Origin of the sequence: Klebsiella pneumoniae subsp. pneumoniae HS11286, assembly GCF_000240185.1 — a bacterium.
Taxonomy (GTDB): Bacteria; Pseudomonadota; Gammaproteobacteria; order Enterobacterales; family Enterobacteriaceae; genus Klebsiella; species Klebsiella pneumoniae.
In genome coordinates this window covers 629804-743707 of record NC_016845.1, presented here as the reverse complement: position 1 = coordinate 743707, position 113904 = coordinate 629804, and the positions used below count along the sequence as shown (strand labels likewise).

Here is a 113904-nt window from a genome sequence, read left to right as displayed (position 1 = left end):
CGGCAGCGCCGGATAACGCGTCAGCAGACGCCGACAGAGCTCGAAGCCGCTGATATCCGGCAAGCCGACGTCGAGGATGGCGACATCTGGCGCCTGATGCGCCGCCGCCTCCAGCGCGGGCAAACCGCGGCCAAAGACGCTGACCTGGAAGCCCTCCTGCTGCAGCATGTAAACCAGGGTATCAGCGATACTCTGTTCATCCTCAACTAACCAAATCCGTGGCTGCTGCATGCGCACTCCCGTTTATTTATTCCATGGCATGATCGGCACGGCGCTGATGGCGTTCTTCGGCGAGCCATCAACCACTTTATCCGAGTAGGTCAGATAGACCAGCGCATTGCGCTTCGCATCATAGAAACGCACGACCTGCAGTTTTTTAAACACCAGCGAGGTGCGCTTCTGGAACACCACGTCGCCCTGGCTTTTACCGTTTTTGATTTTGTCCGTTAGCTCAATCGGCCCGACCTGCTGGCAGGAAATCGCCGCGTCAGAGGTATCTTCCGCCAGCCCCAGCCCGCCTTTGATGCCACCGGTTTTCGCCCGGCTGATATAGCAGGTCACGTTCTGTACATCCGGATCGTCAAAGGCTTCGACGACGATTTTGTGATCCGGCCCTAACCATTTGAAGACCGTATCCACGGAACCAATCTGCTCCGCCTGAGCCAGCTGGCTACCGGCCAGCAGGAGCAGCCCCATCGCAAACTTCTTGTATTTCATATTGTTACCATTATTAAAAAATATAGCTGAGTGATTATCACGCACTTAGCAGAAAAGGTTTATAGATCACAGCTTTACAAAATTATCGTTCAAATCCCCTGACCTACCGCATTTAAAAGCAAAAAAAACACTGAATGCTAAAACATCAAAAAATGCTATTATCCGCTACTTTAATATCAGGCACCTGTGTTTAAGGATGGGGACATTTTATGGATCAAGCAGGGATTATTCGCGATCTCCTTAGCTGGCTGGAAGGTCACCTGGATCAGCCGCTTTCTCTGGATAATGTGGCGGCGAAGGCAGGTTATTCCAAGTGGCATTTGCAGCGAATGTTTAAGGATGTCACCGGCCATGCCATCGGTGCCTATATTCGCGCGCGCCGCTTGTCGAAATCTGCTGTCGCATTACGCCTGACCGCCCGTCCAATCCTTGATATTGCGCTGCAGTACCGTTTCGACTCCCAGCAGACCTTCACCCGAGCGTTTAAGAAACAATTCTCGCTGACGCCGGCGCTCTACCGCCGCTCGCCGGACTGGAGCTCGTTCGGTATGCGCCCGCCGCTGCGTCTTGGCGAATTTACCCTGCCGAAACATGAGTTTATCACTCTGCCCCCTACTCAGCTGCTTGGCGTGACCCAGAGCTATACCTGTAAGCTCGAGGAAATCTCCGATTTTCGTAACCAGATGCGGGTCCAGTTCTGGCGAGACTTCCTCGGCAACTCACCGTCAATCCCCCCGGTGCTCTACGGGCTGCATGAGCCGCGTCCGAGCCTGGAAAAAGACGATGAGCAGGAAGTATTCTATACCACCGCGCTGACGCCGGAGATGGCTAACGGCCACCTGCAGCATGCCCATCCAGTGACCCTGGAGGGCGGCGAGTATGTCATGTTTACGTATGAAGGGCTGGGTACCGGTCTGCAGGAATTCATCCTGACCGTCTACGGCACCTGCATGCCGATGCTGAACCTGACGCGTCGCAAGGGGCTGGATATTGAACGCTTCTACCCTGAAGATGAAAGCCGGGATCAGGCCACGCCGATTCAGTTGCGCTGCGAGTATCTGATCCCGATCCGCCGTTAACGCTGCAGCTCGTCCATTGCGGGGGCGTCAAGATGCGAGACGTCGCCCGCCGTTTCCACCACCCAGCCGGAAGCCAGCCACGGGCTTTGCTGATAGTCGACGCGCGAAATAGAGCAGTTGCGCAGCCGCAGACGACGCTCAGCGTACGCCGGCAGCCCTAATATCGTGCTCACCAGGCAGCCCAGCGCGATCCCATGACTCACCAGCAGCGGCCGGCTACCGGCGGGTAATTCCAGACAGGATGCCAGCGCCGCATGCATACGCTCGCTGAGCTCCTGCATCGATTCGCCCTGCGGAATACGACCGTCCGGTGTGCCGTTGACCAGCTGGCGACGCCAGCCTTCTTCTTCTTCGCTGAGCGAGTCGATATGGCGCTTCTCCAGCACCCCCATATCCAGTTCGCGCAGGCGCGCATCGGCGATCACGCTGCAGCCGCAGGCTTCGGCGATAATTTCTGCTGTGCGGCGGGTTCGCCCCAGATCGCTGGTAATGATATGGGTGATCCCCAGCGTTCTGGCGCGCTCGCCCACCTGCCAGGCCTGGCGCTCACCATGGGCGGTCAGCGGGCTGTCGGACTGACCCTGAATACGTCGCTCGGCGTTCCACTGCGTTTCACCGTGGCGAACAAGGTATACTTGTAACATGCTTTTTTTCCGTTCTGGACTCGTTATCAACCGCTTTCGGGCATTACCGCCTGCCCTCGGGGTGATTTAGAGTATACTGCGATGACGTTAGTTTATTCTGAGTTGTTTTGATTATGCACCATGTTGTCTCAGCGACCACTAATCCCGCCAAAATTCAGGCAATTCTGCAGGCTTTTGACGAGATTTTCGGCGAAGGATCCTGCCACATTGAGTCCGTCGCCGTCGAGAGCGGCGTGCCGGAACAGCCCTTCGGCAGCGAGGAAACGCGCGCTGGCGCACGAAATCGCGTCGCCAATGCGCGCCTTGCCCAGCCAAATGCCGATTTCTGGGTAGCCATCGAAGCCGGTATCGACGATGACAGCACCTTTAGCTGGGTGGTCATCGAAAGCGCCAGCCAGCGCGGAGAAGCGCGCTCAGCCACGCTGCCGTTGCCTGACGTTATTCTTGAGCAGGTTCGCGCTGGCGAAGCCCTCGGCCCGGTCATGTCGCAGTATACCGGCATCGATCAGATCGGTCGTAAAGAGGGGGCGATTGGGGTTTTCACCGGCGGCAGATTAACCCGCAGCAGCGTTTACCACCAGGCGGTCGTGCTGGCGCTAAGCCCGTTCCATAACGCTATTTATCGCTAGCCAGCAGCGTCTGCTCCAGCCACTGGCGCAGCTCTACCGGCGCCGATTTCAGGCTGTTCGACCCGCGGGTAATGGTCGCAATTCCGGCGCCGAGCTCATTTTTCAGCTCACGCTGGCTCATCTCGCCGCGCAGCAACTCTTCGATAATGCGCACCCGGGTACCCAGGGCTTCGCGCTCGTCGGGCGTCAGCATCAGCTGCAGCAACGGCAGATGCAGATCCTCAGCATAGGCCTGCTGAAGCAGGGCAACAAAGCGCAGCCACTCCTGATGACGTTGTTCGGCAACGGCCGCGGAATAGGGAGATTGTTGGGTCATATCGCGCCACCATATTGAGACGGGCAGCTTACGCTGCCCGTCGAATGTACTCTTCAACGAGTACAAAGCATAACATACTTCCCGGCGATCAGTAACGCTGGCGCCACTCCGCATCGCTGAGGATCTTATCCTGCTGCCCCATAAAGTAGCGGTAGTAGGCGTCATAGGAGAGGACATTCTTCACGTAGCCGCGGGTTTCCGAAAACGGAATACTCTCGACAAACGCCACGGCGTCGATCCGTCCGGCGCTGTTCCCCTGCCAGCTGCGTACCCGGCCCGGCCCGGCGTTATAGGCCGCTGAGGCGTAGATACGGTTATTGCCGAACTGCTGATAAACGTACTGCAGATAGCTGGTGCCGATGTTGATGTTGGTTTCCGGATCCAACAGCTGCGACGGGCCGCTGTAGCCGGGAATGCTGAACATACTGACGGTATGCGTCGCGGTGCCCGGCATAATCTGCATCAGTCCGCTGGCGCCGACCGGCGAGCGCACTTTCGGGTTCCAGGCGCTCTCCTGACGGGCAATCGCCATCGCGTAGCTCTGCGGAATATCTTTGCCGCTAACATAGCGGGCAAACAGGTCGTTATAGGCCAGCGGGAAACGTTCTTCCAGCTGATCCCACAGCTTACCGGCGATCGTCGCCTGCACGCTCAGATCCCACCAGTGCTGATCGAAGGCATAGCGCGCCAGCTGCGCCTGCTGGGATTTGGTGCGACTAGTGACCAGGTTGGCCCATTCGGTGCGCGCGGTGTTATCCATATTCCAGTACATCAGCTCACGTACCCGCGCCATCTCCGGCCCGGAGGCCAGCGCCGGATCGATGGTGCCCGAGGCTTTATCGATGCGGAAGGTATACTCCTCGCCAAGACGCTGCGCGGCGACCATCGGGTAGAAGCCTCGCTGTTGCATCAACGAGCGAAGGATCGCCTGCGCCTCCTCATCCCTGCCGCGCTCCAGCAGCAGATCCGCCTGCCAGTAGCGCCATTCGTCTTTCTCTTTCGCCTCCATCGGCAGGCGCGCCAGCCAGGTGTTGAGGCCATGGCGATCGCCCGTCCCCAACGCCATCCGTACCCGCCGCTCCACCAGCGGCGTGGACTGCGAACGCATGATTGCGTCATCGCGCCAGATGGCCTGCTCTTCGGTTACATCGCTACCCATCAGGCGCCAGGCGACAATATCGCGCAGTTCCTGGGTCTGATCCTCATTGAGCTGCTGAGCCTGTACCAGCGAAGGGATCATCAGGCGGGCATTTTCCACGTCCTGGCGGGCGACGCTGGCGAAGGCGACGGCGGCCATCTGACGGGTAAAGTCCGTCGCCCCGGTGGTGCGGGCGAAGGTGAGGACGCTGTTTGGATCGTTAGCCAGGGCGACCACGGCGCTGGCGATGCTCTGGTAGTTGGCGGGCATTTGCTGGGCCAGCGATTTCACCAGCCCGATATTGCCGGCCTTCATCGCCAGGCGGATCCGTTCGAGATATGCCAGCGGATCCTGCTGACCGGAGTCGCGCCAGGCGCTGAACAGCGGTTCACAGGCGCCGGGCTGATTCTTGCCCGTCAGCCACAGCTCTTTCGCCCCGCTCCAGGCCTCCTGCGACTGTCCCACGCTCAGCTTGGCGTAGTAATAGTTGCACTGCGCCTCGGTGCTGGTCGGCTTATCCGGGCTAAACGCCAGCAAGCCGCGCCAGTCGCTGCGCCGGGCCAGTTCATTCACGAAGCGCGAACGTAATGAACGCGCAGGGGGCAGCGTCGGATTGGCGTCAATAAAGTTTTTCACCACCAGCGCCGGCTGGTTCATCAGATCGTCGGTGATCTGTCGGTACTGCAAATAGGGATACAGGGGATAGGTGCTTAACGTGGGCATCAGCTGGTCGACTACATCCATCTGCCGGTTATCCCACGCCTGCTTAATTTGTGCGTAGCGGCTGCGCTGTTCATCCAGTGAATCCGCATGCGCCAGCTGACTCAACGTCAACAAACCAACGCTGGCAGCCAAAAGATGCCACGTCATTTTTTTGGCTTTTTCCACAAGCTCTTCCTCTTTCCGGTGCATTTTCGCAGCATCGTGCCGCTTAAAAACCCCTGCCGGTTCGGCAGGCGGCTTTACTTATGCTAATCAGACAACGCTAAACGCGCCATGTCCTGGACATTTTTTTACGCTTCTGTGAATCCTGTCGCCTCGCTGGGATTAGCGCGCGAAAAAGGCTACACTTCGGCTTTGAACTATCTATCAAAATAGAAAGAGGCGAAGTCCAACGTGGCTCAATTCGTTTATACCATGCATCGTGTCGGCAAAGTGGTTCCGCCGAAACGTCATATTTTGAAAAATATCTCCCTCAGCTTTTTCCCTGGCGCGAAAATCGGTGTGCTCGGTCTGAACGGCGCCGGTAAATCTACCCTGCTGCGCATCATGGCCGGTATCGACACCGAGATCGAAGGTGAAGCGCGTCCGCAGCCCGGCATCAAAATCGGCTACCTGCCGCAGGAGCCGCAGCTCAACCCGGAGCACACCGTGCGCGAGTCCGTGGAAGAAGCGGTCGCCGAAGTGGTTAACGCGCTGAAGGGGCTGGACGAAGTCTATGCCAAATACGCCGAGCCGGATGCGGACTTCGATAAGCTTGCCGCACAGCAAGGCAAGTTCGAAGAGATTATCCAGGCGCACGACGGCCACAACCTGAACGTCCAGCTGGAGCGCGCGGCCGACGCCCTGCGCCTGCCGGACTGGGATGCGAAAATCGCTAATCTTTCCGGTGGTGAACGCCGCCGCGTCGCGCTGTGCCGTCTGCTGCTGGAAAAACCGGATATGCTGCTGCTCGACGAACCGACCAACCACCTCGACGCCGAGTCCGTCGCCTGGCTGGAACGCTTCCTGCACGACTTCGAAGGCACCGTGGTGGCGATTACCCACGACCGTTACTTCCTTGATAACGTCGCCGGCTGGATCCTCGAGCTTGACCGCGGCGAAGGTATTCCGTGGGAAGGCAACTACTCCTCCTGGCTGGAGCAGAAAGACCAGCGTCTGGCGCAGGAAGCTTCTCAGGAAGCCGCACGCCGCAAATCTATCGAGAAAGAACTCGAGTGGGTTCGCCAGGGCGCGAAAGGCCGTCAGTCTAAGGGCAAAGCCCGCCTGGCGCGCTTTGAAGAGCTTAACAACGTTGAATATCAGAAACGTAACGAGACTAACGAACTGTTCATTCCGCCAGGCCCGCGTCTGGGCGATAAAGTTCTGGAAGTCAGCCATCTGCGCAAATCTTACGGCGACCGCGTTCTGATTGACGATCTGAGCTTCTCGGTACCGAAAGGCGCTATCGTCGGCATCATCGGTCCGAACGGCGCGGGTAAATCCACCCTCTTCCGCATGATGTCCGGCCAGGAACAGCCTGATTCCGGCACCATCACCCTGGGTGAAACCGTTAAGCTGGCTTCCGTCGATCAGTTCCGCGACGCGATGGACAACAGTAAGACCGTGTGGGAAGAAGTGTCTGGCGGCCTGGATATCATGAAGATCGGCAACACCGAGATGCCGAGCCGCGCCTACGTGGGCCGCTTTAACTTCAAAGGCGTCGACCAGGGTAAACGCGTTGGCGAGCTGTCCGGCGGTGAACGTGGTCGTCTGCACCTGGCGAAACTGCTGCAGGTCGGCGGTAACGTCCTGCTGCTCGATGAACCAACCAACGACCTGGATATCGAAACCCTGCGCGCGCTGGAAAACGCCCTGCTGGAGTTCCCGGGCTGCGCGATGGTTATCTCGCACGACCGCTGGTTCCTTGACCGTATTGCCACCCACATTCTGGATTACCAGGATGAAGGTAAGGTTGAGTTCTTCGAAGGTAACTTTACCGAGTACGAAGAGTACAAGAAACGCACTCTCGGCGCCGACGCGCTGGAGCCGAAGCGAATCAAGTACAAACGTATCGCGAAATAAACGCAAAAAGGCAACGCAAGTTGCCTTTTTTAATGTTTGCTCCCTCTCCCATTGGGAGAGGGTTGGGGTGAGGGCTACAGCCCGCAGAGCACCTACCCCTGCTCGCCCATCAGCTGTTTCACCAGCTCGACGCAGCGCAGGAACCGGGCATCGTAGTCCGACTCCTTCACATGGACGAATTCGATCTCGTTCTCTTTCAGCAGCGATACCAGCAACGACTGAAACTCTTTACGATCCACCGAGCTTCCAAGACTGCGCAGTCCATCGGCCACCCACGGGGTATTGTTCTCCAGCAGGATCACCAGGTCGAAGCGGTATTCATCAATCAGCGCCTGCACAAACGGGTGCTCACGTCCCTCGTACTTCAGACAGAAGGCCTGAGTGCTGACGAAGTCGGTATCGATGAACGCCACCTTGTTGGCATATTTCACCGCAAAATCAATATACTGCGCATGCCCAAGGGCAATTTTATCGTAATCCGAATACTGGAGCGCCATCTCATCGCCGCCGAGATGCGAAAAAACATAATCCCGGCCATATTCCCAGGCGCTGGTGGTATTGAAGATATTGGCGAGTTTATTGACCAGCGTCGATTTACCGCTCGACTCGCCGCCGAGGATCGCCACCGTCCGCACAAAGAACGGTTTCACTTCCGTCGGAATATATTCCCAGTAGCGGAACGGGTTCTCGCGGATCTGCCCGCCGCTAATATTCATAAAGGTCCGCTTAGGATCGATAAGCACCGTCTCGATCCCCAGATGCTCAAGGTACTGCGGCGCATCGGCCTCTTCCGAGGTATAGATCCGGTTCGGCTCGATCCCTTTTTCGCTCATAAAAGCGCGGATCCCATGGCTCCAGACGTCCCAGCCGTGCGGATAGGGCTCCATCCCCTCTTCATTGAAGGCGTGGATGCGAATATTCTTCTGATATTTAAAGGTTTGCAGCAGCCAGCGCAGGCGGTCAGGCACCGTCGGCTGTTGCGACATGGCGCTCTCTTCAAACAGCTCGCGGTCGCGGGTATCGTCATAGCCCATAATGATATGCAGCTCATCGACCTGGCTACAGGCGCGCTGTATCAGGTAGATATGCCCGGTATGCAGCGGGTAAAACTTACCAAACACCACGCCGACGCTTTTCTGTCGGCGGGGAAACTCCAGCCCGAGGAAACGATGCAGCGCTTCAAGCTTCTGCGCGCTCGGGCTTTTGATTTTGGCATTCAGCAGCTGGCTAAGATACCCCTTGGTCATTCCGCTGGCTTCCGCCACCTGCTGCAGGGTACAGCCTTTCTGCTTAATGGCGCTTTTTAAATAGTCAAATGACGACATCGCTAATCTCCTTTTAACTTATTATAAGTCGTCAAAAACGCTTAGCGCGTCTGAAAGCTTTTTCACGCCAAAGATTTGCATGCCTTCCGGCACTTTTTTCGGCACATTGGCCGCCGGGACGATGGCGCGGCGAAAGCCGTGCTTCGCCGCTTCGGAGATACGCTCCTGACCGCTCGGTACCGGGCGAATTTCCCCGGCCAGCCCCACTTCGCCAAAGACCACCAGATCCTGCGGCAGAGGACGGTCGCGCAGGCTGGAGACCATCGCCAGCAGCAGCGCCAGGTCGGCGCTGGTTTCCGTGACCTTCACCCCGCCGACCACATTGACGAAGACGTCCTGATCGGCCATCTGTAGGCCGCCGTGACGGTGCAGCACCGCCAGCAGGATCGCCAGACGGTTCTGTTCCAGCCCCACCGCAACGCGGCGCGGGTTGGACATCATCGAGTGATCGACCAGCGCCTGGATCTCCACCAGCAGCGGGCGGGTCCCTTCCCAGACCACCATCACCGAGCTACCGGAGGTGATTTCATCTCCCCGGCTGAGGAAGATAGCGGACGGGTTGCTCACTTCGCGCAGGCCCTGCTCGGTCATGGCGAAGACGCCCAGCTCGTTCACCGCGCCAAAGCGGTTTTTATGGCTGCGCAACGTGCGGAAGCGGGAGTCGGCATCCCCGTCCAGCAGCACCGAGCAGTCGATACAGTGCTCCAGCACCTTCGGACCGGCCAGCGAGCCGTCTTTGGTGACGTGGCCGACCATCACAATCGCCACGCCGCGAGTTTTAGCAAAGCGCGTCAAATAGGCCGCGGTTTCCCGTACCTGGGCGACGCTGCCCGGCGACGACTGCACGTCGGCCATATGCATCACCTGGATGGAGTCGATCACCATCAGCTGCGGCTTTTCTTCATCGGCGATCTGACAGATCTGCTCAATGCTGGTTTCCGAGAGCATGTTCAGGTTGGCCGTTGGCAACCCGAGACGATGGGCGCGCATCGCCACCTGCTGCAGGGACTCCTCCCCGGTGACGTACAGGGTTTTCATCCCTTCCGCCAGTTTGCAGAGGGTTTGCAGCAGCAGCGTCGATTTGCCCGCGCCGGGGTTGCCGCCAATCAGGATCGCGCTGCCCGGCACTACGCCGCCGCCCAGCACGCGGTCGAATTCTTTAAAGCCGGTGGAGAAACGCGGCAGCGCCTCCAGGCTGATATCTGACAGCTTCTGCACCTTCGACACGCCGGCGTTACCGGCATAGCCTGAAAGACGCTCGTTTCTCGCCACCTGCGGCGACGCGGCGATGCGCATCTCGGTGATGGTGTTCCAGGCATGGCAGGCGCTGCACTGCCCCTGCCAGCGCGGATAATCCGCACCACATTCATTACAGACAAATGCGCGTTTTGGAGCTTTCGCCACGTTTACCTCTTACTTTTGGTTCATGCTGCCCGAGAGAATACAGAATACCCCCATCAGGTCAGCGTGGCGGATAGTCACTTCCGCCTGTTCATTCACTTTGGGCTTCGCGTGATAGGCGATGCCAAGCCCTGCTGCCTTAATCATCGGCAGGTCGTTGGCGCCATCGCCGATAGCCACGGTTTGCGCCGTTGGGATCTCATACTTTTCCGCCAGCTTGCGCAACGTATTGGCTTTATATTTCGCATCGACGATATCGCCGAGCACGTTGCCGGTGAGCTTGCCGTCGCGGATCTCCAGCTCATTGGCGAATACCGCGTCGAGATGCAGTTTGTCGCGCAGATACTCGGCAAAGAAGGTGAAACCGCCGGAGGCGATCGCCACTTTCCAACCCAGCGTTTCCAGCTTGAGCACCAGCTGCGCCAGGCCCGGCATCAGCGGCAGCGCGTCGCGAACCTGCAGCAAAATACTGGCATCGGCGTCTTTCAGCGTCGCCACGCGCTGGCGCAGGCTGGCGGTGAAGTCCAGCTCGCCACGCATCGCCCGCTCGGTCACTTCCGAGACCAGCTCGCCGGTGCCGGCCAGTTTCGCAATCTCATCGATGCATTCGATCTGAATCGCCGTGGAGTCCATGTCCATCACCAGCAGGCCCGGGGTGCGCAAATGGGGAATTTTACCCAATGGCGCGACGTCCAGCCCCGCCTCATGCGCCAGTCGCGTCGTACGGGGAGTCAGCGAACCGGCCAGACGGATCACCTGGTAATCCTCGACCACCCAGGAGGCAACGATCACTAACGCGGCGCCCAGCTCACGCTGCCACGCCGTCAGCCGACGTTTATCCAGACCGCGACCATACAGCAGCCAGCCGCTGCGCCCGGCGTGATAATCCAGCGGCATGACCTCGTCGCCGCTCAGGGAAAGCGGCAACCCAGGCCACAGGGAAACGTCTTCAGGCAGGTCGCACCAGGTCAAACTGTTAGGCATTACGGCTCCACATCTCTTCATTCAGGCGAGGAAAATAACGCATGAGGCTACCTTGTAACCAGCGCTTCTGGCAACATTAAGCTGCAAATTTTCAAAGGTGGAATATGGTTCGCGCAAAACTGAAATTCCGGCTGCATCGTGCGGTCATTGTTCTTATCTGTCTCGCCCTACTCGTCGCGCTGATGCAGGGCGCTTCGTGGTTCAGTCAGAACAGTCAGAAACAACGCAATCCGCAGCTGGAAGAGCTGGCCCGCACGCTGGCGCAGCAGGTGGTGCTGAATCTCGCGCCGCTGATGCGCAGCGAGACGCCTGACGAGAAGCGCATCAATCAGCTGTTGACCCAGCTAACCCATAACAGCCGCGTCCTGGACGCCGGCGTATATGACGAACAGGGCGACCTGGTGGCGCGCTCTGGCGAAAGCGTCGAGGTTCGCGACCGGCTGGCGCTGGATGGTAAAAAAGCCGGCGGCTACTTCAACCAGCAGATTGTCGAACCGGTGCCAGGAAAAAACGGCCCGCTGGGCTACCTGCGTCTGACCCTCGATACTCATACCCTGGCGACCGAGGCGAAGCAGGTGGATAATACCACCAATATCTTACGCCTGATGCTGTTACTGTCCCTGGCTATCGGCGTGGTGCTGACCCGCACGCTGCTGCAGGGCAAACGCACCCGCTGGCAGCAATCGCCCTTCCTGCTCACCGCCAACAAGCCGGTTGAGGATGAAGACGATGAAAAGAAAGGAAATCTATAATGTCCACATTGCGCCTCCTGCTCTCTGACTCTTACGACCCGTGGTTCAACCTGGCGGTCGAGGAGTGCATTTTCCGCCAGATGCCCGCCACCCAGCGGGTGCTGTTCCTGTGGCGCAATGCCGATACCGTGGTCATCGGCCGCGCGCAGAACCCGTGGAAGGAGTGTAATACCCGCCGCATGGAGGAAGACCATGTGCGGCTGGCCCGTCGCAGCAGCGGCGGCGGCGCGGTGTTCCACGACCTCGGCAATACCTGCTTTACCTTTATGGCAGGCAAACCGGAGTACGACAAAACCGTCTCCACCGCTATTGTGCTGGCGGCGCTTAATTCACTCGGCGTAACCGCCGAAGCCTCCGGGCGCAACGATCTGGTGGTCAAAACCGACAGCGGCGACCGCAAAGTCTCCGGCTCCGCCTATCGTGAAACCATGGACCGCGGTTTTCATCACGGTACCCTGCTACTCAACGCCGATTTAAGCCGTCTCGCCAACTACCTCAACCCGGACCAGAAAAAGCTGCAGGCTAAAGGCATTACCTCGGTGCGCGGACGGGTGGCGAACCTGGTTGAGCTGCTGCCGGGCATTACCCATCAGCAAGTTTGCGAGGCGATCCAGGAAGCATTCTTCAGCCATTACGGCGAACGGGTGGACGCCGAGGTGATCTCCCCGGACAACACGCCGGATCTACCAAATTTTGCTGAGACCTTCGCCCGTCAGAGCAGCTGGGAGTGGAACTTCGGCCAGGCGCCGGCCTTCTCTCATCTTCTGGACGAGCGCTTTCGCTGGGGCGGCGTTGAGCTGCATTTTGACGTCGAAAAAGGGCATATCACCCGCGCGCAGGCCTTTACCGATAGCCTGAACCCGGCGCCGCTGGAGGCCCTGGCGGCACGCTTAGTCGGCTGTCAGTATCGGGCAGAAGTATTACAGCAGCAGTGCGAGGCGCTGGTCGGCGATTTCCCGGAGCAGGAAGCGGAACTGAAAGAACTGTCGGCGTGGATTGCCGGCGCAGTGCGCTGATAAAAAAAGCCCGCTGCGCTTAGCGGGCCTGGAAAACCGTAGGCCGGGTCAGACGAAGCCGCCACCCGGCACAACAGCTCTTACTCTTTATCGCCCAGCAGCACGGATTCCAGCGCGATTTTGATCATGTCGTTGAAGGTCGTCTGACGTTCAGCGGCAGTGGTCTGCTCGTGGGTACGGATGTGGTCGGAGACGGTGCAGATGGTCAGCGCTTTCGCGCCGAACTCCGCCGCCACGCCGTAGATACCCGCCGCTTCCATTTCCACGCCCAGAATGCCGTATTTTTCCATCACGTCGAACATGGACGGGTCCGGCGTATAGAACAGGTCTGCGGAGAAGATGTTGCCGACGCGCGCGTCAACGCCCAGCGCTTTCGCCGCGTCTACCGCATTACGCACCATGCCGAAATCGGCAATCGCCGCAAAATCATGGTCTTTGAAACGCAGACGGTTCACTTTAGAGTCGGTGCACGCGCCCATGCCGATCACCACGTCACGCAGTTTGACATCTTCACGCACCGCGCCGCAGGAGCCCACGCGGATGATTTTCTTCACGCCGAAATCGGTGATCAGCTCTTTGGTGTAGATAGAGCAGGACGGGATACCCATCCCGTGGCCCATCACGGAGATTTTGCGGCCTTTATAGGTACCGGTGAAGCCCAGCATGCCGCGCACGTTGTTCACTTCACGCACGTCTTCGAGGAAGGTTTCTGCAATGTGCTTCGCGCGCAGCGGGTCGCCCGGCATCAAAACGACGTCAGCGAAATCGCCCATTTCTGCGTTAATGTGAGGAGTTGCCATCTTCAGTTCCTTTTACATTGTTGTTTTTGCCGGGTGGCGGCTACGCCTTACCCGGCCTACAAATCGTAGGCCCGGATCGCTGTGCGCCACCGGGCAATGACCTCAGAACATGGCTTTGCCATATTCCATGTCAGACGTACCAAAGTATTTCGCAATAGTCTGGCCGATGTCCGCGAAGGTTTCACGGTGACCGAGCGAACCTGGTTTCACTTTCGGGCCGTACACCAGCACCGGGATATGCTCGCGGGTGTGGTCAGTACCAGTCCAGGTCGGGTCGCAGCCGTGGTCGGCGGTGAGGATCAGAATGTCGTCTTCACCAACCAGCTCCATCAGCTCCGGCAGACGGCGGTCGAACAGCTCCAGACCCGCCGCGTAGCCAGCGACGTCACGACGGTGGCCCCAGGAGGAGTCAAAATCGACGAAGTTAGTGAAGACGATAGTCTCGTCGCCCGCTTCCTTCATCTCTTTGATGGTCGCGTCGAACAGCGCGTCCAGCCCGGTGGCTTTCACTTTCTTAGTGATACCGCAGTTGGCGTAGATATCGGCGATTTTACCCACGGACACCACGTGGCCGTTTTTCTCGTCGACCAGCTTCTGCAGCACGGTCGGCGCCGGCGGCTCTACCGCCAGGTCGTGACGGTTACCGGTACGCTGGAAGTTACCGGCTTTGTCGCCCACGAAAGGACGAGCAATCACGCGACCAATGTTATAGCCGCCTTCGGTCAGTTCTTCACGCGCGATTTCGCACAGCTCATACAGCTTGTCGAGGCCAAAGGTCTCTTCGTGACAGGCGATCTGGAACACCGAGTCAGCGGAGGTATAGAAGATCGGTTTCCCGGTTTTCATATGCTCTTCGCCGAGCTGATCGAGGATCACCGTCCCGGAGGAGTGGCAGTTGCCGAGATAGCCCGGCAGGTTGGCGCGTTTCACCAGCTTATCCAGCAGCTCCTGCGGGAAACTGTTTTCCTGGTCGCTGAAGTAGCCCCAGTCAAACAGCACCGGCACGCCGGCGATTTCCCAGTGGCCGGACGGGGTATCTTTACCGGAAGAAAGTTCATGCGCCCAGGCATAGGCGCCAATCACTTCGGCATTGCCATCCATACCCGCGGCAATTTTACCGGTGGAGCCTTCATGCGCTTTCACCAGACCCAGACGGGTCAGGTTCGGTAAATTCAGCGGGCCTTTGCGGCCGTGGTCAGCCTCGCCTTTGGCGCAGGCTTCTGCAATGTGGCCCAGCGTATCGGCGCCGACGTCGCCAAAGCGGTCTGCGTCTTCCGTTGCGCCAATCCCAAAGGAGTCCAGCACCATGATAAATGCACGTTTCATCTTGTTCTCCATACATCTTGCGCTGCAAAAAAGCGATCAGATCAGTATATCGCTATTCAGTGATACGGCGATAGACTGTCGGTGTAATTTCCGGGGCTTTATCGTCCAGTTTAATGGCCGCTTTGACCGCTTTCGCGGCCTCCTGCCAGCTGTTCTCGTCTTTGGCATGGATCACCGCCAGCGGACGCTGTCCGTCGACGCGGTCACCCAGACGCGCCATCTCGGTAAAGCCAACGCTATAGTCAATGGTGTCCGATGCCTGACGGCGGCCGCCGCCCATAGAAACCACTGCCATGCCCAGCGCGCGAGTATCCATCGCGCTGATAAAACCTTCGGTATCAGCATAGACTGCTTTGCTCAGCATCGCCGTCGGCAGATAATTAGCATAATTCTCGACAAAGTCGCTCGGCCCTTTCTGCGCCGCGACCATGCGGCCAAACACTTCCGCCGCTTTACCGTTATCCAGCACCGCCTGCAGCTTCGCGCGCGCCTCGGCATCGTCCGCCGCCAGCTTGCCGGAGATCAGCATTTCCACACACAGCGCCATTGTCACGTCGAACAGGCGCGGGTTGCGGTATTCGCCGGTCAGGAACTGCACCGCTTCGCGAACTTCAACGGCGTTGCCGGCGCTGGAGGCCAGTACCTGATTCATATCGGTCAGCAGCGCGGTGGTGCGCACGCCGGCGCCGTTGGCGACACCCACGATCGCTTCGGCCAGCGCGGCAGAGAGTTCATAAGTCGGCATAAACGCGCCGCTGCCGACTTTGACGTCCATCACCAGCGCATCCAGCCCTTCCGCCAGCTTCTTCGCCAGAATCGAGGCGGTAATCAGCGGGATGGAGTCCACCGTCGCGGTAATATCGCGGGTGGCATAGAAACGTTTGTCGGCCGGGGCAAGGGAGCTGGTCTGCCCGATAATTGCCACGCCAACATCTTTAATAATCTCGCGGAAGCGGTTGTCGTCCGGGAAGATATCGAAGCCCGGGATCGCTTCCAGTTTGTCCAGCGTACCGCCGGTATGGCCGAGGCCGCGGCCGGAGATCATCGGTACGTAACCACCGCAGGCGGCCACCATCGGCCCCAGCATCAGCGAAGTGACATCCCCGACGCCGCCGGTAGAGTGTTTATCGACGATCGGACCGTTAAGGTTGAGGCTTTTCCAGTCCAGAACGGTACCGGAATCCCGCATCGCCATGGTCAGCGAAACGCGCTCCGGCATAGACATATCGTGGAAGAAGATGGTCATCGCCAGCGCGGCGATCTGCCCTTCAGAGATAGTATTGTCGCGGATGCCGTTGATGAAAAAGCGGATCTCTTCATCGCTTAATGCCTGACCATCACGTTTTTTACGAATAATTTCTTGTGCGAGAAACACGGTAACCTCCCAAAGAGAATAAATTGCCGGATGACGGCGCGAGCGCCTTATCCGGCCTACAGGCATCAATTCGTAGGCCGGATAAGCGCAGCGCCATCCGGCAAATCAAGGGATTAGTAGCTGCTGGCGCTCTTGCCGTCGCCGTGACCCAGGGCTTTCAACAGGCTAGCCAGCAGGCTGGATGCGCCAAAACGATAGTGACGAGAATCGGCCCAGTCGGCGCCGAACAGTTCATCAGCGATCGCCAGGAACTGCTGCGCGTCTTCCGCGCTGCGCACGCCGCCCGCCGGTTTGAAGCCAACGGTTTTCTCAACGCCCATATCGCGGATCACTTCCATCATGATGCGCGCGCTTTCCGGCGTGGCATTCACCGGCACTTTACCGGTCGAGGTTTTGATGAAATCGGCCCCGGCTTTGATAGAGATTTCAGACGCTTTACGGATCAGCGCTTCTTCTTTCAGCTCACCGGTTTCGATGATCACTTTCAGCAGCACGTTAGCCGCCGCACAGGCTTCCTTACAGGCTTTCACCAGCTCGAAACCGACCTGCTCGTTGCCGGCGATCAGCGCGCGGTACGGGAAGACCACGTCCACTTCATCTGCTCCGTAAGCGATCGCCGCGCGGGTTTCCGCCAGCGCAATGTCGATATCGTCATTCCCGTGCGGGAAGTTGGTGACCGTGGCGATGCGAATATCCGGCGTCCCCTGCTCATTCAGCGTTTTACGGGCGATCGGGATGAAGCGCGGGTAGATGCAGACCGCCGCGGTGTTACCCACCGGCGTTTTCGCCTGATGACACAGGGCAATGACTTTCTCATTGGTGTCGTCGTCATTCAGAGTGGTCAGGTCCATCAGTTTTAACGCGCGCAGGCTGCTTGCTTTTAAATCAGTCATTTCATACTCCGCCGGCGTCATGCCGGATCAATAGTTTGTTCACCTTGCGAGTCTGTTACTATTGTAACATTCGCTCGTCGTTACACTTCGACATTCATCACAGTTAATGAAAACTACTTACTAATTTGCATTACTGTAACGTGATTAAAATCACAAATTAGCACTCAATACCGCAGCAATTATCGTTAGTCCCCTCTTAAGCATAATCGATACTATACCGCCGATGAGAATGTGATAATTCTAACACACAATAACAGGTACACTCGATAGCGTGGCGCACATTTTGCCCAACTTACGGGCAATAAAAACGCTACAAATTGAAATATAAACCTTTTTTCAAAAAAGAGAGTGGTGATGGAATTATCACATTTACAGCAACACCAGCGGCACGGTGGCCGCTGGTTCAGGAGACAGGCTTACAGGGCGAGAAAAACCCCAGCGATGGTGGCGCTCATCAGGTTGGACAGCGTCCCCGCCGCTACCGCACGTAGCCCAAGCTGAGCGATATCCTGCCGCCGGTTGGGCGCCATTCCCCCGAGTCCGCCAATCAGAATGGCGATCGATGACAGGTTGGCAAAGCCGCACAGCGCGAAAGAGATAATGGCTTTGGTGTGATCTGAAATGACCTGCAGCCCGGCCGCCGCCACTTCGGCATCTGCCTTTAAATATTCGCCAAAGTTCATGTAGGCCACGAACTCGTTAATGATCAGCTTCTGGCCGATAAACGACCCCGCCACCGTCGCTTCGTGCCACGGCACGCCAATCACCCACGCCAGCGGTGAGAAGATCCAGCCGAGGATCATCTGCAGCGACAGCTCAGGATGGTTAAACCAGCCGCCGACGCCGGAGAGTATGCCGTTCAGCAGGGCGATCAGCGCAATAAACGCCAGCAGCATCGCGCCGACGTTGAGCGCCAGTTGCATACCAGACGCGGCGCCGGAGGCGGCGGCATCCAGCACGTTGGCCGGTTTATCCGCGTCAGCGCTTTGGCTGTCATGAGCCGGGTTATCGTCCGGTTTTTCCGTTTCCGGTACGATAATTTTGGCAAACAGCAGGCCTCCCGGCGCCGCCATAAACGACGCGGCAATAAGGTACTCCAGCGGAACGCCCATCTGCGCGTAGCCCGCCAGTACCGAGCCCGCCACCGAGGCCAGGCCGCCGCACATGACCGCAAACAGCTCCGAGCGGGTCATGGTGGCGATATAAGGACGCACCACCAGCGGCGCTTCGGTCTGACCAACGAAGATGTTCGCTGTAGCCGATAGCGATTCGGTACGTGAGGTCTTCAGCACTGCCCGCAGCGCGCCGCCGAGAATGCGAATGACCAGTTGCATAATGCCCAGGTAGTAAAGCACGGCAATCAGCGACGAGAAGAAGACGATCACCGGCAGCACGCGCAGGGCAAAGACGAAGCCGCCGCCGCCAAACACCTCGAACATTTTATCGGAGACCAGCCCACCGAAGATAAAGCTGATCCCTTCGTTACCATAGGCGATTACGCTGGCGACGCCATTCGACATCGCTAGCAGCGCCGAGCGCCCGGCCGGTACATATAATATCAATGCGCCGATACCCACCTGGATTATCCAGGCGCCGAGCACGGTGCGCAGGTTAATGGCTTTTCGGTTATTGGAGAGCAGCACAGCAATGGCCAATAGCGCCACCATGCCGATAAGTCCCATGAGGATTTGCATACAGATTCCCTGTGTTTTTGATAGTCCAGTACTAACCGCGTGATTATATCGGCCTGAAACTATCCTGCCCGTCTGGCTTCACACATTTTAAGCAAATCAATGATATGGATGGACAATTATGAGAAATCGATCACCATACAGAGGCCGGGGGAAGGGAAAACAAGGCGAGCGTATTGTGCATGATCCCTTCTTCTATGGCTGCCGGCGACTCCGGACGCAGTTCACACAGCGCCTCAAATACCCGTGCAGCTTGTTCCGGTCGATTGGGCTGTCCCTGAAAGCCATTTAGCGGCATATCCGGCGCATCGGTCTCCAGCAGCAGAGCGGAAAGCGGCAGACGCGCCATCACTTCACGGGTTTTACTGGCGCGGGGATAGGTAATGGTGCCGCCAACGCCGATCTTATAGCCAAGCTGAACGAAGCGCTCGGCCTGCTGCAGGCTGCCGGCAAAGCCATGGATGACTCCGGTACGCGGCAGGGCATGTTTTTTCAGCAGCATCGCCAGCTTATCGTGGGTGCGTCTGGAGTGGAGGATCACCGGCAGATCGTAACGCTTCGCCAGCCTCAGCTGCGCTTCCAGCAGCGCCTGCTGACGATCAAACTGCGGATCGTCGCGATAAAGATCGAGGCCAATCTCTCCCACCGCCACCAGTTTAGGCGGCCGCTGCGCCATCAAGGCTTCCAGCTGCGCCAGTCCCTCATCAGTATGCTCTTCGATGACGATCGGATGCATACCCAGCGCGGCGTACAGCGCTTCGTGCTGAGCTGCCAGCGCCAGCACGCGGCTAAAACGCTCAGCAGAGATGGCTGGAACGATAATTCGCCCGACGCCGGCCTGCGCCGCACGCGCCAGGCTGGCGACCTCATCTGCCGCGAAGGGGGGAAAATCAAAGTGACAGTGGGTATCGATAAAACGGTGCGTCACGCCAGATCCTCATGATCAAAACTGGGGTCATTCGCCTGGGGCGCAGGAATGATGGTCGCCTGGGGCGCTTCATTGGCCACCGGCACCGGCGGCACCACCACCGGCGCGGGCCGGGCAATACGCGGCGCGTGGCGCAGCAGCGGCGGCTGGTCGGCCAGTAGTTTACCCACCGTTGCCAGGAAATAACGGCCGCACTGGCGCCCGGTTTTGTAGTCCTCCAGCAGCGCCGGTAGTCGGCTGCCAAGCGCCATGCTGCGCAGCGGCCGCTGCGGATAGATTTCGAAGATCCGCAACTTACCCGGCGGTTTCTCGATGAACTGCTGGATGGCGCGGTAGGTGGTTTCGTGATGATGCACCAAATTGACCAGCGGTTGCAGACTACTCTCTCCCAGCCAGCGCTCCATCCGCTTGAACCACTGCGGGGTATAAAACATCTGCGAAGGGACGGTACGGATCACCACGATGGTCTGGGCGCCGCGGCGGGCCGCCTCCTGCACCGGGATCGCATCGCTGACGCCGCCGTCCAGGTAGCTAACGCCGTCGAGCAACACGCCGCTGCGATAAAAGCCGGGGATGGCGCTGGAGGCGCGGATCAGATCCAGCCACGTTTGCGGCGTCGGCGAAAAATAGCTGGCGGAGTAATCGTCACCGCGGCAAGCGCATAGCCACAGCTCTTTGCCCAACGCGAACTGCGCTTCGGCATAGTTCATGGCAAGCGGCATTTGCTGCGAAGTGGCCTCAACCAGCCAGTCGAGATCGATAAGGTTGCCGCCGCGCACAAAGCGCATCGGATCGAAAAACTGGCGTGAAGTGGTGTAGCGGGTGATAACTTTGCGGGCATAGCCTTGCTGATTACACATGTAGGCGGAGAGGTTTTGCGCGCCGGCGGAAGTACCCAGCATCAGGTCAAAGGGGTTAAATCCGGCGCGCATAAATTCGTCCAGCACCCCGGCAGTAAAAATCCCTCGCTGTCCTCCGCCTTCGCATACCAGCGCCAGCTTGCCTGGTCGGAAGGGTTTAACCGCCAGCGGGGCGATATTGCCCAGCGTGACGGGAATGCGTTGCCCCACCCTGCTTTCCTGTTCGATTGATCTTCTCCTGACAAGGTAACGCAATTTGCCCGCCGCTTAAACCGCGAAAGCCAGTCCTCAGGACTGGCTTTGTGTAAGATGACGTGTCAGTAAAAATGCTTAGGCTTCAGTATCGCCCGCATCGCGGGCCGCCTAAGGACGTCTGCGTCCTGTAAACAGGCTCACCAGGAACAAGATAATCCCGACGACAAAGACGATTTTCGCTGCGCCAGCGGCCGTACCCGCCAGACCACCAAAGCCCAGAGCCGCAGCAATTAATGCAATGACCAGAAAAATAATTCCCCATCGAAACATACTTTTCTCCTTACCATAATGGACGGTGAACAGCGGTTTGCGCACCCTTTCTGTATAGCTCATCGCTCAGTGGATGCTGCTATTCGTTCGGCAACCTTGGCCAGACAACACTTTTGTTAATAACTCGGTTTACTTAACGCTAAGATCGTTGCGCACGCTTTTCACACCGGAGACCGCTTTCGCAATCTCTGCGGCACGCTCCGCCTGCGCCGCGGAAGCCACCGTACCGGTCAGATGTACCGCGCCGGCGTTGGTTTCGACTTTCACATTGCGCGAAGGGACAATGTCATCCGCCAGCAGCTTGGCTTTCACTTCGCTGGTAATGGCGGTATCCCCGGCATAGCCTTTCAGCGTCGCCGTCTCGCTCGATGATTTATGATGGACCGTCAGCTTGTCGTTAACGTGTGAGACGCCTTTGACCTCTTTCGCTACGCTCAGTGCCTGACTTTTCTGTTCAGCACTGGTGACGTCGCCGCTGAGGGTGACCACTTTATTCTCCGTTTTCACCGAAATATCGCCGGAGTTAATATCTTTATGGTCGATCAGCGCCGCTTTTACCCGTGCGGTAATGGTACTGTCGTCCATAAAATCGCCGACTTTGTTAATCGAATTATCTACCGCCTCTCCCGCATTGCTGGCAGCCGACTTCGCACTGTCTACCGTTGTTTTTTCCGTCTCTGCCGAGGCGTTCAACGCGGCTAAGCCTAAGAAGAGCGCCAGCAACATATTGGCATTCTTTAGTCTGGTCATCGTTATGTCCTCGTTTTTTCACCAGCGCTGGCGTCTTATCGCAGTGAATTACGCCAGCATTTTTAAAAACACGAATTAAATATAGTAGACAGACGAAGGGGTTGCGGAGGATATGGATAAAAAACAGACGAATTAGCGGTGTTTTAAGAACTTTCCAGAAGGAAGGGAACGGGGGCGTAATCAGAAAAAAGCGCGGCCTGCGCCGCGCTTCGTCAGGGATTAGTGCTCGCGCGTTTTGCGGAACACCACGTCAGGGTAACGCTCCTGCGTCAGGTTCAGGTTGACCATTGTCGGGGCGATGTAGGTCAGGTTATCGCCGCCATCCAGCGCCAGCTGAACTTCATTTTTCCGCTTGAACTCTTCGAACTTCTTCACGTCAGTAGATTCAACCCAGCGCGCGGTGGCCACGTTGACCGATTCGTAAATCGCTTCCACGTTGTATTCGCTTTTCAGACGCGCTACCACCACGTCAAACTGCAGCACGCCGACGGCGCCAACGATCAGATCGTTATTAGCGATCGGGCGGAAGACCTGGACCGCGCCCTCTTCAGAGAGCTGAACCAGCCCTTTCAGCAGCTGTTTCTGCTTCAGCGGATCCTTCAAGCGAATACGACGGAACAGTTCCGGCGCGAAGTTCGGAATACCGGTGAACTTCATCATCTCGCCCTGGGTAAAGGTATCGCCAATCTGAATGGTGCCGTGGTTATGCAGGCCGATGATATCGCCTGGGTACGCTTCTTCAACGTGCGAGCGATCGCCCGCCATAAAGGTCAGCGCGTCGGAAATCACTACGTCCTTGCCGATACGCACCTGACGCAGCTTCATGCCCTTTTCATATTTGCCGGACACCACCCGCATGAAAGCCACGCGGTCGCGGTGTTTCGGATCCATGTTGGCCTGAATTTTAAACACGAAGCCGGTGAATTTCTCTTCCGTGGCGGTGACTTCACGCGTGTCGGTGTTGCGCGGCATCGGCGCCGGGGCCCACTCCACCAGGCCATCCAGCATATGGTCAACGCCGAAGTTACCTAACGCGGTTCCGAAGAAGACCGGGGTGATTTCCCCGGCCAGGAACAGATCTTTGTCGAACTCATTCGACGCCCCCTGCACCAGCTCCAGCTCGTCACGCAGCTGCTGCGCCAGGTCTTCCCCCACCGCCGCGTCGAGATCCGGGTTGTTGAGCCCCTTCACGATACGCACTTCCTGGATGGTGTGGCCTTTACCGGTCTGATACAGGTAGGTTTCGTCTTTGTAGAGATGATAAACGCCTTTGAACAGCTTGCCGCAGCCGATAGGCCAGGTAATCGGCGCGCAGCCGATTTTCAGCTCGTTCTCGACTTCATCCAGCAGCTCCATCGGATCGCGGATATCACGGTCAAGTTTGTTCATAAAGGTGAGGATCGGCGTATCGCGCAGACGGGTGACTTCCATCAGCTTACGGGTCCGATCTTCGACGCCTTTTGCCGCGTCAATCACCATCAGGCAGCAGTCCACCGCCGTCAGGGTACGGTAGGTATCTTCGGAGAAGTCTTCGTGCCCCGGGGTATCCAGCAGGTTCACCAGGCAGTCATGATACGGGAACTGCATTACCGAGGTGGTGATCGAGATACCACGCTGCTTTTCCATCTCCATCCAGTCGGATTTCGCGTGCTGGCTGGAACCACGACCTTTTACTGTACCGGCGGTCTGAATCGCCTGTCCGAACAGCAGCACCTTTTCGGTGATGGTGGTCTTACCGGCATCCGGGTGAGAAATAATGGCAAAAGTGCGGCGTTTGGCCACCTCTTGCAGATAAGGAGACAACGTCATAATTAATCTTCTAAGTAAACGCGGCCATGGGCCACGCATGTGGAATACGAAAAATTGCGGCTATTTTACCCATCAACGGGGGGGAGGCAATCAGTGTTTACACAGGAGCTGCTCCAGTTCGCTTAACGAGGTCACCGTCCAGTCCGGCTCGAGGTCCGCTGGCAGCTCGCGCTGATGCGCATTGAGCCAGCAGGTCGCCAGTCCGGCGTTCACGCCGCCGCGAATATCCGACTCGGCGGTATCGCCGACCATCAGCACCCGCGAGCGCGGTGGGTTACCCGCCTGCGCCAGCGCATAATCGAAAATACGCGCGTCCGGCTTGGCGACACCCACCTGTTCAGAAATAATCAGCAAATCAAAGTGATCGCGTAAACCTGTCCGCTCCAGACGAGTCTGCTGCAGCGAGGTAAAGCCGTTGGTGATGATGCCCATTCTGACCTTGCCCTGCAGCGCGTTGAGCAGCGAGACCGCGCCCGGCAACGGGGCACAGATTTCCGCCATCGCATTCATAAACGCGTCGTTGAGTTCCCCGGGCGGCACATTCAAACGTCCCGCCCAGCTATCAAAACGCTGATGCTGTAATTGTAGCGAGGTGATGGCGCCGTTTTGGTAATCCACCCATAGCGGCTTGTTCACGGCCTGATAGTCCTGAAAATCTTCGGCGGTAAAGGTCACGCTGTAGTCGAGAAACATCCGCTGCAAGCCGCTGAAAGAATCAAACGTAAACAGCGTTTCATCGGCATCAAAGAAAATCCAGTCCCATTTCATCGTATCACCTTGTGTTACATACTAATTGGCAGAGCCATAATAATGGCGTCTTCGCGTCCGTCGGCCGTAGGATAGTAGTTGCGGCGGATGGTTGCCTCATTGAAACCTACGCTCTCATACAGCGCGATGGCGGCAACGTTGGATGCTCGCACCTCCAGCCACAGCGTGACGACGCCGAGTTTTTCGACTTCATCAATGACATGCTCCAGCAGCGCTCGCCCCAGGCCGCGGCGCTGGTACGCGGGATCGACGGCGATATTGAACAGCGTCGCCTCATCCAGTACCACTTGCGTAATGGCGAAAGCCGCCATTTCGCCATCTACCGACAGCTGATAGTTGCGATAGCGCTCCCCCTGGTTACTGGCCAGAGTCTGTTCGCTCCACGGGAAAGCGTGGGCGCGTTTTTCGATGTGCCAGGCTTTGGTTAAATCAGCCGTGCTGAGGGTAGAAATCGTGTTCATGTGCGCAGATTTGTTGCCAGAGCGCCCTGCGAGCCGGCGCGCTGGTCTGGAGTTCATCAAAAGCGGGGGTGGACACCTGGGCGCCCGCCAGCGGCAGCGACGCCTCTGTGCCCAACCGCCAGCTGTTGCAGCGGCTGTCCTGCGGCAGCATCGCCACCCGATCCGGAGTCAGCTGCAGGACCTGATCTGGCGTCACGGCCAGCGCGCGTAATATGTCGCCAATCAGCGGCTCTGTCAGCGACGGCGGGGTTTCCGCCACCATCACCAGACGAATATGTTCAGGAAGCGAGATAGCGATTTCGCCCTGCAACGCCCCCGGTCGGCGCAGCGACCACTGGGTAATGCCCAGCTGCTGTAATTGCCAGTCTCGTCGGGATGTCATAGCGAAACACTCCTGTTAAACAAGCGCGCAATATAGCAAATCCGTCGTATCTGCGCCAACAAACTACTATAATCGGCGCCAGTCTTAATGAAGGAGTGTTTCATGTCCGCTTTTACCCCGGCAAGTGAAGTCTTGCTGCGCCACAGTGATGATTTCGAGTCCGCCCGCGTTCTGTTTGCCGGTGACCTGCAGGATGACCTGCCTGCGCGTCTGGATACCGCGGCCAGCCGCGCCCACACCCAACAGTTCCACCACTGGCAGGTCCTCAACCGCCAGATGGGTGACACCGTCCGTTTTAGCTTAGTGGCTGAGGCCGCTGACGTCGCCGAATGCGACACCCTGATCTACTACTGGCCAAAGAACAAACCAGAGGCGCAGTTCCAGCTGATGAACCTGCTCTCTCTGCTGCCGGTGGGAAGCGACATTTTCGTCGTCGGTGAAAACCGCAGCGGCGTCCGCAGCGCGGAGCAGATGCTGGCTGAATACGCGCCATTAAACAAAGTGGATAGCGCCCGCCGCTGTGGCCTCTATCATGGCCGTCTGGAAAAGCAGCCGACCTTCGACGCCGACGCATTCTGGGGCGAATACACACTGGATAATCTGACGATTAAAACCCTGCCGGGCGTCTTCAGCCGCGACGGTCTGGACGTCGGCAGCCAGCTGCTGCTCTCCACCCTCGAGCCGCATACCAAAGGGAAAGTGCTCGACGTCGGCTGCGGCGCGGGCGTGCTGGCCGCCGCGCTGGCCAGCCATTCACCGAAAGTGCGCCTCACCCTGTGCGACGTCAGCGCCCCGGCGGTCGAAGCCAGCCGCGCGACGCTTGCCGCCAACGGCCTGGCTGGCGATGTGTTTGCCAGCAACGTCTTCTCCGAGGTCAATGGTCGCTTCGACATGATCATCTCCAACCCGCCATTCCATGACGGCCTGCAGACCAGTCTCGAAGCCGCCCAGGCGCTGATCCGCGGCGCGGTTCGCCATCTGAACAGCGGCGGCGAGCTGCGCATTGTCGCCAACGCCTTCCTGCCGTATCCGCAGGTGCTGGATGAGACGTTCGGCTTCCATGAGGTGATCGCCCAGACCGGGCGCTTTAAGGTCTATCGCACCATCATGACCCGTCAGGCGAAAAAATAATCGTCTTTTCACGCCGGCGGCCCGCTCCTGGTACCGCTGGCGCTTCCCGCGGGCAAATCCGCCCATTTTTGCAGCAATCGATACAACCTGCATAATTAACTATTGACGTGTCGCCGAAAACCACTAGAATGCGCCTCCGTGGTAACGATACTTTCAGAGTATCGATGGTATGCGAAGGTGGCGGAATTGGTAGACGCGCTAGCTTCAGGTGTTAGTGTCCTTACGGACGTGGGGGTTCAAGTCCCCCCCCTCGCACCATAATCCACGAAGATATTGCTCGCACTGGGCGAAGGTGGCGGAATTGGTAGACGCGCTAGCTTCAGGTGTTAGTGTCCTTACGGACGTGGGGGTTCAAGTCCCCCCCCTCGCACCAACGAGGCAATATCTCAAAGAAAGAATACTGTGCGAAGGTGGCGGAATTGGTAGACGCGCTAGCTTCAGGTGTTAGTGTCCTTACGGACGTGGGGGTTCAAGTCCCCCCCCTCGCACCAATATTCTTCCCTCTCCCGGCATTATCCTCTCAGTTTAATATCCACAATCATCAGCATTATTCCGCCGATCAACGCGACACACGATGGCAGCAGGATAAAATGGCGCAATTGACGATGCCAGATCATCGCCGCGGACATCAGCATGCCCACCGCGACCAGTACCCGCCATACGTCAGCCGACACTCCGGCATACCCGAGAGCGACAATTAGCGCGCCGGGAATCATCACTCCCCAGCCGCTTCCTAATGCTCGCTGCAGCATGGTTTCACCTCTCACAACGATAATGATAACCAATATCATATGATAATCTTTATCATTTGTCATTTGCGACGTGCTCTGCCCCTTTTTCTTTACGTTCGCGGTAATGACATACATTCATGAAGGTGATAAATTAAGCGGATTATCGATATATATTAAATATTTTGCTTATTTTGCAAATAACCTTTTTTTGCACATTGTTATCAGACTCTTCATTTTTGGCTTTCATCATTTTGAAATTTAACGACTAATAATGATTCTTCCGATATGACTGCACAAACCTGGCGAGCACACTACGCACAAAAATATCAATATTCCTTACGGCTTTTTTTACTGCTTAATTTCATTTCTTCCTCGCTGTCGCTGGTCACCCCCCTATTTACGGTAGTTCGTTTTACGCTGCCCTGCGCCCTGATCGTCGTCTGCAGCGGGCTGCTGCTGCTCTGGCACTGGAAATGGCCGCAATCGAAAATAAATATTCCCACTATCTCGTTGTTATTTGGCATGCTATGGGCATGGCACGTAGTGACAAAAGCGATGCTATTGACACCGCCGCATTTTAACTATCTGGTGATCGCCCTATTAAGCATTCTGTTTATCGGCACCATCGCTTTTTCCAATAATATCACTGCCTTTACCCTCCACTCTTTACCAACTTTCCTTGCCTGCCTGATAATGGCGGAGGGGGAACAATGGTTGCGTATGACTTACTGCTTTATGCTGCCTATAGCCGGTATTACCCTGCAAAATATTATCCAGAAGCGCAGCGATGCCTTTACGCAGGGTTTAATGGATAAACTGATGCATGAACGCAATACGCTCAACGATCTCAGTATGCTCGATCCCCTGACCGGTTTGTATAATCGCCGCGGACTGCAGAACCGCCTCGATACCCTGCTGGCGCTGGACGGCGACAACCACTACGTGCTGCTCCTCGATATCGATCACTTCAAGGCCTATAACGATCACTATGGTCATATGATGGGTGACCAGGCGCTTATTCGCGTCTCTGCTGCCATTCGCAACGCTGTACGCTCACGCGATATTGTCGCCCGCTTTGGTGGAGAGGAGTTTATGGTGCTGCTGACCAATAGCAGCGAAGAAACGGCCTGGAAGACAGCCGAACGTATACGTCAGCGGGTCTATGACCTGAAGATCCCGCATATGTTTAATGAAAGCGTCGCCACCAACGTCACCATCAGTATTGGCCTGACGCCGCTCATTAATGACAACATTGAACAAGCGCTGGCGCGCGCCGACGGCGCACTCTATGAGGCCAAAAATAAAGGCCGCAACATTATTCTTGCCAGTTGACCTGCGCGCGCTGCGACATCGCGGCGCCGATAAAAGCCTTGCCATGCCGCCTGCAAGCAACTAATATCAGTAATCATTATCATTTAGATTTGTATCTGGAAATCGAATGGCCTGGCGTTCCCTTCCTCTCAGCGATGAACTTATCTGGCGGGCTCCTTTGCCGACGGCTGAGCATGCCCTGGCGGAGAGTATTCGGGAAAAAATCGCCACCCTGCGCCCACACCTGCTTGATTTCCTGCGACTTGACGAACCCGCCCCACGGCACGCGTTAACGCTTGCCGAATGGTCGCAACCCATCGCCTTGCGCTCCCTGCTGGCCACCTGGTCCGATCATATCTATCGTCATCAGCCGACGCTGCCTCGGGAACAGAAGCCTCTGCTCTCGCTCTGGGCGCAATGGTATATCGGTCTGCTGGTGCCGCCGCTGATGCTGGCGCTGCTCAATGAACCGCAAGGCCTCAGCCTGGCGCCAGAACATTTCCATGTCGAGTTTCATGAAAGCGGCCGGGCGGCCTGCTTCTGGATTGATGTGCATAGCGATGCCGACATCGAGAGGCTTTCACCGCAGGCGCGAATGGATGCCCTGGTAACGCGCACCCTGCAGCCGGTTGTTGAGGCGCTGGCAGCGACGGGCGAAATCAATAGCAAACTTATCTGGAGCAATACCGGCTATCTGATTAACTGGTATCTTGGGGAAATGCGCGCGCTGCTGGGTGATGAGCGGCTTGCCGCGCTACGTCAGCACTGTTTTTTTGAAAAACAACTCGCCGATGGCCAGGATAACCCGCTGTGGCGAACGGTGATGCTGCGTGAAGGGCAGTTAGTCCGACGCACCTGCTGTCAGCGCTATCGCCTGCCGGATGTCCAACAGTGCGGCGACTGTACGCTTAAATAATTACCACTTACCTGAAAAGTAACGGGCGGCCTTTACCGCCCGTTGCTATTTATGCGGTCTGTTGACTCTCCTGCTCCGCCCGCTCGGCCTCTTCCGCTTCCTGAGCAAGCAGCTGTTTCTCATATACCTTAAAGAATGGGAAGTAGATGATTGCCGACACGCAGGCCAGAACAATGACCAGAATCGCCGCCCGGAAATCCCAGCCCAGCGCCCAGGCGCCGCCAATTGGCGCCGGCGCCGTCCATGGTACGACGGAGATGACGCGGCCAATCAGATCCAGCTTCATTGCCGCCCAGGCCAGCACCGCGTTCACCATCGGCGCCAGCAGGAACGGAATAAAGAACACTGGGTTCATGACGATAGGCGTCCCAAAGATCACCGGCTCGTTGATATTGAACAGGCTTGGCACCACGCTCAAACGACCAATGGAGCGCAAATGCGCTGAACGGCTGCGCAGATAACAGAACACCAGTCCCATGGTCGCCCCGGAACCTCCGACCACGATAAAGAAGGTCCAGAACGCTTCCATAAAGATATGCGGCAGAGGCGCGCCTTGGGCCAGCGCCTGCTGGTTCATACCGAGGTTAGTCAGCCAGAACATCTGCAGCATCCCGGACACGATCGCCGCACCGTGGATCCCGGCAAACCACAGCAGGTGGCCGATCAGCACCGCCAACAGAATTGCCGGCAGAGAGTCGGCTGCCGAAACCAGCGGCTTGAAAATGGCCATAATGGCCTGCGGGATCAGCATGTCAAAATGGTGCTGGATAAACAGGCTCAGCGGATAGAGCGTCAGCACGACCACCAGCACCGGGATCAACAGATCAAACGAGTTTTTGATCATCGGCGGAACCTGGTCCGGCAAGCGGATCCCAATGTTGTGCGCTTTCAAGAAACGCATCATCTCCACGCAGTAGATCGCCACCAGAATGGCGGTAAAGATCCCGGTCCCCCCGAGGCTATCCACCGGCAGCGTGCCATTGGTTTTCGGCGCGGCAATCAGCAAAAAGGCCATGATCGACAGCATTGCGCACATAAAGGGATCGAGCTGATTGGATTTCTCGTAATGCTTACCGAGGTTATAGGAGATTGCCGCGCAGATGTAGATCGACATGATCCCCATCGTCATATCAAAGGGGGTCAGAATACGCCCCTCAAACTCTTTCGCCAGATCCAGCCAGGCGCGGGCAAAACCCCAGGTGGTATCCGGTGAGAACGGTGGATAAGCAAACACTAACAGGAACGATCCGACGATCATAAACGGCATCGCTGAGATAAATCCGTCACGGATAGCCATGACGTGGCGCTGCGACGAGATCCGCCCTGCTATGGGGCTTATGTAATTTTCTACAAAGCGAAATATCAAATTAAACGCAGCATGGTTAGCAGACATAGTAGCCCTCCTGACAGGCTATTGATACTGGCCCAACAACGATTACCCTGCCGTTACGATGACCGCTTTTTGACGCAGCAGGCCGCTGGCGGATTGTGCAACCGGCTATACTGCTCATGAGGCAACGATTCATACACGGCTCTTTTGTTATAAATAAAAGGAGAAGTGACTGTTCCAGTATTCATCTCAATGCAGATAACCGCAACCGGTTACAGTAACCGGTTACGGCGATTGTGAAGGAGATCGACAAAATAGAAAGAATCTGGATTGTCCGCGCTGATATTTACACTCCGCCAGGCTTGTGACAGATTTAACCAGGCTTAAATCAGGAGAATCCAATGAGTCTGCAGTCTGTACGGCAGTTTTTTGCCGAACACGCCCCCGATATCGAAATTATTGAGTTAAATCAGAGTACCGCCACCGTCGCACTTGCCGCTGCCGCACACAACGTTGAGCCGGGGCAAATTGCCAAAACGCTGTCGCTCAAGATCAAAGATAAGATTGTACTGATCGTCGCCAGGGGCGATGCGCGGCTGGATAATAAAAAGCTGAAAGAGACCTTTGGCGCGAAAGCACGCATGCTAAGCAGCGATGAAGTGGTTACCTGGACCGGTCATCCGGTCGGCGGCGTTTGCCCGTTTGGTCTGGAAAATCCGCTGGCAGTCTACTGCGACGTCTCTCTCAGACATTATCAGGAAGTACTACCCGCAGCGGGAGCCATCCATAGCGCGGTTCGCATTGAACCAGAACGCATGGCGCAGCTCACCGATGCAACATGGGTAGATGTGTGTTTATAGCCGCATTACGCTACCTGTTTAACGGCGCTTGTCGTACTATTGAGCGGTAAATGCAACAGGATATCCGCCGCGTTTAATAAACCAATGTCTGAGCGAACTCCGAGCTTGGTCATGGCGTTAAACTTATGCGCGCGGATCGTTTTAATATTCCGGTTGAGCTGTATCGCAATATCAGAAAGCGAATATCCCCACGACATATACCGAAGGATGGCGTGCTCCGTCGGGCTTAGCGGATCGTTGCACGCCTCTCTGTCGCAAAATTGTTCGCTGCCGCTGAGATGATGATTGTCCAGTAGCTGCAGCAAACGCTCCTGTAGCCCGCGTCGCGGCGCGGATTTATTCAGTATGCCGTGCAAACAGGCCGGCATAAGATGGCCGATCAGGTGCATTTCACTTTCATTATTAGCCAGAATAATCGTTTGGACTTCCGGCCGGCACCGCGCCATTTCATGAACAAAGAGCAGACTCTCGGCTCGTGAAGAACGACTTCCCGAAAGAGAAAAAATAATGGTTGACCAGGGAAACGGTATTTCCGCCGCCCTGAGCATACTGACATTTTTAAACAGATGAATATGATAACGGCGATTATCTTCACGACTAAAGATATAGCGCCATGCCATTTCCGTCATCACGCATTTTTCTACGATGGCGACATGGCGGGTTGTACTATTTTTTTCCATTCCATTTGCTCCCCGTAAGCTGAATTGATATTCAGCTCTTGCATTCCCTGCGCGCTGTTGATCCAGGCATACATTTCAGCGTTGCTGCGTAGCGATAAGCGACGCATTGCGCTGTTTTTCTGCGCGCTGATCGTCTTATTACTCTTTTTCAACAGCGCGGCGATCTGGTTTATTCCCCACCCCTTCGCCAGAAGGCGCAGAACTTTACGCTCTGAAAGAGTGAGCATCGCCGCAGAGTGGTAGCTTGCGAAATCGCTGTCCTCATCCCCGGCAAACAGCGTACGGCTAATCTGTTCAGCCGCACGGCTACCGGCGCAAATCACCTCAATCAGCCGGTTAACCGGCTCGCTCTCGGAGATCAACGAGCTTTCAGGACGAATTAATAGCTCAACGGCCAACGGATAGAGGCTGTCGCTGACCATAAAAACCCAGTGAATATCACGGTACTGAGTCATGAGGGAGTAATAACGCTCGCAGACGGCTCGGGGGTGCGCAATCTCGCCGGAGATATCCGCGACAACCAGCACCGCCCGCCGCAGTTGTAAAAGGGTGAGCTCATCATGAGAACGACAAAAACTCAGTTCGTAATCAGGGAGGTTCTCATTGAAGATCACCTTTAACCCTGATTGCATGACGGGAATTTTACTAATAACGACGCCAAACTTACCTTGTCCTGGTAACATAACACCTCCGCTTCCTGTCGAAGTTCCTTCGCTTGCCTGCAAACGATCGGCGAGCGACTTTATCGCCATATCATTTCCTGGATGAATATTAAAATCATATTCATGGCCTGCGCACACGATATACGTAACGACCGAACCGTGGTCATACCGTGTAAAATATTATTGCCGTGTATACTTGCGATTAATATTAACACAGACGTTCCTGCGCCAATAAATTAGAAAAGATAAAAACATTATTTAGCAAAAATAATTTCAGTACTGAACATTATGAAGCATTATCTTTAATTGTTTCTCTAAATGCTTTGGGTGACATACCGCTATAGCGACGGAAAAAACGCGAAAAATAGGCTGCATCGCTAAACCCCAAATAATCAGAGAGTTGTGTAATCGTCATGCGGGTGTACTGCAGATTGCGTCGCGCTTCAAGCATCAACCGCTGATGCAATACTCCAAGAGCGCTACAGCCATAAAACTCACGACATAAATAATTTAAGTGCGTAACCGACAGTCCAATCAGCTTCGCATACTCCGCCAACGGGAGATGCTGTCGGTAGTGGCTCTCGATAAGGCGGGCGAAGTGGCGCATCATGCTGCGCTTCCGCTCCGCTTTATCTTCCGCGGGGGACGCGGGATGGCACTGTCGGTTCAGCCAGACCAACAGCGTCCCCAGCAGCGAATAGAGCATCATTTCTCGCGCATCGTGCTCTTCGCAGTACTCCTCGCGAAGCGCTGAAAACAGCGTATGCATGCGCCCGCGAGAACGGCCCACCGGCACACACTGCGGCACGCTAAGCACATCCAGAGGGCGACCGAACTGATTTTCAAACCGGCTCAGCAGCGGCAGCGCCAGAGAGAGCACAAACCCTTGCGTCCCGGGTGAAAAATTAAACCCGTGAATACAGAGGGCGGGAACCACCTGGATGCAGGACTCCGTCATCACCGCGGTGGCGCCTTCAATTTCGATCTCCGCCCGCCCCTGATGCAGATAGAGAAGCTGGACCATTTCCGCATGCTGATGGACGCGAATATGCCACTGATACAGGCTGCTGCGCTGTAAAATCGACTCACAGTGCAGCAGGTCCGGCGTCGGCCAGCCGCACTCTTCGCCATACAGCTTAAATACGGGCACAGTTTGAACGAACGGCATGATGACTCCTCTTAATTCAGGCGACACGCTCCATGGGCAAGCCCACGTAGTTTTCCGCGATGGTGGTCAGCCCGGCGCGCGAGCCCAGATAGTAGCGGCGGTCGGCGGCCTGCATTTTAGCGTCGAACGCGTTCTGATCCGGAAAATCATGCAGCAGGCGGGTCATAAACCAGCTAAAGCGTTCCCCTTTCCAGACCCGATCCAGCGCCAGTTGCGAGTAGGCCGCCAGCAGATCGCTGCGGCCACGATGGTAGTATTCGCGCAGAATCCGCCACAGATAGTTCACGTCCGATGCCGCCAGATTTAATCCTTTCGCCCCGGTTGGCGGAACGATATGCGCCGCATCCCCCACCAGGAACAACCGCCCATATTGCATCGGCTCCACGACGAAGCTACGCAGGGGGGCAATGCTCTTCTCAAGTGCGTGACCAGTCACTAACCTGGATGCCAGCTCCTCCGGCAAGCGGCTTTTCAGCTCCTGCCAGAAGCGCTCGTCCGACCATGCTTCAACCTTATCGCTCAGCGGAACCTGCAGATAATAGCGGCTGCGAGTCAGTGAGCGTTGACTGCACAATACAAACCCCCGCTGATGGTGCGCATAAATAAGCTCCGGATTGACCGGCGGCGTATCCGCCAGCAGGCCTAGCCAGCCAAACGGCCACACGCTCTCGTAGGTCTGCAAAATGCCAGCTGGAATACTTTGCCGCGATACGCCGTGGAAACCGTCGCAACCGGCAATAAAATCGCACTCCAGACGGCAGGTTTCCCCTTCGCTGAGGTAGGTGATCGTCGGCCGGTCGCTTTTGGCGTCATGGATAGCCACCTCGCTCACGCCATAGACGATCGGCGCGCCGCTGGCGGCCCGGGCAGCCATCAGATCGCGGGTGACTTCGGTCTGGCCATAAACCATTACGCTCTTACCGTCGGTTAGCTCGCTCAGTGCGACGGGCACCCGCTGGCCGTCAAACAGAAACTCCACCCCATGATGCACCAGGCCTTCGGCATCCATCCGCTGCGCCACGCCCGCTTCGCGCAGCAGATCAACGGTACCGCTTTCCAGAATTCCCGCGCGGATGCGCCCCAGCACATACTGCGGCGTTTGACGCTCAAGGATCACGGTATGGATCCCGGCGTTGTGCAGCAACTGCCCCAGCAGCAGCCCGGAGGGGCCCGCGCCAATAATCGCGACCTGTGTCTTCATAGGGATGTCTCACTCTTGCAGGGTTAATTATTTGTATAATTTTTGTTTAATAAAAGTGCTTTTCTGCATTTTTGATAAGTCAGTGGGGAAAAAGAAGGGATGAATGGCGACAAAAATTGCACTTTTCACCAAACTGGCAAAAGTGTGGGATGCTTCAAATTCTGCCGCCCCGCAGACTGGGAATTTTTGCACATTATTTGATCCCACCCCCCTCAGCCGCCACTGCGCTTCAGGTTAAAGTATCGGCAGATACCAGGCGTCGTGAACAATAGAGGAAGTATGCAGGTTGATCGGACACAGCAGCGGGCAATCACACGTTTATGCATCCAGTGTGGTCTTTTTCTGTTACAGCACGGCGCCGAGAGTGCGCTGGTGGAGGAACTGTCAACACGTCTCGGGCTGGCGTTGGGGATGGACAGCGTTGAAAGCGCCATCTCTTCGAATGCCATCGTCCTGACCACCATTAAAAATGGCGAATGTCTTACCTCTACGCGCAAAAATGTCGATCGCGGCATTAATATGCATGTGGTGACGGAAGTGCAGCACATTGTGATCCTCGCCGAGCATAAGCTGCTGGACTATCGCGACGTCGAGAAGCGTTTTGCGCAGATCGTTCCCCTGCGCTATCCGCGCTGGCTGCTGGTGCTGATGGTGGGTCTTTCCTGCGCCTGTTTCTGCAAACTGAATAACGGCGGTTGGGATGGAGCGCTGGTCAGCTTCTGCGCCAGCACGGTAGCCATGTACATTCGCCAGATGCTGACCCATCGCTCCATGCATCCGCAGATCAACTTCTGCATCACCGCCTTTGTCGCCACCACCATCTCCGGGCTGCTGCTGCGCCTCCCGGCGTTTGCCAGCACGCCGACCATTGCCATGGCCGCCAGCGTTCTGCTGCTGGTCCCGGGTTTTCCATTAATCAATGCCGTCGCCGATATGTTTAAAGGGCATATCAATACCGGACTCGCCCGCTGGGCGATTGCCAGCCTGCTAACCCTCGCCACCTGCATTGGCGTGGTGATGGCCATGACCGTATGGGGGCTGCGCGGATGGGCATAATCTCATTTATTTTTGCGCTGGCGGAAGACATGCTGCTGGCGGCGATCCCCGCCGTCGGGTTTGCGATGGTCTTTAATGTCCCTCAGCGCGCTCTGCGCTGGTGCGCGCTGCTGGGGGCGATTGGCCATGGCTCGCGTATGATCATGATGAGCGCCGGTTTTAACATTGAATGGGCCACCTTTCTCGCCGCTCTGCTGGTGGGCAGCATTGGCATTCAATGGTCGCGCTGGTATCTGGCGCATCCGAAGATTTTTACCGTCGCCGCCGTGATCCCGATGTTTCCTGGCATCTCAGCCTACACGGCGATGATTTCCGCGGTAAAAATCAGTCATTTTGGTTATTCGGAAGAGATGATGATTTTGCTGCTGAGCAATTTTTTAAAGGCCTCTTCGATTGTGGGCGCCCTTTCGATTGGCCTGTCGATACCCGGCCTGTGGCTGTATCGTAAGCGTCCTCGCGTCTAACCCCGACGTCGCGGTTAATCCGCGACGCTCCTTCCGCGATGGCCTCTGTGCTACTATGTGCAGATCACCCCACTCTTTGCAGTTCAGAGTTGAGATAGAGTTATGTCTTCGCGAATTTTAACCTCCCATTTTAGCGGCCTGGAAGAGTTCCTCCAGCAGCACGCGGCGCTGCTGGCAAAATCGACTGACGGCACCGTTGCCGTTTTTGCCAATAACGCGCCGGCATTCTATGCGCTGACGCCAGCGCGGCTGGCGCAACTGCTGGAGCTGGAAGCCAGGCTGGCGCGCCCCGGCAGCGACATCGCGCTTGACCCGCAGTTTTTCGAGGAGCCCGCCGCGGCGCCGGTTGCGGTGCCGATGGGCAAATTTGCTATGTACGCCGGATGGCAGCCTGACGCCGATTTTCAGCGCCTGGCCGCGCTGTGGGGCATTGCCCTGAGCCAGCCGGTTACCCCCGAAGAGCTGGCCGCTTTCGTCGCTTACTGGCAGGCGGAAGGTAAAGTCTTTCACCACGTGCAGTGGCAGCAGAAGCTGGCGCGTAGCGTGCAAATCAGCCGCGCCAGCAACGGCGGACAGCCGAAGCGCGATGTGAACAGCGTTAGCGAACCCGACAGCCATATTCCGCGAGGTTTCCGAGGATGAGCATGAAAAACGTTGGCGACCTGATGAAACGCCTGCAGAAAATGATGCCGGCACATATTGAACCGGCGTTTAAAACCGGCGAAGAGCTGCTGGCCTGGCAAAAAGAGCAAGGCCGGCTGCGTTCCGAAGCGCTGGAGCGAGAGAATCGCGCGATGAAAATGCAGCGCACCTTCAACCGCTCGGGGATCCGCCCGCTGCATCAGAACTGCTCCTTTGATAACTATCGCGTCGAGTGCGAGGGGCAGATGAATGCGCTCGCCCGGGCGCGCCAGTACGTGGAAGAGTTCGATGGCAATATCGCCAGCTTTATCTTCTCCGGTAAACCGGGCACTGGCAAAAACCACCTGGCGGCAGCCATTTGCAACGAGCTGCTGCTGCGCGGGAAGTCGGTCTTAATCATCACCGTGGCCGATATTATGTCGGCGATGAAAGATACCTTCGGCAACCGGGAAACGAGCGAAGAACAGTTGCTTAACGACCTCAGCATGGTCGACCTGCTGGTGATCGATGAAATTGGGATGCAGACGGAGTCTCGCTATGAAAAGGTCATTATCAATCAGATAGTTGACCGGCGCTCATCCTCCAAACGACCTACCGGGATGCTCACCAACAGCAATATGGAAGAGATGAACAAACTGCTCGGCGAGCGGGTGATGGACCGTATGCGGCTCGGCAACAGCCTGTGGGTTATCTTCAATTGGGAAAGTTACCGGCACCGCGTTACAGGCAAGGAGTATTAAGAGATTTCCGGGCGACGACGGCGTTATACTAAAGCGATTATTCAGTCACGCTTATGAGTCCGTCTATGAAATCGTTTAAAAATAGCGTTATTGCCGCGCTTGCCGTTAGCGCGTTTACCCTCTCTGGCGCCCACGCCGCCTCCTGGCAGGATTCCCTTAACAGCGCTGCCAGCCAGCTCAGCGGCAGTAACGCCCAGGCCAGCGGCGGCATGTCCGTCTCCTCGCTAACCAGCCTGCTTAACGGCAGCAGCCAATCCCTGACCGCCAGCAGCATGAATAATGCGGCCGGGATCCTGTCATATTGCGCGAAACAGAAGCTGGCCTCCGTGACCAGCGCCGATAACGTCAAAAATCAGGTGCTGGATAAACTGGGGCTTAGCACGCCGGAAAAACAAAAACAGGACACCAGCTATCTGGATGGCCTGCAGGGGCTGCTCAACAGCAAAAACGGCCAGCAGTTGGACCTGAATACGCTCGGCAATAGCTCGCTGGCGAAACAGGTAAAAACCAAAGCCTGCGATCTGGTCTTAAAACAGGGTGTTAATTTCCTCTCCTGATCCTGACTGACAAGGCCGCATTTGTTGCCTTCGCGGCGGCGCCGCGGCCTGAAACGCTTTTTTTTGCAGTTTTCCTGTTCCGTTTTCCCATTTCACCCGATGCGATGCCGATCAAAAAAGGCAACTTCTAAACCAATTCTGAATAACTGCACACTTTCATGACGCTAGAATTGCAGCAAGATGGCGCTGCAATTACAGTGGGGCTTGAAAAGTAATCTGTTCTGCCAGCCGATAACTGGCATTAATGAGGATGAGCTGTGTCAGAGTTGTTATCCATCGCCTTATTTTTAGCTTCGGTGGTGCTGTATGCCTGGAAAGCGGGTCGTAACACCTGGTGGTTTGCCGCCACGCTCACGGTGTTAGGCCTGTTCGTGGTGCTGAATATCACCCTCTACGCCAGTGACTACTTCACCGGCGACGGCATCAACGACGCGGTACTCTACACTCTGACCAACAGCCTGACCGGCGCCGGGATCGGCAAATATATACTGCCGGGGGTCGGCGTGGCCGTCGCACTGGTCGCCGTCTTTGGCGCCCTCGGCTGGGTGCTGCGCCGCCGTCGGCATCATCCTCATCACGTCGGTTACAGCCTGGCGGCGCTACTGCTGGCGCTGGCCTCCGTTGATGCCAGCCCGGCCTTCCATCAGATCAGCGAGCTGGTGAAATCCCAGTCACGCGAGGGCGATCCAGACTTTGCCGCGTACTATAAAGAGCCGTCGAAGCAAATCGACAATCCGCAGCTGAACCTGGTCTATATCTATGGCGAAAGTCTCGAGCGCACCTATTTTGATAACGACGCCTTCCCCAACCTCACCCCTGAGCTTGGCAGAATTAAAGATGAGGCCATTGATTTCAGCAATACCATGCAGCTGCCGGGGACCGATTACACTATCGCCGGCATGGTCGCCTCACAGTGCGGCATTCCGCTGTTCGCGCCGTTCGAAGGTAATGCCTCAGCCTCAGTCTCCAGCTTCTTTCCACAGAATATTTGCCTTGGCGATATTCTGAAGAACTCCGGTTACGAGAATTACTTTGTGCAGGGGGCTAACCTGCGCTTTGCCGGCAAAGACGTGTTTCTTAAATCCCACGGCTTCGATCATCTGTACGGGGCGGAAGAGCTAAAAACTACGGTGGCGGATCCTACCTACCGCAACGACTGGGGCTTCTATGACGACACTGTGCTCGACGAGACCTGGAAAAAATTCGAAGAGCTGTCGCAGTCCGGGAAACGCTTCTCGCTCTTCGCCCTGACGGTGGATACCCACCATCCCGACGGTTTTATCTCACGCACCTGCGAGCGTAAACGCTATGATGTGGACGGCAAGAAAAACCTCTCTTTCAGCGCCGTTAGCTGCAGTCAGGAACATATCGCCGCGCTGATAGAAAAGATTAAAGCCTCACCCTATTTCAAAAACACGGTCATCGTGGTCTCTTCCGATCACCTGGCCATGAAGAACAGCGCCTGGGATTATCTCAACAAGCACGATCGCAGCAATCTGTTCTTCGTCCTGCGCGGCGATAAACCGCAGCAGGAGACCCTGGCGGTGAAACGCAACACCATGGATAACGGCGCGACGGTGCTGGATATTCTCGGCGGCGATAACTATATCGGCCTCGGGCGTAGCAGCCTCTCCGGCCAGTCGCTCTCCGGTATTTTCATGAATATGAAAGAGAAAGTCCTGGCATGGAAGCCTGACGTGATCCGCCTGTGGAATTTCCCCAAAGAAATGAAGAATTTCACCATCGACTCGCAAAAAAATATGATCGCTTTCTCCGGCAGCCATTTCCGCCTGCCGCTGCTGCTGCGGGTATCTGACCAGCGCGTAGAACCGCTGCCGGAGAGTGAATACTCTGCGCCGCTGCGCTTCCAGCTGGCCGATTTCGCGCCACGGGATAATTTCGTGTGGGTCGATCGCTGCTATAAAATGGGCCAGCTGTGGTCGCCTGAGCTGGCGCTCTCCACCGACTGGTGCGTCTCGCAGGGACAGCTGGGGGGTGAGCAGAAGGTCCAGCACGTTGATAAGCCGCAGTGGCACGGCAAGACCGCCTTCAGGGACACCCTTATCGATATGGAGCGCTATAAGGGCAACGTCGATACGCTGAAAATTGTCGACAACGATATTCGCTATAAGGCCGACAGCTTCGTGTTTAACGTCGCTGGCGCCCCGGAAGAGGTTAAACAGTTCAGCGGTATTTCGCGTCCCGAGTCGTGGGGGCGGTGGTCCAATGCTCAGTTGGGCAGCGACGTGAAGATTGAATATAAAGAGCCGCTGCCGGAGAAATTTGATCTGGTGATCACCGCCAAAGCTTATGGCCCAAACGCTAATAAGCCGATTCCGGTGCGAGTTGGAGAAAGTGAGCAAGTGCTCACTCTGGATAATGACGTGACTACCACGACGCTGCATTTTGACAACCCAACGCGCAGCAACACGCTGATCATCACCCCGCCGGACCCGCAAACCACTAACGAGGGCAATATCCTCGGCCACTCCCCGCGTCAGTTGGGGATCGGCATGGTGGAGATCAAAGTGGTGAAAAGCGAAGGCTAACGCAATCCTGCCCGGCGAATTTTCGCGCCGGGCAGCGGTTGTCGTGGCAGGACGTTAACCACACAGCGGCTGTAGTTCATCAGCCGACAGTCCGGTGATCTTCTGTACCATCTCTTTGTCGAGGCCATTCTGTAACATACTGCCGGCAATGCGCAGCGCCTCGCGTCGGCTGCCTTCCTGCAAGCCCTCCAGGTGCCCTTCTTCCCGGCCTTCCAGTCGGCCTTGTTGCCGACCTTCCTGCTTAAGCTTTTGCGCGATAGACATCAATGTCTCCTCATACTGTGGCAGACGGCGGGCCAGCCGGCGGAGAAACACGCCCGGCTCGGCCGTATTACCGTACTGCAGCATATAGTGAAACAGCATTCTCAACTGCCGACGGTTAGTGTATCCCAGCATCACAACGGCCGCCAACGACTCCGTTATGCCGCTGAGATCGCGCTGGCGAATATGTTTTTGCATCAGCTCCAGCAAGGCGACTCGCCGATGTTGCACGATGTCATCGTCCGGCATCACCGTCACGTCGATCAATGGAAACGGACAGCCATACAGCGTCTTCGCCAGCTGCGGGTCGGCAAATTCATCCAGCCAGTTGAGGGAAAAAGGATACGGACTGGTTGCACCGTGATAAAAAAGCATCGGCACCACCAGCGGCAGCGTTTTGTGCCCGGCATCCAGGTGGCGCTGCATTGCGGCAATCGCATAGCGCATCAGGCGAAAGGCCATATGGCTATCCGGTGAGCTCTGGTGCTCTATCACCACGTAAACATACCCCGTGCCGCAGGTGGTCTGCACCGACCAGAGGACATCTGAATACCAGGCGCGCAGATCCTCATCAATAAAGCTCGCCGATTGCAGCCTCAGGGTAGAGAAATCGCACCGCTGAAGGATCGCTTCGGGAAGGTAGAGGGTGAGGAAATCAGTCGCTGTCTCCGGGTGACGAAGAAATCGCTTAAAGACCGCATCGTGCGGCGTCGAGGTCATCCGTTTTTTCATGGCCATCCGCTTGCCTGAAAGAGAAGGTAAGCCGGACTCTATCATCGGTTTTTACCCGGTTGGGTTTGACGACAATTTTCTGGGAAGCGCCTCGGAGAATAGCATGGCGGCCAGCCCGGCTGGCCGCCATCAACACGGCTTAGTAATCAAACTGCCGGTAGTAACGGCGGATATTGAGGTCGTGGCCGGTATGGTGTTCAAAGTGGGCCGCCAGCCGGTCCACCAGCAGGGTGGACACCACGCACGGCGCCATAATCCAGCGGAACGCGTCATCAATGCCGTTCAGCGGATAGTCGCGCGGGTCGATAACCACCAGATGCTCAGTTATTTTTTCGGCAAAACGCTCGACGCGTTCGTCCAGCGCCCGGCATCTCCCCTCGCCTTTCACCAGAAACAGCGGAACCTCTTTTTCCAGCAGCTCCAGGGTGCCGTGGAAAAATTCAGCGGAGCTCACCGACTTCGTCCGCTTCCACTGCATCTCTTCGAGAATACACATTGAGAACAGATAGACCTCGCCCCACATTTCCGCGCCGCCAATCCACATCATATAGTCGCAGTCATGGTATTGCGCGGCAATGCTATCCGCTCGGGGATCGAACTGGCGTTTCGCCTGCAGGAGATTTTCCGGCAGTAACTCGAGCTGGCTGGCAAATCGCGCATAATCAGCAAACTCGCCGTGACGAAAAATGACGCGGAAGAATAACCAGTACAGCAGCATATATTCATATTCCACGCCATTTTTGTGGCACATCGGAATATGCCAGCTGGCGGCGGCAGCCAATGGCGAGTCGGCGTGACGAGTAATAGCTACCACGCGGATCCCCTGTGCCTTGCACCATTCGGCAATGGCGACCGACTCTTTGGTATCGCCGGATTTAGATAACGTAACGACAACCGCATCTTTATTTAATTTTTTATGTCCGCGATGGATTAACTCCGCGGCCTGTTCAAGATATACCGGCACGCTGGTTAATTCCTTGGCAAATTCATTAATTGCCATCATCGGCGCCAGGGAACCACCTACCGAAGCAAAAAATAATGCGCTACAGCCGCTGTCATAAATATCGTCGGCTACGGTTTCAGCCTGTTTACGCGCAGCGATGATCTCGCGAGCACTGGTCAGGTACTCGTCCTGATTAAAACCCAACATAGTTTTCTCCTGAATATTCAGATTTTACTTTTTAAGACGCGGTCAAAATCGTCGAAAATACGTTTAGCCAGATCGATGCCTTTCAGTCCTGCGGTATGCCAGGCGAGCATCTGCACTGGGACAATCAGCAGCAGAGGCGCCAGGTGATGCTCGCACGGACAGTTTAGCGCCAGCGTTTGAGCATCCTCTTCGTCACCCAGCGTCAGGGTAAAGGCCCGGCCAATGGACGGCGCCAGATAGTCGCGCAGCGCCCGGGTTCGCGCGTCCGGCGTATCTTCAATAAACAGCATCACATGGCGGGCATTGGCTTCCAGATAGGGGCCATGCATATAGGCTTCCAGCTCAAAGCCGCTGGAAGGCACGCGCACCGTCTCGGTAAATTTGGTTTCGAACTCCTTCGCCACGCCAACCAGCGCGCCGTAGCCGGTGGCGACAAAGCGCTCGCCGCTGCGCAGCGTTTCGCTATGGCGGTCAATAAAGCGCGAGGTGCGGACGATAACCTCCGGGATCGCCGCTACCAGCCGCTGCAATTCAGCGAGATAGTGCTGCTCCTCGACCTCGCTGGCTTTCTCCTGCTTACGAGCAATGATCAGCGCTATCAGCAACAGGTTGAGCACCGTCGCGCTAAAGCCGCGGGTCACAAACCCTACGCTCTCGATCCCGGTATTAATATCCAGAACGCCATCGCTAGCGCCTCCTATCGGGCTTTGCGGATCTGAGGTCATGGCGAAAACCGACTTGCCGGAAGCCTGTACCTTACGCATCGCCTCCAGCGTCGACGCGCTTTTTCCGCTCTGTGAAATCGCCACCACCAGATCGGCATGCGGGTCGATCGCGTCGTAATGGGTGAAGTTGTACGGCTCTTTAATGTCAAGCAGCACACCGAAGCGTTGCTCAAAGAAATAGCGCGCGCACAGCGCGGCATTCAGCGACGATCCGGTCGCGAGCAATAATATCCGCCGTACCGGGTGCTGGCGGGCGAAGGTTTCAATCGGCGCTAGCTTTTGTCGGTAGTCGCGCAGGATCTGCGCCAGGCAGGCTGGCTCTTCACTGATATATGTCATCATTGTTGGTCGCATAGCTCACTCCCGTTAAAACAATCCGATCCACGAACCCAGAATGCCCACCAGCGCCATGCCGCCTATAATTGAGAGCGGTTTAACTTTCCGTCCCAGTAGCCAGTAGACGATGCCAAAACTCACCAACGGCAGCATGCAGGGCAGAATGTCGTTGATAATGTCCTGTACCTGGGTTTTGGCCTCCCCGGCGCCGAAGGAGAGAGGAATGGTGATATCGATCATTGAAGCGGTCATCGCCCCGACTACCATCAGACCGATAATCGACGCCCCGTAGGTCAGGCTCGCCATCATTCCGCTCTTCTGGATCCGCTGCAGGACCCCGGTGCCCAGTACGTAGCCCCAGCGGGTAAAACACCAGCGCACCAGAATGTGCGGCACGTTAAACACCAGCAGAAACAGGATCGGCCCGAGGATGTTGCCCTTCAGCGCCAGGCTGGTGCCGATCCCGGTGGCGATGAGGCGCAGCGTCCCCCAGAAGAAAGAGTCACCCAGCCCGGCTAACGGTCCCATCAGTGAGGCTTTGACGTTATCAATCGCAGTGGCATCCATGTTTTTCTGCTGACTGTTTTTCTCTTCCATCGCCGTGGTGATCCCCAGCAGCAGGGTGACGATATGCGGCGTGGTATTGAAAAAAACCAGATGCCGCTTCAGCGCTGCGGCCAGCTCCTCTCTGCGCGGATAGAGCTTCTTCAGCACCGGGATCAACGCGTAAACAAAGGCGAGATTCATCTGCCGCTCATAGTTCCACGAGAACTCCATCTGGAAAGAGCGCCAGAACACCCGGCGTAAATCGCGCGGCGTAATCCGGGTTTCTTCCTGCGCCTGCGGCTGCAGGGTCTCTTCAGAAATCATCTTCGTCGTCATCGCTGACTCCTTGTTCTGTCGTGATACGAGGTGAATTCAACGCGGTGACGTTAACCATGACTACCGCCACGATGGCGCCGAGAATGGCGATACCGGTCACCGGGATTTTCAAATAGGCCATCAGCACAAAACCGAGGAAAAAATACGGCGCCACTTTCTTGTTAATCAGCAGCCTGGCGAGCATCGCGAAGCCGAGGGCCGGGATGATGCCGGTGGCGACGCTGAGCCCATGTTTGATAAATTCCGGGATCGTATCGAGCAGGGATTTCACCGCGTTGCTGCCCACCAGGAATGAGACGGTGACCACCGCGGCAAGCATCAGCGACAGGCCGAATCCGGCAATCAAATGCATCCGCTCAATGCCGCGGAGATCTGCCCGTTCCGCATACCCGTCCGCCTTCTGGCTAAGCATTGGAATGAACATCCCCAGATAGATGTTTTTCAGGATCAAAGTCAGCGTGGCGATAGGCAGGCCAAGCAACAACGCCGTTTCTGTGCCTGCGCCAGAGGTAATGGCGAACGCCACGCCGAGAATACCGCCGGTCACGACGTCGGGCGGGATCGAGGCGCCAACGGAGAAAGAGCCGATAAACGCCAGCTCCAGCGTCGCGCCCATAATGACGCCGGTCTGTACATCCCCCAGCACCAGCCCGGTCAGCAGCCCGGTGACGATAGGCCGTGAAATTAGCGACGTCCCTAAGGCATATTCCGATTGCGCGATAAACGCCACCAGACCCAGTAAGAGAGCCTCTACCATAATCTGTCCTCCGGAATTACACGCATTCCGCAAAAAGCTGTTTGCGATCGTTCGGGACCTGGCGAATCTCCACTTCGACGCCCTTGCCCACCAGTTGTTGTAGCTGTTCTATTTCTGTCGGCAGTAAATTAATCGCCTTAGAGATATTTTTACTGCCCTCTTTAGCCTTTATTCCGCCAAGATTTATGCTTTTTATTTCGTCGATGGCGCTGGCAATACGCCAGGCGTCATTAACCGACTCCACAACAATAAATAAATTATATTTATCGGTAACCCCGCTTTTTATTGCCTCAATAGAATCATTTATATTTTTAATCACCAGCTTCACCGAGGGCGGTTTGGCAAGCTTAATGGTGGTTTTCCGCAGCTCATCGCCAGGGACGCTATCGTTGGCGATTAAAATACAATCGGCGCCGACATATTGGGTCCAGGAAAAGGCCACCTGGCCGTGAAGTAATCGATGGTCTACCCTTAATAATGTAATCATCATGCTTCCTCATTTCAGAAGTCTTTATCCATAGTCATCGCGCTGGCAATCGTTTGATTGCAGTACTGAATGCTCTCTTTGGCGTTTGTTAATGCCTCGGTAATTAATTTTTCGGTATTGTCTTCCGCTGCGGAAATCAGCAAGTCAATAATTAACGGCAGATTTAAACCGGATAATAAATGGAAATGTGGGCGAGATAAAAAACGAACAAACTCGTTATTCACGCTACCGGCAAAAATATCCGTAATTACGATCAGCTCATCCTGCGCCGGGAAACGCGCCACTAGCGCTTCCACCTGCTGCGTCAGATCGACCTCTTCTTCCACGTAGGCACACAAGGTATGTATATCGGGTTGTTTACCGAGGATCAGTTCCACGGAGTTCAACAAACCGTTAGCAAAGCTGCCATGGCTGGCAAAAATATAGTGTCGTTTCATCCTTACCTCGAAAGCGCATTCCACTGCTTTCTTAATTGCAACCGACGTGCCAGAAACAGTGGCGCGTCGGCTAACGTAAGGATAAAAAAGAAGAGATGTGTTAAAAGTCTTGATCTTCCTGAATAAATTCCGTTTCCCGCGTCAGGATATCGTGAATGTAGCAGAGCTCTACAACGGGAATTTTGACACTATACCCGCTCTCTATGACACTAAAGGCCTCGCGTAGCGTAGCCAGCTCGCGATCCGGACACTGCCCTCCAGTGTATTGGGCTGGGGAAGCGTGACGAATTAATCGCTCTATCAAACAGCTTATATGCACATACAGCGCGACCTTACGATCGTTAGGTACATCGCGCCCGGCCAGATGCTCATAGCGCAGCAAAAACTGCTCAACCTGGTTGATCACCTTAGCCGTATCGAGGATCGTCACCGACTCGATCACCCGGCGCAGCGAAAAGTTTTTCAGGATCAGGTTGTTGATCTCGCTGACCTGCTCCGCCGTCGCCAGTTCGCCAAAAATGCGCATCAGCGGACGACTCCCTTCGCCAGAGATCAGCGAATCCAGCGAGATCCAGGGTAGATCGGCAAGATGCGGATCCAGGGTGCCGACGATCGCCAGCACCTCATAGCGGCTTAGCATCGGCTCCCGTCGCGCGGGATCGGCAAGGGTCTCCACATCGCAGGCCACAATATCAATGCCAAGCGCTTCAGGAATGCTGGCTTTTAACAGCGCCGACAGATTCGCCGCCGCGCCCAGACCGGTCGCGCAGGTGGTTAAAATCGCCCGCGGCTTATCGGTTTGCGGGTAATAGAGCTGGTGCTCAACCGCAAGGTCATCGCCGATCTCGCGGACGATATCTTCCAGCATAACGCCCTGCAAAATGCGCTCCCCGACGTACATCGCCATACCGGTGGAGACATTGTTGATGATCGCCATCGGCGTACTCAGGCGACGATTAAAATGGCGGTGAATGGCGTTCAGCGATCCCATGTCGACCAGGATTATCAATCCTGATGCCAGAGCATGGCTCTCTATGTAGGCCATCACCTGGTTAGCGATAGCCTCCGGCGTCACGTCCAGCGGCATATCGAATGACTCAAAGAGCTGGCTTTTCAGCAAGCGGTTCGCCACGTTGGCGATGCTGCTGGCGGTAGCGTAACCGTGAGCGAGAATTATCGCCCGGGTCACCTGCTGCTGGCTGATGGCGCCATTCTTGTGGAACCACAGCACTAACAGCAGCAGGTCGATACGCTGGGGTTCAATATCCAGCTTCAGCGTCAACGCACCGAGGATCGCTTCGCAAAAGCGATACAGCAGCGGAAACTTCTGTACCAGGAAGTCCTCCAGCTGGCGGGCTTTTTCATTGTTTATCGTGGACTGCGGCTGTCGGGATCGGTGGATCAGGTAGTGGCTCAGCGCGTAGAGGCAGTTGCCGTTAAACTGGATATTGAAGCGCTTTTCCAGGCGATAATACTCCTCCCGAACCTGATGAGCGATCAGCAGCAGCATCTGCGAGCTACTGGAGTCATGATTATCAAAGATCAGCCGATCGAAGAGGGTTTCAATCTCTTCCCCCATGCTCCTTTGCGCCTCTTCCCAGACCGTTTTTTTATTCAGCACCGCTTCATACTGCGCCAGAACCCGACACTGAACGTCATAGATCAGCCCCTGTACCGGGTCGCGCGCACGCAGCAGCCAGACCAGGCTGGTCTGCGGCTCGATCAGCAGCGGCTCCTGCTGGCCCATCGCTTCGCTGAGCGCTGGCGTCGCGGCCATGACATTCTCCGGCAGATCGTGCAGCGTCACGGTCAACATTTCGCGGCCCGGAGACCTGGCCCAGGCTGACGCCACGGCGTACTTCACCACATTCTTCAGCTCGCCGACGTTGCCCCGATAAACATACTGCGTCAGGACCTGCAACAGTCGCGGCGTTAGTTGCAGCCGGGCGGCAAGCGTGCGCGCCTCCTGCCAGAAAAACTGTAGCGTTAGCGCCTCCTTCTCCTCGCGGCTACGGTGTTGAAGATCGGGCAAGCTAACCAGGATCGGAATTCGGCGCAGGAAGGTGGTGAGAAAAGTGCTGTGAATATCTTCGGTGGTGGCAAACACCAACCGCAGCGAAATCGGCAAGCCTTGCGCGGTCTCCCCCACCCGGTAGATCTCCTTACGATCCAGCCAGGTGAACAGCTTCTCCTGTCCCTGAGCATCCAGGCGATGGACCTCATCGAGAAACAGCATCCCGCCGTTTGCCGCCTCAAACGCCCCCGCTTTATCGCTCTGCGCACCGGTAAACGCGCCTTTGACGTAGCCAAACAGGTTGGCGGCCAGCAGCTCCGGATTACTCGCATACTGCGCGCAGTTAAAGCTCACAAAGGGGGCATCGGGCGCCAGCAGCCCCTGGGCGATGGCGAACTCATGCATCAGCTCAGCCATATAGCTTTTGCCGGTCCCGCTGTCGCCGGTAATAAGCAGCGGTAGCCCGCCGTTAGGATAAAACAGCGCGGTTTTCATCTGCTCAATCGGTTTACGCAGGCTGCCGTCATGCCCGGTCAGCAACGAAAAATGGTCCGCCTGCTCCGGCTGGCGGTCGCTCTCCGCGAGTAACTCCGCCATGCTGGCATACTCACTGCGGGAAAGCGGGTAGAACTGCTGGCAAAAGGCTTTTTTATGCAGAAAATAGACCGGCCGGGTGTTGATTTTCACCAGCACGTCCTGAGCGACCAGCTGATTGAGATAATGGCTGGCGGTATTTCTTTGCATCGCGAAACACCGGGCCAGCCAGCTGGCGGTAAAGACTTCGCTCAGGTTATCCGGATCGAAAAAATCGGTCTGATTTTGCAAAAAAGCCAACAGTTCCGTTTTACGCATCGCATCCCCCTCTTCGCCATTACGAAGGGATATGATGCGGGAAATCCGCCAACCGTTGGCGCTTAATTCATTTTTTGCGGTTCAGAGCACAAAAAAAAACGACGCCCCAATCCGCGGGCGCCGCACAACAAACCGACTACAACCGCGACAGGGCCTCGCGCATCCCCGCGCGCAAAATCATTTCCAGATAGCGCGTGACCTGGTCGGCAAGGCAGGGAATGGCCGTCAGATCCTCACCCCAGTGCGCAGCATCCTGCAGGACTTCTGTGACCAGTTCATGCAGCGGGCTGCCGTTCGCCACCTGAGCCCATCCTTCAGCAAAGCGGGTTAACCAAACTTCGTCATCCTGTAGCGGATACGTCTGTCCGTCACGCTGACCGCGATAGAAGGCGATGAGCGCCGCCAGAGCAAACGTTAGCCGCGGCGGGATCGCGCCGTGTTGGCGGATAGTCGTCAGCAGCTGCGGCAGGATCCGGGTACGAAACTTAGTCATGCCGTTCAGGGCGATGGCGAGCAATTGATGGCGAATATAGGGATTAAGAAAGCGCCCGGTGACCGCATCGGCAAACTGACGAAGCTCCTCGGCCGGTAAATCGAGCGCCGGGATAATCTCTTCATCAATCGTCTGCTGGACATAATGGCGAACGGCTTTGTCCCGCATCGCTTCGCCAACCGTATCCACCCCACACAGCCATGCTACCGGCACCAGCGCGGTATGCGCGCCGTTAAGAATGGCAACCTTGCGCGCTTTATAGGGCCGGATATCCTCTACGATACGAATATTCAGCGGGCAGCGATCCAGCCGCAGCATTTCCGCCAGCCCCTGCGGCCCCTGGATTACAAATAACCAAAAGTATTCGGCAGTATCCAGGAAAGCATCATGGTAGCCGAGCTCCGCCTCCAGCTTTTCCGCTTCCTCGCGCGGATAGCCGGTGACGATGCGGTCAACCAGCGTTGAACAAAATGTATTGGCAGTTTCAACCCAGTCGCTGAATGCCGTTGGCAACTGCCATTCTTTAGCATAGCGCAGCACCAACGCCTTCAGTGCTTCGCCATTATAGTCAATCAGTTCACAAGGGATTATTGTCCAGCCCTTATCCGCTGCGCCGTTGAAATGACGGAACCGCTCAAGAAGCAATTGGGTCAGCTTCGCCGGGAAGCTGACCGGCGGCATATCGTCAGGCCGGTCCCCGGCGTGATAGCTAATCCCCGCTTCGGTGGTGTTTGAAAACACAAATGTAATCTCCGGGTCACGAGCCAGCGCCAGGTAGCCAGCAAAATCCTGCCAGGGATTGATCTCATTATTTACGGAGCGGATAATCCGCGCCTCGCTCACCGCCTCGCCGCGTTCATTCAACCCGCGGATCACCGTGGTATACAGCCCGTCCTGAGTATTTAACGACGGCGGAAAAACGGTGTTGATCGGGCGAACAATGGTGACGCCCGTCGCCAGATCGGTTTTCTCATTCAGCAGATCCAGCTGCCAGTCAATAAATGCCCGCAGGAAATTGCCCTCGCCGAACTGAATCGCACGGGTCGGATACTGAGGTCCTGGAAAGTTTTGTCGGTTTAAGGTTTTCATGAGCTTCCCTGCTAAAAATGAATAACGCCTTTGATCAGCTGACGATTGTTAATCACGTCGCTTTCGTAAATTTCCGCCAGCGATTTGAAGTCGTAACGGTGGGTCAGCATCATCCTGGCGGTCACTTTCCCTTCAGTCATCAGCCGCCCGACCTTGGCAAAATCCTCTTCTGTCGCATTACGACTCCCCATCATCGTCGTCTCTTTCTTATGAAATTCCGGGTCAGAGAACTGCAGCTCCCCCTTAAACAGACCAACAAAAATGATGCTGCCGCCGTGACGGATTAAATTAACGGTGTTGTTCATTGCTTGCTGATTTCCCGTCGCGTCAATCACTTTCTGCGCCAGAGAACCGTCAAACGTGGCCGACAGTTGCTCGGTAAACAGTGGATCGGAGGGATCGAGGGTGGTCAGGCCGAGATGTTGTGCCACATGATCGCGCCGCGCCGGGCTGGTATCCGCCACCACCACCTGTGCGCCGTCAGCCTTAGCGATCGCCGCTGCCCCGAGCCCAATCGGACCCGCGCCGACCACCAGTACCTGATCTCCCGGCTGGATCGCTGCGCGACGCACCGCGTGGGCGCTAATGGCGAATGGCTCAATCAACGCTACAGCTTCAGGGTCGACATCATCCACCACCAGCAGATTGTTTACCGGAACGCAGAGGTATTCGCTAAACCCGCCGTCGCGATGCACCCCGATCACCGAAATGTTCTCACAGCAGTTTGTCCGGCCGCTCAGACAGGCCGGGCAGTGGCGGCAGGCGACATAGGGAATCACAGCAACCTGTTGGCCACTCTTCAAATTAAGAATATTTTTACCCAGCCCAATTATCTCACCGCATATTTCATGACCAAGAACACGCGGATAGCTAAAAAAAGGCTGATTGCCGCCCCATGCATGAATATCTGTCCCGCAAATCCCCACCGCCTTTATTTTAATGAGCACTTCATCATCGCCGGGAATGGGAATCTGGCGTTTTTCCCAGTGTAATTTTTTAGGTTCCTGACATACTAAAGTATTCATCGACGTCATAATTATTGCCTCCGTATTTGTTGGCTTAGATATCGATGAAAAATAGAAGTAGAGTAAAAGTCATTGCAAAATCTGTGAAATATCGCGCACAAAACTGTTTTAAATCCGGTTTTAATGGATAAAAAAGGAAAACGTTATGAGTCGCTCACAAAACCTTCGTCACAATGTTATTAACCAGGTCATCAACGACATGGCGCGCGGCTTTATCCCCTCGCCGCTCCCCTCGCAAAGCGCACTGGCGGAAATGTATAACATCAGCCGCACCACGGTGCGCCATATCCTTTGCCACTTATGCGAGCGCGGCGTCCTGAGCCAGGTCAATCACGACTACCAGATCCTTCGTCAACCGGAAGTACAGGACGGCTTCGATAGTTCCAGCGCCTCGCTGGCCGAACAAAACCGTCTCTTTGAACAAGCGTTTTTCACCATGATTAACCAACGCCAGTTACGCGCCGGAGAGCGATTCTCCGAACTGCAACTGGCGCGTGCCGCGGGCGTCAGCCCGGTCGTGGTCAGAGAGTTTTTACTGAAATTCAGCCGCTACAACCTGATTGAAAGCGAAAAACGCGGCCAGTGGAACATGAAGAAATTTGAGCAATCCTGGGCCGAACAACTGTTCGAATTGCGGGAAATGCTGGAAACTCACGCACTTCAACACTTTCTTAATCTGCCGGACAGCGATGCCCGCTGGCTGCAGGCCAAAACCCTGCTTGAGCGCCACCGCACTCTGCGGGACAGCATTGGCGACAGCTTTAGTATGTTCTCCCAGCTCGATCGTGATTTTCATTCGCTGCTGCTTTCCGCCGCGGATAATATATTTTTTAATCAATCCCTTGAGATTATCTCCGTGATCTTTCACTTCCACTATCAGTGGGATGAAAGCGACCTTAAACAGCGCAATATCATCGCTATTGACGAACATATGACTATCCTGAGCGCACTCATCTGTCGCAGCGATCTGGATGCCAACCTGGCGCTACGTAACCACCTGAACACTGCGAAGCAATCCATGATTAACTCTATCAAGCAAAGTGAATCGCTGGCGCATTAAGTACCGATTAAAAACAGAAAATGATTAGCAACAGCACAAATCCAAAAACGTAATCCGGCGCCCTCAAAAAGGTTATTTATGCTGAAAACAAGTCGACTTACTTTACTGTGAAATATGTGGGTGGTCTTTAAACCATTCGTTGTTACTTGGCGTTCAAACATAATAATCAGGAGTCAGGCGTGGAATCACAAAATATAACCATAGACCCGCAGACCGACTTTAAAGAGGGGAAAGCGGAACCCCTTTCAGTTCCCTTAGAAAATACACTACAACGTAGCTCTCGTATTAAAAAGATTCAAACAACGGCAATGATTCTGTTATTTCTGGCGGCGGTGATTAACTACCTCGACCGAAGTTCATTGTCCGTGGCAAACTTAACGATTCGCCAGGAGTTAGGGCTCAACGCCACTGAAATCGGGGCGCTGTTATCGGTTTTTTCTCTAGCCTATGGCATTGCGCAACTGCCCTGCGGCCCTCTGCTGGACCGCAAAGGTCCACGCATCATGCTAGGGCTGGGTATGTTTTTCTGGTCACTATTTCAGGCGCTCTCCGGGATGGTGCACAGCTTTACCCAGTTCGTCCTGGTGCGCATCGGCATGGGGATCGGCGAAGCGCCAATGAACCCCTGCGGCGTCAAGGTGATCAACGACTGGTTTAATATTAAAGAGCGCGGTCGCCCAATGGGCTTCTTCAACGCCGCCTCGACGATCGGTGTCGCGGTCAGCCCACCAATCCTTGCCGCAATGATGCTGATGATGGGCTGGCGCTGGATGTTTATCACTATCGGCATACTAGGGATCTTTATCGCTATCGGCTGGTATATGCTTTATCGCAACCGGGAGGATCTCCCCCTCACCGCCGATGAACAGGCGTACCTTAACGCCGGAAGCGTCAACGTTCGCCGCGACCCGCTGAGCTTTGCCGAATGGCGCAGCCTGTTTAAAAACAAAACCATGTGGGGAATGATGCTCGGCTTCAGCGGCATCAATTATACCGCGTGGCTGTATCTGGCCTGGCTGCCGGGCTACCTGCAAACAGCGTATAACCTCGATCTGAAAAGTACCGGATTTATGGCCGCAATTCCTTTCCTGTTTGGTGCCGCCGGTATGCTGATCAATGGCTACGTCACCGACTGGCTGGTCAAAGGCGGCATGGCACCGATCAAAAGCCGCAAGATCTGCATCATTGCCGGGATGTTCTGCTCCGCGGCGTTTACACTGATCGTGCCGCATGCCACTACCTCTTTCGCGGCGGTGTTGTTAATCGGTATGGCGTTGTTCTGCATTCATTTTGCCGGAACGTCCTGCTGGGGATTGATCCACGTCGCCGTGGCATCAAGAATGACGGCTTCCGTCGGCAGTATTCAGAATTTCGCCAGCTTTATCTGCGCTTCATTTGCACCGGTGGTGACCGGATTTATTGTCGATACCACCCATTCCTTCCAGCTGGCGCTGGTTATATGCGGCTGTGTGACCGCTCTCGGCGCGCTGGCCTACATTTTCCTGGTTCGGCAGCCAATTAGCGATCCGCGTAACGACTAAATCTTAACGCCCTGCCGACCGCAGGGCATTCATCGTTGCGCTCATCTCATACTGTTGTAGTGTCAAAGCGGCATAGCCGGCCGCGGCAAACAGCGGCGTAAAAGTTTCCGGGACCGTCACCGAAGTACCAATGCCCGGGAACTGCTGCGCCAGCGCCTTCAGCAGCTCACGCGCCAGCCCCTGGCGGCGGGCGGCGGGCTCCACCCACAAAAACGACAGTACAGGGCGCGAGCCCGCCGTCGTTAGAACCGCGAAGGCGCGCTGTTCCAGCGTCACGACCTGACATGGCAGAGTGGCGAAGGTAAGCGGATCCAGCAGCCAGGGAAGCTGGCTGTTACTCTCCTCAATGGCGCGCCGAAGCAGGGACAGGGTGGGATAAAGCTGCAATACGCCCGGCACCGGGGGCAGAAGTTCTGTACTCAGGTAGCCGCAGAGCCCATAGCGTCGCGTAAAGCCCAGCGACTGATACAGCGCGACGGCCGCATGGTTATCGCGGATCACCTCCAGGAATACCGTCTCGATCCCCTGCTGTTGCAAAAGCATCAGCAGCTCCTGCATCAGTTTCCGGCCCAGGCCTTTGCCGCGCCAGGCCGGGCGCAGGGCAAAGGCCGCCAGGCGAGCGGCACTCCCCCGGCGCGCGACGATCGCGATCGCCGCCGGTTCATCTCCGGCCAGCCAGACGCGGGAATCGACCAGGCTCATCCCCTCGGCGCTAAAACGCTGAACAAATCCCTCTACCGACTGGGTAACAGGCACCAGGTAGGCTTCAAAACAGGCGTTGAGAATATCCGTTAACTGCACGCTGCTGAACTGCGTGGCGGGAACGGCGGTCAGCTCCATACTTTTCTCCCGAAGGCTGCTATGCTGAGATGATGAAAACTAACACTATAACTGCCGGTGCCGTATTACGCCTGACTCAGGAGAGCGATATCGCCCTTCTGCCCGCCATTGAACGTTCTGCCGCCCAGGCATTTCGCCAGATCCCTTCTCTCGCCTGGCTGGCGGACAGCGAGGTGATTAGCGTTGCGCGCCATCATGATTATCTGGAAACGGAGCATAGCCTGCTGGCGGTAGCCGCCGGGCAACCCGTTGGCTTTATTCTGACCGAACCGCTCGACGATGCGTTATTTATCGTCGAAGTCGCCGTCCACCAGGCCTGGCAGCAACAGGGCATCGGCCGGATGCTGCTGGAGCGGGTTATTGAGAGCGCACGGCAGATGGGCTACCCGGCGGTAACCCTCACCACCTTCCGCGAGGTGCCGTGGAATGCGCCGTTTTATACCCGTCTGGGATTCGCCATGCTCGATGAGCTGACCCTGCCCGCCGGGCTGGCAGCAAAAAGGGAACAGGAGACCCGGCACGGCCTGCCGCCCGAGTCGCGCTGCGCCATGCGCCTGGCGTTGTAGACTTCAGCACTGATTTCAGCGGCGCAATATGGTACAAAGTACCATTCAAAACTTACCCGTTGTTACCGTATGTCCTGGTCAATCGATATTATTTCCTGCATAACAGATCGCTTTGTGGAACTCACGGCGACCGAAAAACGCATTGCGCAGTTTATTCTCGATGATGTCGCGGCGGCGGCGGAGCTGCCCATCGCCGAGATAGCGCGTCTGACGCAAACCAGCCAGGCTTCGGTCACCCGTTTTGCCCGGGCGCTCGGCTGTAAAGACGTCCGCGAGCTGAAGATGAAGCTTGCGCAATCTCTTGCGGTCGGCCAGCGGTTTATCCTCGATGTTCCGGATCTCGAAGGCGTCCAGGGGATCTATGAGTCAATCATCAGCGTACTGGAGACCAACCGGCGGGCGCTGGATATCGAGGCGCTGAAGCGCGCGGTGAGCTGGCTGAGCGATGCGCGGCAGATCCTCGCCCTGGGGATGGGCGGCGGTTCGACCATCTGCGCTCAGGAAATTCAGTATCGCCTGTTTCGCCTCGGTCTGCCGGTAGTCAGCCAGAGCGATGGTCTGCTGGTACGCATGATGAGCTCGGCGGTGACGCCGCAGGATGTGGTGATCGTGCTTTCTCTGGGCGGCTATACCCGGGAAATCATCGAGAGCGCGGCGATTGCCAGCCAGTACGGCGCGAAGGTTATTGCGATTACCCCCGCCGGAACGCCGCTGGCTGAACAGGCGGATCTGGTGCTACCGCTGCTGGTACGGGAAAACGACTATATCTTTAAGCCCAGCACTTCCCGTTACGCGATGCTGGCGATGGTCGATGTGCTGGCCACCGAACTGGCGATGGCCAACAAACCCCAGGCAAAAGGCAAATTACGCCGTATTAAGCTGGCGCTCGACAGCCACCGCGGCGGCGTCGATCGGCAGCCGCTGGGGGACTAACTTTTACTGGCGGAGATAAACCTCTCCGCCTGCTCGCGGGTACGTTCCACGGCCTGTCCGGCGCGATAAAGATCGCTGCCCAGACCGGCACCGGCGCACCCCGCCTGTATCCAGGTCGCCAGACTTTCCGGCGTCACGCCGCCGACCGCCAGCACCGGAACCTCCGGCGGCAACACCGCTTTCAGCGCGCGAATATAGTCCGCGCCGAATGCTGATGACGGAAAGATTTTCAGCCATTGCGCCCCGGCATCCAGCGCACTAAACGCCTCGGAGGCCGTCGCGCAGCCGGCGCACACCAGCATCCCCTTATCTACCGCGCGGCGGATCACCGCCGGGGCCGTATTGGGCGTCACGATAAGTTTCGCCCCAGCTTCAGCGAGAAAATCAACCTGTTCAACCTTCAGCACCGTTCCCGCGCCAATCATCGCCCGCTCGCCAAACTGACGCACCATCGCCGGAATACTTTGCTGCCAGTCCGGCGAATTGAGCGGGATTTCGATATAGCGAAAGTCTGCATTTATTAGCGTCTCAATATGATCTGCCGCCTCAGCGGGTTGAATGCCGCGTAAAATCGCCACCAGCTTAATCTTGTCCATCAATCATCCTCGCTATACCCGAAAGAAACGCCGCCTCGCCGGAGCAACAGGAAACGGCTAACCCACGCGCCGCCATCGCCTGCTGATAACGGGCGTTGAGCGAGTGCTCACCAACCAGCACCACGCGGCTGGCGCGATAGCGTTCGCTGAATGTCGCCACCTCCGCGCCAATCAACAGCCCGGAGAGATAATCGCTCACCGAAGTCGCCGCCAGCGAGCCTAACACCCGCGCGGCGCGGGCGCTAAAAAGCCCGGACAATAACGCCGGCTGATTTAACCCTTTTTCTATACCGAGGGCGAAAGAGGCTTCATCCGGGAACTGCGCAGGCAGTTGCTGGCCGAGCAGCGAATGGTTAAGCAGCAGGTGATGCAGTTCGCCGGTCATCGCCGTGGCGAACTGGCGCACCACGCCGTTTTGCACCTGCACCCATTTGCAGTGGGTGCCGGGCATCACGTAACACTCCGCGGGCATCAGTTGCCAGGCGCCCAGCAGCTGCGTTTCTTCACCGCGCATTACGTCGTAATCTGCAGCCTGCGCCACTTTCAGCCCCGGCACGATCCACACTTTTTCCGCCACCTCATATAACTGACCGTTGAGTGCCTCCAGCGCCAGCGGGCAGGCCAGATAAGGCACCGGTTGCCAACCGGCATCGCTGCCGATCATGCCCGCCATCACCACCGGCAGCGCGGGGTCGCCGCGCCACGGCGCCAACTGCTGCTGAAATACCGCTTCGGCGCGCTGCCCGTTCAGACGCGTGACGCCGCAGGGCAGTTTCAGCTTGTCGATGCATTCGCCATCACGCATCCGCCATGCCCGCAGCTGGGTGGAGCCCCAATCGACGGCAATATACTCGTTCATGATTGCCCCTTACCCGCGTGAGGTATGACGTTTGCCAATCGGCAGCGGCGGCGGCGTTGGGCGGCTTTCACGCTCGCGGGTAATCATCTCCAGCGCCTGCTCGCGGCTCATGCTGCTGGCCGGGGTCAGTAACGTCACCACAACCGAGGCCACCAGGCTCGTCAGCACCGCCGGAATACACGGGTTGCCCCAGAACGCCAGCCAGTCGCTATCCACCAGCACCGCAACCGATGCCCCGGCGCCGCCGGCCAGCGCGGCGACCGCGCCCTGCCAGTTAAAGCGTGTCCAGAAACGGCCAAGCATGGTGCAGATAAACATCCCGGACATAATCATCGAGATCATTTTGGTGATGTAGCTGATGATGTCGTTGGAGGTCAGGGCAAACAGCAGCGCCAGCGCAATCACCAGAACCAGGAAGATCCGCGACAGGCGAATCGCTTTCTCCGGCGCGGGCATATGGCCGGTCACCAGGGTGTAGAGGTCGCGCAGCATAATGGACACCGCGGCGATGGCATCAGAGCTGCCGGAAGACATATTGGCCGACATGCCGGCAATCAGGATCGCCATCGCCAGCACCGGCGGCAGCACCTGGGTGGCAAACAAGAAAGCGAAGCCGCTGTTCTCCAGCTGCGGGTTCATGGTCCATACCGCCATACCGATGATCGCCGGCAGGAAGGAGAAGCCCAGATACAGCAGGCCGGTAATGGTAAAGGACTGGCGCACCGAGGAGACGGTCTTCGCCGAGTAAATACGCTGGCGATAAGAAGGCGTCGCCAGCACGCCGACGCCGATCACCATCGCCAATGATAGCGCCGGCAACACGCCTAATTTATCGACCGCGAACAGGCTTTGCGCCGCCGGATCGACGGCCTGCTGAATATGGTTCCAGCCGCCAACGTGATGAACCGCCAGTATCGCCATTAAAATAAAGCCCACGAACAGCACGATCGATTGAATGGTATCGATCCACACCACCGCGGAATAGCCGCCAATACCGACATAAACCACAAAAGCCAGCGCGATAATAATTTTCGCGACATTAATATCAATGCCGCTGGCCCACGCCAGGTATAATCCGCCGCCTAATATATGCGCCCCCAGCCAGCCTATAGAGGCAATAAAAATAAGTATTGCGACGAGGTTTTTTATAATTTTACTGCCGCCAGTGTAATACGACATTTCTTCACTCATGGTCATGAAGCGAAGTTTACGTACCGGCGCGAATAACCATGCCACCAGCAGAATCCCCACCGCGCCGCCGAGGCCGTAAAGCATCCCGGCCCAGCCGTTGCTGTAGCCAAAGCCGACGGCGCCGACGCTGGAGCCGGTCCCCACCATGGTGCCGACCGTCGAACCGAGAGTGAGGATCATCGGCAGCGAACGACCGCCAAGTAAAAAGTCTTCGCCGGTTTTCTGTTTGCGCGAAACGTACCAGCCTAAGGTAATCATCGCGCAGGCATAAACGGAAAACCAAATCATAAATGACATATTATTCATGGCTCACATCCAGACGTAATAAATAATATTCGTGCCGCTGAATATTATGAGTTAACAGGAACCATGCCTGAAAAAAGGCATAGCGAACCCAGTGGCACCGATTTATTTATTCACTCTGGTGCCGATATCACACTTTTTTGATGCTCCCTCCCGCAAAGGGAGGGATTTATTTTAGGTTTCGAGCGTTATTGTCGCGCAGCGTTAAAACAGGTCACATCCACTTCGACTTTACAATCCACCACCAGGTCCGCTACGCAGCAGATGCGGGCAGGCGGGTTGTCGCCAAAGAACTCGCGAAATACCTTATTGAACGACTGAAAATAGCGCGCATCGGTGAGGATCACTTTAACATGCACCACGTCGGCCAGGGTGTAGCCCGCTTCGGTCATGATATCTACGCAGTTCTGAATCGCCAGACGCGACTGGTCGACAATCCCGCCTTCCACGACTTCGCCATTTTTCATCGGCGTCTGGCCGGAAACGTACAGCCAGCCTCCCGCTTCCACCGCCCGCGCGAACGGCAGGTGCTGCCCGCCGGTACCGGTACCACCTTCTACGCCATAACGCTTGATACTCATACTCAACTCCTTAGTCCATCCGACGACGCAGGAAACGCCCTGCCCGTCCGGTAATTTTCTTATCACTGCCGTAGCTCATCACGCCGTTGACCATCACCGCCTCAATGCCGTCCGCCGGTCGTTTCGGGTCGGAGAAACTGGCGACATCGCGCACCGTCTGCGGGTCAAACAGCACCAGGTCGGCAAAGTAGCCAATTTTCACCAGCCCGCGATCCGCCAGCTGGAAGCGCGCCGCCGACAGCCCGGTCATCTTGTGTACCGCGGTAGTCAGCGGGAATAGCTGCTCGTCGCGGCTATAGTGGCCGAGCACCCGCGGGAAGGCGCCCCACAGGCGCGGATGCGGCATCGGATCGTTCGGCAGCCCGTCAGAGCCAATCATGGTGACCGGATAGCGCATCACCCGCCGTACGTCCTGCTCATCCATGTTGTGATAAATAGCGCCCGCCGGCATCAGCCGCGCCGCGGCGTCGTGCAGGCTCACCTGCCACTCATCGGCGATCTGCTGCAGCGTTTTCCCCGCCTGCTCCGGCTGCGCTTCAGACCAGGTAATCACGATATCAAACTCGTCGGTCACCTGTTTCATATCCAGCGTCGATGAGCTGGCTGAATAGGGATAACAGTCGCAGGCGATATCCTGCTGCTGGCGCATCTCATCGAAAAACGCCAGCGTCTCTTTGGTACGCCCCCAGTTTTTTGCCCCGGCGCACTTGTGGTGCGAAACCACCACCGGCACGTTGCCGTGACGGCCAATACGGAAGGCTTCGTCCAGCGCCTCGAGAATCGGCTCAAACTCTGAACGTAAATGGGTGGTATAGACGCCCTTCCCGGCCGCCAGCTCTTCCGCCAGCGCCATCACCTCCTCGGTGGTCGACTGGAAGGCGCTGGCGTAGGCCAGCCCGGTACTGAGCCCTAATGCTCCCTGGCGCAGCGCATCGCGTAGCTGTACGCGCATGCCGGCGATTTCCGTCTCGTTCGCCGGACGAAACAGATCGTCCATATGGTTATTGCGCAGCGCGGTGTGACCGATTAACGTACCGACATTCAGCGACGGTCGCGCCGCCTCCACCGCATGGGCATAAGCCTCCACGGTGGGATAGATAAAGTGTTGCTGCTCGCCGAGGAGATTCATCGGGTCCGGCACTTCCCCCCGCATGGTGGCGGTCGCCGCACTGATCCCGCAGTTGCCGACGATCACCGTCGTCACCCCCTGGCTGAGCTTCGGCAAGTACTCCGGCATGCGGATCACGTTGATATCATCATGGGTATGCACATCAATAAAGCCCGGCGCCAGTACCCGCCCCTGGCCATCAATCACCTGCTCCGCCGCAACGTCCAGCGCCGGGGCGATAGCCATAATTCGATCGCCCTTCACCGCCACATCAGCACGGTATTGCGGCCCGCCGCTCCCGTCGATCACCGTGACGTTTTTGAAAAGCCAGTCAACTTTCATAGCAATTACTCCCTTTCGACATGCCGATAAGTTAACCATTTACAAGCGCAAAAAACAGTGGAAAACTACGCAAAAATCAGATCGTTTTGTGATACTTTTATTCAAAACGAATAACATTTTTATATTAAAAATATATTTATCAAATAGTTATAAATGATACCCAGCGACTAACCGATTATAAACCCTGAAAGGATAGTGTTATGAAATACCATTCAGCACCGCTCATCCCGCACAAATCCGCCCTCATGTCCGCGCCGGCTAATCTGCTGGCGGAAGAGGTCTGTCTACCCGCCGCGCTGCTAAAAAAGTCGGCGCTGGAAAATAATATTTCATGGATGCAGCGCTACGCCGACGCCCGCGGCGTATCGCTGGCGCCGCATGGTAAAACGACAATGACGCCATGGATATTTCAGGCGCAGCAGCGAGCGGGGGCGTGGGGGATCGGCGTGGGCAGCGCCTGGCAGGCTAGCGCGGCAATGGCCAGCGGCATCCAACGCGTCCTGATGGTTAATCAGCTGGTCGGCAAAGCCAATATGCAGGTGGTCGCGCAGCTAAAAGCCCACTATCGGGCGGTGGATTTTATCTGCTGCGTCGATAGCGAGGTCAACGTGCGCGCCCTCTCCACATTCTTCGCAGACCAGGGACAAACGCTGGATGTGCTGATTGAACTTGGCGTGCCTGGCGGGCGCTGCGGCTGTCGTAGCGTCAATGACGCGCTGGCGCTGGCGCAGCGGGTAAGCGACCTGCCGGGGTTACGGCTACGCGGACTGGAACTGTATGAAGGGGTGCTGCACGGCGACGATCCGCAGCCGCAGGTGGAAGCGCTGTTACAGCAGGCCGCGGCGCTTGCCTGCCGCATGGAGCCGCTGGTTGACGGCGAATTTATTCTCACCGGCGCGGGCACCGTCTGGTATGACGTGGTATGCAACATCTGGCTGGCGGCGGCAAAACCGCGCCGCTGCCGTATCGTCATCCGCCCTGGCTGTTATATCACCCACGATCGCGGGATCTACGATCTCGCCCAACAAGAGCTGATCGCCCGCGATCCGATTGCCTGCGATCTCGCCGGCGATCTTACATCAGCGCTGGAGCTGATGGCGATGGTGCAATCGGTGCCGGAGGCGGATCGCGCGGTGGTAAACTTCGGCAAGCGCGACTGCGCTTTCGACGCCGGGCTGCCGCAGCCGATCGCCCATTATCGTAATGGCCAGGAGTTAGCGCTGCGCGCGGAGTCGATCGTCAGCACCGGCATCATGGATCAGCATTGTATGCTGCGCCTGGCGCCGGGCAGCGATGTGCAGGTCGGCGATATTCTGCTGTTCGGTACCTCGCACCCGTGTCTGACCTTTGATAAGTGGAAGACGTTGCTGCTGGTCGATGACGACTACAACGTGCTGGACGAGCTCGACACGCTGTTTTGACAGGCATCCGGATAGCGGCGCTTCGCGCCTTACCCGGGCTACACAACCCGCGAAGTTCGGTAGCCCGGCTAAGCGTAGCGCGAGCCGGGGGATGTATCGGGTAGCGGCGCTTCGCGCCTTACCCGCCCCGGCGCAAGGCGCAAATCTCATCATGCAATGAACGACTGATAATGACCCCCTGCCGTTCACTCTGCTGGCGGCAGGCAAAACGCCGCTCGCCCGGCAGCCGCGCCCCTTGTTCCTGCATACCCATGAACAGCGTTTCGGCGCGCGCCAGCTGCTCTGGTGCCTGTGCGCCGAGAAAACGCTGCGGATCCAGCGCCAGAATCAGCTCGCCGCCGTAGGGGAGACCGCCCGCGCCGTTATCCCACGCCAGCGATTCGGCGCTGGTCATATCGCCGATAAGCGGCCCGGCCAACAGCTCAACCATTGCCGCCAGCGCTGAGCCCTTATGGCCGCCGAAAGTCAACATCGCGCCGTTCAGCACCTCTGCGGCATCGGTCGTTGGCTGTCCCTGACTGTCGATTCCCCAGCCTTCCGGTAGCGCTTTGCCGGCGCGCTGATGCAGCTGGATCTCGCCGCGCGCCGCGGCGCTGGTCGCCATATCAACAATAAACGGCGGCTTATCCCGCCGCGGCCAGCCGAAGGCGATGGGGTTGGTGCCGAACAGCGGACGTGTGCCGCCCGCCGGGGCGACCCAGGCGTGGCTTGGCGTACAGGCCAGCCCTACCAGCCCTGCCTCGGTCAACGGCTCAATATCGGCAAACAGCGCGGAAAAATGAACGCAGCGATTAATTGCCAGCGCCGCAATGCCATTGTGGCGCGCCTTCTCCAGCAGCAGCGGCAGCGCGCGCTCGTAGGCCAGCAGTGAAAAAGCGCCCCCGGCGTCCGCCCGCGCAATCCCCGGCGCCTGGTCATGGATCTGCGGCTCGGCATCGGGCGATACCTTACCTTTGCGCAGGGTATCGACAATGCCCAACAGCCGCCACAGGCCGTGGGAAGCGCAGCCGTCGCGCTCCCCGGCGGTCACATTGCGGGCAATCGCCGCCGCGTGGTCGGCGCTAAATCCATTGGCGCTGAGTACCTCCAGCGCCAGGTCATAAGCTTCAGGTAACGATAGAGTTACCGACTCCATACTGTTCTCCTTTACTCTTCTTCGTCTCCGCTAAAGTTAGCCTGCGGCAGGCAGCTGCGCGCGCCCCAGTAGTAAATCCCCAACGACATCGCCGCCATCCGGGAGGTGAACGGCGCGCGGCTGATTGCCCGCCCCTCCGCGCACAGCGTGCTGTTTGAAACCGCCGACGGCGGCGGCGTGGTTTACTGGCAGAAACTGATCCTCTGCTGCAGCGCGGGCGGCCTGCAGGCGGTGGCGGATACGATGAACCAGGCCGGAGGCGACGTGACGAATATCATTGAGCAAGCGCCGCTCCCGGCGCTGGCAGCGCTTCGCCGACGCCATAAACCGCGCCTTCCGGCTGGCGGAATCTTTGAAAAACGCGGCGACGCCGGAGAGCCTGCTGTGCCGTTGCGAAGATGTGCGCTGCGGCGACGTGGCTGCCGCCGACGACTGGCTGCAGGCCAAACTGACCCAGCGCCCGCTGGCTGTATGGCTGGCCGCTGCCGCAGCCGAGAGAGCCGCTGTCCCCCGCCCGCGCGGAAACGCTTATTGCCCTCGCCAGGCTGAGCGCCGAGCCGTAACCGCTACTCTTCTTCATCGCCGCGCCCGGCAGGGACGCCAAGCGCAATAAACTCCTCCAGCAGGGAGGTCAGTTGCTGCAGCTTTTCCGTGGTGAACTGGGCCTCCAGCAGGCGATAGGTTTCTTCCACCTCCGCCTGGGCGCTTTCGTACAGCGCAGTTCCGGCAGGCGTCAGCGAGACGTACAGCTTGCGCTGATCGTTAACTGGCTTTAAGCGCAGCACCAGCCCATCCCGCTCCATGCGCGTCAAAATACCGGTCAGACTGGGGCGCAGGATACAGGCGCGAAAGGCCAGATCGTGAAAGTCCATCGACGGACGTTCGGCGAGAATTCGCACGATCCGCCACTGCTGTTCGGTGAGATTGTGCCGTTTGACGATCGGTCGAAAGTAGGCCATCGCCGCTTCACGCGCCTGCAACAAGGCAATGGTTAATGAATCATGCATAGTATCCCCTCAACAGCCTCACCAAAAACTTATTAATAACTTAATAATTAGCGTTAATCCTGCCATGTACAACCGGTTTCTGCACCTGAAAAGTACCAGTCTTTTCCTGAAAAATATTCAAGTTATTGATTTTCAACAAATAAGTAATTGCTATGTAAATATTGTGTTAATCCGATCACAAAACATTCACTTCCAGTTGCTAAACCTCAGCGCAAAGCATAAAAGATGATCATTAATATATTAACGAAATCCCTTTGAACCGAAATCTGTCCCAGAGGAGTGGTGAATGAAAGGTACCATCTTCGCCGTTGCGCTCAATCATCGCAGCCAGCTCGACGCCTGGCGCGAGGCGTTTCAACAGGCCCCCTACAAGACGCCGCCGAAAACCGCGGTCTGGTTTATCAAGCCGCGCAATACCGTGATTGGCGATGGCGAAGCCATTCCCCATCCGCAGGGCGAGACCGTACAAAGCGGCGCGACGGTGGCGCTGATTGTCGGCAAAACCGCGCGTAAAGTGGCGGCGGAAGAGGCGGCGAACTATATCGCTGGCTACGCGCTGGCTAACGATGTGAGTCTGCCGGAAGAGAGTTTTTATCGTCCGGCGATCAAAGCCAAGTGCCGCGATGGCTTCTGCCCCATCGGCACGCTATCGGCGGTACGCAACGTCGACGATCTGACCATCATCACCGAAATTAACGGCCGCGAGGCGGATAGCTGGCATACCGGCGATCTGCAGCGTAGCGCCGCGCAGCTGCTGAGCGCCTTAAGCGAGTTCGCTACCCTCAATCCCGGCGACGCGATCCTTATCGGCACGCCCCACTCCCGCGTCACGCTGCGCCCCGGCGACCGCGTACGTATTCTCGCCGACGGTTTCCCGGCGCTCGAAAACCCGGTTGTCGCAGAAGGAGAGCTGGCATGAAACAGGCACGCATTGAATGGCAGGGACAGGTACGCGACGTGCTGGTCAATGAACGCGACCAGGTGCGCCTGGACGATGGCACGGTATTAAAAGAAGGGGAATTCCGCTGGCTGCCGCCCGCCAACGGCACGCTGTTCGCGCTGGGGCTGAATTACGCCGACCACGCCAGCGAGCTGGAATTTAAACCGCCAACCGAGCCTTTGGTATTCATCAAAGCGCCGAACACCTTTACTGGCCACCAGCAGCAGTCGGTACGCCCGGATAACGTCGAATACATGCACTACGAAGCCGAACTGGTGGTGGTGATTGGGAAAACCGCGCGCCGCGTCAGCGAAGCCGAGGCTATGGATTATGTCGCCGGCTATACCGTGTGCAATGACTACGCGATCCGCGACTATCTGGAAAACTACTACCGCCCGAACCTGCGGGTGAAAAGCCGCGACACCCTGACGCCGATCGGCCCGTGGATCGTCAGCAAAGAGGCGATCCCGGATCCGCATAATCTGGCCCTGCGCACCTGGGTCAACGGCGAGCTGCGCCAGCAGGGCACCACCGCCGATCTGATCTTCAGCATCCCGTTCCTCATCGCTTATTTAAGCGAATTTATGACCCTGCAACCGGGCGACATGATCGCCACCGGCACGCCGAAAGGGCTATCCGACGTGGTACCGGGCGACGAGGTGATCGTTGAAGTCGAGGGCGTGGGCCGCCTGGTCAACCATATCATCAGCCAGCAAGCGTATGAGGAGACACTGTCATGAAAAAGATTAACCATTGGATCAACGGTAAAAACGTTGCCGGCGCAGACTATTTTCATACCACCAACCCGGCCACCGGCGAGGTACTGGCGGAAGTCGCCTCCGGCGGCGAAGCCGAAATCAACCAGGCGGTAGCGGCGGCGAAAGAGGCCTTCCCGAAGTGGGCTAACCTGCCGATGAAAGAGCGCGCGCGCCTGATGCGCCGCCTGGGGGATCTTATCGATCAGAACGTCCCGGAGATCGCGGCGATGGAAACCGCCGATACCGGCCTGCCGATCCACCAGACCAAAAACGTGTTGATCCCGCGCGCCTCACACAATTTCGAATTTTTCGCCGAAGTATGCCAGCAGATGAACGGCAAGACCTATCCGGTCGACGACAAGATGCTGAACTACACCCTCGTGCAGCCGGTTGGCGTCTGCGCGCTGGTGTCGCCGTGGAACGTGCCGTTTATGACCGCCACCTGGAAGGTGGCGCCGTGCCTGGCGCTGGGGAATACCGCGGTGCTGAAAATGTCCGAGCTGTCGCCGCTGACCGCCGATCGTCTGGGCGAGCTGGCGCTGGAAGCCGGGATCCCGGCTGGCGTACTCAATGTGGTGCAGGGCTACGGCGCCACCGCCGGCGACGCGCTGGTGCGCCATCATGATGTGCGCGCCGTCTCCTTCACCGGCGGCACCGCCACCGGCCGCAACATCATGAAAAACGCCGGTCTGAAAAAGTACTCCATGGAGCTGGGCGGAAAATCGCCGGTGCTGATTTTTGAAGATGCCGATATCGAGCGCGCGCTTGACGCCGCGCTGTTCACCATCTTCTCGATCAACGGCGAACGCTGCACCGCCGGCTCGCGCATCTTTATTCAGCAGAGTATCTACCCCGAGTTCGTTAAACGCTTCGCCGAGCGCGCCAATCGCCTGCGCGTAGGCGATCCGACCGATCCGAACACCCAGGTCGGCGCGCTGATTACCCAGCAGCACTGGGAGAAAGTGTCCGGCTACATTCGCCTCGGCATCGAAGAGGGGGCCACCCTGCTGGCCGGCGGCGCGGATAAACCGTCCGACCTGCCGGCGCATCTGAAAGCCGGCAACTTCCTGCGCCCGACGGTGCTGGCGGATGTCGACAACCGTATGCGCGTCGCCCAGGAAGAGATTTTTGGCCCGGTCGCCTGCCTGCTGCCGTTCAAAGACGAAGCGGAAGGGCTACGCCTGGCGAACGATGTGGAATACGGCCTGGCGTCGTATATCTGGACCCAGGACGTCAGCAAAGTGCTGCGTCTGGCGCGCGGTATTGAAGCCGGGATGGTGTTCGTCAACACCCAGAACGTGCGCGACCTGCGTCAGCCGTTCGGCGGCGTGAAGGCCTCCGGAACCGGCCGCGAAGGCGGCGAGTACAGCTTTGAAGTGTTCGCCGAAATGAAAAACGTCTGCATCTCGATGGGCGACCATCCGATCCCGAAATGGGGAGTCTGATATGGGTAAGTTAGCGTTAGCAGCAAAAATCACTCACGTGCCGTCGATGTATCTGTCTGAGCTGCCGGGGAAAAACCACGGCTGCCGTCAGGGCGCGATCGACGGGCATAAAGAAATTGGCAAGCGCTGCCGTGAAATGGGCGTCGATACCATTATCGTGTTTGATACCCACTGGCTGGTCAACAGCGCCTACCACATCAACTGCGCCGACCATTTTCAGGGCGTCTACACCAGTAACGAACTGCCGCATTTCATTCGCGACATGACCTACGACTACGACGGCAACCCGGAGCTGGGCCAGCTTATCGCCGACGAGGCGGTGAAGCTCGGGGTGCGTGCCAAAGCGCACAATATTCCCAGCCTGAAGCTGGAGTACGGCACCCTGGTGCCGATGCGCTACATGAACAGCGATAAGCACTTCAAGGTGGTATCTATCTCCGCTTTCTGTACCGTTCACGACTTTGCCGACAGCCGCAGGCTGGGCGAAGCGATCCTCAAAGCCATTGAAAAATACGACGGCACCGTGGCGGTGCTGGCCAGCGGTTCGCTGTCGCACCGCTTTATCGACGACCAGCGCGCCGAAGAGGGGATGAACAGCTACACCCGCGAATTTGACCATCAAATGGATGAGCGGGTGGTGAAGCTATGGCGCGAGGGCAAATTCAAAGAGTTCTGCACCATGCTGCCGGAGTATGCCGACTACTGCTACGGCGAAGGCAACATGCACGACACGGTGATGCTGCTCGGCCTGCTGGGTTGGGATAAATACGACGGCAAGGTGGAGTTTATCACCGAGCTATTCGCCAGCTCCGGTACCGGCCAGGTTAACGCCGTGTTCCCGTTGCCAGCGCAGGCGTAAGGGGGCCCCATGCCGCATTTTATCGCCGAATGTACCGACAACATCCGCGAGCAGGCCGATCTGCCTGGGCTGTTCGCCAAAGTCAACGAGGCGCTGGCCGCCACCGGCATCTTTCCGATCGGCGGGATCCGCAGCCGCGCCCACTGGCTGGATACCTGGCAGATGGCCGACGGCAGGCAGGATTACGCCTTCGTGCATATGACCCTGAAGATCGGCGCCGGGCGCAGCCTGGAGAGCCGTCAGGACGTGGGAGATATGCTGTTCGCGCTGATCAAATCCCACTTCGCGACGCTAATGGAGAGCCGCTATCTGGCGCTGTCGTTCGCCATGGAAGAGCTCGACCCGACGCTGAACTACAAACAAAACAACGTGCACGCGTTATTTAAATAATGTGCAAATTGCCCGGTGGCGCTGAGCTTACCGGGCCTACAACGGCCATGAATTTGTAGGCCGGATAAGCGAAGCGCCATCCGGCAATGCAATGCCACAGGAATCTCTATGCTCGATAAACAGACCCGTACCCTGATTGCCCAGCGGCTGAACCAGGCCGAAAAGCAGCGTGAACAGATCCGCGCGATCTCGCTGGATTATCCGTCGATCACCATTGAGGACGCCTACGCCGTCCAGCGCGAGTGGGTCGAGATGAAGATCGCCGAAGGCCGCGTGCTCAAAGGCCACAAGATCGGCCTGACCTCTAAAGCGATGCAGGCCAGTTCGCAGATCAGCGAGCCGGACTACGGCGCGCTGCTCGACGATATGTTCTTTCACGACGGCAGCGATATTCCCACCGACCGCTTTATCGTGCCGCGTATTGAAGTCGAGCTGGCCTTCGTGCTGGCCAAACCGCTGCGCGGCCCGAACTGTACGCTGTTTGATGTCTACAACGCCACCGACTACGTTATCCCGGCGCTGGAGCTTATCGACGCGCGCTGCCACAACATCGACCCGGAAACCCAGCGTCCGCGCAAAGTGTTCGACACCATCTCCGACAACGCCGCCAACGCCGGGGTGATCCTCGGCGGCCGGCCGATTAAACCGGACGAGCTCGACCTGCGCTGGATCTCCGCCCTGCTGTATCGCAACGGCGTAATTGAAGAGACCGGCGTCGCCGCGGGCGTACTCAATCATCCGGCCAACGGCGTGGCCTGGCTGGCCAACAAGCTGGCGCCGTACGATGTCCAGCTCGAAGCCGGGCAGATTATCCTCGGCGGCTCCTTCACCCGCCCGGTCCCGGCGCGCAAGGGCGATACCTTCCACGTCGACTACGGCAACATGGGCGCCATCAGCTGCCGGTTTGTCTAGGAGAAACACCATGAATAACGCCTTTAAAGACGCCTTAAAAGCGGGCCGTCCGCAAATCGGCCTGTGGCTTGGGCTGTGCAGCAGCTACAGCGCCGAACTGCTGGCCGGCGCGGGCTTCGACTGGCTGCTGATCGACGGCGAACACGCGCCCAACAATGTACCAACGGTGCTGACCCAGCTGCAGGCCATTGCGCCCTACCCCAGCCAGCCGGTGGTGCGTCCGTCGTGGAACGATCCGGTGCAGATCAAACAGCTGCTGGACGTCGGCGCGCAAACCCTGCTGGTGCCGATGGTGCAGAATGCCGAAGAAGCGCGGCTGGCGGTCAGAGCCACCCGCTATCCGCCAGCCGGCATCCGCGGCGTCGGCAGCGCGCTGGCCCGCGCCTCACGCTGGAATCGCGTCCCGGATTATATCCACCGGGCCAATGACGCCATGTGCGTGCTGGTACAGATTGAGACTCGCGAAGCGCTGAAAAATCTGCCGCAGATCCTCGATGTCGACGGGGTAGATGGTGTGTTTATCGGCCCGGCGGATCTCAGCGCTGATATGGGCCACGGCGGCAATCCGCAGCACCCGGAAGTGCAGGCCGCCATTGAAGATGCCATCCAGCAAATCCGTCAGGCCGGTAAAGCGCCGGGGATCCTGATGGCTAATGAACAGCTGGCGAAACGCTATCTCGAACTGGGCGCGCTGTTCGTCGCCGTCGGCGTCGATACCACCCTGCTGGCCCGCGGCGCAGAAGCGCTGGCGGCCCGGTTTACCCACAACGCAACCACCACAACCGATAACAATAAATCCGTCTATTGAACGGATAATGTGGAGCGCAACATGACTACCTCTACCCTGCAACACAATGATAATAAAGCCGTTGAAGTAGAAAACCGAGTGATCAAAAAGCTGTTCCGCCGCCTGATTACCTTCCTGTTTGTTCTCTTTGTTTTCTCATTTTTGGATCGAATTAATATCGGCTTCGCCGGTCTGACGATGGGTAAAGATCTCGGCCTGACCTCCACCATGTTCGGCCTGGCGGCGACGCTGTTCTACGTCACCTACGTGCTGTGCGGGATCCCCAGCAATATCATGCTGGCGAAAGTTGGCGCGCGCCGCTGGATCGCCGGGATCATGGTGGTCTGGGGGATCGCCTCGACCTGCACCATGTTCGCCACCAGCCCGCATACGCTGTACATCCTGCGCATGCTGGTCGGCATCGCCGAGGCCGGTTTTCTGCCGGGGATCCTCGTCTATCTGACCTGGTGGTTTCCGGCCTACCATCGCGCCCGCGCCAACGCCCTGTTTATGATCGCCATGCCGGTGACCATGATGCTCGGCTCGATACTTTCCGGCTATATTCTGGCGCTCGACGGCCTGTGGAACCTGAAAGGCTGGCAATGGCTATTTCTGCTGGAAGGCCTGCCGTCGGTGGTGCTCGGCGTCGTCACCTGGTTCTTCCTCAACGACACGCCGGATAAAGCCAACTGGCTGGATAACGAAGAGAAACAGGCGCTGAAGGCGATGATCGATCGCGAACGGGAACATGCGGCGATCGTCCCGGCTTCGCCGCGTTCCACGCTGCGCGAAGTACTGACGCCAGCGGTGCTGATGTATACCCTCGCCTACTTCTGCCTGACCAATACCCTCAGCGCCATTAATATCTGGACGCCGCAGATCCTGCAGAGCTTCAACACCGGCAGCAGCAACATCATGATTGGCCTGCTGGCGGCGATCCCGCAGTTCTGCACTATTTTCGGCATGATCTGGTGGAGCCGCCGATCCGACCGCCGCAAAGAGCGCAAGATGCATACCATCCTGCCCTACCTGTTCGCCGCGGCGGGTTGGCTGCTGGCTTCGGCAACGCACCATAGCCTGATCCAACTGATCGGCATTATTATGGCTTCGGTGGGATCCTTTACCGCGATGGCCATTTTCTGGACCACCCCGGATCGGGTGATCAGCCTGCAGTCACGCGCGGTGGCGCTGGCGGTGATCAACGCTATCGGCAACGTCGGCTCTGCCGTCAGCCCGCTGTTGATCGGCATTTTGCGTGATACCACCGGCAGCTTTAGCTCCGGGCTGTGGTTTGTCGCCGGATTACTGATCGTCGGCGCGCTGGTGCTTACCCGCATTCCAATGAGCCAGCGTGAGGACGCCGCCGCCGCGCCGGGATTAGCGGCGCAAAAAGGCCACTAAGGAGCGGGTATGTGCCAGCATTCAATCGCCAACATCGACATCAATAAAGATTACGACGAGAGTCTGGGTACCGAAGAGGTGCACTACCAGTCGTTCTCCCGCATGGCGGCCTTTTTTGGCCGCGACATGCAGGCGCATCGCCACGACCGCTATTTCCAGATGCACTACCTTGATACCGGACAGATTGAGCTGCAGCTTGATGACCACCGCTATTCGGTGCAGGCGCCGCTGTTTGTGATAACGCCGCCCTCGGTGCCGCACGCCTTTATTACCGAGTCCGATAGCGATGGTCACGTGTTGACGGTCCATGAGGAGCTGATCTGGCCGCTGCTGGAGGTGCTTTATCCCGGCACGCGGGAGACCTTCGGCCTGCCGGGGATCTGCCTGTCGCTGGCGGATAAACCCGACGAGCTGGCGGCGCTGGCGCACTACTGGCAGCTGATTCGCCGGGAGTCCACCGCCCAGCTACCGGGGCGGGAGCATACCCTGGCGCTGCTGGCGCAGGCGGTCTTTACCCTGCTGCTGCGCAACGCCAGGCTCGACGATCATGCCGCCAGCGGGATGCGCGGCGAGCTGAAATTATTCCAGCGCTTTAACCAGATGATCGACAGCCACTACCATCAGCACTGGACGGTACCGGATTACGCCAGGGAGCTGCATCTAACCGAATCGCGGTTGACCGATATCTGTCGCCGCTTTGCCAACCGTTCGCCGAAGCGGCTGATATTTGACCGTCAGCTGCGCGAGGCGAAGCGCCTGCTGCTGTTTTCCGATAGCGCGGTCAATGAGATTGCCTGGCAGCTGGGGTTTAAAGACCCCGCCTATTTTGCGCGCTTTTTTAGCCGCCAGGTCGGCTGCTCGCCCAGCAGCTACCGGGCGCAAAAAGTACCGGTGTCGTAATACCCCGGCGGCGCTGCGCTTGCCTGGGCTACAGACCGTAGGGCGGGTCAGCGCCGCGCCAGCCGGTAAAAGTTGCAGAGATCACAAAATTCACTCCCGCCTGAAAAGTACCCGCCGTTGTCGCAAACGTCCCTTCACGACAAGCGCCATAACCGCTTCAATTAAACAACAAAAACAAAACATATATTTAACATTATTATTCCGATAAATACTGAAGAGGCCCCTATGAAACCTGAAGATTTCCGCGCCGACGCGAAACGCCCGTTAACTGGCGAAGAGTATTTAAAAAGCCTGCAGGATGGCCGCGAAATTTATATCTACGGCGAGCGCGTGAAAGACGTCACCACGCATCCGGCCTTCCGTAATGCCGCGGCCTCCGTCGCTCAGCTGTACGATGCGCTGCACAAACCGGAGATGCAGGATTCCCTGTGCTGGGGCACCGATACCGGCAGCGGCGGCTACACCCATAAATTCTTCCGCGTGGCGAAAAGCGCCGACGATCTGCGCCAGCAGCGCGACGCCATCGCCGAATGGTCGCGCTTAAGCTACGGCTGGATGGGCCGCACCCCAGACTACAAAGCCGCCTTCGGCTGCGCGCTGGGCGCCAACCCGGCGTTTTACGGCCAGTTCGAGCAGAACGCCCGCAACTGGTACACCCGCATTCAGGAAACCGGCCTGTACTTTAACCACGCTATCGTCAACCCGCCGATTGACCGCCACAAGCCAGCTGATGAAGTGAAGGATGTCTACATCAAGCTGGAAAAAGAGACTGATGCCGGGATCATCGTCAGCGGCGCGAAAGTGGTCGCCACCAACTCGGCGCTGACCCACTACAACATGATCGGCTTCGGCTCCGCACAGGTGATGGGCGAGAACCCGGACTTCGCGCTGATGTTCGTCGCGCCGATGGATGCCGAAGGCGTCAAGCTTATCTCCCGCGCCTCCTATGAGATGGTCGCCGGCGCGACCGGATCGCCGTACGACTATCCGCTTTCCAGCCGTTTCGACGAGAACGACGCGATTCTGGTAATGGATAAGGTGCTGATCCCATGGGAGAACGTACTGATTTATCGCGACTTTGACCGCTGCCGCCGCTGGACCATGGAAGGTGGTTTCGCCCGCATGTACCCGCTGCAGGCCTGCGTGCGCCTGGCGGTAAAACTGGACTTTATCACCGCCCTGCTGAAACGCTCTCTGGAATGTACCGGCACCCTCGAATTCCGCGGCGTGCAGGCCGACCTTGGCGAAGTGGTGGCGTGGCGCAATATGTTCTGGGCGTTAAGCGATTCTATGTGCTCGGAAGCGACGCCGTGGGTCAACGGCGCATGGCTGCCGGATCACGCCGCGCTGCAGACCTATCGCGTGATGGCCCCGATGGCCTACGCCAAGATCAAGAACATCATCGAGCGCAACGTCACCAGCGGCCTGATTTATCTGCCGTCCAGCGCCCGCGATCTGAACAACCCGCAGATCGACCAGTATCTGGCGAAGTACGTGCGCGGCTCCAACGGTATGGACCACGTTGAACGTATCAAAATCCTCAAACTGATGTGGGACGCCATCGGCAGCGAATTCGGCGGCCGCCATGAACTGTATGAGATCAACTACTCCGGTAGCCAGGATGAAATTCGCCTGCAGTGTCTGCGCCAGGCGCAGAGCTCCGGCAATATGGACAAAATGATGGCGATGGTCGACCGCTGCCTGTCCGAGTACGACCAGAACGGCTGGACGGTGCCGCATCTGCACAATAATGCTGATATCAACATGTTGGATAAGCTGCTGAAGTAATTCACAGCGGGAGGTCATAATGCAATTAGATGAACAACGCCTGCGTTTTCGCGATGCCATGGCCAGCCTGTCGGCTGCGGTTAACGTTGTCACCACCGCAGGCGAAGCCGGCCGCTGCGGCATTACCGCCACGGCGGTATGCTCGGTGACGGATACGCCGCCATCGGTGATGGTTTGTATCAACGCCAACAGCGCGATGAACCCGGTGTTTCAGGGTAACGGCAAGTTGTGCATCAACGTGCTGAACCACGAACAGGAAATCATGGCCCGTCATTTCGCCGGGATGACCGGGGTGACGATGGAAGAGCGGTTTGCCCTCAGCGGCTGGCAGCAGGGCGCGCTCGGGCAGCCGGTGCTGAAAGGTTCGCTGGCCAGTCTCGAAGGCGAGATTAGCCAGGTGCAAACCATTGGTACCCACCTGGTGTATCTGGTGGAGATCCGCAATATTACCCTGAGCCCGCAAGGGCACGGCCTGATTTACTTTAAACGCCGTTTCCACCCGGTGATGATGGAAATGGAAGTCGCAGTCTAAAATCCGCGCCCAGGTTTACTTATCGCCCGATACGTAAACCTGGCGCTTAATATGCGTCATCTCACCCGCCAGCCTTATTCAACAGCGCGACATGAAGCCCAATCAAAACGTCCACCGCCGCGGAAATTTTGTTCCCGGTAGTCAGCAGGTAATGTTAAGTGCCAGCCTTTTCGCCTGGCGGTACAGGCAATAACCGGAAATTGCGAATAATCTATAGCGTCATGAATAAATTGTTGTTTACCTATATTTGTTAAAAAAGCGTCTCCCCGATTCCAGATGGCTTTTTTTAACTTGATATTCCAGGTCTGATAGCTTTCACCAGCAATTGTATAACCTTCACCTTCAGGCGCTTTTTTGGTCCAGTCAATCTCGCCGCCATCGTATAAATATTGCCATACAGCATAGCGTTCAAGGGTAAACTGGCTGGGTAAAGTACTGACATTTTTAGAATCGATTTTATCGAGTAATTGCGGATTCGCTAACAGTAGCGCCATGGCTTTATGCATGTAACCCAACATAATATCGGGATGTTCGGGCACTCCCTCTTCTGCTTCAAACAAAGAGATATAAGCGAGATAGAGCGCATCATCACGCACTTTTTGACCGTTCGCCGCGGCGTTGGCGACGATTTTCGCCGCCCGATATTGTAAACTTCCCCAGGATTCCTCACCGCTAACAGGCCTGTAGCGATTATTGTATTTTTCTCCCGTCAGGTAGCCCTGAGCTGCATTTAAATCGTTAGCGTTTAACGCCGATTTAGCGCGCTGATGGTCGGATAAGGTCATTATATTGCGCCCCGTATTTCTGGCAATATAATACGACTGACGACAATCAGAAAGGATCATAACCATAATGACCATGGCAATACTTCTAAAAAAAATCTTATATATTCTCACCGTTAAGTCCTTTAATTTATTTATAAATATAATGTTTGGAAACTTGTCTCGGTTCGATGTATAGCAAAACGGTTACCCGACCTTTTTTATAAGTACGTTGCCAGGTTGAACATTTTTTTATTTTATTCAGATCTAATCTTTTATTATACCACTCCTGCTGTTTTGCAATGCAGGCGGAAAGACTTTGATAGAATTTCCCTTTTTCTGCAATGAACTCTTCTTTGATTGTCGCTGGCCCATATTCTCGATCAAGAACCTTAACTTCCTCATTATATAAGGCGAGTGCTTCCCGGCCATCATCAACTTTATAGGCCTGCTGACTGGAATCAACATCAGCGCTAACAAAAACACTTTTCAGCCCTTTATTCTTATCAAAATAAAGCTTCATCTCCTGATATTTCAACGCCCCCACTTCCTGGGGAGTCAGCGTTGAGATAATCAGATCCGGGTCTTTTCCGGCATAATTGATATCTGATACCTCCAGAGAATATAAAGGCGTGTTTCTGGCCTCATCGTAACTCATCCCCCAGCGCAAATTATAAGGGGCTGCCGGCTCATCAACAGCCTGATGTATCTCTCTTGCATGAGCATATGTTAAGTAAAAAGCACTGGCGATGATCATTATCTTTACAAATTTCATAACTCGAATTCCCTTTGTTAAACGCTATCCATACGACATGGCAAAGTCAGCATAATATCAAAATACCTCTACTTGAAATAAAGATAGTGATCTGCGGGTGATAAAAATCGTTATCCTCAGTTTGAAAGCATATCTTTGAGATGCGCAGAATAATATTGTGAGCTTAATCACACATTTACGCGCTCTCGTACTCATATCTAACCGCTTACCCCCGCAAGTAACCGCTTAACCCCCTATACAACCACTCACCGATTTACCCAACTTTACGCGCGCGCTGTTCTGGCAAGATCGAAGGCAGCCTAGCTAATCAATACCTCCATCAACCCTAACTTAAAACCATACGGCTTCGGCCAATTATTCATCTAATTAACGCCAGGTTTTACTATGGATACCAAAAAACTATTCAAGCACATACCCTGGGTGATTCTCGGAATCATCGGGGCATTTTGCCTCTCAGTCGTCGCCCTACGCCGCGGTGAGCACGTCAGCGCCCTGTGGATCGTCGTCGCATCGGTTTCTGTGTACCTCGTCGCCTACCGTTATTACAGCCTGTACATCGCGCAGAAGGTGATGAAGCTTGACCCGACGCGCTCCACGCCGGCGGTCATTAATAACGATGGCCTGAACTATGTGCCAACCAACCGCTACGTGCTGTTTGGCCACCACTTTGCCGCGATCGCCGGCGCTGGCCCGCTGGTTGGCCCGGTACTGGCCGCGCAGATGGGCTATCTGCCGGGCACCCTGTGGCTGCTGGCCGGCGTGGTGCTGGCGGGCGCGGTACAGGACTTCATGGTGCTGTTTATCTCCTCGCGGCGTAACGGCGCCTCGCTGGGCGAGATGATTAAACAGGAGATGGGGCCGGTTCCGGGCTCTATCGCCCTGTTCGGCTGCTTCCTGATTATGATCATCATCCTCGCGGTGCTGGCGCTCATCGTGGTGAAAGCGCTGGCGGAAAGCCCGTGGGGCGTGTTTACCGTCTGCTCGACGGTGCCTATCGCCCTGTTTATGGGGATCTACATGCGCTTCCTGCGCCCAGGCCGCGTCGGTGAAGTGTCGGTTATCGGTATCGTGCTGCTGGTGGCCTCTATCTGGTTCGGCGGCGTGATTGCCCACGACCCGTACTGGGGCCCGGCGTTGACCTTTAAAGATACCACTATCACCTTTACCCTGATTGGCTACGCGTTCATTTCCGCGCTGCTGCCGGTATGGCTGATTCTGGCGCCGCGCGATTATCTGGCCACCTTCCTGAAAATCGGCGTAATCGTCGGCCTGGCGCTGGGGATCGTTATCCTCAACCCGGACCTGAAAATGCCGGCAGTGACCCAGTACATTGATGGTACCGGTCCGCTGTGGAAAGGCGCGCTGTTCCCGTTCCTGTTTATCACCATCGCCTGCGGCGCGGTCTCCGGCTTCCACGCGCTGATCGCCTCCGGCACCACGCCGAAGCTGCTGGCCAACGAAACCGATGCCCGCTTTATTGGCTACGGCGCGATGCTGATGGAATCCTTTGTTGCAGTCATGGCGCTGGTCGCCGCCTCGATTATCGAACCGGGCCTTTATTTCGCGATGAACACCCCGCCGGCAGGCCTGGGCATCGTCATGCCGAACCTGCATGAAATGGGCGGTGAAAACGCGGCGATGATCGCAGCGCAGTTGAAAGAAGTCACCGTCCACGCGGCGGCGACCGTCAGCTCCTGGGGCTTTGTGATTTCACCTGAGCAGATCCTGCAGACGGCGAAAGATATCGGCGAACCTTCGGTACTGAACCGCGCTGGCGGCGCGCCGACGCTGGCCGTCGGTATCGCCCACGTATTCCATAAAATCATCCCGATGGCGGATATGGGCTTCTGGTACCACTTCGGTATCCTGTTTGAAGCGCTGTTTATCCTCACCGCGCTGGATGCGGGTACCCGCGCAGGCCGCTTTATGCTGCAGGATCTGTTGGGTAACTTCGTGCCGTTCCTGAAAAAAACCGACTCGCTGGTCGCCGGGATTATCGGTACCGCCGGCTGCGTCGGGCTGTGGGGCTACCTGCTGTATCAGGGCGTGGTCGACCCGCTGGGCGGCGTGAAGAGCCTGTGGCCGCTGTTCGGGATCTCTAACCAGATGCTGGCCGCCGTGGCGCTGGTGCTTGGCACCGTGGTGCTGGTCAAGATGCAGCGCACCAAATATATCTGGGTCACCGTTATCCCGGCGGCATGGCTGCTGCTGTGCACCACCTGGGCGCTGGGCCTGAAGCTGTTCAGCAGCAACCCGCAGATGGAAGGCTTCTTCTTTATGGCTCAGCAGTATAAAGAGAAGATTGCCGCCGGCGGCGAGCTGACCGCGCAGCAGATCGCCAACATGAACCATATCGTGGTCAACAACTACACCAACGCCGGCCTGAGTATTCTGTTCCTGGTGGTGGTGTATAGCATCATCTTCTACGGCATCAAAACCTGGCTCAATGTCCGCAACAATAAGGTGCGTACCGACAAAGAGACTCCGTATGTGCCGGTACCGGAAGGCGGCGTGAAGACCTCGTCACATCATTAACCCTGATGCCGGATAGCGCTACGCGTATCCGGCCTACCAAAAGCGCATTAACGTAGGCCGGATATGGCGCTAGCCGCCATCCGGCTTTATTCGTTATCTGGAACTTATAATGTTTGGTAACTTAGGTCAGGCAAAAAAATATCTCGGTCAGGCGGCAAAAATGCTGATTGGCATTCCGGATTACGACAACTACGTCACGCATATGCAAACCAACCATCCGGATCAGCCGTACATGACTTATGAAGAATTCTTCCGCGAACGCCAGCAGGCCCGCTACGGCGGCGACGGCAAAGGCGGCGTACGCTGCTGTTAATGGAGGCAATAATGGCACCGATTGCAGTCACCCTACTCACCGGTTTTCTCGGCGCAGGAAAAACCACCCTCCTGCGCCATATCCTCAATGAGCAGCACGGTTTCAAAATCGCCGTGATTGAAAACGAATTCGGCGAAGTCTCCGTCGACGATCAGCTCATCGGCGACCGCGCCACGCAGATTAAAACCCTGACCAACGGCTGTATCTGCTGTACACGCTCCAACGAACTGGAAGACGCCCTGCTCGATCTCCTCGACAGTCGCGATCGCGGCGAAATCGAGTTTGACCGGCTGGTGATTGAATGCACCGGCATGGCCGACCCGGGGCCGATTATCCAGACCTTTTTCTCCCATCAGGTGCTCTGCGAGCGCTATCTGCTGGACGGCGTGATCGCCCTGGTTGACGCCGTCCATGCCGACCAGCAGATGGATCAGTTCACCATCGCCCAGTCGCAGGTCGGCTACGCGGACCGGATCCTGTTAACCAAAACCGACGTCGCCGGCGACACCGAAAAGCTGCGTGAACGGCTGGCGCGCATTAACGCGCGGGCGCCGATTTATACCGTCATTCACGGCGATATCGATTTAAGCCAGTTGTTTAACACCAGCGGTTTTATGCTGGAAGAGAAGGTTGTCAGCGCCACACCGCGCTTTCATTTTGTGGCAGAAAAACAGAATGACGTCTCGTCGATTGTGGTCGAGCTCGACTATCCGGTGGATATCAGTGAAGTTTCACGGGTAATGGAAAATCTGCTGCTCTCCTTCGCCGAGCAATTGATGCGTTATAAAGGCATGCTGTGGATCGACGGCGAGCCAAATCGCCTGCTGTTCCAGGGCGTGCAGCGCCTCTACAGCGCCGACTGGGATCGCCCGTGGGGCGATGAAACGCCGCACAGCACGCTGGTGTTTATCGGCATTCAGTTGCCGGAAGAGGAAATTCGCGCGGCGTTTGCCGGTTTACGACGCTAACCTGCCCGCCTGCGCCCTAAGGCGCAGGCCCCCTTCTCTCTGAGACCTCGTCAAAAACAGGGACCAAACGTCGGCAGCGCGTCGAAAAATGTAAAGCAACGTTTTAATAAGTAACAGTAGAAACATTTTTGGAAATTATAAGAAACTGAATGAATAGGCCCCTTAATAATTAATGACTGCTCTGTTCAGTTTCTGTTTAGCCCACCAATTAAACCACGGCTAAACAGGCTAAATTTGATGATTGACCTCGCCGTAACCCAACGTCATTACAACATTTTCAAAACACCTTCCTGACAAAACCAGCATAAAAAATCGACGCAAGTCACATTTGCAGAGGTAAACATCGCTTGTTAAGGTGCCCTCAGACAACTTTATTGACGAGGAGTAAACCATGAGAAAGCTTAACATCCTTATTCTTGCAGCCCTGACCGCGGTCTCTGGTTCCGCCATGGCGGTGGGGTTTACCGTTGAACAGGGTAAAAACTTCACTAATCTGAATATGGAAATGGGTAAATCCTCTTCTGGCCTGTACGCCGAAAGCCACTGGCTGAAGAATACCGATGATGGTAGCCAGACCGGCGGCGTGGGCGCGGGTTACAACCTGGAAGTGGGCCCGGTGATGCTCAACGCCGGCGCGAAAGCCATCTACCTCGGGCCGAAAAAAGGCGATAACGGCGTCGCGTTTCCGGTCGGCGGCGGGGTGAACGTGACCCTGACCGACAGCATCCACGTGTTTGGCGAAGGGTATGTCGCGCCGGATGGTCTGAACAACAGCGTGAAAAACTATGTTGAAGCGAACGGCGGCGTGAGCTGGTCTCCGATTGGTCCAGTGACGTTGAAAGTGGGTTACCGCCATGTGAGCGTTGACGGTAAAGAGGGTCGCCCGAACCACACCCTGATTGATGGCGCCTATGTGGGCGGCGGGGTCACCTTCTGATTATGATCAACGCCCCGCGATAAAGTTAAGGTGCGCTGAGCATTAGCCATAAAAAAACCTGCCGAATGGCAGGTTTTTTTATGGCCGGGTCATAGGCTTAGCGGCGCACCACCACCAGCTTCTGGTTCACAAACTCTTTGATGCCGAGATCGGAGAGCTCCCGTCCGTAACCGGAACGCTTCACGCCGCCAAACGGCAGCTCCGGCGCGGTATCGGTGAGCCAGTTGATATAAACCATTCCGGTTTCAATGGCGGAGGCCATCCGTTTGGCGCGTTCGATATCCTGACTGAACACCGCACCGCCCAGACCATAGTGGGAATCATTGGCCAGCTGGATTGCCTCCTCATCGTTTTTCACCACGTAGATCTGCGCCACCGGGCCAAAGAACTCTTCGAAGTACGCCGGATTATCACGGGTGATACCGGTCAAAATGGTGGGTTCAAAGAAATTGCCTTCTCGAGCCACCGCTTTGCCGCCCAGATGCAGCTTAGCGCCATTTTTCACCGCCTCGTCCACCTGTTTGCTTAGGGTATCCAGCGCATCTTTGGAAGAGAGCGGCCCCAGCGTGGTGCTTTCATCCAGCGGATCGCCGATTTTCACCTGGCGAAACGCCTCGCTAAATTTTGTCAGGAACGCATCCGCGATATTTTCGTGCAGGATAAAGCGCTTGGCAGCGGTACACACCTGGCCGGCGTTGTTCAGCCGCGCCTGGACGCCGATTTTCACCGCGCGCTCCAGGTCGGCATCGTCCAGCACGACAAACACATCATTGCCGCCCAGTTCCAGCGTTGATTTCTTAATATGCTTCGCCGCCTGCGCCGCCACCACGCTGCCGGCTTTCTCCGACCCGGTGAGCGCCGCGCCCTGCACGCGATCGTCGGCGATAATCTTCGCCACCTGATCCTGGGAGATAAACAGGTTGGTCCACGCCCCCTCCGGAGCGCCGGCCTCACGCACCAGATGGGCAAAGGTCTCCGCGCAGTGCGGCACAATGCTGGCGTGTTTGGCGATAACCGGGTTACCGGCCGCCAGGTTTGGCGCAAGGACGCGAATCAGCTGGTAATAGGGGAAGTTCCACGGCTCCACCGCCAGTAAGACGCCAATGGGATGGTGCTCAACCCAGGCTTCACCCAGTTCGGAGGGATACTTCACCGGCGCCAGGAACGATTTGGCGTTATCGGCGTAATAGCGGGCGATCTGAGCGCAAAGTTTCACTTCGCCGCGGCTCTGCTTAATGAGTTTCCCCATCTCCTGGCTAGCGATTTTTGCCAGCTCCTCCGCCCGGCTATCGATCAGATCCGCCAGCTTATGCAGTACCGCCAGCCGCGGTTCAATATCGCCTTTTGCCCAGGCAGAATGGTAGAGCGCATCCGCCTGCTGCAGCGCCGCCTCCACGTCCGCATCGCTGTGCGCCGGGTACGTTTTAATAAGCTGATTGTTCGCAGGATTCACCGTCTGATAGGCCATATCGCATGTCTCCTTGTTATCGCTACTAAGGCAGTCAAAAATGCCGTTAAGGATATTAAGGGTAGTCGAGATGGCTGGCGATGCGGGTAAAGTTAGGTATATCCGGAATATTCCATAACGAGGCTAACCGGGGCGACCGTCAGGCCGCCCCGGCGTTATCAATGCGCCAGCGCGGCGATCTCGTCGGCGGTCAGGCCGGTGATTTTCACCACCGTCTCGCGGGCAATGCCGTCGGCCAGCATCCTCTGGGCAATGCGCAGCGCCTCGGCATGCTGTCCTTCTTGTCTGCCTTCAAGCCGGCCTTCCCGTTTGCCTTTTCTGCGGCCCACTTCCTGTAATCTTTCAGCAATAGTCATCAATCTCTCCCTGTGCTGAGGAACCCGTTGCGCCACTTCGTGGATAAACCGGCCAAAGCGGCGCGCGTTGCCAGTCTGCAGCAGATAATTAAACAGCGTTTTTAGCTGTCTGTCATTAGCGTCCCCGCTAAGTAAAATCGTCGTCAGTTGCTCAACAATGCCCATTAAATCGCGCTGGCGAATATGCTTCTGTATCAGCTCGAGTAATGCCACGCGCCGGTGGCGAACGATCTCATCGTCGGGGATCACCGTGACATCCACCAGCGGAAAGGGCGAGATATAAAGCTCACTCGCCAGCTGTGGATCGGCAAAACAGTCCAGCCAGTTGAGTGACCACGGGTATGGCGTGGTCGCTCCGTGATAGAAGAGCATCGGCACCACCAGCGGCAGTTTTGTATGACCGCCATCAAGATGGCGCTGCATCGCGGCGATGGCGTAGCGCATCAGGCGGAAGGCCATCTGCGCATCCGGCGAGCTCTGATGTTCGATAACCACATAAATGTAGCCCTCGCCAGAGGCGGTTTTGAGTGACCACAGCACATCGGAGTACCAGGCCCGCAGGCTCTCCTCGATAAAGCTTGCCGATTCCAGCTGTAAGGTATCGAGGTCGCAGCGCTGACGCAGCGCAGGCGGTAGATGGATCGCCAGAAAATCGCGCGCGGTGTCGGCCTGAGTGAGGAACTGTTTAAACACCGCATCATGCGGCGTCGAGGTGGTGCCCTTTGCCATCGGCTCATCCCTGCCTGCTTATCCTGCAGGGACTCTACCTCCCATGAATATCTCTGGCACCCCCGGAAACCGGGATTTTACATTCCGCTACGAAAACATATTTCCCCGGACTGCAAGCGTGACATCCTTTTTCGACGCGGTACGCAAATCCAGGCGGGCGACAGCCTCGGCGCAGCATGCTATAAACGGCTTATCCCCGCAGCAAAGGCCAAAGCAGTGAACCATACCCGAGATATCCCCCAAACCTTCTGGCGAGACGATCGTCTGCCGTGGCTGGAGCTGCGCAGCACCTGGCGCAGCCGCCAGGCCTATAAGCACCACAGCCACCCCCAGCTCTCGGTGGGGGCGATTATCGAGGGGGAAACGCGCTGCCTGTGCGCTGGCCAGGAGTACCTGCTGCAACCCGGGGATCTGATCGTGATCCCGCCGCACGCGCCGCATAGCTGTAATCCGCTGCATGGCAGGCCGCGCAGCTATCACATGCTTTACCTGGACGCGACATGGTGCCACGCGCAGCGCCCGGATATTCCCCCTGGCGCCAGTATCACCTCGCCGCAGCCGCTGCTGCGCGACAGCCCTCTCTTTGCCAGTTTCCAGCAGGTTGTCGCCCTGATGAGCCGCGGGAGCCTTGAACAACTGCCCGCCCGGCTGGCGCAACTCCTGCACGCGCTGCCGCTGTGCGCCGCCGCGCCGCAGGCGCCACATCACGCCAGCGCCCTGCTGTTTCAGCGCCTGGCGATGGATCTGCCGGCGTCGCCGTCGCTGGATAAGCTGGCCCACGACAGCGCGCTTCGTAAAGAGACCGTTATCCGCGCCGTGAAACAAGATACCGGCCTGACGCCCGCTAGTTTGATCAACATGGCGCGCATCGAATATGCGAAAACGCGCTTACGCGCCGGGGATCCTATCGCCGACGTCGGCTATCAGGCTGGCTTTGCCGATCAGAGCCATTTCCATAAAACCTTTGTCAGCTATACCGCCGCCACGCCGCGGCAGTATGCGCAAAGCAGATCAATATCTGACAATAAGTAATACGCCACCTGGCGTAGGGTGGCCTCTGCACCATTATCGAGGCCACTATGCATACCTTATCGACGCTCTTTCCCGCCGTCTTCCCGGCGCTAGCCCTGTCCCACTTTGTCGCTCTGCTCAGTCCGGGCCCTGATTTTTTTCTGCTGGTCGGCTACGCCGTGCGCTACCGGATCCGCGGCAGCATCGGATTGTGTCTCGGCATCGCCGCAGGCAATGCGCTGTATATTGTGCTCGCCATCGTCGGCTGGGGGCTTCTGCGCCAGGCGCCGCTGCTTTTTTTGCTCATCGAGCTGCTGGGGGCGGGCTATTTATTGTGGATTGGCAGCCTGCTGATACGCAGCCGTCCCGCGACGCTGGCGATGGAGAGCGTTCGCGCAGCGCGTCCGGGGTTCGGCAGGCAGCTGCTGCTAGGGCTGGGGTCATCGCTGCTCAACCCCAAAAACGCCCTGTTTTATCTGGCGCTGATGACTTCCCTGCTCGGGGCGGCTGTGACCCTGCTTCAGCAAACGGTGAGCGGGCTGTGGATGGTCAGCGTGGTGTTCTTCTGGGATTTACTGCTGGTGAGCGCGATTGCGCTGCCACAGATACAGCGCCGCCTGGGCGCCATCGTCTGGCGAGTCGAGCGGGCGGCGGGGGCGATCCTGATGCTCTTCGGCCTGGGGATTATCTGGCGATTTTTGCACGACCTCGCCGTCAGGCTATATGCTTAAGCATATGGAAAAACTCGCTGAACTGAAACGCGCCAAACTGCTGGCGCTGTCGCTGCTGCTGATTGCAGCCGCCATTTTTATCACTACCCTCGCGCTACCACCGTCGCCCTGGGTCGGTGCGCTAAAAGCTATTTCCGAAGCGGCGATGGTCGGGGCGCTGGCCGACTGGTTTGCGGTCGTGGCTCTGTTTCGCCGTATTCCGCTGCCCTTTGTCGCCCGCCATACGGCGATTATTCCGCGCAATAAAGACCGCATCGCCGACAACCTCGGCCGCTTTGTCGAGGAAAAGTTCCTTGATACCCCGTCGCTGGTCGCGCTGATCCGCCGCTATCAGCCAGCCCTGATGCTCGGCAACTGGTTCAGCCAGCCGGAGAACGCCCGGCGGGTCGGCCAGCACCTGCTGCAGGTGATGAGCGGTTTTCTCGAACTGACCGATGACGCGCGCATTCAACGTCTGCTGCGACGCGCGGTGCATAAGGCTATCGATAAGGTCGACCTGACGCAGACCAGCGCCATGATGCTGGAGGGGCTGACCCGCGACAATCGCCATCAAAAGCTGCTCGATTCGCTGATAAACCAACTGATTGCCCTGCTGCAGCGCGACAGCTCCCGCGCCTTTATCGCCCGCGGCATCGTACACTGGCTGGAGACCGAACACCCGCTGAAGGCCAAACTCCTACCCACCGAGTGGCTCGGCGAGCACAGCGCTGAGATGGTCACCGACGCGGTGAATACCCTGCTGGACGAGGTGACTCACGACCGTACGCATCAGATCCGTCAGACTTTTGACCGCGCCGTGCAAAAGCTTATCGATAACCTGAAATCCGACCCGGATATGGCGCAGAAGGCCGATAACATCAAAGCCTGGCTAAAAAATGATGAGACCTTTAACCACTATCTTGGCGAAGTATGGGGCGACCTGCGCGGCTGGGTAAAAAACGATATCAGCAGCGACGACTCACGTATTAAGCAGCGTATCGCCGAGGCGGGGCAGTGGTTCGGTGAAACCTTACTCCGCGACGACGCGCTGCGCGAATCGCTTAACGAACACCTGGAGCAGGCGGCGCACCGGGTGGCGCCGGAGTTCGCCGCCTTCCTCACCCGCCATATCAGCGACACAGTGAAGAGCTGGGACGCCCGCGATATGTCGCGGCAGATCGAGCTCAATATCGGTAAAGATCTGCAGTTCATCCGCATCAACGGTACCCTGGTGGGGGGAACCATCGGCCTGTTGTTGTGGCTGCTCTCGCAGATCCCCTCGCTGCTGCATCTGCATATTGGTTAGCAATGATACTATCCGAACAATAGCGCTGATAAATATTCCACAGGGAGGGCGAGATGATGCACAGGATTTCCCACTGGCTGAGCCGACACGCCGCCGCGCTGTTCTTCCCGGCGGCGTTAATTCTATATGATTTTTCCGCTTATCTCACTACCGATCTGATCCAGCCGGGGATCCTGCACGTGGTGCGGGATTTCAATGCTGATGTGGCGCTGGCTCCGGCCTCGGTGAGCCTGTATATGGCCGGCGGCATGGCGCTACAGTGGCTGCTGGGGCCGCTCTCTGACCGGATAGGACGGCGTCCGGTGCTGCTCACCGGCGCGCTGATTTTCACCCTCGCATGCCTGGCGACCCTATTCACCACCTCCATGACGCAGTTCCTGATTGCCCGCTTCGTGCAGGGCACCAGCATCTGCTTTATAGCCACCGTCGGCTACGTCACCGTACAAGAGGCCTTTGAGGAAAAAAGATCGATCAGACTGATGGCTGTGATCACCTCCGTCGTGCTGGTGGCGCCGATCGTCGGTCCGCTCTCCGGCGCGGCGCTGATGCATTTCATTCACTGGAAAGCGCTGTTCGGCATTATCGCCGCCATGGGATTGGTGGCCTGGCTCGGCCTGCTGTTGACCATGCCGGAGACGGTGCGCCGCGGCGATGTGCCGTTCAGCCCCGTGGGCGTGCTGCGCGATTTTCGCAACGTCTTTCGCAACCGCATCTTTTTACTCGGCGCCGCCACGCTGTCGCTGAGCTATATTCCGCTGATGAACTGGGTGGCGGTATCGCCGGTGATTTTAATGGACGCCGGCGGACTGACCACCAGCGAGTTCGCCTGGAGCCAGGTGCCGGTCTTCAGCGCCGTTATCATCGCCAACCTGTCGGTGGCGCGCTGGGTAAAAGACCCCACCCGCCCGCGCTTTGTCCTCAGCGCGGTGCCGGTACAGATGCTCGGCCTGGCCATCCTGATCGTTGGCAATCTGGTATGGCCCCACGTCTGGCTGTGGTCGGTGCTCGGCACCTGCTTCTACGCCTTCGGCATCGGGCTGATTTTCCCGACGCTGTTTCGCTTTACCCTCTTTTCCAACGACCTGCCGAAAGGCACGGTCTCCGCCTCGCTGAATATCGTGATCCTCAGCGTCAGCGCGTTATCAATTGAAGGCGCGCGCTGGCTGTGGTTCCATGGCGGCAGACTCCCCTTCCACCTGTTGGCGGTGGCCGCCGGGATTGTCGCCGCCTGCTGCCTGGCCGGACTGTTACGCCACCAGCGCGGACAAGCGGTGATCGAAGCCCGGCAGTCGTGAGCCCTTTTACGGAGAAAGCCCCATCATGAATGACATTGAACTCAGCCAGGCGCAGCGCGACCTGCTGCGCGACAGGCTCAGCAAGTACTGCGCAGAGACCTTCGACCTCGAACTGGAGCAGTTTGACGCCGAATTTTTCGTCGACTTTATCGCCAAAGAGCTGGGGCCGCTGTTTTACAACGCCGGTATCGAAGAGGCCATCCGCACCCATCAGGCATGGAGCGAGCGTATCCAGGAAGAGATGGATTTGAAAAAGGTCTATTAACACCGCGTACAGACGCAGGAGATCAATAAAACCCTGCATACACCATGGCTATAATGGCGACTCTTTCAGCATCTCCCGTGTACGGGGAAGGAAAACCATGTCGCTTATCACCGATCTACCCGCCATTTTTGACCAGTTCTCAGAAGCTCGCCAGAAGGGCTTTCTCACCGTCATGGATCTTAAAGAGCAGAACGTACCGCTGGTGGGCACTTACTGCACCTTTATGCCCCAGGAGATCGCCATGGCGGCGGGCGCCGTTGTCGTCTCGCTGTGCTCAACCTCCGATGAAACCATCGAGGAAGCGGAAAAAGATCTCCCGCGCAACCTCTGCCCGCTTATCAAAAGCAGCTACGGCTTCGGCAAAACCGATAAATGTCCCTACTTCTATTTCTCTGACCTGGTGGTTGGGGAAACCACCTGCGACGGCAAAAAGAAAATGTATGAGTACATGGCCGAGTTCAAGGCGGTCCACGTCATGCAGTTGCCGAACAGCGCCAGCGATGCCGCCTCGCGCGCACTGTGGAAAACGGAGATCCTGCGCCTGCAGCAGGTGATTGAGGCCCGATTTGGCACGCCGATTAGCGAGGCGGCGCTGCGCGAAGCCATCGTGTTGAAAAATCGCGAGCGCCGGGCGCTGGCCCACTTTTATCGTCTCGGGCAGCTCAATCCGCCGGCGCTCAGCGGCGGCGACATCCTGAAAGTGGTGTACGGCGCCACTTTTCGTTTCGACAAAACCGCCCTGATTGATGAACTGCATGCCATGGCGGAGCGCATCCATCAGGAGTGGCAGCAGGGTAAACGGCTGGAACCTCGTCCGCGGATCCTGATCACCGGCTGCCCGATCGGCGGCGCGGCGGAAAAAGTGGTCCGCGCCATCGAGGAAAACGGAGGCTGGGTGGTCGGCTATGAGAACTGCACCGGCGCGAAAGCGACCGAGCGCTGCGTGGCGGAAGAGGGTGACGTCTACGACGCCTTAACCGATAAATATCTCGCCATCGGCTGCTCCTGTATCTCCCCCAACGACCAGCGTCTGCAGCTGCTGAGCCAGATGGTGGAGGAGTATCAGGCCGACGGGGTGATCGACGTCATTTTGCAGGCCTGCCATACCTATGCCGTGGAATCGCTGGCGATTAAACGCCATCTGCGCCAACAGCACGATCTTCCTTACATGGCGATTGAAACCGACTATTCGACAGCGGACCTCGGCCAGCTCAGCACCCGCGTCGCCGCCTTTATCGAAATGCTGTAAGGAGCTGGCGTGAACTATACGGTTGGCATTGATTCCGGCTCCACCGCCACAAAAGGCATCCTGCTGGCGGACGGCGTCATCGTGCGCCGCTTCCTCTGCCCCACCCCCTTTCGCCCCGCCGACGCCATCCACGAGGCCTGGGAGACACTGCGCGCTGGCCTCACGGAGACGCCTTTTTTAACCCTCACCGGCTATGGCCGCCAGCTGGTGGATTTTGCCGATAAGCAGGTGACGGAGATCTCTTGTCACGGCCTCGGCGCCCGCCTGCTGGCGCCGGACACCCGCACGGTGATTGATATCGGCGGCCAGGACAGCAAAGTTATCCAGCTGGACGCCGGGGGCAACCTCAGCGACTTCCTGATGAATGACAAATGCGCCGCCGGCACCGGCCGCTTTCTGGAAGTCATTTCACGCACCCTCGGCGCCAGCGTCGAACAACTGGACGCCATTACCGACGGCGTGGAACCGCACGCCATTACCAGTATGTGCACGGTGTTTGCCGAATCGGAGGTCATTAGCCTGCGGTCGGCCGGCGTCGCGCCGGAGGCGATTCTGGCCGGGGTGATTAACGCCATGGCCCGGCGCAGCGCGAACTTTATTGGCCGCTTATCGGCGCAGGGGCCGCTGCTGTTTACCGGCGGCGTCAGCCACTGCGCCGCCTTTGCCCGGATGCTGGAAAGCCATGTCGGCATGGCGGTGACAACCCATCCCGACGCCCAGTTTGCCGGGGCGATCGGCGCGGCGCTGATCGGCCAGCGCCAGCGGAGGCGCGGATGACAACGTTTCTGTTTTTATTTCACTCCACGGTGGGGGTGGTTCGGATGCGCAAAGCCATGCAGGCGGCGGGAGTAGCCTTCGAGGTCAAAGATATACCCCGCCAGCTGCGCAGCGGCTGCGGGCTGTGCATCCTGCTGGAGGGGACGGAAGCCGATGCGCGAGGCTGGATCGTCCCGGAACAGACGGCGGCGCTGTATCAGCAGAACGGGGAAGCATGGCGCTGTCTCGCCACCTTCCCACCTGCAGGTTAATCGCTCACCACAAAACGCGTCGCCGCGAAACAGTTCAGCAGGCGGTGCATGAGAAAAACCAGGGTCAGCGTCACCACCAGCGAGACCGTCACCGAGGTGATGCGGTACAGATCGCTGAACACCAGATCCTGATACGGATGTAAATTCTGGCCGAACATAATGCCGATGGTAGTGATGCTGGCGAAGCCCACCCCGGCGCCCACTTTCTCCATCACGTGTAGGCGGGCGCTGAAGGCCAGCCCGAGACCAATCAGCGGCATCATCAGGATCATGTGGTTGCTGAAATCATAGATAATCAGCTGCACCACCAGTATATAGAGACAGGCCAGCACCACCCCGACGACGCGCCAGATCGAGCTGATCACCGCCCCACGATAGTGCATCGGGAACAGGATCAGGATCCCGGCCATCAGCGCCGACAGCGAGTCGCTGAGATCGCAGATCTGAAACACCACAAAGATGATCGTCGCTACCGTACCGGAGAGCAGCGACTCATGACGGATGCGGGCGGCGTCTTTCTCAATCCGCGGCGGCGGCTTGCGCGGTTCGACGTCCGGGATCAGGTAATGCAGCAGCGCGCTCAGCGCCACGGCCATCACGCAGGCTTCCATATTGGAGAACATCAGGGTGTGCCAGTTGCTGGTGGGATAGCTCATAAAGTTGAGCATCGTGCTCTGGCACACCACCCCCATTGATCCCAACAGGAACAGCGGTCCCTGGCTCATAAAGCGGAAACGCATCACGTACAGGGCAAACACCACCAGGGTCATGATCACCGGCCACTGCGACAAATAGCCGACAATTAGCACCATTTCGACACAGTTTACCGCCGCGCTAAATATAAACTGGCGGGCGACGTGCAGGTTGAACATCGGTACCAGCGACATCAGCATCAGCGGATAAACGACGAAAAATACGCCGTACTGTACGTCGTAGAAGGTGGAGATGCTGAGCGCAATGGTCCCGGCCACGGCGATACGCACCGTCTGGCGAAAATCATTCGCCGTGTAGACGATATTGCCGTGCGGGGTAAAGACATGCGCCAGGGTATTAATAGACATAGTGCAACCAGCTCACCAGGTGGATCTGCAGGCCGGCGAAGGTGCGGGCAAAAGGTCCCTCGCTATTGTACAGCTGCACCGTAGCGCGGGCGCCGGTCGGCAGCGGTTTGTCCAGCGGCTGATCCAGCGCGACGTGAATGCGCATCCGCTGGGCGTCGCGCACCCAGCGGGTGGACTGCTCCGGCTGCGACAGCTGGCCGTTCACCGCCTCCTGTCCCGCCAGAATCCCGGCGTCGCTGCTGGTCACGTGCGCCGGGAAGACTTGACCCGGCAGGGCGTCAAAGACCACCGCCGCATCGGTATTCACCGCGGTGTGGCGCAGGCTTTTTTCGCGGAAGTCGGCGACGATGTCAGTGTTGTTGTTAACCAGCGCCAGCACAGCCGTCGCCGCGGTGGCGTAGATCCCCGGGTTCAGCTGCAGGTTGCTGACCATGCCGTCAGTTTCCGCACGCACTTTGGTCCAGGCCAGGTTCAGCTGCGCCTCCTCCAGCGCGTTGCGGTATTTCTGCAGGGTGACGTTGCGCTTATCGTCGCGCTCGCCGCGCTGGATCAGCAGGTTCTGGATCTGCGCGTTCAGCGCCGAGACCGACTGCTCGCTGGTCTGCCAGGTGGTTCGCACCTTATCGAGGTCGGACTGCGAGACGTTCTGCATCGTACTCAAGCGCTGGTAGCGATCGAGCGTGACCTTATCGTTACGCGCGGTGTACTGCGCAGTGCGCAGGTTGGCGCGGGCGGCGGCGATTTGCGCGTCCAGCTGCTGGTTGCTCAGTTTCGCCTGCTCGAGGGCGATCTGCGCCGCTTCAACTTTATTAATGAATGGCGTTGGGTCGAGCTCATACAGCAGGTCGCCCTTTTTCACCTGGCTGTTGTTGTGCACGTAGACGTGCGAGACATAGCCGGAGACCCGCGACGAAACCGGGGTCACCACGCGCATGACGGTGGAGTCCGGCGTCAGCGGGATCCAGATATCGGCAACGATAAACCAGGCGAATATTCCCAGAAAAGCGGCAATACTCACCCGTACCCAGCGGGCAAATTTTTGTTCAGGCGTCATCATAGTGTGTTAGATCTTGTTATCTTCTTCGCGGATATTCCGCAAACGGCAGGCGATTTGATTTAACGTGGCGCTGAAGGTAGCGAGATCGGCCTCCGGGATGGTCTGGGTTACGCGCTCCTGATAGGTCTCGATCACGCAGCTCAGTTTTTCCAGAATAGCCCGCCCCTCAGCGGTCAGCGTCAGCAGGCGAATGCGTTTGTCATATGGCGATGTGGAACGCACCAGATAGCCCTGCTTTTCCAGTAATGAGAGGGTGCGCATTAGCGGCGGCAGTTCAATGCCCTGCACCTCCGCCAGTTCGCTGACCGAGACGTTGTCTCCCAGCTGATGCAGTTGCATCAGCACCGTCCAGCTGGACTGGGTGAGTCCGGTATCGGTGATAGCGGAGTCAATAATGGCGCGCCACTGGCGCACCACCATAGCCATCCGCATCCCCAGCGGGCGGCGGGCAAACAGTTCGTCTTCAGTCACGGGGCTTCCTCTCATTATTGAGAAGAAAATAATACTTATCAGGGTAAGTATCAAGAAACGGAAGGTCGTGCCGCATCAATTGATAAATTTCGTGAATGTATCCCGGCGGCACTTTGCGCTCACCGGGATAATGAAGAAGGTTTGCCTGTAAAAAACCGCACGTTTTAATTGATCTGGTCCCGACGCAGGCCGATATCTTTCAGCTGTTCGTCGCTCATTTGCTGCAAAACTCTGCGCGTTTGCTCCTGAAGCCACCATTTTTTGATAAACCGCACCAGCAGTACGAAACCGATAAATGGCTGTCTTGCCCTGTTCTCGTGAAATTCCATCCTCTACCTCCTCACCTTGCCAGAGGCTTTATCTTCACGGATTTGGGGGTAAGGAATACAGATTCACAAAACGCTTTTCTTTAACATACAGATTAGCTAAAACGTACACCAGAGCCCAATTTTTACGCCCATCTGTACTGGTTATTCCATCTGTATGGCGGCAATTAAGGATACAGCATGACCCGCTACCAACATCTCGCTACGCTGCTGGCCGAACGCATCGAACAGGGCCTGTATCGCCATGGCGAAAAGCTGCCGTCGGTGCGCAGCCTGAGCCAGGAGCACGGCGTCAGCATCAGCACCGTCCAGCAGGCCTATCAGCTGCTTGAGCAGCAGCAGATGATTGTGCCGCAGCCGCGATCGGGCTATTTCGTCGCCCCGCGCAAAGCCCAGCCGCCGGTGCCGCCGATGTCGCGTCCGGTCCAGCGCCCGGTGGAGATAACCCAGTGGGATCAGGTGCTGACCATGCTTGACGCCCGCTACGATAAATCGATCATCCCCTTCGGCGGCGGCTCGCCGGACGTGACGCAGCCAAGCCTGAAGCCCATCTGGCGTGAACTGAGCCGGGCTATCCAGCACAACCTCACTGAGGTGTTGAACTATGACGAACTGGCCGGGCGTCGCGAGCTACGGGAGCAGATCGCCCGCCTGATGCTCGACGGCGGATCGGTGGTAACTGCCGACGATCTGGTGCTCACCAGCGGCTGCCACAGCGCGCTGTCGCTGGCCCTGCTGTCGGTGTGCCAGCCAGGGGACATCATCGCCGTGGAATCCCCCTGCTACTACGGCACCATGCAGATGCTGCGCGGGCTGGGATTAAAGACGATTGAGATCCCCACCGATCCGGAAACCGGGATCAGCATCGAGGCCCTGGAGCTGGCGCTGGATCAGTGGCCGATCAAAGGGGTGATCCTCGTGCCAAACTGCAATAACCCGCTGGGCTTTATCATGCCGGACGCCCGCAAGCGCGCGGTGCTGAACCTTGCCCAACGCTACGATATCGTTATTTTCGAGGATGATATTTACGGCGAGCTGGCCACCGAATACCCGCGCCCGCGCACGATCCACTCCTGGGATATCGACGGCCGGGTGATGCTCTGCAGCTCCTTTACCAAAACCATCGCCCCCGGGCTGCGTATCGGCTGGATCGCCCCCGGGCGCTACTACGACAAGCTGCTACAGATGAAGTACGCCGCCAGCGGGACCAACGTCCCCTCCACTCAGCTGGCGGCCTGCAATTTTATTCGCGAAGGCCACTACCACCGCCACGTGCGGCGGATGCGGCAGATCTATCAGCGCAATATCGAGATCTACACCTGCTGGCTGCGGGAATTTTTCCCCTGCGGGATCTGCGTCACCCGGCCGAAGGGCGGTTTTATGCTGTGGGTTGAGCTCCCGGAGCAGGTAGATATGGTCTGCGTCGCCAAGCAGCTGTGCCGGCTGAAGATCCAGGTCGCGCCGGGCTCGCTGTTTTCGGCAGCGGGCAAGTATCGCAACTGCGTCAGGATCAACTGCGCCCTGCCGCCGACCGAAAAACATAAAGCGGTGATGGTGAAGCTGGGAGAAGCGGTGAAGGTGGCGATGGAGTGAATTTAACCTGTTCTCCCCGGTGGCGCTGCGCTTACCGGGGCTACGGGTGATCTAACGTCTGCGTAGCAGCTTCACTGTTCAAAAAACACCATCCCCTTATACGGCTGCTCGCGGCAGGCGGCCAGCCGCTGGGCGAGACTGCCGACGTGCAGCTCCAGCTTATGGCCATCGGGATCGAGGAAATAGTGCGAGGCACCTTCGCTACGGTTCAGCTTCCAGACCGCCACGCCGGCAGCCTCAAGGCGGGCGGCGAAGCTAGCAAAATCGGCTTCGCTAATACTAAACGCATAATGGGTGTAGTCGCTCTCTTCCGGCGGAGTAACGCGCCGCTGCGGATCCAGCGACAGGCACAGCCACAAATCGCCGCAGGAGAGATAAGCCCCGCTGTCCCAGCGGGCATGCAGCGTCATGCCCAGCAGCTGCTGATAAAACGCCACGCTCGGCGCCAGCTGGCTGACTGCCAGGGTCAGGTGATTCAGTCCACTCAGCATGTCTGTTCCTCCAGTGAATTCACAATGAACTGACGCAGCCATTGATGCGCCGGGTCGCGGTGCCAGCGCTCGTGCCACAGCATCAGCATCTCAAAGCCGGCGACCGCCAGCGGCGGCTCGACGACCACCAGCCCGCTCTGCCCGCGCACCAGCCGCTCCGGCAGGACCGCCACCAGATCGCTATTGCGCAGGGTCTCCAGCATAAACAGGAAATGTGGCACGGAAAGGACAACCCGCCGCATCAGTCCGAGGTTCGCCAGCGCGATATCGGTCGCCGCGCTGAAGCCGCCCCCGTCCGGGGAGACGATCACGTGCTCCAGCTGACAGAACGTTTCCAGGCTAAGCCCAGGCCGCAGCGCCGAATGTTCCGCCCGGCCAGCCAGCACGTAGCGTTCGCGAAACAGCAGGCGCTGATGCAGCCCCGGCGGCGCGCCCTCGCGGGTATGAAAGAAAAGATCTACTGTATCGCTGGCCGCCTGCTGCTCCAGCCGCGCCGGCTGCAGTTCGAATACCGCCAGCCGACTGCCGGGAGAGGCCTGGCGTAACCCAGCCAGCATCGGCAGGAGGATCGCCGAGGCCATATAGTCCGTCGCCGCCACCCGCCAGGTCTCCGCCGCCGTGGCCGGATCAAAAGGGCTGACCGGCGCCACCGCCTGCTCCAGCGCGGCTAATGCGGCGCGCAGCGGCTGGCGAAGCTCATCGGCGCGGGCGGTGGGCTGCATGCCGCGCGGGCCCGGCATCAGCAGCGGATCGGCGAAAATCTCCCGCAGCCTGGCGAGCTGAATACTTACCGAGGGCTGCGACAGATTCAGCCGCTGCGCCGCCCGGGTAACGTTGTTTTCGCTAAGCAGCACATCCAGGGTGCGCAACAGATTGAGATCCAGACGCTGTAAATTAATCACGACTATACCGGGAATTTAAGTAATTAATTTCTACTATAGCGTCAGCTTTCCTACTCTGCAGCTCTCCATACGCCAGAGGTGATATTATGAAAGTACTGCTGATTTACGCCCATCCGGAACCGCGCTCGCTCAATGGCGCGCTGAAAAATTTCGCCGTCCGCCATCTGCAGCAGGCCGGGCATGAAGTGCAAGTCTCCGATCTCTACGCCATGCGCTGGAAGGCCGGGTATGACGCCGACGACAGCGGCGCCCCGCCGGTCGGCGAGTTCTGGCGGCCGACCCTCGATTCCAAACAGGCCTTTGCCCAGGGCACCCAAAGTGCGGATATCGCAGCCGAGCAGGAAAAGCTGCTGTGGGCCGATACGGTGATTTTCCAGTTCCCGCTATGGTGGTTCTCGATGCCCGCCATCATGAAGGGCTGGATCGACAGGGTGTACGCCTGGGGCTTTGCCTATGGCGTCGGCGAGCACAGCGACCGCCACTGGGGGGATCGCTACGGGGAAGGCACTTTCGTCGGCAAGCGGGCGATGCTGATCGTCACCGCCGGCGGCTGGGCGGAACACTATTCACCGCGCGGGATCAATGGCCCCATCGACGACATCCTGTTCCCCATTCAGCACGGTATGCTGTTCTACCCCGGCTTTGAGGTGCTTCCGCCGCTGGTGTTCTACCGCACGGATAAAACCGATGCCGGGCAGTTCGCCGATCAGTGCGCCGCCCTGGCCGAGCGGCTGGACACGCTGTGGCAAACCGAGCCCATTCCATTCCGCCGCCAGAATCATGGCGATTATCTGATCCCGTCGCTGACGCTGCGCCCGGAGCTGGCGCCAGGGCAAAGCGGCCTGGCGGTGCATTTGCGTAGCGAATAACTGGCTATCCCGTCTTCGCCCCCGAGGACGGGTCATTTACCCGGCTCTCTCCAGTCCCAGCATGCCTCGCGCCTGGATAAAGCACAGCAGCAATACGCCCCACAGCGCCATCGTCAGATAGGGGCTGATACCGAGGATATTGAACCCACTCTCAATAATCTGCAGCAGGAACAGCGCGAGCACCATCCCAACGATGCGCCCGCTACCGCCATCCGGATTCACGCCGCCAAGCACCGCCGCGAGGATCGACACCAGCAAATACGATTCCCCATAAGATGCTTTGGCTGAGTTCAGCTTCGACATCATCAGAAACGCAGCCACCGCGCAGAGCAGGGCCGAGATGACATATACCCACATCAACACCCGCCGGGTATTGATCCCGGAATAATGGGTCGCCCGTTCGTTGGATCCGATCAACATGATCGCCCGACCCAGCGGGCTTTTCTCCAGCAGCACCCACAGCCCGGCCGCCACCACCGCAAAAAGCCACATTGGCAGCGGAATACCGAACCACTGGGCGTGATTCAGCCACAGCACCCACTGCGGATAGTTAGCGATGGCGCTGCCGCCGGTGATCAGAATATTTATCCCTTTGAGCAGGGTCATCATGCCAAGGGTAGCCAGGATCGGCGAAACGCGGATCCCGGCGATCAATATCCCGTTGCACAGGCCAATGATCATCGCCGCCCCTCCGCCGGCCAGCAGCGTCGCCAGCGCGGTAGCGCCCCCAGGCGGATAGCTCGTCGCCACCCAGGCCATCACCAGCGAGCAGGCGTTAGCCGTCGCGATAATTGACAAATTAATGCCGCCGCAAAGCATAGTCATGGCCATCGCCAGCGCCAGGATCCCCAGCACCGGCATTTGCGAGGCAATCGACTGGAAATTGCTGACAGACCAGAAGATGTTTGGCATGGCGATGCTAAAGGCGATAACCATCAGCAGCAGCAGGCCGATCAGGTAAAACTCAACGTTGTTGCGCCACGATTTTTTCATAACAAGCTCCGGTTCTGATGCTGGCTCCATGCCGTTACGCTGATGCTGACGACGATGATCGCCCCAGTGATCAGGGTCTGCCAGTAGGAGGAGACCCCTAGCAGGTTCAGGCCGTTCTGCATCACCGCCAGTAAAATCACCCCCAGCAGCGTACCGGTGAGAGTTCCGCGCCCGCCAATCAGGCTGGTGCCGCCCAGCACCACCGCCGCCAGCACCGTCAGCTCATAGCCCAGCAGTGAATCCGGCGCAACGGTCATCACTGTCCACGCCTGCACGACACCTGCGGCCCCCGACATTAGCCCCATATAGCCATAAACGAACAGCTGCAGGCGGAGCACGCTGAAGCCGACGCGGCTGGCGGATTCCCGGTTGCCGCCCATGGCATAGATCTTGCGGCCAACGGTAGTGAAATTCATGATAAACGCGGTCAACAGCACCACGACGATCATCGTCAGCAGCGGCAGCCCCAGGCCGTAATCGTAACCATCGGCATCGGTATATTTGAACAGCATAACCCCCTTTTCAAACCACGGAGGGAAGTCGTAGAGCCAGACACCTTTGCTTAACCACAGCAGCAAACCGTAGAAAATGTTGAGCGTAGAAATGGTGATAATGATCGAGGGGACCCGCAGACGATTAACCAACAGCGCGTTCACCAGCCCCAGCAGCACGCCGATGCCGCCGGCAAGCACAAAAGCCACCGCGAAGTTGCCGCCTACTTTTTGCAGCATCACCACCATGCCGTACTGGGCGATAATGGTCATAGCCGGGAAGGAGATATCAATCCCGCCGGCGATCAGCACCACGAACAGACCACAGGCGAGAATGGTCAGCATCGCATAGTTATTAGCGAGGTCGTAAAGATTGCCGAAAGTGAAAAATTCCTCACTGCGCCAGCCCAGCAGCAGGCACAGCGCAATAATGAACATGCCTAACCAGAATTCATGTCGTTTCAACAGATTAGCCATTGACCACCTCCGCTATCTGCTGCTGGGTACTGCTGTCCGGCAGGAAGCTATGGGTCAACTCGCCCTGCTTCATCACCAGGATGCGATGACTCTGGTACCACGCCTCTTCAATCTCGTCGCAAATCATCAGCACGGCGATACCATGGGCAGCCAAATCGCTGATGATATGATAGATCCCGGCTTTGTTTGCGATATCCACCCCCACGGTTGGGCTATCGAGGATCAGCAGCTTAGGAGAGATCGCCAGCCATTTGGCGATAGAAACGCGCTGGGCATTACCACCGGAGAGGGTATTCACCGGCAGATGCGTATCCGGCGCCTTAATGGTCAACGCGTTGACCATTCTTGCGACCAGCTGCTGAGCTTTACTATCACTCAATAGTCCGCAAGCGCCTTTCACTTTATGAAACACGGTGCTGATAATGTTGTTTTCAATCGACTGACTCATCACCAGGCCGCGCGACATACGGTCCTCGGAGACATAGCCGATACCGTGGCGGATAGCGTCCTGATTGCTACGCAACCGCACCGGCTGGCCATTTATCAGGATCTCGCCGCTGTCAGGGCGGGTCATGCCGAAAAGGCTCAGGCACAGCTCTGTTCGCCCGGCGCCCAACAGGCCGACTATCGACACCACTTCTCCGGCTTCGACCTTCAGGGAGACGTTATGATATTCCCCTTTGCGGCTGAGATTGCGCACCTCCAGCACCGGCGTACTGCCCTGCCCCTGCCACAGATCGCGCACCTGATAGTCAAACTCCTGGCCCGTCATCAGAAAACCGAGCCGGCGGGTGGTTACCTCTGCCGCCGGCAAGGTGCCGACCAGATTGCCATCCTTCAGCACGCTGATGCGGTCCGATACGGCCATGACCTCTTCCAGACGGTGGCTTACGAAGACGATGCAGATCCCCCTCTCACGCAGCTGGCGCACCACATGCAATAGTCCCTCCACTTCCTGATGGGTCAATGAGGCCGTGGGTTCATCCATAATGATAAGCCGGGCATCCTGCGCCAGCGCGCGGCAGATAGCCACCAGCTGACAGCGAGCGATGGAGAGCGATTCCACGGCGGCATCCAGCGGCAGCGAGACGTTAATACTGCGCATCGCCTGCTCCGCACTGCGTCGCAGTTCGCTGCGCCTCACCAGTACGCCGCGATGATAGTGGTTTATAGCAATGTTCTCCCACACGCTGAGATTGGGAAACAGCGACAGATCCTGATAAATCACCTGGATCCCATGGGCGACAGAGGCCGCTGGCGTCAGTTTGGGCCACGTCTTGCCGCCCAGCGTCATCGCTGCGCCCACATCCGGGCGATAGACGCCAGAGATAATTTTGATCAACGTCGACTTCCCGCAACCGTTCTGCCCGGCCAGGCAGTGCACTTCTCCGGGCATAAAGTCGATGCTGATATCATTGAGCGCGCGGTTGGCGTGGAAGGTTTTGCTGACGTGTCGAAGGGAAAGGAAAGGTTCCATAGCATCCCCTGGCTGGTTAAGCCGGGGCGGCAGGCGCCCCGGAAGGTGGATTAGTAGAGCGAATCAATATTGTCTTTATTTACCAGCAGCACTTTATGGAAGCGGATAATATGCTTGTCGCTATCGACTTCCGCTTTACCGAGCTCTTTCAGTTCAAATCCCGGCTCAATGGTTTTGCCGTTCAGCAGGGTGCTGGCGACGGCCGCGAGGGCATAGCCGGCTGTCGCCGGATCGTAGGTGATCCCTTCGGTAATATCGCCGCTCTTAATAAGAGAAGCCGCCTGCGAGGGGATCATCATCCCGTAGACCGCGACTTTATTTTTCGCACGCTTCTCTTTCACCGCGCGCCCCGCGCCAATCGGGCCATTCGAACCAAAAGAGACCACCGCTTTCAGATCCGGGTAAGTTTTCATCAGATCGAGCGTGGTACGGCGGGAATCATCAACACTTTCCGCCACCGGCATTCGGCGGGTGACTTCATGCATGTCCGGGTAATGTTCTTTTTGGTATTTCACCAGCAGATCGGCCCACAGGTTGTGCTGCGGTACCGTAAGGCTACCGACATAGATAACGTAGCCGCCTTTGCCCCCCATCCGCTTGGCCATATGCTCCACGTATTCAGCAGCGAACTTCTCGTTATCGATGATCTCCACATCCCAGTTGGCGCTCGGCTGCCCGGGCGATTCGTTGGTCAGCACCACGATGCCGGCGTCACGGGCTTTTTTGAATACCGGCTCCAGCACGTTGGCATCGTTAGGCACGATAGTGATGGCATCCACTTTACGTGCAATCAGGTCCTCAATAATTTTCACCTGCTGCGGCGCATCGGTGCTGGACGGCCCTACCTGGGAGGCGTTGAGGTTAAACTCTTTCCCGGCCTGGACTACCCCTTCACCCATCCGGTTAAACCATGGCATGCCGTCCACTTTTGAAATATTGACTACGGTTTTTTCCGCCGCATATACCGGCGCGGAAATAAGCGCAGCCCCCAACAGCAATGATGAAAAAATATTAACGACCAGACGTTTATGCATAATAATTAGCCTCAATACGTTGTAGTCAGACAGGGGTATGACGCAAAGCGGAAAAATAGATAGAAATTGTAATAATGTTAATAATTTAGAAGAGAATAAACACAAGCTGTAACAGCAGACAGGTAATATTCAGCTATAAATATGGATAATAATACTATAATCCTGTGGCGTGAGCTTTTTCACAAAAAAAATGCAACATAGTTTGTTGTTCCAGAATAATGATCGGGTCGCAGAGAAAATATATTTTTCCCGCTTCGTTATTTACCGAAAAACAATCACATAAATAACATCAGGAAAAGTATGTGATTTTTGATTGCGCCTCCAGCCCCTTCCGTGGCAGGATACTCCCTATGAACAGAAACGTTATCGTTACCTATCCCCGCCGTTGGTGGCTGCCTGCATAACAGGCGGCACGATACACGTTTCCATTTTCAAAGCCGCCGGAAGGCGGCTTTGGTGTTTTCAGGACGTCTTTCGGCTGAACAGTCTGATAAGGAGTCCCTGATGAACCATCCACAAACCATCCTCACCGGCGACCGCCCGACCGGCCAACTTCATCTTGGCCACTACGTCGGCTCGCTGCGCCAGCGCGTCGCGCTGCAGCATAACCACCAGCAATTTATCCTGATCGCCGACCTGCAAGGGCTCACGGACAACGGCAGCAATCCGCAAAAAATCAGCCACCATATCCTCGAAGTCATGGCCGATTATCTGGCCGTCGGCATCGACCCCAGGCTCACCACTATTTGCCTGCAGTCCGCCCTGCCGGCGCTGGCGGAGCTCAGCGCGCTGTATATGAATATCGTCACCGTCGCCCGCGTAGAACGTAATCCGACGGTCAAAAATGAGATTGCCCAGAAGGGATTCGCCCGCTCGCTACCGGTGGGTTTTCTTGCCTATCCGATTAGCCAGGCGGCCGATATCACCGCGTTCAAGGCCGAACTGGTGCCGGTGGGCGACGATCAGCTACCGATGATTGAGCAGACCAACGAGATCGTCCACAAGATGAATAGCCTCACCGGCGAGCCGGTGCTGCGCCACTGCAAGGCGCTACTCAGCGAAGTGAGTCGCCTGCCGGGCGTCGATGGCAACGCCAAAATGTCGAAATCGCTGGGCAATACGCTGACGTTATCGGCCACAGAGGAGGAGATCCACCACGCGGTCAGCGCGATGTATACCGACCCGACGCACCTGAGAGTCAGCGATCCGGGGCATGTCGAGGGCAACGTGGTGTTTACCTATCTCGATGCATTCCACAGCGATAAGGTGCGGGTGGCAGAGATGAAAGCCCACTATCAGCGCGGCGGGCTGGGCGATCGCCAGTGTAAGAATGAGCTGGAAACCTGCCTGCAGACGCTACTGGCGCCGATCCGCGAACGCAGGGCCACTTTTATTCAGGATAAAGGGATGCTGCTGGAGCTGCTGCGCCAGGGCAGCGAACGCGCCCACCACCTCACACAGCAGACGCTGCATGAGGTGAAGCGTGGGCTGGGTCTGCCTGTGCTGTTCTGAGATGGTGAAATACTCCCTGTGCGGATAATTTTGTTAACACGCCGACAAGACCCTGTCTTTCGTATGGACAATATCGCCCCGGCTGTTACTATCGCGTTAACGGTAGCTCTCACTATGCGTGTTTCATTAAGGCCAGGATCGCTGATGATGACCACATAAGTAGCCCAGCGAGCGGCTGCGCATCGGCGCGGCAGAGCGCGGCGTCAGCGGCCCTCCCTCCACTTTTTCGTCCTTCGCAAGAAGGACGCTCCGCCCGCCGGAGGAAACACGCGCACCACTCAGCACAGGGAATCAAGCGAGTCGCGTATGGACAAAATAAAGAAACGTTGGGCAGGGTATTTTGTCGGCTTACTGGTGGTGCTCGCCGCCGCCGCATGGTGGCTGCTGCGCCCGCCGGGACTCCCGGCGGGGTTTGCCAGCAGCAACGGCCGAATCGAAGCCACCGAAGTTGATATTGCCAGTAAAATCGCCGGGCGTATCGACACCATTCTGGTCAAAGAGGGTCAGTTCGTGCACCAGGGAGAGGTGCTGGCGAGAATGGATACCCGGGTACTGAACGAGCAGCGTCTTGAAGCCGCCGCGCAAATCAAGGAAGCGGAAAGCGCGGTCCTGGCCGCCAGAGCCTTGCTCGATCAGCGACAAAGTGAAATGCGTGCCAGCGAAGCGGTAGTGAAGCAGCGCCAGGCGGAGCTGGATTCCACGGCGAAACGCCATGTTCGCTCCAACACCCTCTCCCAGCGTGGCGCCGTCTCCGCCCAGCAGCTGGATGACGATCGCGCGGCCGCAGAGAGCGCCCGCGCGGCGCTGGAATCGGCGAAAGCCCAGGTCTCCGCCGCCCGCGCCGCCATCGAAGCTGCCCGCACCAGCATTATTCAGGCGCAAACCCGCGTCGAAGCCGCCCAGGCGACCGAGCGGCGGATCCTCGCCGATATTGACGATAGCGAGCTGAAAGCCCCCCGCGATGGCCGCATTCAGTATCGCGTCGCTGAGCCAGGCGAAGTCCTGGCCGCCGGTGGCCGGGTACTGAACATGGTCGATCTCGCCGATGTCTATATGACCTTTTTTCTGCCCACCGAACAGGCAGGTCTGCTGGCGCTCGGCAGCGAAGCGCGCTTGGTCCTTGATGCCGCGCCGGATCTGGTGATCCCGGCCAATATCAGCTTTGTCGCCAGCGTCGCCCAGTTCACGCCGAAAACGGTCGAGACCAGCGACGAGCGCCTGAAGCTAATGTTCCGCGTCAAAGCGCGTATCCCGCCGGAGCTGCTGGCGCAACACCTGGAGTATGTCAAAACCGGCCTGCCCGGTATGGCTTACGTACGGCTGGATAAACAACAACCCTGGCCTGAAGCCCTGGCGGTGAGGTTGCCGCAATGAAACTAACGCCGCAGGATACCTCGCCCCCCGTCGCCCTGCTGGAACATGTTGGTCAGCAGTTTGGCGCCACCATCGCGCTGCGCGATATCAGTCTGGCGATCCCGGCACGGCGTATGGTTGGCCTGATTGGCCCGGACGGCGTCGGCAAATCGAGCCTGCTTTCGCTGATCGCCGGGGCGCGGACCATCGAGCAGGGGAACGTGATGGTGCTTGGCGGCGATATGCGCGATGTGCATCACCGCCGCGAGGTGTGTCCGAAAATCGCGTGGATGCCGCAGGGGCTGGGGAAAAACCTCTATCACACTCTCTCGGTGTATGAAAACGTCGACTTCTTCGCCCGCCTGTTCGGCCACGATAAAGCCGAGCGCGAACTGCGCATCAACGAGCTGCTGCAGAGTACCGGGCTGGCGCCGTTTCGCGATCGCCCCGCCGGAAAACTCTCCGGAGGGATGAAGCAAAAGCTCGGCCTGTGCTGCGCGCTGATCCACGATCCGCAGCTGCTGATCCTTGATGAACCGACCACTGGCGTCGATCCCCTCTCCCGGGCGCAATTCTGGGAGCTTATCGACAGTATTCGCCAGCGCCAGCCGGCGATGAGCGTGCTGGTGGCCACCGCCTACATGGAAGAGGCCGAGCGATTTGACTGGCTGGTGGCGATGAACGCCGGCGAGGTGCTGGCGACCGGCAGCGCCGCAGAGCTCAAAGCCCAGACCGGCAGCCAGACCCTGGAGCAGGCGTTTATCGCCCTGCTGCCAGAAGCACAGCGTCAGGCGCATAGGGCGGTAGTTATCCCACCGCGCGACAGCCGTGAGGAAGAGATCGCCATCGAAGCGCGCGGCCTGACCATGCGCTTTGGCAACTTTGTTGCCGTCGACCACGTTAATTTCCGCATCGCCCGCGGTGAAATCTTCGGCTTCCTCGGCTCCAACGGCTGCGGCAAATCCACCACCATGAAGATGCTCACCGGCCTGCTGCCCGCCAGCGAAGGTGAAGCCTGGCTGTTCGGCCAGCCGGTCGACCCGAAGGATATCGCCACCCGCCAGCGGGTGGGCTATATGTCGCAGGCCTTCTCGCTCTATAGCGAACTGACCGTCCGGCAAAACCTCGAGCTGCACGCCCGCCTGTTCCATATTCCGGACGGCGAAATCCCCGGCCGGGTGGCGGAAATGTGCGAGCGCTTTATGCTGACCGAGGTTGAAGACGCGCTTCCCGCCGATCTGCCGCTGGGGATCCGTCAGCGCCTGTCGTTAGCGGTGGCGGTCATCCATCGCCCGGAGATGCTGATCCTCGACGAGCCGACCTCCGGCGTCGACCCGGTGGCGCGGGATATGTTCTGGCAGCTGATGGTAGACCTCGCGCGGCAGGATCAAGTGACCATTTTTATCTCCACCCACTTTATGAATGAGGCGGAACGCTGCGATCGTATCTCCCTGATGCACGCCGGCAAAGTGCTGGCCAGCGATACGCCGCAGGCGCTGGTCGAGCAGCGCGGTTCAAACAGCCTGGAAGAGGCGTTTATCGCCTGGCTTAAAGAGGCCCAGCCGTCCTCTCCAGTACCAGAAGAACCCACGTCTGCTGTGGCATCGTATTCCCGACACACGACTCCACGGCAGGCCTTCAGTCTTCGCCGGCTGTTTAGCTATAGCCGCCGCGAGGCGCTGGAGCTGCGCCGCGATCCGGTACGATCGACGCTGGCGCTGCTGGGGACGGTGATCCTGATGTTTATCATGGGGTATGGGATCAGCATGGACGTTGAGGATCTGCGCTTTGCCGTCCTCGACCGCGATCAAACCCTCAGCAGCCAGGGCTGGTCGCAGAATCTCGCTGGCTCACGCTACTTTATCGAACAGGCGCCGCTGCACAGCTATGACGAACTGGACCGCCGGATGCGCGACGGCGAGCTGGCGGTGGCGATAGAGATCCCGCCGAACTTTGGCCGCGATATCGCCCGCGGCACGCCGGTGCAAATCGGCGTGTGGGTGGACGGCGCGATGCCCAACCGCGCGGAAACCGTGCGCGGCTACGTACAGGCGATGCATCTGGCCTGGCTGCAGGAGATGGCCGGCCGCCAGAGCAGCCCGCGGCGCGATACCTCGCTCATCTCCATCGAGACCCGCTATCGCTACAATCCAGATGTGAAGAGCCTGCCGGCCATCGTCCCGGCGGTGATCCCGCTGCTGCTGATGATGATCCCGGCGATGCTCAGCGCCCTGAGCGTAGTGCGTGAGAAAGAGCTCGGATCGATTATCAACTTGTACGTGACGCCAACCACCCGCAGCGAATTCCTGCTCGGCAAGCAGCTGCCTTACATCGTACTGGGGATGTTTAACTTCTTCCTGCTGTGCGCGCTGTCGGTCTTTGTCTTTGGCGTCGCGCATAAGGGGAGTTTCCTGACGCTGACCCTGGCGGCGCTGCTGTATGTCACCATCGCCACTGGTCTGGGGCTGCTGATCTCAACCTTTATGAAGAGCCAAATCGCCGCTATTTTCGGTACCGCGATTATTACGCTGATCCCGGCAACCCAGTTTTCCGGAATGATCGATCCGGTGGCCTCGCTGGAAGGTCCCGGGCGCTGGATTGGGCAAATCTACCCGACCAGCCACTTCCTGACTATCGCCCGCGGGACCTTTTCGAAAGCGCTGAATATTAGCGATTTGTGGGGCTCATTCATTCCGCTACTGATTGCGGTGCCGCTGGTGCTCGGGTTGAGCGTGCTGCTGCTGAAGAAACAGGAGGGATGATGCGCGGATTACGCAATATTTATAATCTTGGCGTCAAAGAACTGCGCAGCCTGCTCGGTGATAAAGCTATGCTGGCGCTGATCGTGTTTGCGTTTACCGTGTCGGTGTACTCCTCGGCCACGGTGATGCCCGGTTCGCTGCACCTGGCGCCGATCGCGGTTGCTGATATGGATAAATCCCAGCTCTCCTCACGCATTATTAACGCTTTTTACCGTCCCTGGTTTCTTGAGCCGGAGCTGATCACCGCTGATGAGATGGACGCCGGGCTGGATGCCGGGCGCTACACGTTCGCCATCAACATCCCGCCTAACTTCCAGCGCGATGTACTGGCCGATCGGCAGCCGGAAATCCAGGTCAACGTCGACGCCACGCGCATGAGTCAGGCCTTTACCGGCAACGGTTACATCCAGAATATTATCACCGGCGAAGTAAACAGTTTTATCGCCCGCTATCGGGATAACAGCGTGCTGCCGGTAGAGCTGGCGGTCAGGATGCGTTTTAATCCTAACCTTGAGCAGGAGCGCTTTGGCGCGGTGATGGCGATCATCAACAATATCACCATGCTGGCCATTGTCCTCACCGGTTCGGCGCTGATCCGCGAGCGGGAACATGGCACCATTGAGCATCTGCTGGTGATGCCGATCACGCCGTTTGAAATTATGCTGGCCAAGATCTGGTCGATGGGCCTGGTGGTGCTGGTGGTCTCCGGGTTGTCACTGATACTGATGGTACAGGGGATTTTGCAGGTGCCCATTGAAGGGTCGATTCCCCTGTTTATGCTGGGGGTGGCGCTCAGCCTGTTCGCCACGACCTCGATCGGCATTTTTATGGGCACCCTCGCCCGCTCGATGCCGCAGCTGGGGCTGCTGATGATCCTGGTCTTACTGCCGCTGCAGATGCTCTCCGGCGGATCCACGCCGCGAGAAAGTATGCCGCAGCTGGTACAGGATATTATGTTGACCATGCCGACCACCCACTTCGTCAGCCTGGCGCAGGCGATATTGTATCGAGGCGCCAGCTTCGCCATCGTCTGGCCGCAGTTCTTAACCTTGCTGGCTATCGGCGGAGTGTTCTTTACTATCGCGTTGCTGCGTTTTCGTAAGACTATTGGTGAGATGGCATAAAGGCTTAAGAAGGGCCGTCGACTTACGGCGGCCGAATGGTTTATTTATGGCGATTCATAAAGCGACGTAAACCCCAGGTGAAGGCCATCGCCATACTGAAGAGAATGAACAGCAACACCACCCAGCTGATGGAGATGCGCAGCAGCGTGCCGGGGGTCATAAACGGCTGCAGATACACGGTGAAGGACTGGGCTGGTGATTTTCCCAGCAGTTCATAAACGTTATCGGTGAGCCACACGCCGACCCGGCAGAACAACCAGATAATCGCTGGCCAGCAGAGCAGCACCAGAAAGGTAAAGCGCTCCTGAATGTAAGTGAAGAGCTGGCGCAATGGCGACCAGTTAAGCAGGATTTTCATTTCTATTCTCATTTGCCAGCCGAGAACCAGTCTATGTTTCGCAAGGTATTTCGGGCAGCATCCATACAGGCAATCATCCCCCTTTGTATATCAAATTTGCTGCCATATAAACCAGATCAAGTTAACAAAGTGTTAATGATAAAGCTCATTTAGACAAAAACAGGGAAGAAGCATACCGTTCGCCACAATACATCCGGAAGCGAAGTATCCAGTCACGGAAATATTTTTTCTGAAGCGTAAACGCGTTATTTTGTGGGAGGAAGAGGCCGCATCATTATTTTACCGGAGCACAATATAATGGCGCTGAAATAAAGAAATAATATTAATCGTAGCTGCTGATAATTATTTTCCGACTTGTATCATCCGGTAAATTCACTATCCGGTTGACCATGCCACAAGCATTCGTCACGCTATTTTGCGAAGCAATAAAGGCGGTGCTGCGCACTTTGTCCGGGCTACGCTTTTGTAGCCCCGGTAAGCGCAGCGCCACCGGGGGAGATATACCCCACACAGCAAAAAACCCCGTACCTTTCGGGACGGGGTTCTTTTTAAACGCAAAAACAAAAAGCCCGGTCTTTCGACCGGGCTTTCTGCTTTATTTGATGCCTGGCAGTTCCCTACTCTCACATGGGGAGACCCCACACTACCATCGGCGCTACGGCGTTTCACTTCTGAGTTCGGCATGGGGTCAGGTGGGACCACCGCGCTAGTGCCGCCAGGCAAATTCTGTTTTATCAACACGTTTCACCAACGTATCGATTAATCTGAATCAGAGCTGAAAATTCTCTCAAATCCGCCAAAACATCTTCGGCGTTGTAAGGTTAAGCCTCACGGTTCATTAGTACCGGTTAGCTCAACGCATCGCTGCGCTTACACACCCGGCCTATCAACGTCATCGTCTTAACGTTCCTTCAGGAGACTTATAGTCTCAGGGAGAACTCATCTCGGGGCAAGTTTCGTGCTTAGATGCTTTCAGCACTTATCTCTTCCGCATTTAGCTACCGGGCAGTGCCATTGGCATGACAACCCGAACACCAGTGATGCGTCCACTCCGGTCCTCTCGTACTAGGAGCAGCCCCCCTCAATTCTCCAGCGCCCACGGCAGATAGGGACCGAACTGTCTCACGACGTTCTAAACCCAGCTCGCGTACCACTTTAAATGGCGAACAGCCATACCCTTGGGACCTACTTCAGCCCCAGGATGTGATGAGCCGACATCGAGGTGCCAAACACCGCCGTCGATATGAACTCTTGGGCGGTATCAGCCTGTTATCCCCGGAGTACCTTTTATCCGTTGAGCGATGGCCCTTCCATTCAGAACCACCGGATCACTATGACCTGCTTTCGCACCTGCTCGCGCCGTCACGCTCGCAGTCAAGCTAGCTTATGCCATTGCACTAACCTCCTGATGTCCGACCAGGATTAGCTAACCTTCGTGCTCCTCCGTTACGCTTTGGGAGGAGACCGCCCCAGTCAAACTACCCACCAGACACTGTCCGCAACCCCGGTCAGGGGCCAACGTTAGAACATCAAACATTAAAGGGTGGTATTTCAAGGTTGGCTCCACGCAGACTGGCGTCCACGCTTCAAAGCCTCCCACCTATCCTACACATCAAGGCTCAATGTTCAGTGTCAAGCTATAGTAAAGGTTCACGGGGTCTTTCCGTCTTGCCGCGGGTACACTGCATCTTCACAGCGAGTTCAATTTCACTGAGTCTCGGGTGGAGACAGCCTGGCCATCATTACGCCATTCGTGCAGGTCGGAACTTACCCGACAAGGAATTTCGCTACCTTAGGACCGTTATAGTTACGGCCGCCGTTTACCGGGGCTTCGATCAAGAGCTTCTCCTTACGGATAACCCCATCAATTAACCTTCCGGCACCGGGCAGGCGTCACACCGTATACGTCCACTTTCGTGTTTGCACAGTGCTGTGTTTTTAATAAACAGTTGCAGCCAGCTGGTATCTTCGACTGGTCTCAGCTCCATCCGCAGGGACTTCACCTACACACCAGCGTGCCTTCTCCCGAAGTTACGGCACCATTTTGCCTAGTTCCTTCACCCGAGTTCTCTCAAGCGCCTTGGTATTCTCTACCTGACCACCTGTGTCGGTTTGGGGTACGATTTGATGTTACCTGATGCTTAGAGGCTTTTCCTGGAAGCAGGGCATTTGTTACTTCAGCACCGTAGTGCCTCGTCATCACACCTCAGCCTTGATTATCCGGATTTGCCTGGACAATCAGCCTACATGCTTAAACCGGGACAACCGTCGCCCGGCTAACATAGCCTTCTCCGTCCCCCCTTCGCAGTAACACCAAGTACAGGAATATTAACCTGTTTCCCATCGACTACGCCTTTCGGCCTCGCCTTAGGGGTCGACTCACCCTGCCCCGATTAACGTTGGACAGGAACCCTTGGTCTTCCGGCGAGCGGGCTTTTCACCCGCTTTATCGTTACTTATGTCAGCATTCGCACTTCTGATACCTCCAGCATGCCTCACAGCACACCTTCGCAGGCTTACAGAACGCTCCCCTACCCAACAACACATAGTGTCGCTGCCGCAGCTTCGGTGCATGGTTTAGCCCCGTTACATCTTCCGCGCAGGCCGACTCGACCAGTGAGCTATTACGCTTTCTTTAAATGATGGCTGCTTCTAAGCCAACATCCTGGCTGTCTGTGCCTTCCCACATCGTTTCCCACTTAACCATGACTTTGGGACCTTAGCTGGCGGTCTGGGTTGTTTCCCTCTTCACGACGGACGTTAGCACCCGCCGTGTGTCTCCCGTGATAACATTCTTCGGTATTCGTAGTTTGCATCGGGTTGGTAAGTCGGGATGACCCCCTAGCCGAAACAGTGCTCTACCCCCGAAGATGAGTTCACGAGGCGCTACCTAAATAGCTTTCGGGGAGAACCAGCTATCTCCCGGTTTGATTGGCCTTTCACCCCCAGCCACAAGTCATCCGCTAATTTTTCAACATTAGTCGGTTCGGTCCTCCAGTTAGTGTTACCCAACCTTCAACCTGCCCATGGCTAGATCACCGGGTTTCGGGTCTATACCCTG

116 protein-coding genes and 2 rRNA genes (2 of these 118 only partly in view) are annotated in these 113904 nt (G+C 57.3%); 52 read left to right on the top strand and 66 right to left on the bottom strand.

The features are described from left to right. Both KPHS_07060 and KPHS_07050 read right to left on the bottom strand, forming a co-directional pair. Nucleotides 1-231, bottom strand: partial view of a DNA-binding response regulator CreB gene (locus KPHS_07060; RefSeq protein ID YP_005225006.1) — the start only. Its footprint begins 459 nt before the window's first position; the window shows 231 of its 690 coding nt (coding positions 1-231); its start codon is at nucleotides 229-231; its stop codon lies beyond the left edge, outside the window. Nucleotides 232-243: 12 nt separating this feature from the next. Next, nucleotides 244-717 (bottom strand): protein CreA, encoded by a 474-nt coding sequence (locus tag KPHS_07050; RefSeq protein YP_005225005.1) that lies wholly within the window; start codon nucleotides 715-717, stop codon nucleotides 244-246. A gap of 209 nt (nucleotides 718-926) precedes the next feature. Between KPHS_07050 and KPHS_07040 the strand changes: the two genes are divergently transcribed. Beyond that, a complete protein-coding gene (locus KPHS_07040; RefSeq protein YP_005225004.1) occupies nucleotides 927-1796 on the top strand; it encodes a right origin-binding protein in 870 nt (289 codons plus the stop codon). Here KPHS_07040 and KPHS_07030 read toward each other — a convergent pair. Next, nucleotides 1793-2440, bottom strand: coding sequence for a phosphoglycerate mutase (locus KPHS_07030; protein YP_005225003.1), 648 nt, complete (start codon nucleotides 2438-2440; stop codon nucleotides 1793-1795). The genes KPHS_07040 and KPHS_07030 overlap by 4 nt on opposite strands. A 113-nt stretch (nucleotides 2441-2553) precedes the next feature. Between KPHS_07030 and KPHS_07020 the strand changes: the two genes are divergently transcribed. Continuing rightward, nucleotides 2554-3069: a thiamin metabolism associated protein gene (locus KPHS_07020; protein YP_005225002.1), complete on the top strand. Its 516-nt coding sequence runs from the start codon at nucleotides 2554-2556 to the stop codon at nucleotides 3067-3069. Here KPHS_07020 and KPHS_07010 read toward each other — a convergent pair. Further along, on the bottom strand, nucleotides 3056-3385 hold the full coding sequence (locus tag KPHS_07010) for a Trp operon repressor (protein ID YP_005225001.1): 330 nt from the start codon (nucleotides 3383-3385) through the stop codon (nucleotides 3056-3058). The genes KPHS_07020 and KPHS_07010 overlap by 14 nt on opposite strands. An 88-nt stretch (nucleotides 3386-3473) precedes the next feature. Further along, entirely contained in the window at nucleotides 3474-5411 is a 1938-nt protein-coding gene (locus KPHS_07000; RefSeq protein ID YP_005225000.1) for a soluble lytic murein transglycosylase, read from the bottom strand. A 228-nt stretch (nucleotides 5412-5639) separates the two neighbouring features. Between KPHS_07000 and KPHS_06990 the strand changes: the two genes are divergently transcribed. After that, entirely contained in the window at nucleotides 5640-7307 is a 1668-nt protein-coding gene (locus tag KPHS_06990) for an ATPase (protein YP_005224999.1), read from the top strand. Between the two features lie 92 nt (nucleotides 7308-7399). Here KPHS_06990 and KPHS_06980 read toward each other — a convergent pair whose 3' ends face one another. From KPHS_06980 to KPHS_06960, 3 genes are read right to left on the bottom strand one after another with little or no spacing between them, the layout of a single operon-like run. Further along, on the bottom strand, nucleotides 7400-8632 hold the full coding sequence (locus KPHS_06980; protein ID YP_005224998.1) for a nicotinamide-nucleotide adenylyltransferase: 1233 nt from the start codon (nucleotides 8630-8632) through the stop codon (nucleotides 7400-7402). Between the two features lie 21 nt (nucleotides 8633-8653). Continuing rightward, entirely contained in the window at nucleotides 8654-10036 is a 1383-nt protein-coding gene (locus KPHS_06970) for a DNA repair protein RadA (protein YP_005224997.1), read from the bottom strand. A 9-nt stretch (nucleotides 10037-10045) separates the two neighbouring features. Next, nucleotides 10046-11017, bottom strand: coding sequence for a 3-phosphoserine phosphatase (locus KPHS_06960; protein ID YP_005224996.1), 972 nt, complete (start codon nucleotides 11015-11017; stop codon nucleotides 10046-10048). Nucleotides 11018-11121: 104 nt separating this feature from the next. Between KPHS_06960 and KPHS_06950 the strand changes: the two genes are divergently transcribed. Then, complete coding sequence (locus tag KPHS_06950) at nucleotides 11122-11769, top strand: YtjB family periplasmic protein (protein ID YP_005224995.1); 648 nt, start codon at nucleotides 11122-11124, stop codon at nucleotides 11767-11769. Then, nucleotides 11769-12785 carry a lipoate-protein ligase A gene (locus KPHS_06940; RefSeq protein ID YP_005224994.1) on the top strand — a complete coding sequence of 339 codons (1017 nt, stop codon included), beginning with the start codon at nucleotides 11769-11771 and terminating at the stop codon, nucleotides 12783-12785. The genes KPHS_06950 and KPHS_06940 overlap by 1 nt, the downstream gene beginning before the upstream one ends. An 80-nt stretch (nucleotides 12786-12865) precedes the next feature. On the opposite strand, the gene KPHS_06930 is transcribed toward KPHS_06940, so the two are convergent. The 13 genes from KPHS_06930 to KPHS_06810 form a co-directional block, all read right to left on the bottom strand. Next, nucleotides 12866-13585 carry a purine nucleoside phosphorylase gene (locus tag KPHS_06930; protein YP_005224993.1) on the bottom strand — a complete coding sequence of 240 codons (720 nt, stop codon included), beginning with the start codon at nucleotides 13583-13585 and terminating at the stop codon, nucleotides 12866-12868. A 102-nt stretch (nucleotides 13586-13687) separates the two neighbouring features. After that, on the bottom strand, nucleotides 13688-14911 hold the full coding sequence (locus KPHS_06920; RefSeq protein YP_005224992.1) for a phosphopentomutase: 1224 nt from the start codon (nucleotides 14909-14911) through the stop codon (nucleotides 13688-13690). A gap of 52 nt (nucleotides 14912-14963) precedes the next feature. Then, a complete protein-coding gene (locus KPHS_06910; protein YP_005224991.1) occupies nucleotides 14964-16286 on the bottom strand; it encodes a thymidine phosphorylase in 1323 nt (440 codons plus the stop codon). Between the two features lie 113 nt (nucleotides 16287-16399). Continuing rightward, nucleotides 16400-17200 carry a deoxyribose-phosphate aldolase gene (locus KPHS_06900; protein YP_005224990.1) on the bottom strand — a complete coding sequence of 267 codons (801 nt, stop codon included), beginning with the start codon at nucleotides 17198-17200 and terminating at the stop codon, nucleotides 16400-16402. A gap of 395 nt (nucleotides 17201-17595) precedes the next feature. Next, nucleotides 17596-18873 carry a putative Na+ dependent nucleoside transporter gene (locus tag KPHS_06890; protein ID YP_005224989.1) on the bottom strand — a complete coding sequence of 426 codons (1278 nt, stop codon included), beginning with the start codon at nucleotides 18871-18873 and terminating at the stop codon, nucleotides 17596-17598. A gap of 130 nt (nucleotides 18874-19003) precedes the next feature. Further along, nucleotides 19004-19798, bottom strand: a complete 795-nt coding sequence (locus KPHS_06880) for a putative hydrolase (RefSeq protein YP_005224988.1) — start codon at nucleotides 19796-19798, stop codon at nucleotides 19004-19006. Continuing rightward, on the bottom strand, nucleotides 19795-20868 hold the full coding sequence (locus tag KPHS_06870; protein YP_005224987.1) for a putative transcriptional regulator: 1074 nt from the start codon (nucleotides 20866-20868) through the stop codon (nucleotides 19795-19797). Before KPHS_06870 ends, KPHS_06880 begins: the two co-directional genes overlap by 4 nt. 153 nt (nucleotides 20869-21021) lie before the next feature. Beyond that, on the bottom strand, nucleotides 21022-21183 hold the full coding sequence (locus KPHS_06860; RefSeq protein YP_005224986.1) for a DUF1328 domain-containing protein: 162 nt from the start codon (nucleotides 21181-21183) through the stop codon (nucleotides 21022-21024). Between the two features lie 129 nt (nucleotides 21184-21312). Continuing rightward, nucleotides 21313-21933 (bottom strand): hyperosmotically inducible periplasmic protein, encoded by a 621-nt coding sequence (locus KPHS_06850; protein ID YP_005224985.1) that lies wholly within the window; start codon nucleotides 21931-21933, stop codon nucleotides 21313-21315. Between the two features lie 219 nt (nucleotides 21934-22152). Continuing rightward, on the bottom strand, nucleotides 22153-23742 hold the full coding sequence (locus KPHS_06840; RefSeq protein ID YP_005224984.1) for a peptide chain release factor 3: 1590 nt from the start codon (nucleotides 23740-23742) through the stop codon (nucleotides 22153-22155). 90 nt (nucleotides 23743-23832) lie between these two features. Continuing rightward, entirely contained in the window at nucleotides 23833-24510 is a 678-nt protein-coding gene (locus KPHS_06830; RefSeq protein ID YP_005224983.1) for a nucleotidase, read from the bottom strand. A gap of 14 nt (nucleotides 24511-24524) precedes the next feature. Then, nucleotides 24525-24971, bottom strand: coding sequence for a ribosomal-protein-alanine N-acetyltransferase (locus KPHS_06820; RefSeq protein YP_005224982.1), 447 nt, complete (start codon nucleotides 24969-24971; stop codon nucleotides 24525-24527). Continuing rightward, nucleotides 24940-25353, bottom strand: coding sequence for a DNA polymerase III subunit psi (locus KPHS_06810; RefSeq protein ID YP_005224981.1), 414 nt, complete (start codon nucleotides 25351-25353; stop codon nucleotides 24940-24942). The genes KPHS_06820 and KPHS_06810 overlap by 32 nt, the downstream gene beginning before the upstream one ends. A 102-nt stretch (nucleotides 25354-25455) precedes the next feature. On the opposite strand from KPHS_06810, the gene KPHS_06800 reads away from it, so the two are divergent. Next, nucleotides 25456-26484, top strand: a complete 1029-nt coding sequence (locus KPHS_06800; RefSeq protein YP_005224980.1) for a 16S ribosomal RNA m2G1207 methyltransferase — start codon at nucleotides 25456-25458, stop codon at nucleotides 26482-26484. A gap of 512 nt (nucleotides 26485-26996) precedes the next feature. Here the strand turns inward: KPHS_06800 and KPHS_06790 are convergent. After that, nucleotides 26997-27299: a tryptophan-specific transport protein gene (locus KPHS_06790; protein YP_005224979.1), complete on the bottom strand. Its 303-nt coding sequence runs from the start codon at nucleotides 27297-27299 to the stop codon at nucleotides 26997-26999. Between the two features lie 7 nt (nucleotides 27300-27306). Between KPHS_06790 and KPHS_06780 the strand changes: the two genes are divergently transcribed. The 3 genes from KPHS_06780 to KPHS_06760 all read left to right on the top strand — a co-directional run bounded on the left by KPHS_06780 (nucleotide 27307) and on the right by KPHS_06760 (nucleotide 29442). Then, nucleotides 27307-27477, top strand: a complete 171-nt coding sequence (locus tag KPHS_06780) for a hypothetical protein (RefSeq protein YP_005224978.1) — start codon at nucleotides 27307-27309, stop codon at nucleotides 27475-27477. 23 nt (nucleotides 27478-27500) lie between these two features. Then, a complete protein-coding gene (locus KPHS_06770) occupies nucleotides 27501-28547 on the top strand; it encodes a putative transmembrane protein (protein YP_005224977.1) in 1047 nt (348 codons plus the stop codon). 106 nt (nucleotides 28548-28653) lie between these two features. Then, nucleotides 28654-29442, top strand: a complete 789-nt coding sequence (locus KPHS_06760) for a ferric hydroximate transport ferric iron reductase (RefSeq protein ID YP_005224976.1) — start codon at nucleotides 28654-28656, stop codon at nucleotides 29440-29442. A gap of 49 nt (nucleotides 29443-29491) precedes the next feature. Here KPHS_06760 and KPHS_06750 read toward each other — a convergent pair whose 3' ends face one another. Next, nucleotides 29492-30835, bottom strand: coding sequence for a chitibiose transporter ChbC (locus KPHS_06750; protein ID YP_005224975.1), 1344 nt, complete (start codon nucleotides 30833-30835; stop codon nucleotides 29492-29494). A 338-nt stretch (nucleotides 30836-31173) separates the two neighbouring features. Here KPHS_06750 and KPHS_06740 point away from each other — a divergent pair, with 338 nt between their 5' ends. Beyond that, nucleotides 31174-31632, top strand: coding sequence for a YbaK/EbsC family protein (locus tag KPHS_06740; protein YP_005224974.1), 459 nt, complete (start codon nucleotides 31174-31176; stop codon nucleotides 31630-31632). A gap of 5 nt (nucleotides 31633-31637) precedes the next feature. Here the strand turns inward: KPHS_06740 and KPHS_06730 are convergent, their stop codons facing one another. The 5 genes from KPHS_06730 to KPHS_06690 all read right to left on the bottom strand — a co-directional run bounded on the left by KPHS_06730 (nucleotide 31638) and on the right by KPHS_06690 (nucleotide 35550). Beyond that, on the bottom strand, nucleotides 31638-32312 hold the full coding sequence (locus KPHS_06730; RefSeq protein YP_005224973.1) for a 2-component transcriptional regulator: 675 nt from the start codon (nucleotides 32310-32312) through the stop codon (nucleotides 31638-31640). After that, entirely contained in the window at nucleotides 32273-32995 is a 723-nt protein-coding gene (locus KPHS_06720) for a response regulator transcription factor (protein ID YP_005224972.1), read from the bottom strand. The genes KPHS_06730 and KPHS_06720 overlap by 40 nt, the downstream gene beginning before the upstream one ends. Before the next feature lie 265 nt (nucleotides 32996-33260). Further along, a complete protein-coding gene (locus KPHS_06710; protein YP_005224971.1) occupies nucleotides 33261-34142 on the bottom strand; it encodes a putative AraC-type regulatory protein in 882 nt (293 codons plus the stop codon). Nucleotides 34143-34158: 16 nt separating this feature from the next. Then, nucleotides 34159-35343, bottom strand: coding sequence for a 4-hydroxybenzoate 3-monooxygenase (locus tag KPHS_06700; RefSeq protein YP_005224970.1), 1185 nt, complete (start codon nucleotides 35341-35343; stop codon nucleotides 34159-34161). 27 nt (nucleotides 35344-35370) lie between these two features. Further along, entirely contained in the window at nucleotides 35371-35550 is a 180-nt protein-coding gene (locus KPHS_06690) for a hypothetical protein (protein YP_005224969.1), read from the bottom strand. Between the two features lie 72 nt (nucleotides 35551-35622). On the opposite strand from KPHS_06690, the gene KPHS_06680 reads away from it, so the two are divergent. The 6 genes from KPHS_06680 to KPHS_06630 all read left to right on the top strand — a co-directional run bounded on the left by KPHS_06680 (nucleotide 35623) and on the right by KPHS_06630 (nucleotide 41351). After that, the gene (locus KPHS_06680; RefSeq protein ID YP_005224968.1) at nucleotides 35623-36399 is read left to right on the top strand and encodes a paral putative membrane protein; all 777 of its coding nucleotides are present in this window, start codon (nucleotides 35623-35625) and stop codon (nucleotides 36397-36399) included. After that, the gene (locus KPHS_06670) at nucleotides 36390-36863 is read left to right on the top strand and encodes a threonine/serine exporter (protein YP_005224967.1); all 474 of its coding nucleotides are present in this window, start codon (nucleotides 36390-36392) and stop codon (nucleotides 36861-36863) included. The genes KPHS_06680 and KPHS_06670 overlap by 10 nt, the downstream gene beginning before the upstream one ends. 102 nt (nucleotides 36864-36965) lie before the next feature. Continuing rightward, nucleotides 36966-37505, top strand: a complete 540-nt coding sequence (locus tag KPHS_06660; RefSeq protein ID YP_005224966.1) for a primosomal protein I — start codon at nucleotides 36966-36968, stop codon at nucleotides 37503-37505. A 2-nt stretch (nucleotides 37506-37507) separates the two neighbouring features. Next, nucleotides 37508-38245 carry a DNA replication protein DnaC gene (locus KPHS_06650; RefSeq protein ID YP_005224965.1) on the top strand — a complete coding sequence of 246 codons (738 nt, stop codon included), beginning with the start codon at nucleotides 37508-37510 and terminating at the stop codon, nucleotides 38243-38245. A 65-nt stretch (nucleotides 38246-38310) separates the two neighbouring features. Continuing rightward, nucleotides 38311-38802 carry a putative outer membrane protein gene (locus tag KPHS_06640; RefSeq protein ID YP_005224964.1) on the top strand — a complete coding sequence of 164 codons (492 nt, stop codon included), beginning with the start codon at nucleotides 38311-38313 and terminating at the stop codon, nucleotides 38800-38802. A gap of 257 nt (nucleotides 38803-39059) precedes the next feature. Further along, entirely contained in the window at nucleotides 39060-41351 is a 2292-nt protein-coding gene (locus tag KPHS_06630; RefSeq protein ID YP_005224963.1) for a phosphoglycerol transferase I, read from the top strand. 54 nt (nucleotides 41352-41405) lie between these two features. On the opposite strand, the gene KPHS_06620 is transcribed toward KPHS_06630, so the two are convergent. The 10 genes from KPHS_06620 to KPHS_06530 all read right to left on the bottom strand — a co-directional run bounded on the left by KPHS_06620 (nucleotide 41406) and on the right by KPHS_06530 (nucleotide 52600). Continuing rightward, a complete protein-coding gene (locus tag KPHS_06620) occupies nucleotides 41406-42350 on the bottom strand; it encodes a putative cytoplasmic protein (protein ID YP_005224962.1) in 945 nt (314 codons plus the stop codon). A 133-nt stretch (nucleotides 42351-42483) separates the two neighbouring features. Then, complete coding sequence (locus tag KPHS_06610; RefSeq protein ID YP_005224961.1) at nucleotides 42484-43494, bottom strand: putative glucosamine-fructose-6-phosphate aminotransferase; 1011 nt, start codon at nucleotides 43492-43494, stop codon at nucleotides 42484-42486. A 17-nt stretch (nucleotides 43495-43511) separates the two neighbouring features. Next, nucleotides 43512-44573, bottom strand: coding sequence for a putative glucosamine-fructose-6-phosphate aminotransferase (locus tag KPHS_06600; RefSeq protein YP_005224960.1), 1062 nt, complete (start codon nucleotides 44571-44573; stop codon nucleotides 43512-43514). 12 nt (nucleotides 44574-44585) lie between these two features. Then, nucleotides 44586-45437: a PTS system mannose/fructose/sorbose transporter subunit IID gene (locus tag KPHS_06590; RefSeq protein ID YP_005224959.1), complete on the bottom strand. Its 852-nt coding sequence runs from the start codon at nucleotides 45435-45437 to the stop codon at nucleotides 44586-44588. After that, nucleotides 45415-46194 (bottom strand): putative PTS permease, encoded by a 780-nt coding sequence (locus KPHS_06580; RefSeq protein YP_005224958.1) that lies wholly within the window; start codon nucleotides 46192-46194, stop codon nucleotides 45415-45417. Before KPHS_06580 ends, KPHS_06590 begins: the two co-directional genes overlap by 23 nt. Nucleotides 46195-46210: 16 nt before the next feature. Then, nucleotides 46211-46681 (bottom strand): putative PTS permease, encoded by a 471-nt coding sequence (locus KPHS_06570; protein YP_005224957.1) that lies wholly within the window; start codon nucleotides 46679-46681, stop codon nucleotides 46211-46213. 14 nt (nucleotides 46682-46695) lie between these two features. Then, nucleotides 46696-47118, bottom strand: coding sequence for a putative PTS permease (locus KPHS_06560; RefSeq protein ID YP_005224956.1), 423 nt, complete (start codon nucleotides 47116-47118; stop codon nucleotides 46696-46698). A gap of 100 nt (nucleotides 47119-47218) precedes the next feature. Continuing rightward, complete coding sequence (locus KPHS_06550) at nucleotides 47219-49984, bottom strand: sigma-54 dependent transcriptional regulator (protein YP_005224955.1); 2766 nt, start codon at nucleotides 49982-49984, stop codon at nucleotides 47219-47221. 136 nt (nucleotides 49985-50120) lie between these two features. Beyond that, a complete protein-coding gene (locus tag KPHS_06540) occupies nucleotides 50121-51566 on the bottom strand; it encodes a mannitol dehydrogenase domain-containing protein (protein YP_005224954.1) in 1446 nt (481 codons plus the stop codon). A gap of 11 nt (nucleotides 51567-51577) precedes the next feature. Further along, nucleotides 51578-52600: an alcohol dehydrogenase GroES domain-containing protein gene (locus KPHS_06530; protein ID YP_005224953.1), complete on the bottom strand. Its 1023-nt coding sequence runs from the start codon at nucleotides 52598-52600 to the stop codon at nucleotides 51578-51580. Nucleotides 52601-52736: 136 nt separating this feature from the next. On the opposite strand from KPHS_06530, the gene KPHS_06520 reads away from it, so the two are divergent. Both KPHS_06520 and KPHS_06510 read left to right on the top strand, forming a co-directional pair. Further along, complete coding sequence (locus KPHS_06520) at nucleotides 52737-53651, top strand: GntR family transcriptional regulator (protein YP_005224952.1); 915 nt, start codon at nucleotides 52737-52739, stop codon at nucleotides 53649-53651. Between the two features lie 179 nt (nucleotides 53652-53830). Beyond that, a complete protein-coding gene (locus KPHS_06510; RefSeq protein YP_005224951.1) occupies nucleotides 53831-55192 on the top strand; it encodes a major facilitator family transporter in 1362 nt (453 codons plus the stop codon). A gap of 3 nt (nucleotides 55193-55195) precedes the next feature. Here the strand turns inward: KPHS_06510 and KPHS_06500 are convergent, their stop codons facing one another. Next, complete coding sequence (locus tag KPHS_06500) at nucleotides 55196-56032, bottom strand: putative N-acetyltransferase (protein YP_005224950.1); 837 nt, start codon at nucleotides 56030-56032, stop codon at nucleotides 55196-55198. Between the two features lie 29 nt (nucleotides 56033-56061). Between KPHS_06500 and KPHS_06490 the strand changes: the two genes are divergently transcribed. Beyond that, a complete protein-coding gene (locus KPHS_06490; protein ID YP_005224949.1) occupies nucleotides 56062-56598 on the top strand; it encodes a putative N-acetyltransferase in 537 nt (178 codons plus the stop codon). A 69-nt stretch (nucleotides 56599-56667) separates the two neighbouring features. Further along, nucleotides 56668-57531: a transcriptional regulator gene (locus KPHS_06480; protein YP_005224948.1), complete on the top strand. Its 864-nt coding sequence runs from the start codon at nucleotides 56668-56670 to the stop codon at nucleotides 57529-57531. On the opposite strand, the gene KPHS_06470 is transcribed toward KPHS_06480, so the two are convergent. From KPHS_06470 to KPHS_06430, 5 genes are all read right to left on the bottom strand, one after another. Then, nucleotides 57528-58127: a keto-hydroxyglutarate-aldolase/keto-deoxy- phosphogluconate aldolase gene (locus tag KPHS_06470; RefSeq protein YP_005224947.1), complete on the bottom strand. Its 600-nt coding sequence runs from the start codon at nucleotides 58125-58127 to the stop codon at nucleotides 57528-57530. The two genes, KPHS_06480 and KPHS_06470, sit on opposite strands and share 4 nt — an antisense overlap. Beyond that, nucleotides 58114-58986, bottom strand: a complete 873-nt coding sequence (locus KPHS_06460) for a 2-oxo-3-deoxygalactonate kinase (RefSeq protein ID YP_005224946.1) — start codon at nucleotides 58984-58986, stop codon at nucleotides 58114-58116. The genes KPHS_06470 and KPHS_06460 overlap by 14 nt, the downstream gene beginning before the upstream one ends. 9 nt (nucleotides 58987-58995) lie before the next feature. After that, nucleotides 58996-60483, bottom strand: coding sequence for a sodium/panthothenate symporter (locus KPHS_06450; protein YP_005224945.1), 1488 nt, complete (start codon nucleotides 60481-60483; stop codon nucleotides 58996-58998). Between the two features lie 185 nt (nucleotides 60484-60668). Next, the gene (locus tag KPHS_06440; RefSeq protein ID YP_005224944.1) at nucleotides 60669-61061 is read right to left on the bottom strand and encodes a RidA family protein; all 393 of its coding nucleotides are present in this window, start codon (nucleotides 61059-61061) and stop codon (nucleotides 60669-60671) included. Between the two features lie 10 nt (nucleotides 61062-61071). After that, entirely contained in the window at nucleotides 61072-62511 is a 1440-nt protein-coding gene (locus KPHS_06430; RefSeq protein YP_005224943.1) for a D-aminoacylase, read from the bottom strand. Here KPHS_06430 and KPHS_06420 point away from each other — a divergent pair. Both KPHS_06420 and KPHS_06410 read left to right on the top strand, forming a co-directional pair. After that, nucleotides 62489-62668: a hypothetical protein gene (locus tag KPHS_06420; protein YP_005224942.1), complete on the top strand. Its 180-nt coding sequence runs from the start codon at nucleotides 62489-62491 to the stop codon at nucleotides 62666-62668. The two genes, KPHS_06430 and KPHS_06420, sit on opposite strands and share 23 nt — an antisense overlap. Before the next feature lie 43 nt (nucleotides 62669-62711). Beyond that, nucleotides 62712-63932, top strand: a complete 1221-nt coding sequence (locus KPHS_06410) for an amino acid deaminase (protein YP_005224941.1) — start codon at nucleotides 62712-62714, stop codon at nucleotides 63930-63932. 118 nt (nucleotides 63933-64050) lie between these two features. On the opposite strand, the gene KPHS_06400 is transcribed toward KPHS_06410, so the two are convergent. The 4 genes from KPHS_06400 to KPHS_06370 are packed head-to-tail and all read right to left on the bottom strand — an operon-like array spanning nucleotide 64051 to nucleotide 66074. Beyond that, nucleotides 64051-65067 carry a putative dehydrogenase gene (locus KPHS_06400; RefSeq protein YP_005224940.1) on the bottom strand — a complete coding sequence of 339 codons (1017 nt, stop codon included), beginning with the start codon at nucleotides 65065-65067 and terminating at the stop codon, nucleotides 64051-64053. A 36-nt stretch (nucleotides 65068-65103) separates the two neighbouring features. Further along, nucleotides 65104-65352: a hypothetical protein gene (locus KPHS_06390; RefSeq protein YP_005224939.1), complete on the bottom strand. Its 249-nt coding sequence runs from the start codon at nucleotides 65350-65352 to the stop codon at nucleotides 65104-65106. Further along, on the bottom strand, nucleotides 65342-65671 hold the full coding sequence (locus tag KPHS_06380) for a hypothetical protein (protein ID YP_005224938.1): 330 nt from the start codon (nucleotides 65669-65671) through the stop codon (nucleotides 65342-65344). Before KPHS_06380 ends, KPHS_06390 begins: the two co-directional genes overlap by 11 nt. Then, on the bottom strand, nucleotides 65634-66074 hold the full coding sequence (locus KPHS_06370) for a 4-hydroxyphenylacetate catabolism (RefSeq protein YP_005224937.1): 441 nt from the start codon (nucleotides 66072-66074) through the stop codon (nucleotides 65634-65636). The genes KPHS_06380 and KPHS_06370 overlap by 38 nt, the downstream gene beginning before the upstream one ends. 64 nt (nucleotides 66075-66138) lie before the next feature. On the opposite strand from KPHS_06370, the gene KPHS_06360 reads away from it, so the two are divergent. The 12 genes from KPHS_06360 to KPHS_06250 all read left to right on the top strand — a co-directional run bounded on the left by KPHS_06360 (nucleotide 66139) and on the right by KPHS_06250 (nucleotide 76786). Continuing rightward, nucleotides 66139-66303, top strand: a complete 165-nt coding sequence (locus KPHS_06360; RefSeq protein ID YP_005224936.1) for a hypothetical protein — start codon at nucleotides 66139-66141, stop codon at nucleotides 66301-66303. Nucleotides 66304-66360: 57 nt separating this feature from the next. Then, nucleotides 66361-66993: a 4-hydroxyphenylacetate catabolism gene (locus KPHS_06350; RefSeq protein ID YP_005224935.1), complete on the top strand. Its 633-nt coding sequence runs from the start codon at nucleotides 66361-66363 to the stop codon at nucleotides 66991-66993. Further along, nucleotides 66990-67754, top strand: coding sequence for a 4-hydroxyphenylacetate degradation bifunctional isomerase/decarboxylase C-terminal subunit (locus KPHS_06340; protein ID YP_005224934.1), 765 nt, complete (start codon nucleotides 66990-66992; stop codon nucleotides 67752-67754). The genes KPHS_06350 and KPHS_06340 overlap by 4 nt, the downstream gene beginning before the upstream one ends. After that, nucleotides 67751-69217, top strand: coding sequence for a 4-hydroxyphenylacetate catabolism (locus tag KPHS_06330; RefSeq protein YP_005224933.1), 1467 nt, complete (start codon nucleotides 67751-67753; stop codon nucleotides 69215-69217). The genes KPHS_06340 and KPHS_06330 overlap by 4 nt, the downstream gene beginning before the upstream one ends. Before the next feature lies 1 nt (nucleotide 69218). Further along, nucleotides 69219-70076: a 4-hydroxyphenylacetate catabolism gene (locus KPHS_06320; protein ID YP_005224932.1), complete on the top strand. Its 858-nt coding sequence runs from the start codon at nucleotides 69219-69221 to the stop codon at nucleotides 70074-70076. 9 nt (nucleotides 70077-70085) lie between these two features. After that, nucleotides 70086-70466 (top strand): 4-hydroxyphenylacetate catabolism, encoded by a 381-nt coding sequence (locus tag KPHS_06310; RefSeq protein YP_005224931.1) that lies wholly within the window; start codon nucleotides 70086-70088, stop codon nucleotides 70464-70466. A gap of 108 nt (nucleotides 70467-70574) precedes the next feature. Beyond that, nucleotides 70575-71378, top strand: coding sequence for a 2-oxo-hepta-3-ene-1,7-dioic acid hydratase (locus KPHS_06300; protein YP_005224930.1), 804 nt, complete (start codon nucleotides 70575-70577; stop codon nucleotides 71376-71378). A 10-nt stretch (nucleotides 71379-71388) separates the two neighbouring features. Next, the gene (locus KPHS_06290; protein YP_005224929.1) at nucleotides 71389-72186 is read left to right on the top strand and encodes a 4-hydroxyphenylacetate catabolism; all 798 of its coding nucleotides are present in this window, start codon (nucleotides 71389-71391) and stop codon (nucleotides 72184-72186) included. Nucleotides 72187-72207: 21 nt separating this feature from the next. Next, complete coding sequence (locus KPHS_06280) at nucleotides 72208-73566, top strand: 4-hydroxyphenylacetate permease (RefSeq protein YP_005224928.1); 1359 nt, start codon at nucleotides 72208-72210, stop codon at nucleotides 73564-73566. Nucleotides 73567-73575: 9 nt separating this feature from the next. Beyond that, a complete protein-coding gene (locus KPHS_06270; protein ID YP_005224927.1) occupies nucleotides 73576-74466 on the top strand; it encodes a 4-hydroxyphenylacetate catabolism regulatory protein HpaA in 891 nt (296 codons plus the stop codon). 225 nt (nucleotides 74467-74691) lie between these two features. After that, nucleotides 74692-76254, top strand: coding sequence for a 4-hydroxyphenylacetate catabolism (locus tag KPHS_06260; RefSeq protein ID YP_005224926.1), 1563 nt, complete (start codon nucleotides 74692-74694; stop codon nucleotides 76252-76254). A gap of 19 nt (nucleotides 76255-76273) precedes the next feature. Beyond that, a complete protein-coding gene (locus KPHS_06250) occupies nucleotides 76274-76786 on the top strand; it encodes a 4-hydroxyphenylacetate catabolism (protein ID YP_005224925.1) in 513 nt (170 codons plus the stop codon). Nucleotides 76787-76860: 74 nt separating this feature from the next. Here KPHS_06250 and KPHS_06240 read toward each other — a convergent pair whose 3' ends face one another. Next, nucleotides 76861-77571, bottom strand: a complete 711-nt coding sequence (locus tag KPHS_06240) for an ascBF operon repressor (protein YP_005224924.1) — start codon at nucleotides 77569-77571, stop codon at nucleotides 76861-76863. A gap of 127 nt (nucleotides 77572-77698) precedes the next feature. Continuing rightward, nucleotides 77699-78322 (bottom strand): hypothetical protein, encoded by a 624-nt coding sequence (locus tag KPHS_06230; protein YP_005224923.1) that lies wholly within the window; start codon nucleotides 78320-78322, stop codon nucleotides 77699-77701. A gap of 384 nt (nucleotides 78323-78706) precedes the next feature. On the opposite strand from KPHS_06230, the gene KPHS_06220 reads away from it, so the two are divergent. The 4 genes from KPHS_06220 (at nucleotide 78707) to KPHS_06190 (ending at nucleotide 83075) form a co-directional block, all read left to right on the top strand. Continuing rightward, a complete protein-coding gene (locus tag KPHS_06220) occupies nucleotides 78707-80857 on the top strand; it encodes a carbon starvation protein (protein YP_005224922.1) in 2151 nt (716 codons plus the stop codon). A 109-nt stretch (nucleotides 80858-80966) separates the two neighbouring features. Beyond that, nucleotides 80967-81170, top strand: a complete 204-nt coding sequence (locus KPHS_06210; protein YP_005224921.1) for a YbdD/YjiX family protein — start codon at nucleotides 80967-80969, stop codon at nucleotides 81168-81170. An 11-nt stretch (nucleotides 81171-81181) separates the two neighbouring features. Further along, entirely contained in the window at nucleotides 81182-82138 is a 957-nt protein-coding gene (locus KPHS_06200) for a putative GTP-binding protein YjiA (protein ID YP_005224920.1), read from the top strand. 391 nt (nucleotides 82139-82529) lie between these two features. Further along, nucleotides 82530-83075 (top strand): putative porin, encoded by a 546-nt coding sequence (locus tag KPHS_06190; RefSeq protein YP_005224919.1) that lies wholly within the window; start codon nucleotides 82530-82532, stop codon nucleotides 83073-83075. 97 nt (nucleotides 83076-83172) lie between these two features. Here the strand turns inward: KPHS_06190 and KPHS_06180 are convergent, their stop codons facing one another. Beyond that, nucleotides 83173-84543 carry a putative aldehyde dehydrogenase gene (locus KPHS_06180; RefSeq protein ID YP_005224918.1) on the bottom strand — a complete coding sequence of 457 codons (1371 nt, stop codon included), beginning with the start codon at nucleotides 84541-84543 and terminating at the stop codon, nucleotides 83173-83175. Nucleotides 84544-84701: 158 nt separating this feature from the next. Then, on the bottom strand, nucleotides 84702-85628 hold the full coding sequence (locus KPHS_06170; RefSeq protein YP_005224917.1) for a putative transposase: 927 nt from the start codon (nucleotides 85626-85628) through the stop codon (nucleotides 84702-84704). Nucleotides 85629-85844: 216 nt separating this feature from the next. Here KPHS_06170 and KPHS_06160 point away from each other — a divergent pair, with 216 nt between their 5' ends. The 8 genes from KPHS_06160 (at nucleotide 85845) to KPHS_06090 (ending at nucleotide 92492) form a co-directional block, all read left to right on the top strand. After that, nucleotides 85845-86660 (top strand): negative transcriptional regulator of cel operon, encoded by an 816-nt coding sequence (locus KPHS_06160; protein YP_005224916.1) that lies wholly within the window; start codon nucleotides 85845-85847, stop codon nucleotides 86658-86660. 47 nt (nucleotides 86661-86707) lie between these two features. After that, nucleotides 86708-87370 (top strand): amino acid exporter, encoded by a 663-nt coding sequence (locus tag KPHS_06150; protein ID YP_005224915.1) that lies wholly within the window; start codon nucleotides 86708-86710, stop codon nucleotides 87368-87370. Then, nucleotides 87363-88655, top strand: a complete 1293-nt coding sequence (locus KPHS_06140) for a putative transmembrane protein (RefSeq protein ID YP_005224914.1) — start codon at nucleotides 87363-87365, stop codon at nucleotides 88653-88655. The genes KPHS_06150 and KPHS_06140 overlap by 8 nt, the downstream gene beginning before the upstream one ends. 53 nt (nucleotides 88656-88708) lie before the next feature. After that, a complete protein-coding gene (locus tag KPHS_06130; protein YP_005224913.1) occupies nucleotides 88709-89950 on the top strand; it encodes a multidrug resistance protein MdtM in 1242 nt (413 codons plus the stop codon). 25 nt (nucleotides 89951-89975) lie between these two features. Next, on the top strand, nucleotides 89976-90215 hold the full coding sequence (locus KPHS_06120; protein YP_005224912.1) for a DUF2164 domain-containing protein: 240 nt from the start codon (nucleotides 89976-89978) through the stop codon (nucleotides 90213-90215). A gap of 97 nt (nucleotides 90216-90312) precedes the next feature. After that, a complete protein-coding gene (locus tag KPHS_06110) occupies nucleotides 90313-91464 on the top strand; it encodes a putative 2-hydroxyglutaryl-CoA dehydratase (RefSeq protein ID YP_005224911.1) in 1152 nt (383 codons plus the stop codon). Between the two features lie 9 nt (nucleotides 91465-91473). Next, the gene (locus KPHS_06100; RefSeq protein YP_005224910.1) at nucleotides 91474-92241 is read left to right on the top strand and encodes a hypothetical protein; all 768 of its coding nucleotides are present in this window, start codon (nucleotides 91474-91476) and stop codon (nucleotides 92239-92241) included. Further along, on the top strand, nucleotides 92238-92492 hold the full coding sequence (locus KPHS_06090) for a DUF3343 domain-containing protein (RefSeq protein YP_005224909.1): 255 nt from the start codon (nucleotides 92238-92240) through the stop codon (nucleotides 92490-92492). Before KPHS_06100 ends, KPHS_06090 begins: the two co-directional genes overlap by 4 nt. On the opposite strand, the gene KPHS_06080 is transcribed toward KPHS_06090, so the two are convergent. From KPHS_06080 to KPHS_06050, 4 genes are all read right to left on the bottom strand, one after another. Beyond that, the gene (locus KPHS_06080; protein YP_005224908.1) at nucleotides 92489-93553 is read right to left on the bottom strand and encodes a putative (R)-hydroxyglutaryl-CoA dehydratase activator (putative oxidoreductase); all 1065 of its coding nucleotides are present in this window, start codon (nucleotides 93551-93553) and stop codon (nucleotides 92489-92491) included. The two genes, KPHS_06090 and KPHS_06080, sit on opposite strands and share 4 nt — an antisense overlap. Then, nucleotides 93543-94610: an HlyD family secretion protein gene (locus KPHS_06070; protein YP_005224907.1), complete on the bottom strand. Its 1068-nt coding sequence runs from the start codon at nucleotides 94608-94610 to the stop codon at nucleotides 93543-93545. Before KPHS_06070 ends, KPHS_06080 begins: the two co-directional genes overlap by 11 nt. Nucleotides 94611-94616: 6 nt before the next feature. Further along, complete coding sequence (locus KPHS_06060; protein ID YP_005224906.1) at nucleotides 94617-95081, bottom strand: MarR family transcriptional regulator; 465 nt, start codon at nucleotides 95079-95081, stop codon at nucleotides 94617-94619. Between the two features lie 164 nt (nucleotides 95082-95245). Beyond that, nucleotides 95246-95410 (bottom strand): DUF1127 domain-containing protein, encoded by a 165-nt coding sequence (locus tag KPHS_06050; RefSeq protein YP_005224905.1) that lies wholly within the window; start codon nucleotides 95408-95410, stop codon nucleotides 95246-95248. A gap of 177 nt (nucleotides 95411-95587) precedes the next feature. On the opposite strand from KPHS_06050, the gene KPHS_06040 reads away from it, so the two are divergent. After that, nucleotides 95588-97000 (top strand): putative aminotransferase, class I and II, encoded by a 1413-nt coding sequence (locus tag KPHS_06040; RefSeq protein ID YP_005224904.1) that lies wholly within the window; start codon nucleotides 95588-95590, stop codon nucleotides 96998-97000. Between the two features lie 71 nt (nucleotides 97001-97071). On the opposite strand, the gene KPHS_06030 is transcribed toward KPHS_06040, so the two are convergent. Together KPHS_06030 and KPHS_06020 are read right to left on the bottom strand one after the other, a co-directional pair. After that, nucleotides 97072-97491, bottom strand: coding sequence for a putative glyoxalase/bleomycin resistance protein/dioxygenase (locus tag KPHS_06030; protein ID YP_005224903.1), 420 nt, complete (start codon nucleotides 97489-97491; stop codon nucleotides 97072-97074). Further along, nucleotides 97485-98393 (bottom strand): transcriptional regulator LysR, encoded by a 909-nt coding sequence (locus KPHS_06020; RefSeq protein YP_005224902.1) that lies wholly within the window; start codon nucleotides 98391-98393, stop codon nucleotides 97485-97487. Before KPHS_06020 ends, KPHS_06030 begins: the two co-directional genes overlap by 7 nt. Before the next feature lie 86 nt (nucleotides 98394-98479). Here KPHS_06020 and KPHS_06010 point away from each other — a divergent pair, with 86 nt between their 5' ends. Next, entirely contained in the window at nucleotides 98480-99262 is a 783-nt protein-coding gene (locus tag KPHS_06010; protein ID YP_005224901.1) for an NAD(P)H dehydrogenase (quinone), read from the top strand. Nucleotides 99263-99298: 36 nt separating this feature from the next. On the opposite strand, the gene KPHS_06000 is transcribed toward KPHS_06010, so the two are convergent. From KPHS_06000 to KPHS_05970, 4 genes are read right to left on the bottom strand one after another with little or no spacing between them, the layout of a single operon-like run. Next, complete coding sequence (locus tag KPHS_06000) at nucleotides 99299-100255, bottom strand: ribose high-affinity ABC transporter permease component (RefSeq protein ID YP_005224900.1); 957 nt, start codon at nucleotides 100253-100255, stop codon at nucleotides 99299-99301. Then, the gene (locus KPHS_05990; protein ID YP_005224899.1) at nucleotides 100252-101223 is read right to left on the bottom strand and encodes a ribose high-affinity ABC transporter permease component; all 972 of its coding nucleotides are present in this window, start codon (nucleotides 101221-101223) and stop codon (nucleotides 100252-100254) included. The genes KPHS_06000 and KPHS_05990 overlap by 4 nt, the downstream gene beginning before the upstream one ends. Continuing rightward, nucleotides 101216-102700 (bottom strand): putative inner-membrane translocator, encoded by a 1485-nt coding sequence (locus KPHS_05980; protein YP_005224898.1) that lies wholly within the window; start codon nucleotides 102698-102700, stop codon nucleotides 101216-101218. Before KPHS_05980 ends, KPHS_05990 begins: the two co-directional genes overlap by 8 nt. Nucleotides 102701-102750: 50 nt before the next feature. Beyond that, nucleotides 102751-103734 (bottom strand): putative LACI-type transcriptional regulator, encoded by a 984-nt coding sequence (locus tag KPHS_05970; RefSeq protein YP_005224897.1) that lies wholly within the window; start codon nucleotides 103732-103734, stop codon nucleotides 102751-102753. A 504-nt stretch (nucleotides 103735-104238) separates the two neighbouring features. Here KPHS_05970 and KPHS_05960 point away from each other — a divergent pair. The 4 genes from KPHS_05960 to KPHS_05930 all read left to right on the top strand — a co-directional run bounded on the left by KPHS_05960 (nucleotide 104239) and on the right by KPHS_05930 (nucleotide 110485). Then, nucleotides 104239-105246: a putative tryptophanyl-tRNA synthetase gene (locus KPHS_05960; protein ID YP_005224896.1), complete on the top strand. Its 1008-nt coding sequence runs from the start codon at nucleotides 104239-104241 to the stop codon at nucleotides 105244-105246. A gap of 306 nt (nucleotides 105247-105552) precedes the next feature. After that, nucleotides 105553-106620, top strand: coding sequence for a membrane fusion protein family auxiliary transport protein (locus tag KPHS_05950; protein ID YP_005224895.1), 1068 nt, complete (start codon nucleotides 105553-105555; stop codon nucleotides 106618-106620). Beyond that, nucleotides 106617-109361: a putative multidrug ABC transporter ATPase and permease gene (locus tag KPHS_05940; protein ID YP_005224894.1), complete on the top strand. Its 2745-nt coding sequence runs from the start codon at nucleotides 106617-106619 to the stop codon at nucleotides 109359-109361. Before KPHS_05950 ends, KPHS_05940 begins: the two co-directional genes overlap by 4 nt. Then, nucleotides 109361-110485, top strand: coding sequence for an antibiotic transport system permease component (locus KPHS_05930; RefSeq protein YP_005224893.1), 1125 nt, complete (start codon nucleotides 109361-109363; stop codon nucleotides 110483-110485). Before KPHS_05940 ends, KPHS_05930 begins: the two co-directional genes overlap by 1 nt. Nucleotides 110486-110525: 40 nt before the next feature. Here the strand turns inward: KPHS_05930 and KPHS_05920 are convergent, their stop codons facing one another. The 4 genes from KPHS_05920 to KPHS_r00110 form a co-directional block, all read right to left on the bottom strand. Next, complete coding sequence (locus KPHS_05920; RefSeq protein YP_005224892.1) at nucleotides 110526-110843, bottom strand: hypothetical protein; 318 nt, start codon at nucleotides 110841-110843, stop codon at nucleotides 110526-110528. 322 nt (nucleotides 110844-111165) lie between these two features. Continuing rightward, on the bottom strand, nucleotides 111166-111333 hold the full coding sequence (locus tag KPHS_05910) for a hypothetical protein (RefSeq protein YP_005224891.1): 168 nt from the start codon (nucleotides 111331-111333) through the stop codon (nucleotides 111166-111168). A 113-nt stretch (nucleotides 111334-111446) separates the two neighbouring features. Further along, nucleotides 111447-111561, bottom strand: a 5S ribosomal RNA gene (locus KPHS_r00020). 99 nt (nucleotides 111562-111660) lie between these two features. Next, nucleotides 111661-113904, bottom strand: a 23S ribosomal RNA gene (locus KPHS_r00110) (it continues 655 nt past the right edge of the window).

Excerpts from the sequence above, each read along its gene's own strand:
- KPHS_07050 (YP_005225005.1), bottom strand. The coding sequence starts at position 717 with ATGAAATACAAGAAGTTTGCGATGGGGCTGCTCCTGCTGGCCGGTAGC.
- KPHS_07040 (YP_005225004.1), top strand. The coding sequence starts at position 927 with ATGGATCAAGCAGGGATTATTCGCGATCTCCTTAGCTGGCTGGAAGGT.
- KPHS_07030 (YP_005225003.1), bottom strand. The coding sequence starts at position 2,440 with ATGTTACAAGTATACCTTGTTCGCCACGGTGAAACGCAGTGGAACGCC.
- KPHS_07020 (YP_005225002.1), top strand. The coding sequence starts at position 2,554 with ATGCACCATGTTGTCTCAGCGACCACTAATCCCGCCAAAATTCAGGCA.
- KPHS_07010 (YP_005225001.1), bottom strand. The coding sequence starts at position 3,385 with ATGACCCAACAATCTCCCTATTCCGCGGCCGTTGCCGAACAACGTCAT.
- KPHS_06980 (YP_005224998.1), bottom strand. The coding sequence starts at position 8,632 with ATGTCGTCATTTGACTATTTAAAAAGCGCCATTAAGCAGAAAGGCTGT.
- KPHS_06960 (YP_005224996.1), bottom strand. The coding sequence starts at position 11,017 with ATGCCTAACAGTTTGACCTGGTGCGACCTGCCTGAAGACGTTTCCCTG.
- KPHS_06950 (YP_005224995.1), top strand. The coding sequence starts at position 11,122 with ATGGTTCGCGCAAAACTGAAATTCCGGCTGCATCGTGCGGTCATTGTT.
- KPHS_06940 (YP_005224994.1), top strand. The coding sequence starts at position 11,769 with ATGTCCACATTGCGCCTCCTGCTCTCTGACTCTTACGACCCGTGGTTC.
- KPHS_06930 (YP_005224993.1), bottom strand. The coding sequence starts at position 13,585 with ATGGCAACTCCTCACATTAACGCAGAAATGGGCGATTTCGCTGACGTC.
- KPHS_06920 (YP_005224992.1), bottom strand. The coding sequence starts at position 14,911 with ATGAAACGTGCATTTATCATGGTGCTGGACTCCTTTGGGATTGGCGCA.
- KPHS_06900 (YP_005224990.1), bottom strand. The coding sequence starts at position 17,200 with ATGACGCCGGCGGAGTATGAAATGACTGATTTAAAAGCAAGCAGCCTG.
- KPHS_06890 (YP_005224989.1), bottom strand. The coding sequence starts at position 18,873 with ATGCAAATCCTCATGGGACTTATCGGCATGGTGGCGCTATTGGCCATT.
- KPHS_06860 (YP_005224986.1), bottom strand. The coding sequence starts at position 21,183 with ATGTTTCGATGGGGAATTATTTTTCTGGTCATTGCATTAATTGCTGCG.
- KPHS_06850 (YP_005224985.1), bottom strand. The coding sequence starts at position 21,933 with ATGACCAGACTAAAGAATGCCAATATGTTGCTGGCGCTCTTCTTAGGC.
- KPHS_06840 (YP_005224984.1), bottom strand. The coding sequence starts at position 23,742 with ATGACGTTGTCTCCTTATCTGCAAGAGGTGGCCAAACGCCGCACTTTT.
- KPHS_06830 (YP_005224983.1), bottom strand. The coding sequence starts at position 24,510 with ATGAAATGGGACTGGATTTTCTTTGATGCCGATGAAACGCTGTTTACG.
- KPHS_06820 (YP_005224982.1), bottom strand. The coding sequence starts at position 24,971 with ATGAACACGATTTCTACCCTCAGCACGGCTGATTTAACCAAAGCCTGG.
- KPHS_06810 (YP_005224981.1), bottom strand. The coding sequence starts at position 25,353 with ATGACATCCCGACGAGACTGGCAATTACAGCAGCTGGGCATTACCCAG.
- KPHS_06800 (YP_005224980.1), top strand. The coding sequence starts at position 25,456 with ATGTCCGCTTTTACCCCGGCAAGTGAAGTCTTGCTGCGCCACAGTGAT.
- KPHS_06790 (YP_005224979.1), bottom strand. The coding sequence starts at position 27,299 with ATGACAAATGATAAAGATTATCATATGATATTGGTTATCATTATCGTT.
- KPHS_06770 (YP_005224977.1), top strand. The coding sequence starts at position 27,501 with ATGACTGCACAAACCTGGCGAGCACACTACGCACAAAAATATCAATAT.
- KPHS_06760 (YP_005224976.1), top strand. The coding sequence starts at position 28,654 with ATGGCCTGGCGTTCCCTTCCTCTCAGCGATGAACTTATCTGGCGGGCT.
- KPHS_06750 (YP_005224975.1), bottom strand. The coding sequence starts at position 30,835 with ATGTCTGCTAACCATGCTGCGTTTAATTTGATATTTCGCTTTGTAGAA.
- KPHS_06740 (YP_005224974.1), top strand. The coding sequence starts at position 31,174 with ATGAGTCTGCAGTCTGTACGGCAGTTTTTTGCCGAACACGCCCCCGAT.
- KPHS_06730 (YP_005224973.1), bottom strand. The coding sequence starts at position 32,312 with ATGGAAAAAAATAGTACAACCCGCCATGTCGCCATCGTAGAAAAATGC.
- KPHS_06720 (YP_005224972.1), bottom strand. The coding sequence starts at position 32,995 with ATGTTACCAGGACAAGGTAAGTTTGGCGTCGTTATTAGTAAAATTCCC.
- KPHS_06710 (YP_005224971.1), bottom strand. The coding sequence starts at position 34,142 with ATGCCGTTCGTTCAAACTGTGCCCGTATTTAAGCTGTATGGCGAAGAG.
- KPHS_06700 (YP_005224970.1), bottom strand. The coding sequence starts at position 35,343 with ATGAAGACACAGGTCGCGATTATTGGCGCGGGCCCCTCCGGGCTGCTG.
- KPHS_06680 (YP_005224968.1), top strand. The coding sequence starts at position 35,623 with ATGCAGGTTGATCGGACACAGCAGCGGGCAATCACACGTTTATGCATC.
- KPHS_06670 (YP_005224967.1), top strand. The coding sequence starts at position 36,390 with ATGGGCATAATCTCATTTATTTTTGCGCTGGCGGAAGACATGCTGCTG.
- KPHS_06660 (YP_005224966.1), top strand. The coding sequence starts at position 36,966 with ATGTCTTCGCGAATTTTAACCTCCCATTTTAGCGGCCTGGAAGAGTTC.
- KPHS_06650 (YP_005224965.1), top strand. The coding sequence starts at position 37,508 with ATGAAAAACGTTGGCGACCTGATGAAACGCCTGCAGAAAATGATGCCG.
- KPHS_06640 (YP_005224964.1), top strand. The coding sequence starts at position 38,311 with ATGAAATCGTTTAAAAATAGCGTTATTGCCGCGCTTGCCGTTAGCGCG.
- KPHS_06620 (YP_005224962.1), bottom strand. The coding sequence starts at position 42,350 with ATGGCCATGAAAAAACGGATGACCTCGACGCCGCACGATGCGGTCTTT.
- KPHS_06610 (YP_005224961.1), bottom strand. The coding sequence starts at position 43,494 with ATGTTGGGTTTTAATCAGGACGAGTACCTGACCAGTGCTCGCGAGATC.
- KPHS_06600 (YP_005224960.1), bottom strand. The coding sequence starts at position 44,573 with ATGCGACCAACAATGATGACATATATCAGTGAAGAGCCAGCCTGCCTG.
- KPHS_06590 (YP_005224959.1), bottom strand. The coding sequence starts at position 45,437 with ATGACGACGAAGATGATTTCTGAAGAGACCCTGCAGCCGCAGGCGCAG.
- KPHS_06580 (YP_005224958.1), bottom strand. The coding sequence starts at position 46,194 with ATGGTAGAGGCTCTCTTACTGGGTCTGGTGGCGTTTATCGCGCAATCG.
- KPHS_06570 (YP_005224957.1), bottom strand. The coding sequence starts at position 46,681 with ATGATTACATTATTAAGGGTAGACCATCGATTACTTCACGGCCAGGTG.
- KPHS_06560 (YP_005224956.1), bottom strand. The coding sequence starts at position 47,118 with ATGAAACGACACTATATTTTTGCCAGCCATGGCAGCTTTGCTAACGGT.
- KPHS_06550 (YP_005224955.1), bottom strand. The coding sequence starts at position 49,984 with ATGCGTAAAACGGAACTGTTGGCTTTTTTGCAAAATCAGACCGATTTT.
- KPHS_06540 (YP_005224954.1), bottom strand. The coding sequence starts at position 51,566 with ATGAAAACCTTAAACCGACAAAACTTTCCAGGACCTCAGTATCCGACC.
- KPHS_06530 (YP_005224953.1), bottom strand. The coding sequence starts at position 52,600 with ATGACGTCGATGAATACTTTAGTATGTCAGGAACCTAAAAAATTACAC.
- KPHS_06520 (YP_005224952.1), top strand. The coding sequence starts at position 52,737 with ATGAGTCGCTCACAAAACCTTCGTCACAATGTTATTAACCAGGTCATC.
- KPHS_06500 (YP_005224950.1), bottom strand. The coding sequence starts at position 56,032 with ATGGAGCTGACCGCCGTTCCCGCCACGCAGTTCAGCAGCGTGCAGTTA.
- KPHS_06490 (YP_005224949.1), top strand. The coding sequence starts at position 56,062 with ATGATGAAAACTAACACTATAACTGCCGGTGCCGTATTACGCCTGACT.
- KPHS_06480 (YP_005224948.1), top strand. The coding sequence starts at position 56,668 with ATGTCCTGGTCAATCGATATTATTTCCTGCATAACAGATCGCTTTGTG.
- KPHS_06470 (YP_005224947.1), bottom strand. The coding sequence starts at position 58,127 with ATGGACAAGATTAAGCTGGTGGCGATTTTACGCGGCATTCAACCCGCT.
- KPHS_06460 (YP_005224946.1), bottom strand. The coding sequence starts at position 58,986 with ATGAACGAGTATATTGCCGTCGATTGGGGCTCCACCCAGCTGCGGGCA.
- KPHS_06450 (YP_005224945.1), bottom strand. The coding sequence starts at position 60,483 with ATGAATAATATGTCATTTATGATTTGGTTTTCCGTTTATGCCTGCGCG.
- KPHS_06440 (YP_005224944.1), bottom strand. The coding sequence starts at position 61,061 with ATGAGTATCAAGCGTTATGGCGTAGAAGGTGGTACCGGTACCGGCGGG.
- KPHS_06430 (YP_005224943.1), bottom strand. The coding sequence starts at position 62,511 with ATGAAAGTTGACTGGCTTTTCAAAAACGTCACGGTGATCGACGGGAGC.
- KPHS_06410 (YP_005224941.1), top strand. The coding sequence starts at position 62,712 with ATGAAATACCATTCAGCACCGCTCATCCCGCACAAATCCGCCCTCATG.
- KPHS_06400 (YP_005224940.1), bottom strand. The coding sequence starts at position 65,067 with ATGGAGTCGGTAACTCTATCGTTACCTGAAGCTTATGACCTGGCGCTG.
- KPHS_06370 (YP_005224937.1), bottom strand. The coding sequence starts at position 66,074 with ATGCATGATTCATTAACCATTGCCTTGTTGCAGGCGCGTGAAGCGGCG.
- KPHS_06360 (YP_005224936.1), top strand. The coding sequence starts at position 66,139 with ATGTACAACCGGTTTCTGCACCTGAAAAGTACCAGTCTTTTCCTGAAA.
- KPHS_06350 (YP_005224935.1), top strand. The coding sequence starts at position 66,361 with ATGAAAGGTACCATCTTCGCCGTTGCGCTCAATCATCGCAGCCAGCTC.
- KPHS_06340 (YP_005224934.1), top strand. The coding sequence starts at position 66,990 with ATGAAACAGGCACGCATTGAATGGCAGGGACAGGTACGCGACGTGCTG.
- KPHS_06330 (YP_005224933.1), top strand. The coding sequence starts at position 67,751 with ATGAAAAAGATTAACCATTGGATCAACGGTAAAAACGTTGCCGGCGCA.
- KPHS_06320 (YP_005224932.1), top strand. The coding sequence starts at position 69,219 with ATGGGTAAGTTAGCGTTAGCAGCAAAAATCACTCACGTGCCGTCGATG.
- KPHS_06310 (YP_005224931.1), top strand. The coding sequence starts at position 70,086 with ATGCCGCATTTTATCGCCGAATGTACCGACAACATCCGCGAGCAGGCC.
- KPHS_06300 (YP_005224930.1), top strand. The coding sequence starts at position 70,575 with ATGCTCGATAAACAGACCCGTACCCTGATTGCCCAGCGGCTGAACCAG.
- KPHS_06290 (YP_005224929.1), top strand. The coding sequence starts at position 71,389 with ATGAATAACGCCTTTAAAGACGCCTTAAAAGCGGGCCGTCCGCAAATC.
- KPHS_06280 (YP_005224928.1), top strand. The coding sequence starts at position 72,208 with ATGACTACCTCTACCCTGCAACACAATGATAATAAAGCCGTTGAAGTA.
- KPHS_06270 (YP_005224927.1), top strand. The coding sequence starts at position 73,576 with ATGTGCCAGCATTCAATCGCCAACATCGACATCAATAAAGATTACGAC.
- KPHS_06260 (YP_005224926.1), top strand. The coding sequence starts at position 74,692 with ATGAAACCTGAAGATTTCCGCGCCGACGCGAAACGCCCGTTAACTGGC.
- KPHS_06250 (YP_005224925.1), top strand. The coding sequence starts at position 76,274 with ATGCAATTAGATGAACAACGCCTGCGTTTTCGCGATGCCATGGCCAGC.
- KPHS_06240 (YP_005224924.1), bottom strand. The coding sequence starts at position 77,571 with ATGACCTTATCCGACCATCAGCGCGCTAAATCGGCGTTAAACGCTAAC.
- KPHS_06230 (YP_005224923.1), bottom strand. The coding sequence starts at position 78,322 with ATGAAATTTGTAAAGATAATGATCATCGCCAGTGCTTTTTACTTAACA.
- KPHS_06220 (YP_005224922.1), top strand. The coding sequence starts at position 78,707 with ATGGATACCAAAAAACTATTCAAGCACATACCCTGGGTGATTCTCGGA.
- KPHS_06210 (YP_005224921.1), top strand. The coding sequence starts at position 80,967 with ATGTTTGGTAACTTAGGTCAGGCAAAAAAATATCTCGGTCAGGCGGCA.
- KPHS_06200 (YP_005224920.1), top strand. The coding sequence starts at position 81,182 with ATGGCACCGATTGCAGTCACCCTACTCACCGGTTTTCTCGGCGCAGGA.
- KPHS_06190 (YP_005224919.1), top strand. The coding sequence starts at position 82,530 with ATGAGAAAGCTTAACATCCTTATTCTTGCAGCCCTGACCGCGGTCTCT.
- KPHS_06180 (YP_005224918.1), bottom strand. The coding sequence starts at position 84,543 with ATGGCCTATCAGACGGTGAATCCTGCGAACAATCAGCTTATTAAAACG.
- KPHS_06170 (YP_005224917.1), bottom strand. The coding sequence starts at position 85,628 with ATGGCAAAGGGCACCACCTCGACGCCGCATGATGCGGTGTTTAAACAG.
- KPHS_06150 (YP_005224915.1), top strand. The coding sequence starts at position 86,708 with ATGCATACCTTATCGACGCTCTTTCCCGCCGTCTTCCCGGCGCTAGCC.
- KPHS_06140 (YP_005224914.1), top strand. The coding sequence starts at position 87,363 with ATGCTTAAGCATATGGAAAAACTCGCTGAACTGAAACGCGCCAAACTG.
- KPHS_06130 (YP_005224913.1), top strand. The coding sequence starts at position 88,709 with ATGATGCACAGGATTTCCCACTGGCTGAGCCGACACGCCGCCGCGCTG.
- KPHS_06120 (YP_005224912.1), top strand. The coding sequence starts at position 89,976 with ATGAATGACATTGAACTCAGCCAGGCGCAGCGCGACCTGCTGCGCGAC.
- KPHS_06110 (YP_005224911.1), top strand. The coding sequence starts at position 90,313 with ATGTCGCTTATCACCGATCTACCCGCCATTTTTGACCAGTTCTCAGAA.
- KPHS_06090 (YP_005224909.1), top strand. The coding sequence starts at position 92,238 with ATGACAACGTTTCTGTTTTTATTTCACTCCACGGTGGGGGTGGTTCGG.
- KPHS_06080 (YP_005224908.1), bottom strand. The coding sequence starts at position 93,553 with ATGTCTATTAATACCCTGGCGCATGTCTTTACCCCGCACGGCAATATC.
- KPHS_06070 (YP_005224907.1), bottom strand. The coding sequence starts at position 94,610 with ATGATGACGCCTGAACAAAAATTTGCCCGCTGGGTACGGGTGAGTATT.
- KPHS_06050 (YP_005224905.1), bottom strand. The coding sequence starts at position 95,410 with ATGGAATTTCACGAGAACAGGGCAAGACAGCCATTTATCGGTTTCGTA.
- KPHS_06040 (YP_005224904.1), top strand. The coding sequence starts at position 95,588 with ATGACCCGCTACCAACATCTCGCTACGCTGCTGGCCGAACGCATCGAA.
- KPHS_06030 (YP_005224903.1), bottom strand. The coding sequence starts at position 97,491 with ATGCTGAGTGGACTGAATCACCTGACCCTGGCAGTCAGCCAGCTGGCG.
- KPHS_06010 (YP_005224901.1), top strand. The coding sequence starts at position 98,480 with ATGAAAGTACTGCTGATTTACGCCCATCCGGAACCGCGCTCGCTCAAT.
- KPHS_06000 (YP_005224900.1), bottom strand. The coding sequence starts at position 100,255 with ATGAAAAAATCGTGGCGCAACAACGTTGAGTTTTACCTGATCGGCCTG.
- KPHS_05990 (YP_005224899.1), bottom strand. The coding sequence starts at position 101,223 with ATGGCTAATCTGTTGAAACGACATGAATTCTGGTTAGGCATGTTCATT.
- KPHS_05980 (YP_005224898.1), bottom strand. The coding sequence starts at position 102,700 with ATGGAACCTTTCCTTTCCCTTCGACACGTCAGCAAAACCTTCCACGCC.
- KPHS_05970 (YP_005224897.1), bottom strand. The coding sequence starts at position 103,734 with ATGCATAAACGTCTGGTCGTTAATATTTTTTCATCATTGCTGTTGGGG.
- KPHS_05960 (YP_005224896.1), top strand. The coding sequence starts at position 104,239 with ATGAACCATCCACAAACCATCCTCACCGGCGACCGCCCGACCGGCCAA.
- KPHS_05950 (YP_005224895.1), top strand. The coding sequence starts at position 105,553 with ATGGACAAAATAAAGAAACGTTGGGCAGGGTATTTTGTCGGCTTACTG.
- KPHS_05940 (YP_005224894.1), top strand. The coding sequence starts at position 106,617 with ATGAAACTAACGCCGCAGGATACCTCGCCCCCCGTCGCCCTGCTGGAA.
- KPHS_05930 (YP_005224893.1), top strand. The coding sequence starts at position 109,361 with ATGCGCGGATTACGCAATATTTATAATCTTGGCGTCAAAGAACTGCGC.
- KPHS_05920 (YP_005224892.1), bottom strand. The coding sequence starts at position 110,843 with ATGAAAATCCTGCTTAACTGGTCGCCATTGCGCCAGCTCTTCACTTAC.